The sequence below is a fragment of the Flavobacterium ginsengiterrae genome (genome assembly GCF_039539785.1).
Classification (GTDB): Bacteria; Bacteroidota; Bacteroidia; order Flavobacteriales; family Flavobacteriaceae; genus Flavobacterium; species Flavobacterium ginsengiterrae.
Genome location: NZ_BAABDU010000006.1, coordinates 115,343 through 230,685 on the forward strand (window position 1 = coordinate 115,343; position 115,343 = coordinate 230,685).

100 protein-coding genes and 3 tRNA genes (1 of these 103 cut by a window edge) are annotated in these 115,343 nt (G+C 33.8%); 43 read left to right on the forward strand and 60 right to left on the reverse strand.

Annotation, left to right across the window (positions count from 1 at the left end):
• A complete protein-coding gene (locus ABD859_RS16695) occupies positions 1–507 on the reverse strand; it encodes a C40 family peptidase (protein ID WP_345145727.1) in 507 nt (168 codons plus the stop codon).
• 216 nt (positions 508–723) lie between these two features.
• Here ABD859_RS16695 and ABD859_RS16700 point away from each other — a divergent pair, with 216 nt between their 5' ends.
• The 4 genes from ABD859_RS16700 to mgrA all read left to right on the forward strand — a co-directional run bounded on the left by ABD859_RS16700 (position 724) and on the right by mgrA (position 7,024).
• Positions 724–1,824, forward strand: a complete 1,101-nt coding sequence (locus ABD859_RS16700; RefSeq protein ID WP_345145728.1) for an SGNH/GDSL hydrolase family protein — start codon at positions 724–726, stop codon at positions 1,822–1,824.
• A complete protein-coding gene (locus tag ABD859_RS16705; RefSeq protein WP_345145729.1) occupies positions 1,814–3,193 on the forward strand; it encodes a sialate O-acetylesterase in 1,380 nt (459 codons plus the stop codon). The genes ABD859_RS16700 and ABD859_RS16705 overlap by 11 nt, the downstream gene beginning before the upstream one ends.
• 184 nt (positions 3,194–3,377) lie before the next feature.
• Positions 3,378–5,675 carry a beta-glucosidase BglX gene (gene bglX, locus ABD859_RS16710; RefSeq protein ID WP_345145730.1) on the forward strand — a complete coding sequence of 766 codons (2,298 nt, stop codon included), beginning with the start codon at positions 3,378–3,380 and terminating at the stop codon, positions 5,673–5,675.
• Positions 5,676–6,067: 392 nt separating this feature from the next.
• Positions 6,068–7,024 (forward strand): L-glyceraldehyde 3-phosphate reductase, encoded by a 957-nt coding sequence (gene mgrA / locus ABD859_RS16715; RefSeq protein WP_345145731.1) that lies wholly within the window; start codon positions 6,068–6,070, stop codon positions 7,022–7,024.
• 299 nt (positions 7,025–7,323) lie between these two features.
• Here mgrA and ABD859_RS16720 read toward each other — a convergent pair whose 3' ends face one another.
• The 7 genes from ABD859_RS16720 to ABD859_RS16750 form a co-directional block, all read right to left on the reverse strand.
• Entirely contained in the window at positions 7,324–9,303 is a 1,980-nt protein-coding gene (locus tag ABD859_RS16720) for a retaining alpha-galactosidase (RefSeq protein ID WP_345145732.1), read from the reverse strand.
• 103 nt (positions 9,304–9,406) lie between these two features.
• Positions 9,407–10,699, reverse strand: a complete 1,293-nt coding sequence (locus tag ABD859_RS16725; protein ID WP_345145733.1) for a glycoside hydrolase 5 family protein — start codon at positions 10,697–10,699, stop codon at positions 9,407–9,409.
• Positions 10,700–10,836: 137 nt separating this feature from the next.
• Positions 10,837–12,066 carry a glycoside hydrolase family 26 protein gene (locus tag ABD859_RS16730; RefSeq protein ID WP_345145734.1) on the reverse strand — a complete coding sequence of 410 codons (1,230 nt, stop codon included), beginning with the start codon at positions 12,064–12,066 and terminating at the stop codon, positions 10,837–10,839.
• A gap of 2 nt (positions 12,067–12,068) precedes the next feature.
• Entirely contained in the window at positions 12,069–13,259 is a 1,191-nt protein-coding gene (locus ABD859_RS16735) for an AGE family epimerase/isomerase (protein ID WP_345145735.1), read from the reverse strand.
• A gap of 6 nt (positions 13,260–13,265) precedes the next feature.
• Entirely contained in the window at positions 13,266–14,456 is a 1,191-nt protein-coding gene (locus ABD859_RS16740; protein ID WP_345145736.1) for a glycoside hydrolase family 130 protein, read from the reverse strand.
• Between the two features lie 28 nt (positions 14,457–14,484).
• Entirely contained in the window at positions 14,485–15,876 is a 1,392-nt protein-coding gene (locus ABD859_RS16745) for an MFS transporter (protein WP_345145737.1), read from the reverse strand.
• Positions 15,877–15,915: 39 nt separating this feature from the next.
• On the reverse strand, positions 15,916–17,052 hold the full coding sequence (locus ABD859_RS16750; protein ID WP_345145738.1) for a glycoside hydrolase family 26 protein: 1,137 nt from the start codon (positions 17,050–17,052) through the stop codon (positions 15,916–15,918).
• A 306-nt stretch (positions 17,053–17,358) separates the two neighbouring features.
• On the opposite strand from ABD859_RS16750, the gene ABD859_RS16755 reads away from it, so the two are divergent.
• The 7 genes from ABD859_RS16755 (at position 17,359) to ABD859_RS16785 (ending at position 28,410) form a co-directional block, all read left to right on the forward strand.
• Positions 17,359–18,237 (forward strand): helix-turn-helix domain-containing protein, encoded by an 879-nt coding sequence (locus tag ABD859_RS16755; protein WP_345145739.1) that lies wholly within the window; start codon positions 17,359–17,361, stop codon positions 18,235–18,237.
• Positions 18,238–18,549: 312 nt separating this feature from the next.
• A complete protein-coding gene (locus tag ABD859_RS16760) occupies positions 18,550–21,741 on the forward strand; it encodes a SusC/RagA family TonB-linked outer membrane protein (protein ID WP_345145740.1) in 3,192 nt (1,063 codons plus the stop codon).
• Positions 21,742–21,754: 13 nt separating this feature from the next.
• Complete coding sequence (locus tag ABD859_RS16765) at positions 21,755–23,353, forward strand: RagB/SusD family nutrient uptake outer membrane protein (protein WP_345145741.1); 1,599 nt, start codon at positions 21,755–21,757, stop codon at positions 23,351–23,353.
• Positions 23,354–23,372: 19 nt separating this feature from the next.
• Positions 23,373–24,410: an IPT/TIG domain-containing protein gene (locus ABD859_RS16770; RefSeq protein ID WP_345145742.1), complete on the forward strand. Its 1,038-nt coding sequence runs from the start codon at positions 23,373–23,375 to the stop codon at positions 24,408–24,410.
• Positions 24,411–24,508: 98 nt separating this feature from the next.
• Entirely contained in the window at positions 24,509–25,741 is a 1,233-nt protein-coding gene (locus ABD859_RS16775; RefSeq protein WP_345145743.1) for a glycoside hydrolase family 27 protein, read from the forward strand.
• A 12-nt stretch (positions 25,742–25,753) separates the two neighbouring features.
• Complete coding sequence (locus ABD859_RS16780; RefSeq protein WP_345145744.1) at positions 25,754–26,719, forward strand: glycoside hydrolase family 5 protein; 966 nt, start codon at positions 25,754–25,756, stop codon at positions 26,717–26,719.
• A 599-nt stretch (positions 26,720–27,318) separates the two neighbouring features.
• Positions 27,319–28,410 carry an outer membrane beta-barrel protein gene (locus tag ABD859_RS16785; protein WP_345145745.1) on the forward strand — a complete coding sequence of 364 codons (1,092 nt, stop codon included), beginning with the start codon at positions 27,319–27,321 and terminating at the stop codon, positions 28,408–28,410.
• A 297-nt stretch (positions 28,411–28,707) separates the two neighbouring features.
• Here ABD859_RS16785 and ABD859_RS16790 read toward each other — a convergent pair whose 3' ends face one another.
• The 5 genes from ABD859_RS16790 to ABD859_RS16810 form a co-directional block, all read right to left on the reverse strand.
• Entirely contained in the window at positions 28,708–29,613 is a 906-nt protein-coding gene (locus ABD859_RS16790; protein WP_345145746.1) for an N-acetylmuramoyl-L-alanine amidase, read from the reverse strand.
• A gap of 25 nt (positions 29,614–29,638) precedes the next feature.
• On the reverse strand, positions 29,639–30,193 hold the full coding sequence (locus tag ABD859_RS16795; protein ID WP_345145747.1) for a hypothetical protein: 555 nt from the start codon (positions 30,191–30,193) through the stop codon (positions 29,639–29,641).
• Positions 30,194–30,232: 39 nt separating this feature from the next.
• Positions 30,233–31,546: a 30S ribosomal protein S12 methylthiotransferase RimO gene (gene rimO, locus ABD859_RS16800; RefSeq protein ID WP_345145748.1), complete on the reverse strand. Its 1,314-nt coding sequence runs from the start codon at positions 31,544–31,546 to the stop codon at positions 30,233–30,235.
• Between the two features lie 160 nt (positions 31,547–31,706).
• Positions 31,707–33,212, reverse strand: coding sequence for an OmpP1/FadL family transporter (locus ABD859_RS16805; RefSeq protein ID WP_345145749.1), 1,506 nt, complete (start codon positions 33,210–33,212; stop codon positions 31,707–31,709).
• A 49-nt stretch (positions 33,213–33,261) separates the two neighbouring features.
• Entirely contained in the window at positions 33,262–34,299 is a 1,038-nt protein-coding gene (locus ABD859_RS16810; RefSeq protein ID WP_345145750.1) for a hypothetical protein, read from the reverse strand.
• A gap of 101 nt (positions 34,300–34,400) precedes the next feature.
• Between ABD859_RS16810 and proS the strand changes: the two genes are divergently transcribed.
• The 5 genes from proS to rpsT all read left to right on the forward strand — a co-directional run bounded on the left by proS (position 34,401) and on the right by rpsT (position 36,661).
• A complete protein-coding gene (gene proS / locus ABD859_RS16815) occupies positions 34,401–35,879 on the forward strand; it encodes a proline--tRNA ligase (protein WP_345145751.1) in 1,479 nt (492 codons plus the stop codon).
• A gap of 78 nt (positions 35,880–35,957) precedes the next feature.
• Positions 35,958–36,029 (forward strand) — tRNA-Glu (locus ABD859_RS16820).
• 42 nt (positions 36,030–36,071) lie between these two features.
• Positions 36,072–36,143 (forward strand) — tRNA-Glu (locus ABD859_RS16825).
• A 43-nt stretch (positions 36,144–36,186) separates the two neighbouring features.
• Positions 36,187–36,258, forward strand: a tRNA-Glu gene (locus ABD859_RS16830).
• A 151-nt stretch (positions 36,259–36,409) separates the two neighbouring features.
• Positions 36,410–36,661 carry a 30S ribosomal protein S20 gene (gene rpsT, locus ABD859_RS16835; RefSeq protein ID WP_012026903.1) on the forward strand — a complete coding sequence of 84 codons (252 nt, stop codon included), beginning with the start codon at positions 36,410–36,412 and terminating at the stop codon, positions 36,659–36,661.
• A gap of 183 nt (positions 36,662–36,844) precedes the next feature.
• Here rpsT and ABD859_RS16840 read toward each other — a convergent pair whose 3' ends face one another.
• Positions 36,845–37,252 (reverse strand): response regulator, encoded by a 408-nt coding sequence (locus ABD859_RS16840; RefSeq protein WP_345145752.1) that lies wholly within the window; start codon positions 37,250–37,252, stop codon positions 36,845–36,847.
• A gap of 4 nt (positions 37,253–37,256) precedes the next feature.
• The gene (locus ABD859_RS16845) at positions 37,257–38,966 is read right to left on the reverse strand and encodes a PAS domain-containing sensor histidine kinase (protein WP_345145753.1); all 1,710 of its coding nucleotides are present in this window, start codon (positions 38,964–38,966) and stop codon (positions 37,257–37,259) included.
• A gap of 168 nt (positions 38,967–39,134) precedes the next feature.
• Here ABD859_RS16845 and typA point away from each other — a divergent pair, with 168 nt between their 5' ends.
• Positions 39,135–40,931 (forward strand): translational GTPase TypA, encoded by a 1,797-nt coding sequence (gene typA, locus ABD859_RS16850; RefSeq protein WP_345145754.1) that lies wholly within the window; start codon positions 39,135–39,137, stop codon positions 40,929–40,931.
• Between the two features lie 91 nt (positions 40,932–41,022).
• Here the strand turns inward: typA and ABD859_RS16855 are convergent, their stop codons facing one another.
• The 7 genes from ABD859_RS16855 to ABD859_RS16885 all read right to left on the reverse strand — a co-directional run bounded on the left by ABD859_RS16855 (position 41,023) and on the right by ABD859_RS16885 (position 51,065).
• The gene (locus ABD859_RS16855; RefSeq protein ID WP_345145755.1) at positions 41,023–42,048 is read right to left on the reverse strand and encodes a DUF2931 family protein; all 1,026 of its coding nucleotides are present in this window, start codon (positions 42,046–42,048) and stop codon (positions 41,023–41,025) included.
• A 77-nt stretch (positions 42,049–42,125) separates the two neighbouring features.
• Positions 42,126–43,154 carry a DUF2931 family protein gene (locus ABD859_RS16860; protein ID WP_345145756.1) on the reverse strand — a complete coding sequence of 343 codons (1,029 nt, stop codon included), beginning with the start codon at positions 43,152–43,154 and terminating at the stop codon, positions 42,126–42,128.
• A 58-nt stretch (positions 43,155–43,212) separates the two neighbouring features.
• On the reverse strand, positions 43,213–44,886 hold the full coding sequence (locus ABD859_RS16865) for a phospholipase effector Tle1 domain-containing protein (RefSeq protein WP_345145757.1): 1,674 nt from the start codon (positions 44,884–44,886) through the stop codon (positions 43,213–43,215).
• Between the two features lie 4 nt (positions 44,887–44,890).
• Positions 44,891–46,747: a contractile injection system protein, VgrG/Pvc8 family gene (locus ABD859_RS16870; RefSeq protein ID WP_345145758.1), complete on the reverse strand. Its 1,857-nt coding sequence runs from the start codon at positions 46,745–46,747 to the stop codon at positions 44,891–44,893.
• 214 nt (positions 46,748–46,961) lie between these two features.
• A complete protein-coding gene (locus ABD859_RS16875) occupies positions 46,962–49,298 on the reverse strand; it encodes a T9SS type B sorting domain-containing protein (protein WP_345145759.1) in 2,337 nt (778 codons plus the stop codon).
• 15 nt (positions 49,299–49,313) lie between these two features.
• A complete protein-coding gene (locus ABD859_RS16880; protein WP_345145760.1) occupies positions 49,314–50,150 on the reverse strand; it encodes an ABC transporter permease in 837 nt (278 codons plus the stop codon).
• 3 nt (positions 50,151–50,153) lie between these two features.
• Positions 50,154–51,065, reverse strand: a complete 912-nt coding sequence (locus ABD859_RS16885) for an ABC transporter ATP-binding protein (protein ID WP_345145761.1) — start codon at positions 51,063–51,065, stop codon at positions 50,154–50,156.
• A gap of 107 nt (positions 51,066–51,172) precedes the next feature.
• Here ABD859_RS16885 and ABD859_RS16890 point away from each other — a divergent pair, with 107 nt between their 5' ends.
• Together ABD859_RS16890 and ABD859_RS16895 are read left to right on the forward strand one after the other, a co-directional pair.
• Positions 51,173–52,225, forward strand: coding sequence for a hypothetical protein (locus tag ABD859_RS16890; protein ID WP_345145762.1), 1,053 nt, complete (start codon positions 51,173–51,175; stop codon positions 52,223–52,225).
• A gap of 96 nt (positions 52,226–52,321) precedes the next feature.
• Complete coding sequence (locus ABD859_RS16895) at positions 52,322–53,182, forward strand: hypothetical protein (protein WP_345145763.1); 861 nt, start codon at positions 52,322–52,324, stop codon at positions 53,180–53,182.
• Between the two features lie 123 nt (positions 53,183–53,305).
• On the opposite strand, the gene ABD859_RS16900 is transcribed toward ABD859_RS16895, so the two are convergent.
• Positions 53,306–57,037, reverse strand: coding sequence for a metallophosphoesterase (locus tag ABD859_RS16900; RefSeq protein WP_345145764.1), 3,732 nt, complete (start codon positions 57,035–57,037; stop codon positions 53,306–53,308).
• Between the two features lie 28 nt (positions 57,038–57,065).
• On the opposite strand from ABD859_RS16900, the gene ABD859_RS16905 reads away from it, so the two are divergent.
• The gene (locus ABD859_RS16905; RefSeq protein ID WP_345145765.1) at positions 57,066–58,244 is read left to right on the forward strand and encodes a Pycsar system effector family protein; all 1,179 of its coding nucleotides are present in this window, start codon (positions 57,066–57,068) and stop codon (positions 58,242–58,244) included.
• Between the two features lie 76 nt (positions 58,245–58,320).
• Here ABD859_RS16905 and ABD859_RS16910 read toward each other — a convergent pair whose 3' ends face one another.
• Positions 58,321–60,690, reverse strand: coding sequence for a GAF domain-containing protein (locus ABD859_RS16910; protein ID WP_345145766.1), 2,370 nt, complete (start codon positions 60,688–60,690; stop codon positions 58,321–58,323).
• A 228-nt stretch (positions 60,691–60,918) separates the two neighbouring features.
• On the opposite strand from ABD859_RS16910, the gene ABD859_RS16915 reads away from it, so the two are divergent.
• A complete protein-coding gene (locus ABD859_RS16915) occupies positions 60,919–61,671 on the forward strand; it encodes an SDR family oxidoreductase (RefSeq protein WP_345145767.1) in 753 nt (250 codons plus the stop codon).
• Positions 61,672–61,742: 71 nt separating this feature from the next.
• Positions 61,743–62,324: a TetR/AcrR family transcriptional regulator gene (locus ABD859_RS16920; protein WP_345145768.1), complete on the forward strand. Its 582-nt coding sequence runs from the start codon at positions 61,743–61,745 to the stop codon at positions 62,322–62,324.
• 86 nt (positions 62,325–62,410) lie between these two features.
• On the opposite strand, the gene ABD859_RS16925 is transcribed toward ABD859_RS16920, so the two are convergent.
• The 9 genes from ABD859_RS16925 to ABD859_RS16965 all read right to left on the reverse strand — a co-directional run bounded on the left by ABD859_RS16925 (position 62,411) and on the right by ABD859_RS16965 (position 69,043).
• On the reverse strand, positions 62,411–63,469 hold the full coding sequence (locus ABD859_RS16925; RefSeq protein WP_345145769.1) for a nucleoid-associated protein: 1,059 nt from the start codon (positions 63,467–63,469) through the stop codon (positions 62,411–62,413).
• A gap of 44 nt (positions 63,470–63,513) precedes the next feature.
• On the reverse strand, positions 63,514–63,873 hold the full coding sequence (locus ABD859_RS16930; protein WP_269237064.1) for a four helix bundle protein: 360 nt from the start codon (positions 63,871–63,873) through the stop codon (positions 63,514–63,516).
• Between the two features lie 116 nt (positions 63,874–63,989).
• The gene (locus ABD859_RS16935; RefSeq protein WP_345145770.1) at positions 63,990–64,532 is read right to left on the reverse strand and encodes an IS1096 element passenger TnpR family protein; all 543 of its coding nucleotides are present in this window, start codon (positions 64,530–64,532) and stop codon (positions 63,990–63,992) included.
• 289 nt (positions 64,533–64,821) lie between these two features.
• Positions 64,822–65,421 carry an HPP family protein gene (locus ABD859_RS16940; protein ID WP_345145771.1) on the reverse strand — a complete coding sequence of 200 codons (600 nt, stop codon included), beginning with the start codon at positions 65,419–65,421 and terminating at the stop codon, positions 64,822–64,824.
• Positions 65,422–65,528: 107 nt separating this feature from the next.
• Positions 65,529–66,806, reverse strand: coding sequence for a chloride channel protein (locus ABD859_RS16945; RefSeq protein ID WP_345146268.1), 1,278 nt, complete (start codon positions 66,804–66,806; stop codon positions 65,529–65,531).
• Between the two features lie 344 nt (positions 66,807–67,150).
• Positions 67,151–67,540: an SMU1112c/YaeR family gloxylase I-like metalloprotein gene (gene gloA2 / locus ABD859_RS16950; RefSeq protein WP_345145772.1), complete on the reverse strand. Its 390-nt coding sequence runs from the start codon at positions 67,538–67,540 to the stop codon at positions 67,151–67,153.
• A complete protein-coding gene (locus ABD859_RS16955; RefSeq protein ID WP_345145773.1) occupies positions 67,540–68,115 on the reverse strand; it encodes a sugar O-acetyltransferase in 576 nt (191 codons plus the stop codon). Before ABD859_RS16955 ends, gloA2 begins: the two co-directional genes overlap by 1 nt.
• An 8-nt stretch (positions 68,116–68,123) precedes the next feature.
• Complete coding sequence (locus ABD859_RS16960; protein WP_345145774.1) at positions 68,124–68,573, reverse strand: YciI family protein; 450 nt, start codon at positions 68,571–68,573, stop codon at positions 68,124–68,126.
• A gap of 11 nt (positions 68,574–68,584) precedes the next feature.
• Positions 68,585–69,043 (reverse strand): DinB family protein, encoded by a 459-nt coding sequence (locus tag ABD859_RS16965; protein WP_345145775.1) that lies wholly within the window; start codon positions 69,041–69,043, stop codon positions 68,585–68,587.
• Between the two features lie 140 nt (positions 69,044–69,183).
• On the opposite strand from ABD859_RS16965, the gene ABD859_RS16970 reads away from it, so the two are divergent.
• From ABD859_RS16970 to ABD859_RS17010, 9 genes are all read left to right on the forward strand, one after another.
• The gene (locus tag ABD859_RS16970; RefSeq protein WP_345145776.1) at positions 69,184–71,349 is read left to right on the forward strand and encodes a TonB-dependent receptor; all 2,166 of its coding nucleotides are present in this window, start codon (positions 69,184–69,186) and stop codon (positions 71,347–71,349) included.
• A 373-nt stretch (positions 71,350–71,722) separates the two neighbouring features.
• On the forward strand, positions 71,723–72,130 hold the full coding sequence (locus tag ABD859_RS16975; protein ID WP_345145777.1) for a DUF2141 domain-containing protein: 408 nt from the start codon (positions 71,723–71,725) through the stop codon (positions 72,128–72,130).
• A gap of 49 nt (positions 72,131–72,179) precedes the next feature.
• Complete coding sequence (locus ABD859_RS16980; protein ID WP_345145778.1) at positions 72,180–72,800, forward strand: hypothetical protein; 621 nt, start codon at positions 72,180–72,182, stop codon at positions 72,798–72,800.
• A gap of 15 nt (positions 72,801–72,815) precedes the next feature.
• Entirely contained in the window at positions 72,816–74,153 is a 1,338-nt protein-coding gene (locus ABD859_RS16985) for a histidine kinase (protein ID WP_345145779.1), read from the forward strand.
• A gap of 2 nt (positions 74,154–74,155) precedes the next feature.
• A complete protein-coding gene (locus ABD859_RS16990) occupies positions 74,156–74,467 on the forward strand; it encodes a 2TM domain-containing protein (RefSeq protein WP_345145780.1) in 312 nt (103 codons plus the stop codon).
• Positions 74,457–74,786 (forward strand): 2TM domain-containing protein, encoded by a 330-nt coding sequence (locus tag ABD859_RS16995; RefSeq protein WP_345145781.1) that lies wholly within the window; start codon positions 74,457–74,459, stop codon positions 74,784–74,786. The genes ABD859_RS16990 and ABD859_RS16995 overlap by 11 nt, the downstream gene beginning before the upstream one ends.
• Positions 74,787–74,788: 2 nt before the next feature.
• The gene (locus tag ABD859_RS17000) at positions 74,789–75,094 is read left to right on the forward strand and encodes a 2TM domain-containing protein (protein WP_345145782.1); all 306 of its coding nucleotides are present in this window, start codon (positions 74,789–74,791) and stop codon (positions 75,092–75,094) included.
• Positions 75,095–75,113: 19 nt separating this feature from the next.
• The gene (locus tag ABD859_RS17005) at positions 75,114–75,482 is read left to right on the forward strand and encodes a 2TM domain-containing protein (RefSeq protein ID WP_345145783.1); all 369 of its coding nucleotides are present in this window, start codon (positions 75,114–75,116) and stop codon (positions 75,480–75,482) included.
• A gap of 40 nt (positions 75,483–75,522) precedes the next feature.
• Entirely contained in the window at positions 75,523–76,290 is a 768-nt protein-coding gene (locus ABD859_RS17010; RefSeq protein ID WP_345145784.1) for a LytR/AlgR family response regulator transcription factor, read from the forward strand.
• 392 nt (positions 76,291–76,682) lie between these two features.
• On the opposite strand, the gene ABD859_RS17015 is transcribed toward ABD859_RS17010, so the two are convergent.
• Positions 76,683–77,708, reverse strand: a complete 1,026-nt coding sequence (locus ABD859_RS17015) for a COX15/CtaA family protein (RefSeq protein WP_345145785.1) — start codon at positions 77,706–77,708, stop codon at positions 76,683–76,685.
• A gap of 12 nt (positions 77,709–77,720) precedes the next feature.
• Positions 77,721–79,154, reverse strand: a complete 1,434-nt coding sequence (locus tag ABD859_RS17020) for a CCA tRNA nucleotidyltransferase (RefSeq protein WP_345145786.1) — start codon at positions 79,152–79,154, stop codon at positions 77,721–77,723.
• 510 nt (positions 79,155–79,664) lie between these two features.
• Between ABD859_RS17020 and yaaA the strand changes: the two genes are divergently transcribed.
• Positions 79,665–80,423 carry a peroxide stress protein YaaA gene (yaaA, locus tag ABD859_RS17025; protein ID WP_345145787.1) on the forward strand — a complete coding sequence of 253 codons (759 nt, stop codon included), beginning with the start codon at positions 79,665–79,667 and terminating at the stop codon, positions 80,421–80,423.
• 221 nt (positions 80,424–80,644) lie between these two features.
• Here yaaA and ABD859_RS17030 read toward each other — a convergent pair whose 3' ends face one another.
• The 23 genes from ABD859_RS17030 to ABD859_RS17140 form a co-directional block, all read right to left on the reverse strand.
• A complete protein-coding gene (locus ABD859_RS17030; protein WP_345145788.1) occupies positions 80,645–82,234 on the reverse strand; it encodes an MDR family MFS transporter in 1,590 nt (529 codons plus the stop codon).
• A 3-nt stretch (positions 82,235–82,237) separates the two neighbouring features.
• On the reverse strand, positions 82,238–83,317 hold the full coding sequence (locus tag ABD859_RS17035) for an HlyD family secretion protein (protein WP_345145789.1): 1,080 nt from the start codon (positions 83,315–83,317) through the stop codon (positions 82,238–82,240).
• 12 nt (positions 83,318–83,329) lie between these two features.
• Positions 83,330–84,652 carry a TolC family protein gene (locus ABD859_RS17040; protein ID WP_345145790.1) on the reverse strand — a complete coding sequence of 441 codons (1,323 nt, stop codon included), beginning with the start codon at positions 84,650–84,652 and terminating at the stop codon, positions 83,330–83,332.
• Entirely contained in the window at positions 84,642–85,271 is a 630-nt protein-coding gene (locus ABD859_RS17045; RefSeq protein WP_345145791.1) for a TetR family transcriptional regulator, read from the reverse strand. Before ABD859_RS17045 ends, ABD859_RS17040 begins: the two co-directional genes overlap by 11 nt.
• Before the next feature lie 131 nt (positions 85,272–85,402).
• Positions 85,403–87,079 (reverse strand): M1 family metallopeptidase, encoded by a 1,677-nt coding sequence (locus tag ABD859_RS17050; protein ID WP_345145792.1) that lies wholly within the window; start codon positions 87,077–87,079, stop codon positions 85,403–85,405.
• Between the two features lie 44 nt (positions 87,080–87,123).
• Positions 87,124–87,885 (reverse strand): tryptophan synthase subunit alpha, encoded by a 762-nt coding sequence (gene trpA / locus ABD859_RS17055; RefSeq protein ID WP_345145793.1) that lies wholly within the window; start codon positions 87,883–87,885, stop codon positions 87,124–87,126.
• Positions 87,886–87,940: 55 nt separating this feature from the next.
• The gene (locus tag ABD859_RS17060; protein ID WP_345145794.1) at positions 87,941–88,678 is read right to left on the reverse strand and encodes a carbon-nitrogen hydrolase family protein; all 738 of its coding nucleotides are present in this window, start codon (positions 88,676–88,678) and stop codon (positions 87,941–87,943) included.
• 10 nt (positions 88,679–88,688) lie between these two features.
• Entirely contained in the window at positions 88,689–89,006 is a 318-nt protein-coding gene (locus ABD859_RS17065; protein ID WP_345145795.1) for a gamma-glutamylcyclotransferase family protein, read from the reverse strand.
• A 147-nt stretch (positions 89,007–89,153) separates the two neighbouring features.
• Complete coding sequence (gene trpB, locus ABD859_RS17070; protein ID WP_345145796.1) at positions 89,154–90,335, reverse strand: tryptophan synthase subunit beta; 1,182 nt, start codon at positions 90,333–90,335, stop codon at positions 89,154–89,156.
• Between the two features lie 12 nt (positions 90,336–90,347).
• Positions 90,348–90,980, reverse strand: a complete 633-nt coding sequence (locus tag ABD859_RS17075; protein ID WP_345145797.1) for a phosphoribosylanthranilate isomerase — start codon at positions 90,978–90,980, stop codon at positions 90,348–90,350.
• Positions 90,981–91,143: 163 nt separating this feature from the next.
• Positions 91,144–91,923, reverse strand: a complete 780-nt coding sequence (trpC, locus tag ABD859_RS17080; protein ID WP_345145798.1) for an indole-3-glycerol phosphate synthase TrpC — start codon at positions 91,921–91,923, stop codon at positions 91,144–91,146.
• Positions 91,924–92,001: 78 nt separating this feature from the next.
• Positions 92,002–92,997, reverse strand: coding sequence for an anthranilate phosphoribosyltransferase (gene trpD, locus ABD859_RS17085; RefSeq protein ID WP_345145799.1), 996 nt, complete (start codon positions 92,995–92,997; stop codon positions 92,002–92,004).
• Positions 92,998–93,094: 97 nt separating this feature from the next.
• The gene (locus tag ABD859_RS17090; RefSeq protein WP_345145800.1) at positions 93,095–93,661 is read right to left on the reverse strand and encodes an anthranilate synthase component II; all 567 of its coding nucleotides are present in this window, start codon (positions 93,659–93,661) and stop codon (positions 93,095–93,097) included.
• Positions 93,662–93,781: 120 nt separating this feature from the next.
• Positions 93,782–94,225 (reverse strand): hypothetical protein, encoded by a 444-nt coding sequence (locus ABD859_RS17095; protein ID WP_345145801.1) that lies wholly within the window; start codon positions 94,223–94,225, stop codon positions 93,782–93,784.
• A 102-nt stretch (positions 94,226–94,327) separates the two neighbouring features.
• Positions 94,328–95,728, reverse strand: a complete 1,401-nt coding sequence (locus ABD859_RS17100; RefSeq protein ID WP_345145802.1) for an anthranilate synthase component I family protein — start codon at positions 95,726–95,728, stop codon at positions 94,328–94,330.
• Between the two features lie 296 nt (positions 95,729–96,024).
• On the reverse strand, positions 96,025–97,302 hold the full coding sequence (locus ABD859_RS17105; protein WP_345145803.1) for a hypothetical protein: 1,278 nt from the start codon (positions 97,300–97,302) through the stop codon (positions 96,025–96,027).
• A gap of 203 nt (positions 97,303–97,505) precedes the next feature.
• Positions 97,506–98,072, reverse strand: a complete 567-nt coding sequence (locus ABD859_RS17110; RefSeq protein WP_345145804.1) for a YceI family protein — start codon at positions 98,070–98,072, stop codon at positions 97,506–97,508.
• 33 nt (positions 98,073–98,105) lie between these two features.
• The gene (locus tag ABD859_RS17115) at positions 98,106–98,738 is read right to left on the reverse strand and encodes an NAD(P)H-dependent oxidoreductase (protein ID WP_345145805.1); all 633 of its coding nucleotides are present in this window, start codon (positions 98,736–98,738) and stop codon (positions 98,106–98,108) included.
• Between the two features lie 4 nt (positions 98,739–98,742).
• Entirely contained in the window at positions 98,743–99,204 is a 462-nt protein-coding gene (locus ABD859_RS17120; RefSeq protein WP_345145806.1) for a MarR family winged helix-turn-helix transcriptional regulator, read from the reverse strand.
• A gap of 288 nt (positions 99,205–99,492) precedes the next feature.
• A complete protein-coding gene (locus ABD859_RS17125) occupies positions 99,493–101,070 on the reverse strand; it encodes a glycerol-3-phosphate dehydrogenase/oxidase (protein WP_345145807.1) in 1,578 nt (525 codons plus the stop codon).
• A 458-nt stretch (positions 101,071–101,528) separates the two neighbouring features.
• Complete coding sequence (locus ABD859_RS17130) at positions 101,529–102,005, reverse strand: DUF6691 family protein (protein WP_345145808.1); 477 nt, start codon at positions 102,003–102,005, stop codon at positions 101,529–101,531.
• Between the two features lie 10 nt (positions 102,006–102,015).
• A complete protein-coding gene (locus ABD859_RS17135; protein WP_345146269.1) occupies positions 102,016–102,579 on the reverse strand; it encodes a YeeE/YedE family protein in 564 nt (187 codons plus the stop codon).
• 155 nt (positions 102,580–102,734) lie between these two features.
• A complete protein-coding gene (locus tag ABD859_RS17140; protein ID WP_345145809.1) occupies positions 102,735–104,153 on the reverse strand; it encodes an MBL fold metallo-hydrolase in 1,419 nt (472 codons plus the stop codon).
• A 377-nt stretch (positions 104,154–104,530) separates the two neighbouring features.
• Between ABD859_RS17140 and ABD859_RS17145 the strand changes: the two genes are divergently transcribed.
• The 10 genes from ABD859_RS17145 (at position 104,531) to ABD859_RS17190 (ending at position 113,274) form a co-directional block, all read left to right on the forward strand.
• A complete protein-coding gene (locus ABD859_RS17145; RefSeq protein WP_345145810.1) occupies positions 104,531–105,115 on the forward strand; it encodes a Crp/Fnr family transcriptional regulator in 585 nt (194 codons plus the stop codon).
• Between the two features lie 105 nt (positions 105,116–105,220).
• A complete protein-coding gene (locus ABD859_RS17150; RefSeq protein WP_345145811.1) occupies positions 105,221–105,886 on the forward strand; it encodes a hydrolase in 666 nt (221 codons plus the stop codon).
• A gap of 114 nt (positions 105,887–106,000) precedes the next feature.
• Positions 106,001–106,882, forward strand: coding sequence for a pirin family protein (locus tag ABD859_RS17155; protein WP_345145812.1), 882 nt, complete (start codon positions 106,001–106,003; stop codon positions 106,880–106,882).
• A gap of 130 nt (positions 106,883–107,012) precedes the next feature.
• A complete protein-coding gene (locus tag ABD859_RS17160) occupies positions 107,013–107,603 on the forward strand; it encodes an HD domain-containing protein (RefSeq protein ID WP_345145813.1) in 591 nt (196 codons plus the stop codon).
• Positions 107,604–107,814: 211 nt separating this feature from the next.
• On the forward strand, positions 107,815–109,161 hold the full coding sequence (locus tag ABD859_RS17165) for a cytochrome ubiquinol oxidase subunit I (RefSeq protein WP_345145814.1): 1,347 nt from the start codon (positions 107,815–107,817) through the stop codon (positions 109,159–109,161).
• 2 nt (positions 109,162–109,163) lie between these two features.
• Positions 109,164–110,240 (forward strand): cytochrome d ubiquinol oxidase subunit II, encoded by a 1,077-nt coding sequence (gene cydB / locus ABD859_RS17170; RefSeq protein WP_345145815.1) that lies wholly within the window; start codon positions 109,164–109,166, stop codon positions 110,238–110,240.
• A 61-nt stretch (positions 110,241–110,301) separates the two neighbouring features.
• Positions 110,302–111,648: a hypothetical protein gene (locus tag ABD859_RS17175; protein ID WP_345145816.1), complete on the forward strand. Its 1,347-nt coding sequence runs from the start codon at positions 110,302–110,304 to the stop codon at positions 111,646–111,648.
• Between the two features lie 226 nt (positions 111,649–111,874).
• A complete protein-coding gene (locus ABD859_RS17180; protein ID WP_345145817.1) occupies positions 111,875–112,324 on the forward strand; it encodes a Panacea domain-containing protein in 450 nt (149 codons plus the stop codon).
• A complete protein-coding gene (locus ABD859_RS17185) occupies positions 112,325–112,744 on the forward strand; it encodes a hypothetical protein (protein WP_345145818.1) in 420 nt (139 codons plus the stop codon).
• 137 nt (positions 112,745–112,881) lie between these two features.
• Positions 112,882–113,274 (forward strand): helix-turn-helix domain-containing protein, encoded by a 393-nt coding sequence (locus tag ABD859_RS17190; RefSeq protein WP_345145819.1) that lies wholly within the window; start codon positions 112,882–112,884, stop codon positions 113,272–113,274.
• A gap of 110 nt (positions 113,275–113,384) precedes the next feature.
• On the opposite strand, the gene ABD859_RS17195 is transcribed toward ABD859_RS17190, so the two are convergent.
• Both ABD859_RS17195 and ABD859_RS17200 read right to left on the reverse strand, forming a co-directional pair.
• Positions 113,385–114,170: a sulfite exporter TauE/SafE family protein gene (locus ABD859_RS17195; protein WP_345145820.1), complete on the reverse strand. Its 786-nt coding sequence runs from the start codon at positions 114,168–114,170 to the stop codon at positions 113,385–113,387.
• A 191-nt stretch (positions 114,171–114,361) separates the two neighbouring features.
• Positions 114,362–114,991, reverse strand: coding sequence for a Crp/Fnr family transcriptional regulator (locus tag ABD859_RS17200; protein WP_345145821.1), 630 nt, complete (start codon positions 114,989–114,991; stop codon positions 114,362–114,364).
• Between the two features lie 311 nt (positions 114,992–115,302).
• Here ABD859_RS17200 and ABD859_RS17205 point away from each other — a divergent pair, with 311 nt between their 5' ends.
• A protein-coding gene (locus tag ABD859_RS17205) for a rhodanese-like domain-containing protein (protein WP_057120946.1) crosses the window boundary here: on the forward strand, positions 115,303–115,343 show its 5' end (the start). The gene runs 271 nt beyond the window's last position; the window shows 41 of its 312 coding nt (coding positions 1–41); the start codon lies at positions 115,303–115,305; its stop codon lies beyond the right edge, outside the window.

Below are 115,343 nucleotides of genomic sequence, written 5' to 3' on the forward strand. Positions count from 1 at the left end.
CTATTTATCCAGAACATCAATACATTTATAAAAACGTTTGGTGTAATGTTCTGTATCAAGTGCTGTAATAGTAACTTGTTGCGCTTTTCCAGATGAAGCGTGAATAAATTTTGACTGCATTCCGTTGGCTTCGCAGATAATTCCTAAATGACCAACAACAGTTCTGTCTTTATATCCGTAAAAAACTAAAACATCGCCCACTTTAAAATCTTCGGGTTTTAAAGCCTTTCCCAAATTTTTATAACCGCTTGAACTTCTTGGCAGCGTAATTCCATAATGACCAAAAACATAACTTACAAAGCCTGAACAATCAAATCCGTTTTTAGGATTGTTTGATGCATATTTGTAACGTGTACCTAAATATTTTTTTGCATACTCTATAATAGAATCCCGATTAACTTCAGTTTGAATTTTTGGATAAACAATTATAGAATCATCATTCTTTTTTAATGTAAAGGAAGAAAACAAAACTAAAGCTGATAAAGCGGCAAAAAGATATAATCTCATTTTTTTTATTATGAAAATGTTGAATCGTTAAAGATAAGTCCTAAATTTTAAATCAGAGGAAGAATATATCGAAAATTGTAAGAATTAATACTTTTAAAACGCGAAATGATGTGTTTATGTGGTGTTTTTTTATTGCTTTTTGACGTTTTAGTATCTTTTTTGAAATAGTATTTGAAATATATTTGTGAATTACATTTATATTTTAACAAATAAATTATGTTTCTTAAAAAAACAGCACTTTTAATTTTGTTTTTGCTGAATTGGGTTATTTCGACATCGCAGACACAAAATGCCAATAAAACATTTTTATATCAAGGCCGAATTGAAAAACTTCAAAATGACAATGTTATTTTAATAGGAACTGCCTCTTCTGTTTCTTTCAATTTTACAGGAAACGAATGTTCTGTTTCTCTCCAAAGTATTGATTCGTACGAACATCACAACTATGTTTCTTTGGTTTTGGACGGAAAATATATTGGAAAAATTAAAGTTGAAAAAGGTGCCGTTCAGTCATTTCCAATACAAGTGACTTCTAAAAAGAAAGAACATCATTTAGAAATCTACAAAAATACAGAAGCGCAAAGCGGTAATATTTTATTTGCCGGAACAACAGCAAAACTCATTTCAATTTCATTTAAAAAGAAAAAGAAAATCGAATTTATTGGAGATTCTATTACATGTGGCGCCGCCAGCGATCCATCAGATGTTCCATGCGATAAAGGAGAATATTTGGATCATCATAATAGTTATTATGCATACGGACCAAGAATTGCCAGACAAATTGATGCTGATTATTTAATGAGCTGTGTTTCCGGAATTGGAATGTACAGAAACTGGAACGACGAAAATAAAGACGAAGCAATTATGCCTGATCTTTATCAGAATTTATATTTAACAAAAGATGCTTCAAAACCGAAATACGATTTTGCTTTTCAGCCGGATATTATCAGCATTGCTTTAGGAACCAATGATTTTTCGGGAGGCGACGGCAAAAAAGAACGTCTTCCTTTTAATGCAGAAAAGTATGTTTCAAATTACATCAATTTTATTAAAATGCTGTACGAGCATAATCCAAATGTTCAGATTGTAATTACAAACAGTCCAATGGTAAACGGAGAAAAAGCAATTGTTTTTGAAGACTGTTTAAACAAAGTAAAAAAAGCTTTTGCAGAAGATAAAAGCCATAAACCAATTCAGATTTTTAAGTTTAAACCCATGACTCCAAAAGGGTGTACCGGACATCCTGATGTGGCAGATCATCAGGTTTTAGCAGCAGAATACGGACCATTTTTAAAAAAGCTGTTACATGAAAAATAAAATACTATTCTTTTTCTTTTTAACGATTTATAGTTCTGCAACGGCAAATATTACACTTCCGAATATTTTTGGCGATAATATGGTTTTACAGCGAAATTCTGAAGTGAAAATCTGGGGCTGGGCAAATCCAAAAGAAGAAATCAAATTAACATCAGGTTGGAATAATCAGGAATATAAAACTATTGCCAATAATCAGGCAAAATGGGAATTAACCATTAAAACTCCAGAAGCCGGCGGACCTTTTACAATTTCTATAAAAGGCTACAACGAAGTGATTTTAAAAAATATTCTGATTGGCGAAGTCTGGCTTTGTTCAGGACAATCCAACATGGAAATGTCGGCAAGCTGGGGAATCGATAATGGCGATGAAGAAGTTAAAAATGCTAAAGATTTTAATATCCGATTTTTTACGGTTTCAAAATCTACTGCAACGACGCCACAAAATAATGTATTAGGAAACTGGGTTGAATCGACTCCGGAAACCATGAAATATTTCAGCGCCGTTGGTTATTTTTTTGCTAAACGTCTGCGCGAAGATTTAAAAAACGTTCCAATAGGATTAATTTCTTCCAATTGGGGCGGTACTCCAGCCGAAATCTGGATGCCGGAAGAAGTCGTAAATAATGATTCTGTTTTACTCGAAAATGCCAAAAAACTCAACGAACAGGAATATGGTCCGCATGAGCCGGGACGTGCTTACAATGCAATGATTTCTCCAATAACCGGATTTAAAATTGCAGGAACTTTATGGTATCAGGGCGAATCTAATGTTGGTTCTTTGGTTTACGATAAAACACTTTCAGCGTTAATAACTTCCTGGAGAAAAGCCTGGAACGAAGAATTTCCTTTTTATTTTGTTCAGATTGCACCTTACAAAACCGGAACGAATAACTTTTCTAATGTAACCGTTAGAAATTCGCAGAGAAAAATTTTAAAAGAAGTTTCAAAAACAGGAATGGTTTTAACTTCAGATATTTCAGACACAATAGATATTCATCCGAAGAATAAAAAATCAGTCGGAATTCGTTTGGCAAATTTAGCTTTAGCAAATGTGTACAAAACCAATTCTAATTTGGTAAATGGGCCACTTTTTAAAGGCATAAAAATAGAAAAAAATAAAGCAGTCGTTTCCTTCGATTATGCAGAAGGACTTTATTTTAAAGACAAAAAATCGAATCAATTTGAAGTAGCGGATAAAGATGGAATTTTCTATCCTGCCGAAGCTTCAATCAAAAATAATCAGGTGATTTTGACAAACAAAAAAGTGGTAAATCCGGCAAAAGTGAGGTTTGCCTGGGGAAATACAACACAGTCGGATTTGTTTAATAAAGCCAATCTGCCTGCTTCTTGTTTTACGAGTGAATTTTAGATTTTAGAATGTAGATTTTAGATTTTGCTCATGCCATTTCGAGGAACGAGAAATCTCACTAGAAAATTCCACAATCTATGTGGTTACGAGTGTGATTTCTCCTTTCAGTCGAAATGACAAGATTGAAGAAAACTTTGTGCCTTAGTGTCTTAGCGGCAAAAAAAAAACTAACTAAACCACACATATGAAAAATAAAAAAATAATAATTATTGGGGTTTTGTCCCTGTTTACTGTTGGAAATATGAATGCACAGAAGAAACCGTATTTGGATAAAAATAAAACTATTGAACAGCGTATAGATTTGCTTTTGCCATTAATGACTTTAGAGGAAAAAGTAGGGCAGATGAATCAATACAACGGTTTTTGGGATGTAACGGGACCGGCACCAAAAGGCGGAACAGCCGAATTAAAATACGAACATTTAAGAAAAGGATTGGTTGGTTCGATGCTAACTGTTCGCGGCGTAAAAGAAGTTCGTGCTGTACAGAAAATTGCTGTTGAAGAAACAAGATTAGGAATTCCGTTAATTATTGGTTTTGACGTAATACATGGCTATAAAACGTTGAGCCCGATTCCGCTGGCAGAAGCAGCGAGCTGGGATTTAGAAGCCATTAAAAAATCGGCAGCAATTGCAGCAGATGAAGCTTCGGCATCTGGAATCAACTGGACTTTTGGACCAAATGTTGACGTTGCAAATGATGCACGCTGGGGTCGTGTAATGGAAGGTGCGGGAGAGGATCCGTATCTAGGAAGTAAAATTGGTTATGCCAGAGTAAAAGGTTTTCAAGGAGAAACGATTGCTGATTTAGCAAAAGTAAATACCATTGCAGCTTGTGCAAAACACTTTGCTGCTTACGGTTATGTAGAAGCAGGATTAGAATATAATATTGTAGATATCAGTAATTCTAAATTGTATAATTCCGTTTTACCGCCTTTTGAAGCAACTGTAGAAGCAGGAGTTCGTACGTTTATGAATTCGTTTAATACTTTAAACGGCATTCCGGCAACAGGAAATGCCTTTTTGCAGAGAGATATTTTAAAAGGAAAATGGAAGTTTGACGGATTTGTAATTTCGGATTACGCTTCAATCCGCGAAATGATTGCGCACGGTTATGCCAAAGACGAAGCCGATGCAACTGCAAAAGCTGTAATTGCTGGTTCTGATATGGACATGGAATCGTATTTATATGTTGCAAAATTGGTTGATCTTGTAAAATCAGGAAAAGTGAAAGAAGCTTTGGTTGATGATGCAGTACGCAGAATTCTTCGTGTGAAATTTGAACTTGGTTTATTTGATGATCCGTACAGATATTGCGATGAAAAACGCGAAAAAGCTGTTGTTGGAAGCAAAGCTAATAACGACGGCGTTTTGGACATGGCGAAAAAATCTATTGTTCTTTTAAAGAATGAAAAAAATCTGCTTCCGCTAAAGAAATCTGGACAAAAAATTGCTTTGATCGGAGCTTTGGCGAATGATAAAAACAGTCCGTTAGGAAGCTGGAGAATTGCAGCTTCAGACGATACTGCGGTTTCTATTCTAGAAGGAATGCAGCAATATAAAGACAATAAACTGACTTTTGAAAAAGGTACAGACTTACTAAAACAAAAAGCCACTTTCTTAACCGAAACGGTTTTCAACACCACAGATAAAAGCGGATTTGAAGGTGCAAAAACAGCCGCAAAAAATGCCGATGTTGTCGTAATGGTTTTAGGTGAATATGGTTTTCAAAGTGGGGAAGGAAGAAGCCGTACCGATTTAAATCTGCCGGGTTTACAGCAGGAATTATTAGAAGAAATCTACAAAGTAAATCCAAATGTAGTCTTGGTTTTAAATAACGGACGTCCATTAAGTATTCCTTGGGCAGCAGAAAATGTTCCTGCTATTGTCGAAGCATGGCATTTAGGAACTCAGGCAGGAAATGCAGTAGCACAGGTTTTATATGGAGATTACAATCCAAGCGGAAAACTGCCAATGTCCTTCCCAAGAAATGTAGGTCAGGTTCCAATTTATTACAACAAATACAGCACAGGAAGACCAACAGACAGCGATAAAAATGTTTTCTGGTCGCATTATATGGATGTAGAGAAAACGCCTCAATTTCCATTTGGTTTTGGATTGAGCTACACTAAATTCGATTATAAAAACTTAAAACTGAATAAAACCGCTTTCGCGAAAGGAGAAAAGGTTCAGGTTTCTGTTGAGGTTACCAACTCAGGGAATTATGATGGAAAAGAAGTGGTGCAGTTATACATCCATGATGAATTTGCTAGCATTGTTCGCCCAATTAAAGAATTAAAAGGTTTTGAATTGGTAAATTTGAAAAAAGGAGAAACTAAAACTGTAAACTTTACTTTAACAGATAAAGAACTTGGTTTCTATAATAACGAAGGTACTTATTTAGTAGAACCAGGAACTTTCAAAATTATGGTTGGAGGAAGCTCTGATAAAGGTTTGACGAGTGGGTTTGAGATAAAAGAGTAAAAGTTTTTTGCCACGAAGGCGCAAAGGCGCAAGGTTTATTTTTATGATCCTGTAAAATTTTTAATCTCGCAAAGTCGCTAAGACGCAAAATTTTTTAATAGCCCCTAGCTTCAGCTAGGGGAATAAGATTTGAATATAAAAGGGCTTTAGCCAAACTTTATTTAGTTTGGCTAAAGCCCTTTTATATTGCGTTTGTATTTTTCATCCAGCTAAAGCTGGACGCAATTCATCTTAAAAATAAAAACTTTGCGTCTCAGCGACTTTGCGAGATTAAAAAAATTAACTTATGGAAAAAACTTTGTGCCTTTGTGTCTTCGTGGCAAAACATACAAAACTTAGTATTTTTTTTTACCTTTAAAATCTATTAAAACTCCAACTATTAAATAAATAACATGAAATACAACAGATGTGGCAGAAGCGGATTGTTACTGCCTGAGATTTCTTTAGGATTATGGCACAATTTCGGTTCGGTAGATAATTTTGATAACGCCGAAAGCATCGCCAAAGAAGCTTTTGACAAAGGAATTACTCACTTTGATTTAGCGAATAATTACGGGCCGGTTCCGGGTTCTGCAGAAGAGAATTTCGGAAAAATATTATGGCATAATTTTCAGGGAAATCTGCGTGATGAAATCGTGATTTCTACAAAAGCAGGATACACAATGTGGGACGGACCTTATGGCGATTGGGGTTCCAGAAAATATTTATTGTCAAGTTTAGACCAAAGTTTAAAGCGAATGAATATTGACTATGTTGATATTTTCTATTCGCATCGTCCAGATCCGGAAACTCCAATTGAAGAAACAATGATGGCTTTAGATCACGCTGTTAGAAGTGGAAAAGCTTTGTATGTCGGGATTAGTAATTATTCGGCAGAGCAAACCAGAGTTGCTGTTGATGTTTTAAAACAATTGGGTACGCCTTGTTTGATTCATCAGGCGAAATATTCGATGTTAGAGCGTTGGGTTGAAAACGGGCTTTTGGATGTTTTAGAAGAAAAAGGAGTGGGATGTATTGCGTTTTCGCCTTTGGCGCAAGGACTTTTAACCGACAAATATTTAAACGGAATTCCTGAAAATTCTCGTGCACACAATCCAAACGGACATTTGAAAGAAGATGAGGTTACGCAGGAACGCATTCAAAAATTAATTCAGTTGAATGAAATTGCTCAAAATAGAAATCAGTCTTTGGCACAAATGGCTTTGGCTTGGCTTCAAAAAGACAAACGAATTACGTCTGTATTAATTGGAGCGAGTTCTGTAAAACAATTGTGTAATAATATTGATTGTTTGGAGAATACAGAATTTACGCATGATGAATTAAATGCGATTGAGAAGATTTTAGTATAGATTTTTTTAGAAATTAAAATTTGAGTTTTAATAAAAAATATTTGAAAGCTTCGGAGAAGCGGTATATTTATAGAAACAAATAAGTAGGATATTAATAGCTCCAGAGGAGCGACACATTCGGTTTATATATGTCGCTCCTCTGGAGCTTTATGTTGTAAACGGTTTAATTATTTCTATAAATATTTCGTCCCGCTGGGACTTGTAAAATTAAGTCAACATATGTTATGTTGTCCCTCTAGGGCTGTATGTTGTAAACGGTTTAATTATTTCTATAAATATTTCGTCCCGCTGGGACTTACTTATCGAATAATCATCGCCAAACCACCGCCGTTTGCCAAACGATACTTTATTTTAGAATTTGAATCTACCGTAATAATTTCTCTTTTATAATCTACTGCTGCTTTATCGGCATTTAAACCATCTGAGAAAACTTCGGCTTGGAATTTTTTACCTTTTTCAAGGAAAGAAAAATCAATTGTAATATCTCTCGAATCCCAATTTGTGATCGCGCCTAAATACCAAGTATTTCCTTTTTTACGGGCGATTGAAACGAACTTTCCAACTTCGCCGTCTAAGGCAACAGTTTCATCAAAAGTCGTTGGAACTTTAGCAATAAAATCAGTGCTTTCCTGTTCTTTCATAAAAGCAGTCGGACTATCGGCCATCATTTGCAAAGGCGCTTCAAAAATGGTGTACAATGCTAATTGATGACATCTCGTACCCTGACTCATTGGTGTCGAATGACTTGGTCTAAATTCGCTTTTAGTTGCATTTCGCATTGCACCCGGCGTGTAATCCATTGGGCCCGCCATCATTCTGATAAATGGAATTGTACAATCGTAAAGTGGCACATCATCATTTGGTGTCCATTTATTATTTTCAAGACCTTTTACGCCTTCAAAATTTAAAATATTTGGAAATGTACGCTGAATTCCGGTTGGTTTGTACATTCCGTGGAAATCCAAAATCAATTTATGATTCGCTGCTTTCTGCGAAATATCATAAACCGAATTTACCATTTTAGCATCGTCGCGGTCTAAGAAATCTACTTTAAAACCTTTGATTCCTAAATCGGCATAATTTTTTAAAATCCCGTCGGTGTTTTTGGTTAATGCCATCCATGAACTCCATAAAATCAGACCGACATTTTTTTCTTTTCCGTAAGCAATCAAAGCTTCCAAATCAACATTTGGATTGTGTTTCATGATATCTTCTTCGAGACTCCAGCCTTCATCCAAAACCACATATTCGACTTTATTTTTCGAAGCAAAATCAATATAATATTTATAAGTCTGTGTATTGATTCCAGCTTTAAAATCGATGTTGTAAATGTTCCAGTCGTTCCACCAATCCCAAGCCACTTTTCCAGGTTTTATCCACGAAATATCTTTTATTCTTGACGGTTCTGATAATTTCTGAACCATATCATTATTTGCTAAATCGGCATCATTTTCTGCAATAACAATCGCTCGCCAAGGGAAATTTCTTGTTCCTTTTGTTTTAACCAAATAATCGGCTCTTTCAGAAATTAATCGATTAATATTATTGAATCCGCCGTTGGTTTCTTTTGTTGGATATTTAGAAAAACGAGATTCAAAACCCGATTTAGAAGAATTATTTGTTACAAATAATCCCGGATAATCTTCGAGATTTGCTTCTAAGAAAACGGCTTTTTTATGATTTTTATAATCAATTAAAAACGGAAGAAAAGCCAAAGTATCTTTTGCAAATTCGCTGATTTTCTTGTTTTCGTAATGCGCTTCAAAAGACGAAATATAAGGATCTTTCGGATTTCGTAAATCACGAACATAAGGCATTAAAGTCGAATAATCCTGATCGAAATTTAAGCTGACATTTTCCCATTTAACAGTAATGTCTTTTTTCTTTTTAGTACTAAATCGATAAGCAGCGCCGTCATCAAAAACACGATATTCAATGCTGAAATCATTTTTGAAATTTAGAATCAGCTGATTGTAATTATTTTGAATAGTTTTCTTTTTGTAAAGAGGTGTTTCAAAAGAAATATTGACACTTTCTTTTTTGGAATTAATAACTACTGGATTTTTGCCTAAAACTTCATTCTGATCTAAAGTTAGAGACATTTCTGATGGAGCCAAAATCAAATCTTTTCCGCTGGAAATTGTCCATGAAATTTTATCATTCACAGAAACTAAAACAGAAATTTTTCCACCTGGAGAAGTCACTGTAAAATCCTGTTTCTTCTGCGAAAAAGAAAGATTTACGATTATCAAACAAAAAAGAACAAATGTATTTTTCATGTAATTATTTTTTGAAACCATATAAGTCATATAAGTTTATTTTTATACAAAGCTTAAATCTCAAACTTATTCAATGAACTTATATGACTTACATGGTTTAAACTTATTTACTTTTCTTCAATTCTATATTGTATTTTTTTACAATTGCTAACGTCGATTTGTCTCCGTTGAAAACGGAGTTTAAACCTTGTGGTTCTTGTGGAGGATCTGTGGTAAAAGGTTCGCCTGGATTCCATTTTCCATCAGGATGAATTGCTTTTCCCTCACCGCCGTAACCCCAGAAATTTGCCGCCTGAAGCGGTCCGCCGTTTTTGTGACTTTCCAGAACTCTTCCAAAAATGTAATTGTAAAATTGATCTCTGTAAACGGAAGGTGCTCCTGCATTTAGATTTTCATTTTCTCTTGGCAAACCAAATTCTTCAATAATAATTGGTCTTTTTAAATTGTTGGCAACTTTAATATGATCGTCAATATATTTTCCGGCATTTTCAATTGTTTTTGGCATTGTAGCTTCACCGTTATCGGCTTTAAACCAGTTCCAGTTTTTTGGCCAAATGTGCATTGTTAGATAATCAATATTTGGATTTTGATGCGTTCTTTCGAAAATTTCCATGCTGTCGTTCGAACTGTTTTTTCCTTCAGAACCTGTAGAAACCAAATGATTTTTGTCCAGACTATCAATTAAATCCACAATAGTATTGAGCCATTTTGTGAATTTTACTTCGTTTTCTGGCGTAAAAGTTCTTGGTTCATTTCCAACCTGCCACGCCATAATCGTGTTGTCTTCGTTGTATTTCTTTTTAGAATAGGCGTTTGTTCTTCCAATAATAAATTTTACATGATTATTCAAAGCTTCCATGCAAGGTTCACAGCTGTGAAACTGTTCGGTGTACGACATAAACTGCGGCCAGGTATTGGGCGGAATCGCCGGAACCGGAACGGGACCTTTGCCATTCCATTCTAAATATTGAGACATGCCGCCAGACCATTCCCAGTTATTGGTTAGATACAAAATGGCGTACATATTTCGTTTTTGCATTTCAGAAATTAAAAAATCCAAACCATCTAATAAATCTTCGTCGTATTTTCCTTGTTGGTATTGAAGCGCTGGACGAACGGTAAAATCGTATTTTCCACCATCAGCACCAACCAGAATTCTTAAATTATCGATTCCGTTTTTCTTCATTAAATCTAATTCGCGTAAAAGTCTTTTGCGGTCGCCGATTTTTTTAGACGCCAGCATACTTCCGTACCAATAATTGGTTCCAATGTAGGAGTAGGGTTTATCTCCTTTATAAAATTGAGTTCCTTTTACGGTAATTTTTTCCTGTGCCTGACAAGCGATTGCAGCAAGAATTAAAACTAATGAAAGGGTTTTTAGAAATCTGTTTTTCATACGATTATTTTTTAGGAGCTGTTCCTGCTATCCGCTGTATCTTTTATGGTGAACCCCACCATAAAAGGATGCCGCTTCTATCAGGGCTAGGACTTTACGGTTTTGTAAGACTTTTTGGTTTTATTCGTATAGTTTTGTTATTTCGGCATTTCATACATCTTTGGCAGAGAATTCACCAAAGCTGATTTTGCCTTTAAACTATATGTTTTAAAATCTGCTGCATTTGATGCTGAGCCATTTGGAACATAATACCCATCAGCATTATTATTCCAAAACATAACGTAACTTATCTGGATATCATTTTTAGTTAAAGCGCTGTACAACAAAGTCGAAAACCAATCTGTAATAGCAGGCGTTGTCGTTGTAACGCGATATCCCGTTTCGGTTAAAGCCGCAATTTTAACTTTCGCTTTAGCATAATCTGAAAGAATTTTTAGTTTGGCATTGGCTCTGTCAGATCCGGTTTGTCCCTGATTATTGAAATCTCCGTAATTATCCATACCGATAATATCGACGTATTTATCTCCCGGATAACGACTTAAATAATTGTTTTCTGTGGTGTATGAATTATCAGGAGAAAAAGCGTATAAAATATTGTGAACGCCTTTGGTGTTTTTTAAGTAATCGACTGTAAACTGATAGGCTTTTTTGTATTCATCGGCAGTGCAGAAATTAGCGCCCCACCAAAACCAGCTTCCGTCAAATTCGTGAAGAGGCCTGAAAATAATTGGAATTAATTCGCCGTTTGTGCCTTTTAAATTAGAAACTACACTCGCAACTTTGTCAAGTTTTTTCTTGTACCATTCGTTGTTAGATCCGCCTGGTAAAATACTTTTAAAAGCAGAGGCTTTTTCTTCGGCAGACATATCGGCGGTATAAAAAGAATCTTCTTTAAAAGGTTCTCTTAAATGCCAGCAGAAAGTGTTGATTATTCCTTTTGCGTAAGCTGCTTTTGTATCGGTAATGATTTTTTGTTCCTGCTGATAATACCAGTTATTAGCTTGTCCGTTATTATTTTTATCGGTAATAAACATAAAATCAGAACCCAGAACGGCAGGATCAAAACCTGTATTTTTTTTGATATCAGAATCGCCCGCGGCATCCTGATAAAAACTATTAAAAGCATCCTGCTGACCAATAGCTGTTTTGGTTTTTGCCAGTCTTTTTAAATTGTAAAATAAAGCAACAGTTTCTTTTGAAGCATTGGCATCGACCATATAATTAATGGTATTTGATGTTGTTAAAGGATCATCCTGAGTTGGCGGATCGATTATTATCTGGGCTGCATCTTCTTTATCTGAAGAACAGCTTAGGATAGTTAAAACCGAGATGCTGAGAAATGCTATTTTGAGAAATGTTGTTTTCATTTTTAAGTTTTTATTCGGTTAATAAGTTCTAAACAGGCTCTGCCGTTATGATAGGGACATTTCCAAAAGCCAGCTTTGTCTTTTTGCATTATTGAATAATCGCTGTAAACTCCCCAAAACCATTCGCCGTTTTCTTTGTCCAGAATGTATTTTTTGGTAAATTCCCAGTTGTTGTACACAATATCCAGATATTCTTCTTTGCCGGTTAATTGGTACGCATTGTAAAAACCAATTAAAGCTTCGGCTTGAGGCCACCAGTGTTTTTCGGCTATTAATTCTTTTTTTTCCGGATCGTATTCATACCATAATCCGCCGTCAGAATCAAGTCCTTTTTTTGTGGCATCGGCAATCTGGACTGCGTATTTTTTATAATTGGCAATTAGACTTTCATTTTCTGAAATTTCAGCGCACTGTTGTAAAAGCCATGCAGCTTCAATGTCATGTCCGTATGAAATCACGTCGGGTTTTTCGATCCAGTTTTCATTAAAAAACAAACGAAGATGTCCGGTTTCGGTATTAATGAAATGTTTTTCGATGGTTTCAAGAAGCTCAATCATAATGTTTTGGAGCGTCTTGTCTTTCCATACTTTATACAAATTCGCATAAGCTTCAATAATATGAAGATGCGTATTCATGGTTTTCTTTTCGTTAGCGTCTTTTTCGCTTAAACGTAAATCTTCAATAGGTTTCCAATCTCTTGTAAAAGCTTCGAGATAACCTTTGTTTACAGGATCGTAACTGTAATCCTGAATTTTAGAATATAAATTAATGGCAATTTCTAAGGCTTTTTCGTTTTTAGAAATGGCGTAATATTCAGATAATCCATAAATCGCAAACGCGAGCGCGTAAATTTGATTTTTGGTTTCTTTTGGCGTTTTATCATCATTGATACTCCAAAATAAACCTCCAAATTGTTTGTCATAAAAGTGTTCAGACAGAAATTCAAAGGCTCTTTCAGCCAGTTTTTTGTGGTTTTCGTTTTTTGTGGTCTGATAACTGGCTGAAAATGTCCATAAAATACGAGCATTTAAAACTGAACCTTTTTCTGAGTTTGCTACAATATGATCGTTAAAATCAATCTGACCAATAAAACCGCCGTTTTGTTTATCGACGGTATTGTTGGACCAATATTTTAGAATCGAATCCAGTTCGGTTTCTAATTCTGATTTTAACTTTTTTAAATTTTCTGACACTTGATATTATATTGCGTTGTTTTTTTCAATTTGGCTGATGATAGTTTCTACAGAACCTGCAGAAATAAAGGTGTCTGCCGGAGTGTTGATAACATAATCGACTAATTTTTCTACAGAAGAAACAGCAACGTGCATTCTGGTATCTGATGATGCGTAATACACATAAACAGTTCCGTCTGCATCTTCAATCCATCCGTTTGAAAATAATACATTCGATACATCGCCGACTCTTTCAATGCCTTCAGGTCCCATAAAATGTCCGGCAGGAACGTGGGTTACTTTCGAGATATCATTTAAATCGGTCATGAACATATATAAAGTATAGCGCAATCCTGCTGCAGTATTACGAACTCCGTGCGCCAGATGTAACCAGCCTTTTGAAGTTTTAATAGGAGCAGGGCCAAGTCCGTTTTTTAATTCGTAAATCGTATGATATTGTTTTCCGAAAATGATTTTTTCGTCTTTTACCACAGGATTTGTCATATCGTCAACATATCCTAAACCAATTCCTCCGCCTGAACCTACATCAATAAAACCGTCTTGCGGACGTGTGTATAATGCGTATTTTCCGTTTACGAATTCTGGGTGTAAAACTACATTTCGCTGTTGTCCGGTATTTGAAATTAAATCAGGAAGTCTTTCCCAATTGATTAAATCTTTTGAACGCACAATTCCTGCATTGGCTACAGCCGAACTTGTATCGCCTTTTGGTGCTTTTGGATCTTTTCTTTCTGTACAGAAAATGCCATAAACCCAGCCGTCTTCGTGGTTTATTAAACGCATATCGTATACGTTTGTGTCTGGTTCTTCAGTCTGCGGAATTACGCATGGTTTTTCCCAAAATTTGAAATTATCGACTCCGTTTGGACTTTCGGCAATGGCAAAAAATGATTTTCTATCGATGCCTTCTACACGTACAGCAAGAAGATATTTATTATTCCATTTCATGGCGCCAGCGTTAAAAGCCGCGTTCATGCCAATTCTTTCCAGTAAAAAAGGATTTGTTTTTTCGTTTAAGTCAAAACGCCAGTTTAACGGGACGTGAGATGCTGTAACAACAGGATTTTTATAACGTTCGTAAATTCCGTTCCCTGCATTTTCCTCAGGAGAATTTTTTTTCTCGATAAGTGTTTTATGTTCGTTTTCTAGCGCATTTTTTCTTTCGAGAAATATGGCTGAAGATGCTATTGTTGTCATATATTTTAATTTCTGATCTGATTTATTTTTAGTTTTTGTGGTCTCTTTTTTCGTTTAAATCTTGTTCTATGGTTTGCAGTTTGTCTTCAGAAAGCGGATAAAATAAAATGAAGATAACTGATATTGCAGCAGCAACGGCCGGGAGTATGCTTAACATTAACTGAATTCCGTGTTGTGCTGTAACTGTTTGTTCAACATTTGCCTGAAATCCATAATAGCCTAAAAGCCATCCTGTTCCTGCACCGCCAATTGTCCAGCCAAATTTTTGTGACATTGATGATGCAGAGAAAACCAATCCTGTTGCACGTCGTCCTTGTTTCCATTCTGAGTAATCAGCACTGTCTGCATACATGGACCAGATTAATGGGAAAATGCATCCGGCACAAATACTGATTAATGCCTGAAAACTCATAATCAGCAATACATCTTCTTTTCCGAAGAAATAGAAAATCAGGCTTAGTATTGCAGCGATTGCCATTGCGCCAAAAAAAGTTTTCTTTTTTCCAATTTTGTTGGCAATTGGAGTTGCGATTATAACGCCAATAATATTGGCCGCTTGTCCTAAAACCAAATAAATTGATGTAGGCGTCATGTGGAAATCTGTTCCAAAAATCGAAAAATCGAAGTTTACGTTACTGCTTACATAATATTTAAAATAGTAAACGGCAGCACCGTCTCTAATAGAATTGAAAACCAAAGTTCCAATTCCGGCACCTAATAAAATCCACCATGGTTTGTTTTTTAAAAGATCTTTTAAATCTTCTTTTAAGTTGGATTGCTCATTTTCAATTGGTTTTACTCTTTCTTCTGTAAATAAGAAACAAGCCCAGAAAAATATAGTGGTTATAATTCCGAAAACGCTGATTGTGGCCAGCCATCCGGTTTTAGAATTTAAGTTACCGCCAAAATAGTTTACAAGCGGTTCTATAAGCCAAAGTGCTAAAAGACTGCCGCCAAATGCGAAAACCATTCTGTATGATGATAATGTGTTTCTGTCTTTTCTGTCTGAAGACATTACGCCTAAAAGTGATGCATATGGAACGTTGATTAAGGAATAAATCATCATCATTAACGAATAGGTTACGTAGGCGTAGATTATTTTTCCTTTTTCGTCAAAATCTGGTGTGTAAAAAGTTAAAACTCCAATCACGGCAAAAGGAATGGCAACCCATAGTAAGTAAGGTCTGAATTTTCCCCATTTTGTTTTTGTTCTGTCGGCAATGATTCCTACGATAGGATCGAAGCAGGAATCCCAGATTCTGGTAATCAAAAACATAGTTCCGACTACAGCTGGCGCCAAACCGAAAACATCGGTATAGAAAAACAATAAATACATACTGAATATTTTCCAGAACATTGAAGAAGCGGCGTCTCCCAGTCCGTAACCGATTTTTTCTTTTAAACTAATTTTGTCGTGCATTGGTTATTTTTTAAGGTTGTAAAGTTTGTTTTGAGAGAATTATTTGAGGGCTTTTTTTATGTCTTTTTCAAATAAGGTTTTGTCAAGATTGTAATAGTCTACAAAATCTTTTTCGCTTACCTGACCTTTAAACGGCGCGTAATAATGCATCTTTTTTTCGTTTTCCTGCCAGCCGTGGTTTCTCCATAACAAGACATAAGAAATTTTATAATCACCAATGGCTTTTGAGAAAGTTCCTGTCCACCATTTTGGGTCTGGAATGGCTTCGTAACCAGCTTCGGCAACAGCGGTTAATTTATGTTTTTCATGACCAATTTCATTGATGATTTTTAATTGATTTTGTACTTCATCAATAAATTTCTGTCCATTTGTATCGCTGTTATTTTGGTAAGAATCAAAACTTATAATGTCTGCAAAATCATCTCCGGGATAATTAGCAAGGAAATCTTCTTTTGTATTGAAACTGCTGGTATTGTAAACATAAATTAGATTATGAACACCTTTTTTTTGAAGATAATCAAAGGTGAATTTCCATGCTGTTTTAAATTCATCTGGTGTGCAGTTTCCTTTTCCCCACCAAAACCAGCCTCCGGTAAGTTCGTGATAAGGTCTAAATAAAATAGGAATGTTTTTTCCTTTTTTGTCTTTTAATGAAAGAAAGAAAACAGCAGCTTTATCAAGCCATGAAGTAAATTTTTGATGATTTTCTCCGCCCGGTAATATTGTTTTAAGAGCGTTTGGCGTATTATCCCAGGCGTTTTTTCCGGTTGCAGGATTATCAAAATGCCAGCTTATTGTCGAAATGCCGCCTCTTTCATTGGCTTCAATAATATATTGTTTCATTTTTTCAAATGGAACACCGTCTATATTATTTTTATCATCTTTTTCTAAACCAGCAATGTCCCAGCCATACACAGCAGGATAATCTCCCACAACATCTTTAATATCACTGCGTCCGTTTTCATACTTCCAGTTTACGCCATACGCTAAGTCATCCTGATGTCCAAAAAGATATCCTTTTTGCACCAGTTTATTTAGGTTTTTGTACAGCTGTATGGTTTCTGGTGTTGCTTTTTTATCTGAAATTGACAAATTAGTATTACTGTTATTATGCTGTGCAGAACAGGAAGTTCCGATTAAAGCGGTGATAAAAAGCTTGTAAAAGTATTTTTTCATTTTTTGAAAATATTGTATTTCAGTCTATTATTGTTGATTTGTTAAAATGAACAAGCTTTAACTGATGCTGTTTTTGTGTATTTGTAATTCAGTATTGTTTTCCAGATAAAATTATTAAAACTATAAAAAGGTCTGGTATTAAAAATGATTTATGTTTATTATTAATATGGTTTTTACAGACTTGATAATTTTATTTTTCAAAGATAAATGTATGTTTATAGTGTAATCAATATTATTTTATCAATTATATATCATATTATTGCAGAAAAAAAAGAGAAAGTAATTCAGCTAAAATAGATTTTAAGAATGAGTACCACTAAAAATTTTTACAGAGAAATTGCACCGCTTTCTGCCGGAGACAGTTTTTTGGTTTTTGACCGCGTGAAAGACAGCTTTGATTTTCCGGTTCATTATCATCCTGAATTTGAGATCAATTTTATTCTTAACGGAAAAGGTGTAAGGCGTGTTGTGGGAGACAATATAGAAGAAATTGATAGTGTCGAACTGGTTTTAATTGGTCCGAATTTATACCACGGCTGGGAATTAAATAAGTGTACTAATAAAAAGATCCATGAGATTACGATTCAGTTTCATAATGATTTATTTCACGAATCGTTATTAGCAAGACGTATTATGAATCCTATTCGTGATATGTTTAACCGCTCGATTCACGGAATTTTATTTTCTAAAAAAACAGCCGAAGAATTAACGCCAAGGCTTGTAAGGCTTTCTAAACTCGATGGTATCGATTATTTCTTAGAAATTACTTCTTTATTATATGATCTAGCCAATTCGAGAAATCAAAGACTGCTTTCTACTTATACGGTAGATTATGATAAGTTTGATGACTACGACAAGATGAAACTGGTATATGAATATGTACAAAAACATTTTGCCGAAAAAATTACTTTAGAAGATGTTGCGAATGTGGCCAGTATGTCGATTATTTCTTTTAATCGTTTTATAAAGAAACGCACCGGAAAAACTTTTGTAAACTATATTAATGATATCAGAATTGGATATGCAGCGAGATGGCTGGTAGAAAAAGATATGAGTGTTTCTGAAGTAGCATTTAAATCCGGCTTTAATAATATTGCGAACTTCAATCGCAGTTTTAAGGCAATTAAAAATTGTACACCCAGCCAATACAGGGAAGATTTTTCTGGATTGAAGCGTATATTATAGTGATACTTTTTTTGCACAAGTAAATATTATTTTTAACGAAAACGTTTGATTTTGATGATTTCGTTAACTTTTATTTATAATTTCTGCTTCATTATTTGTTAACATTGCGAATAATGTAATTTTTGTGTGTTTTTATTTTGATATTAATTTTTAAAAGCTATTATAGTAAAAATATTATCATTAAATGATGTAATACTATCGATTTGATGTTTGGTTCTGTTATAGATTTGTTAAATAATTTAGAAGATAAATCACGCCACTTTTATTACTTAATTATGAATAAAACAAATTTAAACTAACCAAACATTTATTATGAAAAAACTAATGACTAACTTTATTCATTGGAATGCTAACCACAGAGCGGTTCCTTTGATTTTATTCTTGCTGTTGACTAGTAATTTTATTACTGCCCAGGTTAAAATAACAGGAATAGTGTCTGATGAAAAAGGAATGACAATTCCGGGGGCCAACATTTCTGTTGTTGGTTCTAAAAATTCTGCATCTTCAGACTTTGATGGTAAATATAGTATCGATGCTCCTTCAAACGGTACTTTGGTCGTATCATTTATTGGTTTTGATTCTCAAAGAATTGCCATTGCAGGCCGAACTAAAATTAATATTTCTTTAAAATCAACTTCAGAAGATTTGAAAGAAGTAGTTGTAATTGGATACGGAACTCAGAAAAAGAAAGATGTTAATGGTGCTATTTCTTCTGTAAAATCAAAAGATATTGAAAATTTAAAGCAGGTTTCTATCGATCAGATGCTTCAGGGTAAAGCAGCCGGGGTTTCGGTTACGAATAACTCAGGACAACCTGGCGGCGCTGCTTCGGTACGAGTTCGTGGAACTACTTCTATTACAGGAACAAACGAGCCTTTGTATGTAATTGATGGTGTGCCTATTTCCGGAGATGCAACGGGTAAATCTACAAGTGGACAAACTTTAGCAGGTAAAGATGGATTTTCTGCATCTGGAGGAAGCGGGAATACAGCTATGAGCCCGTTGTCTATGATTAATCCAAATGATATTGAGTCTATGGATATTTTGAAGGATGCTTCGGCAACTGCAATTTATGGATCTCGCGGTGCAAATGGGGTTATCATTATTACAACGAAATCTGGTAGAAAAGGCGGCGGAAAAATTTCGTATGAAAACTATACTTCGTTTGCTACAATCAGTAATAAATTAGATGTTTTATCACTTTCGCAGTATGCTGCATTAAAAACAGATCTTGCTAAACAATGGGGTTTTCAAACTCGTCAGGAGTTTTCTCATCCGGAATTGTTAGGTAAAGGTACAAACTGGCAGGATGAGGTATATAGAACGGCTATTTCTAACAGTCATCAGCTTTCATTTTCTGGTGCTAAAGATGGAACGAGCTATTATTTATCCGGAAGTTATTTGAATAATGAAGGAACTATTATTAACTCTGGACTAAAAAGATATACTGTAAGATTAAATTTAGATTCTAAAATTAAATCCTGGTTAAGAATTGGAGGGAATTTAACAGGTGGTATTACAAACGAAAGAATTACAGTAAACCAAAGTTATTCTGGTTTAATTTCAAATACTTTATTACAGTCTCCTGATATTCCGGTTAGAAATACTGATGGTTCATTTGCAGGACCGCCGTCTTCTGAACAAAGTGTTACATATTATAACCCGGTTGCTGAAGCTTTAACCAGAGAAAACAAATTGGTTAGAAAAAATTTCTTAGGAAATGTGTATGCTGAAGCAGATATTTTTAAAGGATTAAAATATCGTATTGAAATCGCTGCAAATACTGAGTTTTCTGAAAATGATGATTTCAGACCATCTTATGCATGGGGAAGTCAGGTAAATTTATTAGCAGATTTAGATGTTAGAAGACAAAACTGGTATTCTACAAACATTAAAAATTTATTGACTTACGACAGAACTTTTGGAAAGCATAAAATTACGCTTTTGGCAGGTCAGGAAGCAAACGATTCTCACTGGGAAGGTTTAATTGCATCGGCACAAGGATTTAAAACAAATTCTATCCATACAATTAATTTAGCCGATGTAGATAATAATACAATTACTCAATATAAAGGAAGTGCTTCGCTTTCGTCTTTATTTGCGCGTATTATATATGACTTTAATGATAAATACAGTATTACGGCTTCTATTAGACAGGACGTTTCGTCTAAGTTTGATCCAACAACGGGTAATCAAAAAGGTGTTTTCAATGCGATTTCTGGTTCTTGGAAATTATCTAACGAATCTTTCATGGAAGGAACTCGTAAATATGTTGACAATATTAAATTTAGAGTGGGTTATGGAGAAACCGGAAATCAGCAAATTCCAAATAACAGTTATTCTGCTATGCTTGGAGCACAAAATTCTGGTTTAGGAAGCGGATTTTTACCGTCAAATTATCCAAATCCGGATTTAGTTTGGGAATCATTAAACCAAACCAATTTTGGTCTTGATTTTACATTGTTTGATAATAAACTTTCTGCAAGTTTTGATGTTTATGATAAAAAATCTAAAGGATTCTTATTTCAAGTGCCATTGCCTTTATACTTAACAGGAGGTGGAGGTCAGTATGGAGGAGTTTCTGCTCCATACTCTAACTTAGGAACTATGAGTAATAAAGGTTATGATATTACTTTGGGTTATGATTTAAGATCTACAGGAAAATTTAACTGGGATACTTCTTTGGTAATTTCTCATTATAAAAATAATCTGGACGAAATTGCAAACGGAATTGTGTTAACGCAGGAAGTAAATACTAACGGATATCAGCCTGTAGTAGTTACAAATACTACAATTGGAAATCCTATTGGCTTATTCTACGGATATAAGACAGATGGAATTTTTAAAGATCAAACAGTTTTAAACAATGCACCGCTTCAATTTGGTCAGGCTGTTGGAACAGGAGCTGGAGAAACGGCTCTTGGAGATGTTAAATATGTTGATGTAAACGGCGACGGAAAAATTGATGCAAATGATAAAACATTTATTGGAAATCCTCACCCAAAATTTACGTACGGATTTACAAACAATTTCAAATATAAAAATGTTGATCTTTCTATTTTCCTTCAGGGATCATACGGAAATGATGTTATGAATTTAACAAGAAGAGCTGGTACTACAAATGCTTCATTATATGACAATCAGTTAGTAGAGGCATTAGATTATTATTCTCCAACAAATACGGCGAGTAATAATCCTAGACCAATTGCAAATTCATCAAATACAAACTTACTTATTTCAGATCGTTATGTTGAAGATGGGTCTTATTTAAGAATTCAAAATATTACGCTTGGGTATTCTTTACCGCAAGACTTAATTTCAAAATATAAAATTTCAAGATTAAGATTGTACGGATCTGCTCAGAACCTGTACACGTTTACGAATTATTCAGGTTACGACCCTGAGATTGGTTCATTTAACCAGAATGTGCTTTTATCAGGAATTGACAACGGAAGATATCCGGTAGCGAGAACATTTTTAGTTGGACTTAACTTAGAATTTTAAAAAATTAAAGAAAATGAAAAAGAAATCTTTTTTAAATAGATACAGTCTGCTTTTATTGGCAGCGGCATTTTTGACTTTCGGATCTTGTCAGGACGATTTTACTGACAGACCTTCTGAAGATGGAATAAGTTTGGATTCTTATTACAGCACAAATGATCAGGTAGCATCGGCAACAAACGGTATGTACAGCAGAACCTGGTTTCAAATGTATAATAAATTTTGGTGGGCGCTTGAGGTAGGTTCCGGAAATATGTATTCTGGTTCGCCAGACGTAAGCGGAATCAGAACTTTCTCTTTAAACGGAAGTGATCCTGAATTAGTAAACGGCTGGTCGTCTTTATGGGCAAATGTACAGCAGTCTAATATGATTATTAATTTCCTTACTGCAAGAGTAGGTCCGGGAGTTTCTCAGGATGTTTTAAATAATACTATTGGTGAAGCTTATTTTATGAGAGCTACCGCTTATTTTGATTTAGTAAGACTTTGGGGGCCGGTGCCAATTATTGAAAATCCATTAGATTATACAAGTAATCCTTATGTAAATACAAACACAGTTGCCGATATTTATAAGTTAATCACATCAGATTATTTAAAAGCAATTGATTTGTTAGCAACAAAGAACAGAGGAACAAATTATGCAAATAATGGGCATGTTTCTAAAGGTTCTGCAAGAGCAATGCTTGCAAAAGTGTATTTGTATCAAAAAGATTATGCAAATGCAAGAGCAATGGCAGAAACGGTTATTAGCAGCGGTGAATTTAAACTTTTAGGAGGAGATCAGCTTCCTGGAAAAAGTTTTGCTGATTTGTTTACGTATGCAAACAATAATAATGAGGAATCTATTTTTGCGATTCAGTGGAAAGGTGATGGTAATTATGGATCTGCAAACAATTCTAATACACAATTTGGATTTCAGGACGGAACTTTATCGACTTCAAATGCATCGTATGCAGGAGTTTTTGGACCTAGTCAGGATGTAATGCTTTCTCTGTACGGTACAGGAGATTTAAGAAAACATGAAACGGTAATGGTTGGCGGTGATGTTTATCCAACAATTAAAACAACACAAGGAATTGGATTTACAGTTCCAACTGGTAAAGATCTGGCTCAGGCTTCCGGCGGTGCGATTAAAAAATATTGTATTGGTGTGGTAAATGGAAATGTTACCGGTCAGGCCGATGCATGGGCAATGATGGATAATAATACGTATGTAATGCGTTATGCCGAATTATTGTTAATTCATGCCGAAGCAGTTTTGGCGGGTGGCGCAAGCACTTCAGATGCATCGGCTTTAGCTTCAATTAATGCAGTTAGAAAAAGAGCTGGTCTTGCAGATTTAACATCGGTTACTTTTGATGATATATTTTTAGAAAGAAGAAAAGAATTATGTTTTGAAGGAGATTATTGGTTTGATTTAGGACGTATCGACAAAAACAAAGCTATTGCTATTATGTCGGCACAAAATAGAGGAGACAGATATTCAGAACAGCATTATACGCCTGTGTACAGTGAAGATCACGCAACAAATGATTTCTACATGGATTATCCGGATAATGAGGTGGCAAAAAATCCTAAGTTATTAGAAGCGCCTGTTCCGTATACTTTTAAATAATCTCTAAAATTAGACTAACATGAAAAATATAAAAATAAAATACCTTTTGTCTTTCTTTACGATGGCATTTATGGTAATGGGTGTGTTTTCATCATGCGATAATGATGATTCTTCAGGAAGTTCTGGAGCACCTGTAATTACAAGTATATCGAAATCTGTTGAAGGTGACTTAGTTCCTGTTACAGTAGGAGATCCTAAAAATTATTATATAATTCAGGGAACTGGTCTTTCGACTGTAACTAAAATTTACTTTAATGATTTTGATACCTATTTCAATCCTACGCTGGTTACAGATACTGCGATTTTTGTTTTAATTGATGAAAAAACACCTTATGCAGACGCTAGTAATAAATTGAAACTGGTTACAAAACAAGGAACTATTTTATATGATTTTGTTGTGGCGCCTCCAACACCTAAGTTTGACAGCTATAATTCTATCAATGCGGCAGAAGGCGATATTGTTACCATTTATGGAGATTATTTCCTTGATCCTGTTGTGAAAGTGGGAACAACCCAGGCAGAAATAGTTTCGTCAAGTTTAACGGAAATTAAATTTAAAATGCCGGCAAGTTCTATGGATAAATATGTCAGCGTTACCAATATATCAGGAACAACTACATCTGAAGAAGCAGTTGGATCTGCTTTATATGATGATGTTATTCAGGGCGATGCAGGACACTGGATGTGGAGTGGAAGTGATGTGTTTGATACAAACTTTAAAGATGATATAATACAAGGAGAAGCAGCAATTAAATTCGTTTTTGGCGGATGGAATGGAGCCGATATGAAATTTAATTCAAGAGATATTTCAAAATACAAAGCTTTTAGAGTTAAAGTAAAAAGTGTTTCTACAAGTTCAGATGCGAGTGTGATATTTGTTTTTGGCGGATGGGCTTATCAAATTAAAAAACCTTTGACAAATAAATGGACAACAATTGAAATTCCTTTTTCAGATATTGGAAATCCAACAACGTTTGATCAGCTTACGCTTCAGGAATCTGGAGGTTTTGGCGGAAATACAATTCTTATGGATGACATGGGATTTGTTTTAAAATAGGAAAAAAGCCTTTTTTGGTTTTGAGTTTTGTTTCAAGTATTCCCCTAATCTACTCAATTAGGGGATACTTTTTTATAATGGCTTTTAAAATTTATTCTATGAAAAAAATAATTTTATTGTTTTCTCTGTGTTTTTCAGCTTTTGGTTTCAGTCAGGGAAATACGCATACACAAACCGGAGGTAAATTTGAAGGCTTAGCCATGACGCCGCCAATGGGCTGGAATTCATGGAATACTTTTGCCACTAATATCGATGAGAAATTAGTAAAAGAAACCGCAGATATAATGGTTTCATCGGGTTTAGCTGCAGCCGGTTATAATTATATAGTATTAGATGACGGATGGATGACCAAAGAACGTGATGCAAACGGTGATTTGGTTCCTGATCCGGCTAAATTTCCTAACGGAATGAAAGTTCTTATAGATTATGTGCACAGCAAAGGTTTAAAGTTTGGTTTGTACAATTGCGCAGGAACGCAAACCTGCGCCGGATATCCGGGAACCCGTGGCTACGAATATCAGGATGCTCGTTTTTATGCCAAACTGGGAATCGATTTTTTAAAATACGATTGGTGTAATACAAAAGGCATAACTGCGCCGGAAGCTTATACAACTATGAGCAACGCATTAAAAACAGCGGGAAAACCTATTGTTTTTAGTCTTTGCGAATGGGGCGATAACCAGCCGTGGGAATGGGGAAAACCTATTGGAAATCTTTGGAGAATTTCGGGAGATATTTATCCTTGCTTCGACTGCGAATTCAAACATCCGGAAAACTGGTCTTCCTGGGGATTTATGAAAATTGCCGAAATGCGAAAAGATATTCGTAAATATTCTGGTCCGGACCATTGGAATGATTTTGATATGATGGAAGTTGGAAACGAGATGAACGATACCGAAGATAAATCACATTTTGCAATGTGGTGTATGCTTTCGTCGCCATTGTTTACAGGAAATGATTACAGAAAAATGTCAAAAGAAACTTTGGATATTTTAACCAATAAAGAATTAATTGCCATAAATCAGGATAAACTGGGTATTCAGGGATTTAAACTTACTGCCGAAGATGGATTAGAAGTCTGGGTAAAACCGTTATCAGATGGCAATTGGGCAGTAACGTTTTTAAACAGAAGTGAAGTTTCTAAAAAGATTAACTTCGACTGGAAAAAAAATCCTTTCAAAGATGCAGATTTTGGATATGAAGCTGATTTTAATAAAACAGCATTCAAACTAAAAAATCTTTGGACACATAAAGAAGCCGGAACGACAAAAAAGAATTTTACTGGAGAATTGGCTTCTCATGACTGCATTACATTGAAACTTTCTCTTTAAAAAGAATTTGCTATGAGATTAAAAACAAATATAATTACACTTGTTTTACTATTTGTGTGTGGTTTTTCCAATGCACAATTTGTAAAAAAGCATGGTCAGCTGCATGTTATGGGAACACAGCTGGTTGATAAAAACAATGAGCCTGTTGTTTTGCGCGGTTTAAGTTTTGGCTGGCATAGTATGTGGCCTAGATTTTATAATGAAAAAGCCGTAAGCTGGTTAAAAAAAGATTTTAACTGTAATGTTGTTCGCGCTGCCATGGGAATCGAACTTGGCGAATATGCTTATATTAAAGATCCTCAATTTTCAAAAGAGAAAATTGAAGCGGTTATAAACGGCGCAATTAAATCAGATATATATGTGATTATTGACTGGCATAGTCATAATGTTAATTTAAAGGAAGCTAAAGAGTTTTTTGCAGAGATGTCTAAAAAATATTCCAAGTATCCTAACATTATATATGAGGTGTTTAACGAACCGGATTATGAAACCTGGTGGGAAGTTAAAAATTACTCTGAAGAAGTAATACGTGTTATTAGAGAAAATGATTCTAACAATATTATTTTGGTTGGAAGTCCGCATTGGGATCAGGACGTAAACCTGCCGGCAGAAGATCCTATTTTAGGATATACTAATATAATGTATACCATGCATTTTTATGCGGCAACACATGGCAAGGAGTTAAGAGACAGAACTGATGAAGCTATAAAAAGAGGTCTTCCAATTTTTATATCGGAATCTGCAGGAATGGAAGCTACCGGCGATGGACCTTTAAATATAAAAGCATGGCAGGAATATATTGATTGGATGGAAAGTAAAAAGTTGAGCTGGATTACCTGGTCAGTTTCTGATAAAGATGAAACCTGCTCTATTTTAAAAAAGTCTGCAAAATCTGAAGGAAAATGGAAAGATGAAGATTTAAAAGAATCTGGAATTAAAGTTCGTGAGTTTTTACGAAAATATAATAGTCAGCAATAAGCAATAAAAACATATTTATAATAAACAAAAAACCTGTTCATGTTATGAGCAGGTTTTTTTGTTTTTACGTATGGTATTTCTGGTCGAAAAGGTGTTTGTAACAGCGTTTTTTGCCGAGTCTGTTTTGTAAGAATTTTTACTGAAACAAAATTTAGCAAAAGAGAATCTTGTTTTAGAAGCGTATAATTTGATTTTTAATTTGTTTTAAAAAGTACCCTATAAAAATATGGGGTGTTTGATTTTTTAATTTGTTTTTATGCCTTTTTTGGTCTTATTTGAGGTGTATTTTTTGTTTTAACCCTTATAAAACTGACTTTATTTTTAAAATCGTGTTGTTGAATTTTCAAAAACAAAACGCTATAAATATCAAATAACGATTATAGAGTTCTTAATTTTTGTAATCCGTAATTCTTCGTTTAAAACGTCAAAAAAGTACTTTTGGATTATTCTACTCATACAAAAGTTAATAAATTCGCTAATGAAAATGAAGGGGTTTTAGAAGGAGATTCAAGGTTTTAAAAAATGACTTATACTATTAAACTAGATATATAAACGATTAACTAACCAAAATCAATTAATAACTAAAAACCAATTAACACATGAAAAAAGTATTTTACGTTTTAGCTGCCACGTTAACGAGTTCTTTTGCTTTTGCGCAAGAGGATGAAACAGCAACTCCGCCGGCAACAACTTGGGGAGGGTCTGCAGATGCATACTATAAATATGATTTTTCTAAACAAATGAATGGATTAACGAGCTTTACCAACTCACAAGATTCATTTGAATTAGGAATGGCTTCGATCGAAGCAGGTCATACTTTTGGAAAAGCTTCTGTTTTTGTTGACTTAGGATTCGGGAAAAGAGCAGGGGAGTTTTCATATAATGAAACAACAGATAAAGATATAAATGCTAAATTTTTAATTAAACAATTATTTTTCACGTACCAAATTACAGACGAATTTAAAGTTGTGGCAGGTAGTTTTGGTACACACATAGGATACGAAGTATTAGATGCTGTCGATAATAAAAACTACAGTATGTCTTATGCTTTTTCTTATGGCCCGTTCTTTAATACAGGGGTTAAAGCACAGTATACTTCAGGAAAATTTACTGCTATGTTAGGTATAACCAACCCAACAGACTTTAAATCGGCAATGGATGCAGGCTCAACTCAAAAAACGTATATTGGACAAATAGGATATATAGGCGATACAGGAAGTGCTTATTTGAATTTTACTTCAGGAAGTACAAATCCAACTCCTGGAAGTTTAATACCGGTATCTGATGAAAATAAAACACAATTCGATTTAACTGCTTCTAAAACAATCAGCGATAGTTTTGGACTTGGTTTAAATGCTACGTATGCTAAAACAAAACACGATTTTGACAGTACATTAGATGGAGAGTGGTTCTCATTAGTAGGATATGCTAACTATTCATTCAGCCCGTCATTACTATTGGCATACAGAATGGAATACTTTGATGCAAAAGATGCTGCTCCAAGTTTAGGAACTTTAACAGGATCAAGTGTATTTGCAAACACGATTTCATTAAATTATAAAGTTGGAAAACTTACAATAATTCCCGAGTTAAGATACGATGCTGCTTCAGAAGATATCTTTTTAGATAAAGATGCTGCGCCAACTGGAGGATCTTTCTTCGGATTAATTGCTACAACATACTCTTTCTAGAGATAAAGATTGATATTTTTTTTTTTTTTTTTGGAGCTGTCGAAACATATTAATGTTTTGGCAGCTTTTTTATTTGTAGTTATTTGTGTTATGTTTCAGGTTTCAAAATCTATGGCTAAAAAAAGATAATTGAAATCCCTATAATTGTAAAGACATACAAAGCAGTGCGTCTTTGCTATAGATTAGCGATATGGTTTTATGTTAGTACGTAATTGATTTTACACTTTTAATTAACCAACAAAAAAAGCGTATTTCTAAATTAAGAAATACGCTTTCAATATATTTTAAGATATTATTCTACTGTACCTGTTTTTTGTAAATAGAATAAATAGTGTCTATTGTTTTACGATCTAAAGTTGAGGTAGCATCTGTTTGAATATAATGCAGTTTAAAAGCCTGAATCGCTGCCGAAAGGTTCTTTGTGTTGTAACCAATAATTCTTAATGCAGGTTCAATTTTAAAATCAAAAGGAGCTTCTTCAAGAACGGCATCGGGCCAAATTCCAAAACCTTTTTCGGCTAATGTTTTCCATGGAAATAAAGCACTTGGATCTTGTTTTCTTCCCGGAGCAATATCAGCATGACCTAAAAAGTTTTGAGTCGGGATATTGTAATCTTTTTTCAGTTTTGTCAATAAAGCTACTAAACTGCTTATTTGAGCTTCTGTAAAAGGTTTAAAACCGTTATTGTCGAGTTCAATACCAATAGAAGATGAATTCAAATCAGTATTTTTTCCCCAAGTTGAATTTCCTGCATGCCATGCTCTTAAATAATCATTCAGCATTTGAACGACCTTTCCATTCTCAGAAATAATATAATGAGAACTAACCTGAGTTCTGGTTTTTGTAAAAGTATTAATGGTTTGCTGTAAAGAATCCTGAGCTGTGTGATGAATAATTACAAAACTTGGTTTTCTTAAATTAAAATTTACAGTTCCAATCCATTCAGTACTAATTCCGTTTAATAAAGAAGTAGAACCTGTTTTTGACAAAGTGTCTTTTATGATGCCTAACTGCGAAGCATAAGTTGTGTCAATAATTACCGGACTTATAGGCGGTATTGTCTGCGCTTCTTTACTTGTAATTTGGTTTTCTAAAGTTTTTAACTGCTGATTGTATGCTTTTTCAGTAGTTTTATATGGATTTGTTGAGCAAGAAGTTATAATAATTGCTAAGATCAGATAACAAAAATGTTTTCTTACCATGATAGTTTACATTTAATTTTGAAGTTTATTCCTCAGTCTTTTCAACTGATTTTTCTCCTTCTTTATTGTCTTTGTCCTTATCTTTTTTCTTTTTTGACTTAGTTTTTTTGATTTCTTTAAAGTTATCCATGAAATTGGTGTACTTTTCTACTTGATCTGGATTTAAAAAAGCTGTTATTTTTTTAGTCATGCTTTCTTTTAGAGCTTTCATTTGCTCCATTTTCTGATCCTGACTGCTGCTTTCATTTTTTAGAAGGATTCCTTGTTCTCTTAAACCATCGGCAAAAACGTTTGTAATAGCAATAGCCTGAAGTTCGTCAAGATTAACAGCCGGCTTCATTTGTTCAACGATTTTGGCTGCAGTTTCTTCAACAGGAATTTCTTTTGGTTTACTTGTATTTGCCTGCGGTCCCTGCATCATACTTCTATCCATACCCATTCCGCCGCCTCTTCCGTATCCGCCATAACCGTTCCCATATCCATTACCGTATCCGTTATTATATCCGCCATATTGAGCAGAAACAGAGTTGAAACAGAATAATGTAAAAACTAAAATAATTAAGTTTTGTATAGGTTTCATAAAGTATAGTATCTAAGTTAGCAATTGTATAGGGTAAATTTAAGCAGGTTCTCCGTATAAATCAAATTCTGTTGCTTCAATTATCTTGATATTAACAAATTCGCCTGTTTTTACATAATGTTTAGAAGCATCAATTAAAACTTCATTATCAACATCCGGGCTGTCAAATTCTGTTCTTCCCACAAAATGAGCACCTTCTTTTCTGTCAATAATACATCTAAAAACCTGTCCTACTTTTTCTTGGTTTAAATCCCATGAAATTTGAGACTGTAATTCCATGATTTCATTTGCTCTAGCTTGTTTTACATCGTCCGGAACGTTATCTTCAAGTAAATAAGCATGAGTGTTTTCTTCATGAGAATAGGCGAAACATCCCATTCTGTCAAACTTCATTTCCTGAACGAAATCTTTTAAGATTTCAAAATCTTCCTGCGTTTCACCTGGATAGCCAACAATTAAAGTAGTTCTAATTGCCATTCCCGGAACCGCTGCGCGGAAATCTTTTAATAATTGAGTTGTTTTAGCCTGAGTTGTACCGCGGCGCATAGATTTCAAAATTGAATCTGAAATATGCTGTAACGGAATATCAATATAATTACAAATTTTAGGTTCGCGTTTCATTAATTCTAAAACATCCATTGGGAAACCTGTAGGATAAGCATAATGCAGACGAATCCATTCAATTCCTTCAACCGCTGCAAGAGCTTCTAATAGTTCTGCAAGATTTCTCTTTTTGTAAAGGTCAAGACCGTAATAAGTTAAATCCTGAGCAATTAGTATTAATTCTTTAACGCCATTTTTAGCTAAGCCTTGTGCTTCTTTAACTAATTTTTCAATTGGCTGAGAAACATGAGAACCTCTCATTAACGGAATTGCACAGAAACTGCAAGGTCTGTCGCATCCTTCTGCGATTTTTAAATAAGCATAATTTTTAGGAGTTGTAGTTAATCTTTCTCCTAATAATTCGTGTTTATAATCTGCTCCTAAAGCTTTTAAAAGCTGAGGAAGTTCAGTTGTTCCAAAATATTGATCTACGTTTGGAATTTCTTTTTCTAAATCAGGTCTGTAACGTTCAGACAAACATCCTGTAACGAAAACTTTATCAACTAAACCTTTGTCTTTTTTATCTGCATATTCCAAAATCATGTTTACAGATTCTGCTTTCGCATTATCAATAAATCCACAAGTGTTTATTACAATAATGTTTCCTTCTTTTTCTGCAGGAGCTTCATGTTCAACTTCTTTTCCGTTTGCACGAAGCTGCCCCATAAGCACTTCACTGTCATATACATTTTTTGAACACCCAAGAGTGATAACGTTAATTTTGTTCTTTTTTAAAGACTTGGTTCTCATACTTTTATAAATTGGAGTGCAAAATTACACTTTTTTATTCAAACACCGCTTGTTTCGGTTTCATTTAGATGTTTTTTATGGGGCTTGTCGTAATTATCTCATAAAAAAAATCCGCCAAGTAATACCTGACGGAAATTTCCATTCATCTATTTATTCTTAATTACAATTCAAATAATAAGGTCAAAGTTACATTGTTTAACTTTGAGGTGATGTTTGCCCCGTCAGTTAATCCTCTTGAAAAGAAACCTTGGTTAGATTTTCTTTCTAAGTAAGAATATGCTAAATCTAATTTTGTTGATCCAAAGCTGTATCCTAAACCTCCAGAGTAGCTGTTAAGATCTTCAATTGTTGTTCCGTTTTTATAAGGGCTGCCTTCAAAACGATATCCGCCGCGTAAACTCAATTGTTTTATTTTATATTCTGCACCAACTCTTAATTCTCCTGCATTAGTAAGCTGATTGCTAATGTCATTGTTAACTCCTCTAAAACCTGCGTCGTTGGTTGGTTTGAATTTAGTGTTGCTGTAATCTTTAATAGAGTAATCAACACTTATCAATCCCGATTTTCCAAATACATATGCACCGCTAAAAGTGAATTTAGCTGGAGTTTGCAGGGTATATGATTCGTATACGTTGACAACATTTGGATTTACATTCTCGTAAAGTTCCGGACCTCCGTTTGCTTGTCTTGTAGTTGTAAGGCTTTGAGAAACTTCATCATAAAGTTCATACCAGGTATTTGATTCGTAAGCTAAACCAAGTCTAAATGCTTCTGTAACTTTTGCAATTGCTCCTAATTGAAATGAAAATCCATTTCCGTATGTGTAAAGGTCGTTGTTGAAACGTAAATTAGAAATCGTAGCTGTTGGTTCTAATGGATTATCATTGTCCTCGTAAAAACTCGTAGTTCTTCTATAGTCTGTTACGTGAACATTTAAGTTTGCTCCTAAATAAATTCTGTCTTTGTAAGAAGTTGCAATGTTAAAACTTACTTTGCTGTTGTATCCTCTTGTGTAAACTGTATTTTCCTGATAATAGTTTCCACCTGCAGGAACATTAGAAGTATATTCTGTGTTTGAATTGCTTGTTTCATTAACAGGATTTATTACATGTCCGTAATACCCGAAATAAGCTTGTTGTTCGTCATAAAATTGATCTCTATAAGCAATTCCTGTTATGTCTCCCAAAGGAATTCCATTAGCGTAAGCTAAAAAATAATTAGCTACAGAATTGGTTGGGTTTGTTCCGGCAGAGGCAATATTATTGTCGAAATTGTTTGTGTTTTCGTAAGTGGCCCCAATCGCGATTTTGTTCCATCCATTATTTGGATTTCCGTCTTTGAAGACAAAAACACCTCCAGCCTGATTGAGGATAAAAGAATTTTCTTTCTCAGAAAGCTGAGATCCAAAATAGTTCGAATTGTTTTTAATATTTTGATTGCTCAAAGTTATCCCAACTTGATTGTTGTTAAATACAGCAGATCCGGCAGGGTTTACAGATATGGCAGATAAATCTCCTCCTACAGCTCCAAATGCGCCGCTCATGGCTCTAAATCTTGCAGTTCCGGTCAAATTGTCTTGTGCATAACGTACAGCATCAGAAACTTCCTGAGAATGTGAGACGCTGACAGTTAGTCCTGTAATAAAAAGGAATAATATTTTTTTCATTGGGTAAGTTTTTAATGTGTGATATTAGATTGGAAAAAGAGCAAAAATGTTACCTTCTTCCGCCTCCGCCGCCACCGTATGATCTTCCACCGCCGCCACCGCCGCCAGATGATCTCATGCTTCCGCCACCGCCACCGCTATTCATTGAACGAGATGGGCTAGGAGAGTAGCTTCTTGATGAGTTGTTATTGCTGCTGCTATTGTTATAGCTTCTGTTTGATGGCATAGTGCTGCTCGATCTTCTGTTTGAATAATCGTAAGTATTATTTTGACCTTGAGAATAACTTCTTCTATTAGTAAAGGTTGGGCTTGAACTGTTGTTGTAGCTTCTTCCGTTTATAGACGAATTTCTTCTGTAGTCAGAATAACTGTTTGATCTGTTGGTGTAATTTCTGTTTGTAGTATAGCTGCTGTTTCTGTTTGTGAAATTATTTCTGTTTCCAGAATAGCTTCTGTTGGTATAATTTCTATTAGAAGCAAAAGCTCTGTTTGATGTATAATTTCTGTTGCCATAGTAAGCTGCAGAACCTCTGCGTCCGTAGCTGTATGAGTAGTTTCCGTAGTAGCCGCCACCCCAGTAACCTGGATAGCCCCATCCTGGTCCCCAATATCCCGGGTATCCCCAAGCATATCCTGGATAACCCCAGCCGGCTCCCCAATATCCTCCGCCCCAGTATCCGCCATATCCCCATCCATAATAAGGATATCCCCATCCTAGTCCAATTGACCAGTTAGGGCTTGTATAAAAGTTTACAGATACATCAGAATTACTGCTTCCCCATGCCGGATAAGCGGTAGAAGCTACTTGTGTACTGTCAGCATCAGAATAATTTCCGTAATTATCGACATCAGTAAAGATTTCAGTTGGCTGATCATCATCTTGTAATGATCTGAAATAATCTCTATATTGACTGTTTGCGTTTGAAGTGTTGGTTTGAGCATATCTGTTGGTAGAATTACCATAAACCCCATCACTGTCATAATAAGAGGTGTTTTGGTAAGAACCACACGATGCTAACAGAAAACTCAGTAATCCAATTAAGTAAAAATGACTTGAGTTTTGGCGGAGAGTAGTATAAGTTTTCATATCTGTCGTGTTTTTTATTGTTGCACATTACAAAAATAGTTAGTTTTGTCAAACTATTTAGTTAAAATTATTAAAACAAAATTTGTGCCAAACTATATAATATGAGTAAGAACCTTACTACGCGATCAGAAGATTATTCTAAATGGTATAATGAGCTGGTTGTCAAAGCAGATTTAGCTGAAAATTCAGGAGTTAGAGGATGTATGGTGATCAAACCGTACGGTTATGCAATTTGGGAAAAAATGCAGGCAGAGTTAGATAGAATGTTTAAAGAAACAGGACATCAAAATGCTTATTTTCCTTTGTTTGTCCCTAAAAGCATGTTTGAAGCCGAAGAGACCAATGCTGAAGGATTTGCAAAAGAATGCGCTGTTGTAACGCATTACAGATTGAAGAATGATGAGGAAAGACCTGGTAAATTGATGGTTGATCCGAATGCAAAATTAGAAGAAGAACTTATTGTTCGTCCAACAAGTGAGGCAATTATCTGGTCTACATATAAAGGATGGGTGCAGTCTTATAGAGATTTGCCTTTATTAATTAACCAATGGGCAAATGTTGTTCGATGGGAAATGCGTACGCGTTTGTTTTTGAGAACTGCTGAATTTTTATGGCAGGAAGGTCATACAGCGCATGCAACAAAAGCAGAAGCATTAGAGGAATCTGAAAAAATGATGAATGTTTATGCAGAATTTGCTGAGAACTTTATGGCGATTCCGGTTGTAAAAGGAATTAAAACAGAAACTGAACGTTTTGCCGGAGCAGATGAAACTTATTGTATCGAAGCGCTAATGCAGGACGGAAAAGCATTGCAGGCAGGAACTTCTCACTTTTTAGGTCAGAATTTTGCTAAAGCTTTTGATGTAAAGTTTGCTAATGCAGAAGGAAAACAAGAGCATGTTTGGGGAACTTCATGGGGAGTGTCTACTCGTTTGATGGGGGCGCTGATTATGACACATTCTGATGATCAGGGATTGGTACTGCCGCCTAATTTGGCTCCAATTCAGGTTGTAATTGTTCCTATATATAAAACAGACGAGCAGTTGGCTCAAATTACAGAAGCTGTTAATGAATTGACAGCGAAATTAAGAAAGCTAAGAATTACTGTTAAGTTTGACGACAGAACAACTCAAAAACCAGGATTTAAATTTGCCGAATGGGAATTGAAAGGGGTGCCTGTTCGAATTGCTGTTGGTCCAAAAGATTTAGAAAATGGAACTTTTGAAGTAGCAAGACGAGATAATTTGACAAAAGAAGTTGTTTCTAGCGAGAAAATCGTTGATCATGTAAATGATTTATTAGAACAGATTCAAAAGGATTTATTTGACAAGGCATTAACTTACCGTAATACTCATATTACAGAAGTGAATAATTTTGAGGAGTTTAAGGAAGTTTTAGAAGGTAAAGGAGGCTTTATATCTGCTCATTGGGATGGAACTGCAGCTACCGAAGAGAAGATAAAAGATTTGACAAAAGCGACAATTCGCTGCATACCTTTAGATGCTGTTGAAGAGGCGGGAAGCTGTGTGTTTACTGGTAATCCTTCTTCTAAAAGAGTGCTTTTTGCTAAGGCATATTAAAAAAATATATATTTTTTTGTGTTAGGTGTTGCGCAAATAAAAAATAGATGTATCTTTGCATCCGCATTAGAGAAGCACGGTCCGTTCGTCTATCGGTTAGGACGCCAGGTTTTCATCCTGGTAAGGGGGGTTCGATTCCCCCACGGACTACTTTTTTTATTGCAAATTTAAGTTATTTAACTTGATGTTTTTGGTCCGTTCGTCTATCGGTTAGGACGCCAGGTTTTCATCCTGGTAAGGGGGGTTCGATTCCCCCACGGACTACAATATTCAATTGATTTAATTGAATAGTACTTAGAAGAGAATTGGTCTGTTCGTCTAGGGGTTAGGACTCCAGGCTTTCGTCCTGGTAACAGGGGTTCGATTCCCTTACAGACTACGAAATTAGTTGTGAATAAGTTTTGTAAAATAAAAATTGGTGTCTCGATTTTTATTTTATTAGTTAAAACCAAAGTGATTGTTTTGCAATTGTGGGAGGTTTTTCTTTTTTAACTAGTATTTATAATTATTACATCTAAAATTAAAAGAAAATGGCAAATCATAAGTCAGCATTAAAAAGAATCAGAAGTAACGAAAAAAGAAGAGTTCTTAACAGATATCAGCACAAAACTACTCGTAACGCTATTAAAGCTTTAAGATTAGCTACTGATAAATCTGATGCGGCTGCAAAATTATCAACTGTAATCTCTATGATTGATAAATTAGCTAAAAAGAACATCATTCATGATAATAAAGCTTCTAACTTGAAGTCTAAATTAACTAAACATGTTGCTAAATTGTAATTAATTACAATTTATTGAAAATATAAAAATCCTCTTTTTAGAGGATTTTTTTTGTTTATACCAATTTTGTAAAAATTCCAATTATGTGAAAATTAAAATTTAGATTATATAAAAAAAACAAACTTCATATTGGAATTTGGGATTTGGGATTTTTAATATTGGAATTTAAAATATTGAAAATTGTTAACTTATTTTCTTTTTTAGATATTCAAGCATAGCCTGAGTGATAGGTTTAGAAAGAAAATCTATGATTATAGGGTATTTTTTTGCTTTTGCTAAATCTTCAGGATCAATTGTAGACGATAATACAATAACTTTTGCGCTGTTAAATTCAGTATAAGCATCAGAAGTAAAATGATCTAAAAATTCCCATCCGCCCATAATAGGCATATTTAAATCAAGAAAAATTAACTCAGGCTTCTTGTCTGCTTTGTTTTTGTTGTTGTATTTTAAAGTATTGAAATGAAGTAGTGCTTCTTCACCGTTTTGAGCCGTAATAATTTCATGTGCAAAAGAAGATTTTGAAATTACTTTTTTGCATAGCATCAACGTAATTGGGTCATCGTCTATGCACAAAATTTGCTCAAACATGGTGTTAATTTTTAAATGTTATTGTAAATGTAGTTCCTTTATTTACTTCACTGTCAATTGTAATAGTTCCTCCCATAGTTTCAACCTGAGATTTTACAAGATACAAACCTAATCCTTTGCTGTCAGGATAATTATGAAATCTTTGATAAAGACCAAAAACTTTATCTCGATTTCTTTCTAAATCAATCCCAATACCATTGTCTTTAAACGTAAGTACAGCTTGATTGTCTATTTGTTCAGCGGTAATGGATATTTTTAGTTTTCTGTTTTCAGATTTGTATTTTATTGAATTAGTCAACAGATTCAGTAAAATGCTTTCAATATACGCTTTATTTGTATTTAAAAGCGGAACTCGGTCAAATTTAAGTTTGATAATGGGTTTGTGAAGTTCAATTTGAAAAGATAATTGACTGAACACGTTTTCAAAAACCTCTTTTAAAGAAACCTCTTCTTTTTGCATAGAAGGATTATCTTTTATTATAATAACTTTTACTAAGTCGTTTATAGTTTCGTTTAATAAATGGGTCGATTTTGTAAAACCGGCCAGAATTTCTTCCAGTTCTTCATTTTCGATAGGAATATCTTCTATAAGATTCAGAAGTCCGATTAAATTGGACAGCGGCGCGCGAAGATTATGCGATGTAATGTATGAAAACTGCTTTAAATCCTTATTATTTTGAGTTAGTTCACGGATAAGATGTTCTTTTTCGGTTTCGAGTTTTTTCTCATCCGTAATATCTCTTTGAATCGAAATCCAGTGTGTGATTGCGCCTTCGTTATTAAAAATGGGAATCATGGCAAAACGAACCCAGTATTCTTCTTTCGATTTGGTATATGTTATAGTTTCAATTACGCACTCTTCTTCGTTTTTTATAGCTCGCAAAAGCTTTTTTAATTCTTCCGAATCTGATTTTGGACCTTTAAAGATATTGGTTGATTTTCCAATAATTTCGTTTGATTCATATCCTGACATTTGAGAAAATGCTGGATTTACGTAAACAATTTTTGGAATTTTTCGATCTTCAGAATTGGCTTCGGTAATTAAAATGGAGTCTTTAGATTGTGTAATTACCGTTTCTAAAAGTTTTAATCGCTGTTCTTCTTCTTTTTGTTTTGTAATATCCTGAATGGCTCCAATCATTCTAATGGCTCTTCCATTTTCATCTTTTAGCAAAAAACCTCTGTCTAAAACATATTTATAAGTTCCATCAGCACATCTAAATCGATATTGATCCTGCCATTTTTCGGTTTTTTGTTCTATAAATGAATATAATTTTATAGACATTCGTATGCTGTCTTCGGGGTGAATTTTGTCAAACCACCACTTTGAAGTTTTACCAACTTCTTCCGGATTATAGCCAAAAATACCCTCGATTCCTTTGTTCCAATTTATGCGGTCTTCCTGAATTTTCCAGTCCCAAATTGTGTCACTTGTCGCTTTTGCAACAATATCATATTTTTCGTTAGATTCTTTTATTTCTTCATTTGTCTTTTTCAGTTTTTTAAAAACTGAAATATTTTTTTTTTCGTTTCTTGATAGTATGTATTTGAAAATAAAAGCAGTAGCAATTATAAAAAAGACATCTTTTATGAAAAATAAATAAGCGTATTTGGTTTGAAAAAAGTAGTCAGTAATTAAATTATGGCAGACAATTGCCATAATTAGCGATATGATAACGTAAACAAGAGTAATTTGGAGAGTTTTACTTTTCATCACTCAAATATAGTTAAATTAACTATAACTAAACAATAAGTAAAGTTCATTTTGGAGGGTAAATTAACACTGTTTTAATGAACTAATTACTTGTATATACGCAAACTATCGCAGAAACATTTTTTTTATCAAAATAAAGTGTACTTTTGCACCCATTAAAAATCACAAATGGAATCTATTAGAAATATTGCAATTATTGCCCACGTCGATCACGGTAAAACCACTTTGGTTGATAAAATTATGTATCACTGTCAATTATTTCGTGAAAACGAAAATACAGGTGATTTAATCCTAGATAATAACGATTTAGAGCGTGAGAGAGGTATTACTATTACTTCAAAAAACGTTTCTGTTCAGTACAAAGGAACAAAAATCAATATTATTGACACTCCTGGCCACGCCGATTTTGGAGGTGAAGTAGAACGTGTATTGAACATGGCCGATGGTGTATGTTTGCTTGTAGATGCTTTTGAAGGACCAATGCCGCAAACGCGTTTTGTATTGCAAAAAGCGATTGACTTAGGTTTGAAACCATGTGTGGTTATCAATAAAGTTGATAAAGAAAACTGTACTCCGGAAGAAGTTCACGAAAAAGTATTCGACTTAATGTTTGAATTAGGTGCAACTGAAGAGCAATTGGATTTCCCGGCTGTTTACGGTTCTGCTAAAAATAACTGGATGTCTGACGACTGGAAAGTTCAAACAGAAAACATTGAACCATTATTAGATATGGTTATTGCTAATGTTCCTGCTCCTAAAGTTTCTGAAGGAACTCCACAAATGTTGATTACTTCTTTAGATTTCTCTTCTTTTACAGGTCGTATCGCTATTGGACGTCTTGAAAGAGGTACTTTGAAAGAAGGTATGCCAATTTCTTTAGTTAAAAGAGATGGTAAAGTAATCAAATCTAGAATTAAAGAATTACATACTTTTGAAGGTTTAGGCCGTAGAAAAGTTGAAGAAGTTGTTGCTGGTGATATTTGTGCTGTTGTAGGTATTGAAGGTTTTGAAATTGGTGATACTATCGCTGACTTCGAAAATCCAGAAGCTTTACAAACAATTGCTATCGACGAGCCAACAATGAGTATGTTGTTTACAATTAACGATTCACCTTTCTTTGGTAAAGAAGGTAAATTTGTTACTTCTAGACACATCCGTGAAAGATTAACTAAAGAGCTTGAGAAAAACTTAGCAATGAAAGTTGGTGAAACTGATTCTGCTGATAAATTCATGGTTTTTGGTCGTGGTGTACTTCACTTATCTGTTCTTATTGAAACAATGAGAAGAGAAGGTTATGAGTTACAAATTGGTCAGCCACAGGTAATCATCAAAGAAGTTGATGGTGTTAAATGTGAGCCAATTGAGGAATTAACAATCGACTTGCCAGAAAACCTTTCAGGTAGAGCGGTTGAATTCGTTACTATCCGTAAAGGAGAAATGCTTTCTATGGAAGGTAAAGGTGAGCGTATGATTATTAAATTCAATATTCCATCTCGTGGAATTATCGGTTTAAGAAATCAATTGCTTACTGCTACTGCTGGTGAAGCTATTATGGCGCACCGTTTCATTGGATACGAACCATACAAAGGAGAAATTCCTGGACGTAACAATGGTTCATTAATCTCTATGGAAAACGGAAAAGCAATTCCTTATTCTATCGATAAATTACAAGATCGTGGTAAATTCTTCGTTGATCCAAACGAGGATATCTACGAAGGACAAGTAATTGGAGAAAACACTCGCAGCGACGATATGACTGTTAACGTTACTAAAACGAAAAAACTTTCTAACGTACGTTCTTCAGGTGCTGATGATAAAGCTAGAATTATTCCTGCTATCAAATTCTCATTAGAAGAAGCTTTAGAGTATATTCAAAAAGATGAATACGTTGAAGTTACTCCAAAATCTCTTCGTTTAAGAAAGATTTATTTAAGTGAAACTGATAGAAAAAGATTTAAAATCTAATTAGTTTTAAATTTCAATATTAAAAATCCCAAATTCCAATATAGAGTTTGGGATTTTTTTTATCAAAAAGGTTTCGTCTTCTATTTACAAGTTATTTATACGATTCATTATACTCCTTATCACTGTTGGGATAAATTCTGAAATTAGTAATTTCCAGTTTTTCATTATTTACAAATACCTCAATGCTTCTGTTGTCTGCAGAAATTTTTATCTGCATTTCATTTTCTCCTGATACTGTTTTAAAACGATTAAAAATTTCTTTTTCATTGAAGAAGATTCTGCCTTCAAATTTTTCTCCTTTACCGGTTTCCCAAAAAAACTGCATAACTCGGGGCAGCGCTCTGTCTGTTCTTTTATTTTCCAGAAGCCATGGACGGAACATCTGGTCTTTCTCTCCATTATAGTATTCTGTGTTAACCTCAAAAATTCTGAATGTAGGATTTTTAGATACAAAAACTGGTTTCCACTGGTAACGAATACGATACATATCCCATAATGCGCAGCTGGTATCTGGATTGTATTTTTTCTCTGCCAGCTCGTCAAAGTATTCTGGAGTAAACCGCCAGGTTCTTAAATGAATTTCCTTTGCCTGTTGCAGCTCTTGTTGATTTGTAATCACTTGTGCCTGATAACGTCCAACTTCAATAACCGTTAAACCGTAATTTACCCAGACCACCACCATGCCTTTTGGAGCAAAACCGAAAATAAGACTTGTAAAAGCATCGTAAGATCTGTATGGGGCATCCGTATCCTGAATGAAAGTTAAGTCAGAATCTCCCGTATAAACGTATTCTTTTACAGTCTTTTCTTTTATTTCTTTAAAAGCATAGTTACGCCTAACCAGATCTTTCATTTTCTCTACAGGAAAATCTATTTTTAATTTGTAAAAAGCATTGTCATAACTGGCATAATAGGTAAAATCTGCTCCTATTGGAGTTCCGTGCTGCTCTGTCCACATACCTCCTGAATTCCCCCATTTGTCAGAGGAACTGCCGTAAGGCATTCCAGCACGAATACCCTCCAGAGTAAAAATTTCATCTTTTACCATTTGTATTCTATATTCATTTGCTGGATGGCACATTTCTGCAGTCCATTCGGGTATTTTTTCATTTTTCATCTGGCAACTGGTTATTTGCGTACTTATTACAAAACATACTATTATTTGTATCCATTTGTTATCCATGCAGGCTATTGTTACTTATAAGACTCATTATACTCCTTATGACTGTTAGGATAAATTCTGAAATTAGTAATTTCCAGTTTTTCATTATTTACAAATACCTCAATGCTTCTGTTGTCTGCAGAAATTTTTATCTGCATTTCATTTTCTCCTGATACTGTTTTAAAACGATTAAAAATTTCTTTTTCATTGAAGAAGATCCTGCCTTCAAATTTTTCTCCTTTACCGGTTTCCCAGAAAAACTGCATAACTCGGGGCAGCGCTCTGTCTGTTCTTTTGTTTTCCAGAAGCCATGGACGGAACATCTGGTCTTTCTCTCCATTATAGTATTCTGTGTTAACCTCAAAAATTCTGAATGTAGGATTTTCAGATACAAAAACTGGTTTCCATTGGTAACGAATACGATACATGTCCCATAAAGCGCAGCTGGCATCTGGATTGTATTTTTTCTTTGCCAGCTCGTCAAAGTATTCAGGAGTAAAACGCCAGGTTTTAAGATGTATCTTTTTAGCTTGTTCAAGTTCTTCTGGCTCTGTAATTGCCTGCGACTGGTATCTGCCAATTTCAATTACTGTTAAGCCGTAATTTACCCACACTACCACCATGCCTTGAGGTGCAAAGCCAAAAATAAGAGTGGATAAAGGATCATAAGACTCAAAAGCAGCATCGGGATTGTAAAGTGAGAATTGTAAATCCGGATCGTCTTCATACTTAAACTCTTCTATACTTTTTCCTTTTACTTCTGCAAATGCATAACGCCGTCTAACCAAATCTTTCATTTTCTCGACAGGAAAATCTATTTTAAGCCTGTAAAAATTATTATCATATCCTGCATAATAAGTAAGATCTGCGCCAGTCGGAGTACCATGTTGTTCCGTCCACATTTTTCCAGAATCTCCCCATCTTCCTGATGAACTCCCATAAGGCATTCCGGCATGAATACCCTCTGCTGTAAAAATTTCGTCTTTAACCATTTGAATTCGATATTCATTAGCAGGGTGGCACATTTCTGCAGTCCATTCGGGTATTTTTTCATTTTTCATCTGGCAACTGGTTATTTGTGTACTTATTACAAAACATACTATTATTTGTATCCATTTGTTATCCATTATGTATTTCTCTTTTTCTATATTTTTCCAGCAGTGCTCCTTCTTTAGATGGAGCCTGGCTTTCTCTTCCGCCCAATCCAATTTCATTAGCCCTCACCGACCAGTGCAAATACTGGTTTCTTAATTTTTGCAAACTCTCTATATCCAGATAATCCCAATAAGAAAGTTTATGCAGTTTCCATAAATAATCATGATCTATAGATTCTTTATCATATAGGCCTCCTTTGTATATCTCTATATAGCTGTTGCGTAAATTATTACAGGCATTGACATAGCGATTTAGAATATTATTGATTGCTTTTATGAAATTATCTTTGATTGAATGATTTTCATCAATATATAAATTATCATATTTCACATCTTTATCTTTAGAAAAATGAAACATCAAGTGTAGTGGTATTTGATCAAAGGTGTTGTATAATTTTCTGGTTCCCACTACAGCATAATATTTTTCTAAATCTTCAACAGAACCTTTTTTTACTTTTTTGGGTTCAAAATCTGATTTACGTAGGGACCCGGCTTCAATTTGACGTTTTTGAAACCAGCCCTCATTGATCACAATTTCTTTTAATTTTTGTACTTCCTCATCAGAATGGTGCATCATTTTGTTATAGACACTTTCTCTTTTATGGTATAAAACTGAAATTTCTGTGGCTTCGTTCACATACGATCCTCCTATATCTGAATGCACCCCCGGCAGTGTTAACTCCAAACCATGAAGTCCTGAACTTTTTATATTAGTGAGATCAAAGTTTTCTCGATACTCGTCATCAGAGGATAATTGCAGTACGAAATGTGCTTTTTTTCCAATATTCAAATGTAAATCCTCAACATCATTACCGTGGTAAAATCCATGAGAAGCAACCGTGTCATAAAGACCTACAAAGTTGAAATCGATAGTTTCTATTTTTAGCTTGCTGCGAAGTAGACAAGCTGCAAAAAATCCGTGTTTCTCTAAAAGTAGACAATTTGATACTATAAATGAGGCGTCGCTGTCTTTCATTCCTTCATAGTGGCAAGGTGCTAAAATTTGTACTTTATTTTCAGGCTCATAACTGTAAATTAACGCCTTACTGCTCGCTACATGCAAAAAATGTCTGGCTGCTGCCGCTCCACGACTAAAACCGTAAACATTAATTTGCAGGACATCAATCTTTTTCCCTTTATACTTATCTAATATTTTAGGAGATTTAGTACAAGCTTTCACTACTTTAGCAACTACTCCGCGGTTGCCCATTCCTGTTGCCACATCGGGGAATACATCATCCTTTTCCAGATCCTCAGTACCGATTCCTTCTATGTACAAAGCTTCTTGAAAAGCAGCATTAGGATCAATAGCATCATACCCTCGGGCAATATTGGTATAATCATTAGTATAACTATCATTCTCTTTATTTGACTTTTTATAATCTGATCCTTTTTCAGTATTGGTCTTATTGTTTTGAGTACCGTCAAAAAAGATATTTAAAGAGACATTAATGGTGTCTTCTAATGAGTCTTCGGGATCTATGGGGTCATAATCTTTTTCAAATATACCTTCTTCAACTCCATGCCAGCAGTTTTGTCCAGCCGCATGCATCGTGTAATCGCCATCTGTGGCACGCAAATCCATTTTTCCAGTTGTGGTGTTTATCATTTCACCTTCAACAATTCTAAGAATACTCATTAGATTAAGAATTAGTCGTGTTTTCGCCGCTATATTTATTCAGGTTTTTAGAGGCATGTACATTTATGTTTTGTTCTGTGCTTATCAGCGATGCAGTTTTTGCTAATTCTTTTCGTTCTACTGTTTCAGACTCTCTTTTTCCTTTTATATATTCTGTCAGGTTACCTGTCACTTTCATCATAAAATCAAGACCAATAGTTATGAATTTAGATCTTGCAATAGTTTCAATATAATTCCCTCCAATTGTATTTGTTTTGTTAAGACCAACAGTTGTATTCATATTCTGTCCGGCTTTTATAATAATATCTTCTCCAGCCTCAAGTTCAATATTTTTAGGTGCTTTTATTTTTACATTTCCATCGCCGTAAAGTACTGCTAGGGTTTGTCCTGTTTTACTTTCTATTGTAATATCGCTTTTGGCATCATCAGAAATTATTCTGTTACCGCTTCTGGTTTCAAAAACTTTAAGGTCATTATCAGGTGTGGTATAACCGCTTTTTTCTTTTCTGCTGGTCATAGTTCCCATTACAATAGGCAGTTCTGGATTATTGCCCTGAAAATCAACAAAAACAGTGTCGCCTATTTCGGGTATTATATGAGTTCCTCTGGCACTGCCTCCATAATTTTGTATTAGCGGTATATATGGTGTTGTTTCACCTTTGATTTCCTGCCAGGGCATTTGTACTTTTACAGCACTGAGTCCTTCTGGGTCTGCATTTTCGGTTACAACCGCGGTCTGGCTTTTACAGAAAGGCACTAAATCAGGATCTGTTTCGGGAGAAAAAACAGAACCGTTAAAGTTTACCGCTGTAAAATGATTTTCGTAACTGCCGCCGTCATCACACATATGAGTTATCTGCATTACCCTATAGGAGCTTTCTAACTGCATATCGATACCGGTTATCCTGACTTCGTTTCCAATTGTAATTCCCGGAACTTCACTGGAAGCTTTAACCTCTGTTAAACCGCTTAAAATAAGCCGCATTTTATTTTTGGCATATTCCTCAGATGATCGGTCTGCATAGCCGCCTGCAGGATTTTGATTTAACTGTATTATGTTTTCTTTATTAAAAACCTTATTCGATTTGTTTAAAAAGTTTTGCTGGAATCCGTCGGCTTCTTTTCTGTATCTTAAAGTTTCATCAGTTTTATACTGTCCTTCCCGGTTGTCATTTTCTATTACTTTAAACATGGCCGGCAGAAGTTTAATGGTATAATCAAAGTCCTGCATATTTACGCCATAGATTAATAGTGGCTGGCCGCCTATACCGCCCGGACTTCCAAAAACAGTTGTTCTTCCGTTATAATAAAACCAGTGTCCGTTTCTTTTTGCCAGACGGTTTAAAAAACTAAAATCGCTTTCGTTGTATTGGACCGTATAAGGCAGGTTTTCTAAGTAAAATGGTCTGATATCGATATCAAAATCCCGGCCTGATTTTACTTTGGTCACAATGTCATTTAGAGACATATTTGTAAATGAATTACATTCGGGTCCGTTTTCCAGAGCTATTGTAGCGCTTTTTCCTTTTATTACAAGTATTTCTTCAATGTTTTTAAAAGACGATTTCTGCATTTTTACTTCGGTGACTATACCGTAAAACTGCATCTTATAGTGGTTAAGTTCTGCTCCTGTAATAAGGTCTTCCAGACCGTCTATAGGTTTTATTTCTATTGCTATTTTTTCACCGTACAATTTCTGAGAAAAAGGCATAACACTTTTAAACTCTTCTACTAACAGATCTTGTCTGACTTCAAATGAAAAAGTGTGGTGATCGTGAATGGTTTGAAAAACTTCCAAGTTGCTGAAATTCCTAATCTCGATTTCACCAATCTTGATTGTGGTAATAGTTTGTAAGGCCATAATGGTTAGTTTTTTTTATCGATTCAATAAAACTAATCCATTTATAAATCTAAGAGCTACCTCAATACAGCATAAAACTATCAAAATAAGACATATCTTATTTTTTTGGTATGAAAAACAAATCCCAAATTCCATCAAGGAGTTTGGGATTTTTTATTGTGTTATTTGTTTTAGTTTGGAATTTGGAATCTTTTAGATTTAGAATTTAAAATTTTTATCTTTTTAAACTAAAATGCCCCTTTACGTTTCTTCCGTCTACAAAAGTCAGGGTAAACCAGTAATCATCAGAAGGAAGCTGCTGACCATTATAAAGTCCATTCCAGCCAGCGCTGTTTTGGTTCATTTCTTTTAAAAGTTTTCCATATCGGTCAAAAATATGAATTTTATAATCTGGAAGTGCCTGAGAATTTTCAATAATCCAGAAATCATTATATCCATCGCCGTTTGGGGTAAAAAATCTAGGATAATCTAAAACATAAAGTAAAAATGAATTTGATAATCCACAGCCATTTTTGTCTCTTGCAACTGCGTTATAAGGTCCGGTTGGAACTCCTTTAAACAAAGGATCATCCTGAAAAGTCAATCCGTCTAAAGAGAATTCGTAATTTCCAGCTCCGGTATATTCTATTAAAACAGCATTGTCATTTCCTGAAAAATCTTTAACAGCAGCGTTTGTAATCGTTGCCGGTTCTGATAATACAACTTTGAAATTTTTAGTTTTTTCGCAGTCGTTTATATCTTTTACTGTTACAGAATAATCACCGGGAGCAGTAACAAGTATAGAGTTTGAAGTTTCGCCATTGCTCCATAAATAGCTGCTGAATCCAGTTGATACCGATAATGTAATTTGGGTATTTCGGCATAAATAAGCTGATTCATTCTCAAAATTTGGAGGATCGAATGTATTAATCACCAGCGGAACAGTTACAATATCATAACAATCCGGACCATTGACAACTCTGCCGTAAATAGTCTGATTTCTGGGAATTGTATTTTTAAAAATATTTGGCAGCGGATTTGTTTCTGTCAGCGCTTCATTAGCAGATAAATAATAATTTACAGTGAGTCCATTTGGAAGTCCGGAAATAATTTGCGGAGTAACCTGAGCATTTAAATCAAATTGATATAATCCGTCCTGAACGTCGTCACCATCGCAAGTGGGTATTGAAGCAGGATCTGGAATTGATGTTGCTGCAATCTGCAAAGTTACTTCTGCTGTTTTGTAACATCCAAACTCATTTTCTAAACGAGCATACACGATTTGATTGTCTGCTGTATTGGTGTAATTGTTTGGAGCTGCAATTTTGTTTGTTTTATTCTGTGCATCCGTTAACGTTAGATAATACCCTTCATTTATAATGCTTGAAACATTATTTTTTACAATATTATCTGCTTTGGTAAGCTTAAAAATTGAAATCCCATCGCTGTTATCATCACATTGTAAAAGAGTAGTGTTTGTTGAAAGGATTTCCGGAGCATAATCAATTTTTATTTCACCAGTGGCAATACAGGTTGTACCAATTAATGTGGCTTCTACTTTGTAAGTGCCGGCAGTTGAAACCTGATATGTTGAATTTGTACTTAAAATGAGAGTTGGATTATCTGTTTTGTACCATTTAAAGGTATAATCAACAGTGTTTAATTTGCTGTCCAAAAGAATGTTTTCTCCAAAACAGGCAGGATTATTTGATGCAATCGTACGATCTTCTCCTAAAGATATTTTAAAATTAAAACTGCCGGCTTCTAAAAATATAGCTGATTCAAGATTTCTGTTTCGATCATCAGCTATTACGAGTTTAATGTGATATGTTTTACCTGCGATAACATCCGTCTGAGCTGTCATTACTTTCGTCTGACCTGCATAATTTGTAGGACTGTTACTTCCGTTTATACCATTAAAATAATTTTCGTTTGAAGCTGCGCACCCAGTGTAAGCACTTCCATTTGCACCTGTTCCGGGATCAATTTTTGGATGAATGCTTATTGAAGAAACCGGAGTAGTTGTATTAGGTAAAACTGCAATATTTCGATACTCATCGGGAGATCCTTTTTCTTTTATTAAAAAAGCAAATGCATCTGAATATTGACATGAATAATCATATTGATATTCATTTGATGCAAAAATATAATTAAAGGCTAATGAATTTGTTGCTGCAACAAAATCAAATTCCAACGCAGTTGCATTTACAGAATGTGAATTTACAATTCGATCCAGATCGTTATCGCCCAGCCAAAGAGGGCTGTCATCACTTGTTAGTTTGCTTACAAAAGGACCAATAGCGGTCTGCGCGGTTGATGTTGCCAAAACAACACCTTCTTCAAAAGGAAAACTGCTTCCATTTCTATTAAAATAAGCAAAACTTTGTCTTCCTGGTCTGTATGCGTCTCCGATTCCAGTCGGAGAAGCGGCAGCAGCACACGAACTGTTTACTAAAACATTTTCAATGAGCTGCTGTGGCGTTTTTGTATCATCGATAGTTATAACCTGAGCATTCATCAAAGATGAAATGCATAAAAACAGAATAATAAAAAAACTTTTTGCTGTATTCATAGTATAACAAATATACTATAAATCTCGATTTTTTAATAGTTTGTAAGAAAAGTATATAAATAAAAATGTCCAGATTAATACAATAAAAACAGCAAGATAATCTACTCCATATTTCCCATCTAAATCTACTCCTATTTGTGAACTTATATTTCTTACGACAGAAAGACGAGGCCCCGGATTAACAATTAAATTTGACATTGATTCTAAAGGAAGAAACTGCGTGATTTTATCGCCAATAGTACTGTCTGGAAAAATTTTAAAGACTAAAATTCCTTTGATTATTCCTTCAAGAATACTCCATACTAAAAGAAAACCCAGAGCAAAAGCAGAGCGTTTTACTAAGATTCCGAGAAATAAACAGAAAGAAAAGAAACCGGTAAGTTTTACAAAAAAGGCTAAAAGATAATCCAGGTCGCTAAAAATAATTCCAAATTCTGTATACGATGAAAAACTTAAGCCAAGTAATAAGCTCATTACAAAAACAAATACAGTAGAACAGAAAGCAAATACAACTACAGTAAGGAATTTAGAAAGTATGAATTCTTTTTTGCTTAAGCCGTCAATTAAATTTTGCTTTAAAGTTCCGTAGCTGTATTCATTAGCCATCATTGAAACTATTACAATAGCCAGAAAGAATTTAAGCCATGCGGCAACATAAGTATTAAAATGCCAGATAAACGGAAAATTAAAAATTCCCATTTCTGCCAAATGAAATTTAAAAGGTCCAATATCAAATTTTATTGAAGCAATTAAGGCAATAAACGAAAGTAAAATGAAATAGGTCAGCGTAAGTACCCGACTGGCTTTGTTTTTCCAGATTTTTTGAATTTCTATAGAGATAAGTCTGTTCATGGCTTAGTTAGATTTTGGATTGGTGTTTTTGGTTAATTCTAAAAATTGTGCTTCAAGACTATTTTTACGTTTTACCAAATGACTTAAAACAATATTTTTAGAAAATAAAAACTGATTTAATTCTGAAGCAGATAAATCTGCTTTTAAGTAAACTAAAACCTTTCCGTCTTCATCTGCAACTCTGTCAACAGCCTGATGATTTACCAAAATTGTTTTTAAAACCGAATTATCGTTTGATGAAATTTCAAAGAACCCTTCGTTGGCCGACATTCCGTCTACAGAACCAGAATATAAAACTTCTCCCTTTCTTAAAACAACAACATGCGAACATACTTTTTCTACTTCATCTAATAAATGCGATGCCAGTAAAATTGTCGTTCCGTGCGAAGCAATTTCTTTAATAATATCTCGTATTTGATGTATTCCCTGCGGATCTAAACCATTTGTTGGTTCATCTAAAATCAGGATTTCAGGATCGTTTAAAAGCGCCGATGCAATCGCCAGACGCTGTTTCATTCCTAATGAAAAAGTGCTGAATTTTGAATCTTTTCTTTCTGTTAAACCTACTAGATCCAGCTTTTCTGTAATTTTAGAATAATTAATACTCTTGATTTTGCAGACTAGTTTCAGGTTTTCTTCGGCTGTCATGTACGGGTAAAAATTAGGACGCTCGATAATGGCGCCAACTTTTTTCAGGGCTTTATGCGTCTGCACATTTCCGTCAAACCATTTATAATCGCCAGATGTTTTATTTACGACATTTAAAACGATTCCTAAAGTAGTAGATTTTCCACTTCCGTTTGGGCCAAGAATTCCGTAAACATGGCCTTTTTGTATGCTAAAAGAAACATTTTTAAGCGCGTGAATCCGCCCGTATCTTTTACTTAGATTTTGAATAGTAAGTATGGTTTCCAAATTTATTTCGGTTTTAGTTTTTAGTAAGACGATTCAACTTACATATTGTTACGCCAAATTTATTTTTATAATCATATTGATGTAAATTTGTAATAAAGATATTCAAAATGAGCGAACCTTTAATGGTATTAAAAAAACCGTCTTATCCTTTAACACAACCTCTTTTAAGTTATTTGGACAGATTTGAACGTATTTCGAAAGTTTCGATTTTTTACGATGACTTATTACGTTTTTCGGGTTCGATCAATGTTTATGATAAAAATGACACTGATACTTTATGGATCAGGGTTTATTACGGCGAATTTGAAAGAAACGAAATCGATCTGAACCTTAAAAAAATATATTCACTTCTGCATTCTGACGGAAACAGCGAGATTATTCAGTATCTAAATGTTGACGCGATTGACTATTGTACTTTTGGAAACTCAAAACCTTTTAGAATAAAAGTTCGAAATATTCTCAACGATAATTATGTACATTTTTATATTAAAAAAGCCGATGCTTCCAGAATTTATGGTTTAGAATTAGAAGATATTCTATCGCCGGATAAAATCAACTTTTTAGTCTATAATGATACTTTAATCGAAGAACATATCATTGGAATTCCGGGCGATGTTTTTATGGATACATTACTTGACAAATGCACTGAAATGGAAAAAGCGCAGATTGCCAAGGAATTTGTAAAGTTTAACGAACGCTGTATGATTAGGCTTTTGGGCGATATGAGAGCTTATAATTATGTAATCGTTCCTATTCACGATTTTGATCAGGTTGTATATAAAATTCGTCCAATTGATTTTGACCAGCAATGCTATGAAGGAAATTTCAAAGTATACCGTCCGCAGTTTTTCAAGGAAAATTATCCCATGATTAAACTGATCAAAGAAAAGCTCGAAGAACGTTCTATTATTCAGTATAAAGATGAAGAAAGAGCGATTTTAGCAAAACGTATACATTCTGCCGAAACCAGAATTAAAAAATTACTCAACATTATGTGTCACGATACGATTTCGACAGAAGAACATCTTAATCAGTTAAAAATGGAATTGTACCGATATACTAACGATATGAAATTTAAAAATGCCCGCTCGATGGGACACATCATGCATGCGGCATTTGAATTTATTATCCGTAATTTTAAAAACACGAACTTAGTTTAAGTTATTTTCGCCGCAAATTCAGATATTAAAATGATTTTCTGCAATTTCTTAATCCTTTTAATCTTTGAAATCTGTGGTTAAACAAAAACAAATCTTATGAAAAAAACTTTTTTAATAGCCGCTTCTATAATTTTATTAGCCTGTCAGCAGCAATCAGACAGCAATTTAAAAACGCTTTATTCACTTCCTAAAAAGCTGAAAGAAGTTTCGGGAATTACGTATTTTTCTGAAACCAATATACTTTACACTTTAGAAGACAGCGGTAATAAAAATGCAATTTATGCCATTAATTCAAAAGGAAAACTAGATAAAACAATTACAATTTCAAATGCTTCCAATGTAGACTGGGAAGATATAACAAAAGATAAAGCCGGAAATATTTACATTGGTGATTTTGGAAACAACGATAACGAACGCAGAGATTTATGTATTTATAAAGTTGCGAAAAATCAGCTTAATAAAGATGAGGCTTCCGCCGAATATAAAATTTCGTTTTCATATCCGGAACAAACCGAATTTCCGCCCAAGAAAAAAGAAATGTTTTATGATGTTGAAGGCTTTTTTGAACATGGAGGTTATTTCTATCTTTTTACAAAAAACAGAAGTAAAGGTTTTGATGGAACAGCTTTTATCTACAGAATAAAAAATGCTGCAGGAACGCAGAAAGCTGTAAGAATAGGTGAATTTAAAACCTGCAATAATTATAATCATTGTGTTTTAACCAGCGCCACAATAAGTCCGGATGGAAAAAAAGTTGCTTTGTTGAGCCATGATAAAGTTCTATTGTTTAAAGGTTTCAATGGAGATTTATTCCACAAAGGAACACACACAGAACTAAACCTAAATCATTTTTCTCAAAAAGAAGCCATAGTTTTTAAAGACAACAATACTTTATTAATCGCCGACGAAAAAACAAATAAAGTAGGAGGGAATGTGTACGAGTTTAGGTTGAAATAAATTGCTAAGATTCTGAGATACTAAACTTCTAAGTAAAAAAAATGCCACGAATTCACGAATTTTTATTTATAATCATTCGTGAATTCGTGGCATTAAAATTTTGTGCCATTACGGCTATGAACCTTAGAAACTGTACGCAGCTCCAAAAATCACCCTGCCAATTTCATCTGGAGATTTGAAATATGAGATTCTGGCAGTTAAAACATTAATAGCATTTAACCAAAGTCCGCCGCCATAATCCTGATGCCATTTTCTGGAATTTTCGCCGTCAAGCCAAACTCTTCCGTAATCGAAGCCTCCCAAAATACCATATGTAAACGGAGCGATTGTTTTTCTAATTTTTCCAATACTTAAACGTAAATCAGAACTTTGAGAAAAATACGAATTTCCTAAAAAGCGTTCGTTTCTAAAACCTCTTAAATCAGTATCACCTCCTAAAGAAGCACCCTGATAAAACTCGTAATTATTGTTCAAGATTGCTTTCCCTTTAAGATACGTTGCCAAAACCAGTTTTCCGTTTTTGTCAATTTTATGCGTAAAACCCAAAACACTTTCCAGAGTTGGAAAATTTTTCTTAGTTTCATCAAGATTGGTTGTCCAGGTTCCGGCAATCATAAAATACATACCAAGTGTTGGTTTTGCAGCAAAATCAGAATTTTTAAAAAGATACTTCACTTTTAAACTTCCATAATTCTGACTATTAAATACATCGGGATTTACAATATTTGGCAAATCTATAAATCTGTTATCAGTTTCCTCAACCGTCATTCTCTGGAAAATAGGCTGAATACTAAATTCGCTTCCATATCTTCCCACGTGTCGAATGGCTCCGGATGCATTAAATTTTCTAATTCTCACTCGGTTATAATCCATGCTTACATCATCATCGTATTGAGATTCGTTTCCGTAACCAAAATAGTTCATGGCAAAATTTGGCGTTGTATAAAGCGATTCAACATCAATAACCCATTTTCCTAATAAACCAGGGAAATGCGCTGCATAATTAAATTCTAAACCTCCGGTTGCGAAATAATAAAATGCATTTAAAACATGTCTTTGCGTATATGGATTTTGTTTAAAATTATTAACAGTATAATTTAAATTAACTCCTAATTTAACCCCGTCATCAGGATTAAAACCAATGTTTGGAAGCCCGGAAATTACATTGTATTTCGGTTTTTCATAATTATACAAATTCACATCGTAATCATCTGTTAACTGCGTTTGAGTTTTAGAATCCAGATTATAAGTGTTTTCTTTTGATTTAAAGTCGTAAACAATAACCTTTCTTCCGTTTTCAATATTATAAGTATCGTTATTTTGACCGCCAATTAAACGGATTTTAATACTTGATTTTTGATCACCTTTTACTTCAAAAATATCATTATCGTCTAAACCATAAATCCATAAATTTTTAGTTTTAGCGTCAGTAAGCGTTTTAGAATATTGCAATTCATCGCCTTCTTTTTTCACTCTGAAAACCTGAACTTCAACACTTTTTTTATTATTATGATTAATAACAAACTTGTCTTTTTTATCAGTTCCGGCAATCATAACCGTTTTACTTAAAACATCAGAATACTTAACAGCATATTTTTGAAGCTCTTTTTTTCTGTTTTTTAATTTGCGAATAATTTCCTGAACAGTTTCATCCTGAACTTCTTTTGGCATGTTTTTGAAAGCATTTTCAATATCAGCATCAGATAAATTATCCTGAATAAATTTAGCCTGTTCGATCCAGTCCTTTTCATCAGCAGTTTTTAAGAATGCTAAATCCATTGGATAAGGTTCACGGCTCAGCCATTTTACGTTGCCAATTTTATCTTTAAAAGTACGCATGTGGCGTAACGCCGGAATATTCATTAAAATAGAAAGCAAAGCACCATCGTATTTTACAAAAGCCTGATCTCGGTCACGCGGAATAGGTTTGTAGATTACTTTACCGTCTTTTTTAAACTCAGCCCAGCGCCATTGATCACTGTGTCTGTCCCAGTCGCCAATTAATATGTCGAATAAGCGGGCTTTTATATATTCTTTTTCGTCAACGCTGTATTTTTCATCTTTATGAAGATTTGCCATCATATCATCGGTACCAATAATATTGCCTGGGTTTCCAAAATTTTTACCATCTAAATGATTGTCAGCTGGTCTTTCTTCCACCATATAAAGCTGATCTCCAAAACCGGCATTAAACTCTCCAAGACCATTTTGTTTTGGTACATAATATAAAATAGGATTAGTATGAAGAAGTCCAATTTTGTCAGACATACTGCCAATTGTAAATGGCGCATACGGATGAGAAGTCGTGTAAAAATCAAATAAAAAGCTTTCTGTATAGGTATCTTCAAAATCATTTACAACATACTGATCTTTAAAGGCAACCGACTGTAAAAATACGGTTGCACTTTTTTTCATGCCTCGCAATACATATTCGCGTCCTTTTGGGTCAGACATTCTTAAAGAAACAGATTGATGCCCGCCGCCTTCGCGAATAGGTTTTAAACCGCCTTTTAAAGTGTCTACCGTTGCCACTTTCACATCAATTGGCATACTGTAATATTTTCTGTAATGCTGTCCGAAAAGAAATTTATGAAACCCGCTTTTATCTGTCATTTTAGTTGAATAGATAGAAGTGGTAATTCTTTTAGGAAAATTATTCGGAATATTCGAAGCCCAGTTAATTTCTTTTGCCTTTATTATTTCGCGTTCAAAAAGCAGTTTTTCTTTATTGTTTTCATTGCCGTAAAATGAAACTTTAGCGTCGCCGCTTTTAAACAAAGTTAAAGTCGCGTAACCGTTTCCGCCATACGAAAAATCATTTTCGTTAATTGCTCTCGCCGCTTCAGATTTTGAACCTGCACCGCTTATAATCTGTTGTATGTTTTCTTTACTAATATATTGCAGGTTATGGTCGTGGCCGGAAACTACAATTACATTTTTCTGCTTTTGTAAAAGTGTTTTTATTCGCTTAGCGTAAATCGTATATTGTTTATTTTGAATATCCTGTGGACTAACTCCGGATGTTTTTCTCAATAAATTAATAAAAGATCCAATTACCGGAAGCGGAATTTTTTTCTCCAGAGGAAATAATTGTTTTTCCAGCGAAAATTGTCCGCCGTGTGTTCCGTTGCTCAATAAAGGGTGATGAATAGCTAGAACAACTGTTTTTTCCTGATTTTTATTTAAAATACTTTCCAGTTCATCAAAAAAATCTTCTCTGGTTTTTATGTCACAATTATCATTAATTGTTGGGTGATCATCCCAATCTTCCAAAAACCATTCACTATCAATAGTTACTAACGTTGTAATACTATCAATTTTGACATCTTCAATCGCGCACGACTTTCTTGGCAGAAATGCTTTTTTGTCATTTAAGTTTTTGGTAACAAAATCAGCCTGTTTTTCAAGACCTTTTATACCGCTGTACCAGTCATGATTTCCGGGAATAAAAATAGTTTTTCCTTTATAACCTTTGGCTAGTTTTAACTGATTTGTAAGCTTGGTTTCTGCCAGCGCTTTGTCTTCGGCGGTTTTATCTGCAGGAAAACCTTTAGGATAAATATTGTCGCCTAAAAAAAGAAGCGTTGATTTTTTACTGGCTTTTTTGAGCCTTTGATGTAATAATTCCAGTGTTTGCTGAGCCTGTTCTTCATCAGCATTTCCGGCGTCTCCAACAAGATAAAAAGTATGGTCAATTTTTATAGTATCTGTTGCGTTTTCTGTTTCGTTAGCACTAACATTTTTTCCATACTGCGGTTTATGCGTTGCACAGGAATAAATGATAAGCGGTGTTATAATTGCTAATGAAAAGTTTTTAATCTTAGCAATAAAATGATTATCCAAAAACAATTTCATAATTTAGTGGTGTAAAAAAATATTCTTTATGAATCTAATAGAACAATCCGAAGATTTCGTCAGTAATTTACTCAAAGATAAACTTTCTAATTTATATTCTTATCATAATTTTAACCATACTTTCACAGTTGTAACTGCGGTTAAAGAGTTGTGTAAAAAAGAAGACGTAGAAGATGATGATAAAGAGGCACTTTTAGTCGCTGCCTGGTTTCATGATACCGGATATGTTGATGGTTATGAAGACCATGAAAATAAGAGTGTAAAAATTGCTTCTGACTTTTTGAAGGAAAAAGGAAAATCAGAAAAGTTTATAAATCTTGTTTCCAGTTTAATTTTGGCTACAGCCAAAGAATATGAGCCAAAAACGCATCTGGAAAAAATAATTAAAGATGCAGATTATGCGCATTTAATGGGAACAGAATATGTTACAACCTGCGAATTACTGCGTTTGGAATTAAAAAACACTGGAATTGTTAGTTTTACAAATGCTGAATGGACAAAAGAAAATCTAAACTTTTTATTAAATAAGCATAGATTTTATACCGATTATGCTTTAAGAAAATGGCAGCCTTTAAAAGAAAAAAACCTGCTTTTGATTCAGAAAAAAATAAATAAGCAGCAATTAAAAGCCGCAGCTGCAATTGAAGAAGATAACAAAAAGAAAGATAAAGCCGAAAAACCAGAGCGCGGTATTGATACTTTATTTCGTGTTACGCTTGGAAATCATACTCGTTTAAGCGGTATTGCCGACAGTAAAGCGAATATTTTATTGTCTGTAAATGCGATTATCATTTCGATTGCACTTTCAACCATTATTCCAAAATTAGATAGTCCGAAAAATGCGCATTTAGTAGTACCAACATTTGTAATGTTAATGTCGAGCGTTATCACGATTATTTTTGCGATTCTTTCGACAAGACCAAAAGTAACTTCGGGATTTTTTACCCGCGATGATGTTGAAGCCAAAAAAGTTAATTTAATGTTTTTTGGAAATTTCTATAAAATGCCTCTTGAAGATTACGACTGGGCCATGAACGAAATGATGAAAGACCGCGATTATTTATATTCTACCATGATAAAAGACTTGTATTACCTTGGATTGGTTTTACAGCGTAAATACAATTTACTTAGAATTGCTTATAATTTCTTCATGTTTGGAATTATTATTACCGTAATTTCATTTGTGATTGCCTTTAAGTCAATTTAACTTAAAATAAAAAAGCTTTGTCAGAGTTTTAAACTTTGACAAAGCTTTTTTTATAAACTTCAAAAAAGCTCAACTTTTAGTTAAGCTCATCTAATAAATCCTGATAAGTGATTTTTTTTGCTTTTGAAGCATTAGTGTTATTAATCACTTTTACACGAATAGCTTTTAAACCAGAAACTCCCTGAAGATCTTCAACTTCAAATTGTTCAATCGAAGGTTCAAGTATTTTCTTGTGCTGTAAATATTTAATGTATTTTAAATATTCAGCTTCTTCGCTGTTTTGAGAATATACAATTGTGATTTTCTCTTTTTCAGTGATACGTTCATTAGTTCCTTTAATATGCGATTTGTCAATTCGTTTTTTTACAACTTCATAACGCGCATTATAAGTTCCGTCGACATCAAAACGTTTTTCATCCATTCTAAAACGAATTGAAAGCGGCGAACTGAATACCAAAATCAGCGAGGTAACATCCAATTCATACGGAAGCGATTCTTTAAGCTGATGATGTTCTAATTCCATTTCGCATAAAGTCTGCAGCTGCCATAAACGTAAATTATGCAGATACATGATGTCGAATGGTTTAGTTGGCGAAATCGAGGCTCCAATATATAAATTATGTTCGACACCGTCTGTTTTAAAACGTTCGTAATAATGCGGATAAATCTGCTGTGCTTCAATTTGTTTTTTATCTAAAACCGAAGCCAGTTTTTTATTGATTATCGACATCGCGTTGTCAAATTTCTTTCTTTCCTGATAAAACATTCCGGTTTTTTCGTCCAGACTCTCAAAATACAATTCTTCTAACTTTTCGTTTTTAGCATTGCTTTTGGTATTTTTTAAAATCGGATGAATTTCTTCTTCAATATAACGCTGAATATGCTGTTCCATATCGGCTTTTAGAGGAAAATCTAATTCGCTTCTAAGCGATTCCAGCTCAAATTTTCTTTGTTCCAAAAGAACCAGATTAGAATTTGGATCCTGATTATCGAAAATCTCTAAAAGAGCCGTAAGCTGATTTTTCAAATCAATTTTAACCGTTTCATTTCGATGTTCAGAAGAACTCTTAATATCGATTTGTCCGTATAACGGAAATACATTTTTAAATACAATTTCTTTAAAAATATAATCTTTCGTATGATTAATATTTTGAAAGTAGTTTTGTGATTCTTTTCTAAATTTCCAGTACACACTAGGGTGAATCGTAGTATACTCACGCTGAATAATCGCTTCAATCTGATGCTGCATATCTGTATTGTAACGATCTATAGTATCTGTTAAATACGGTAAAACCAAATCAAGTTTTACAGCGTTTACGGTGTTTAAGTCTCTCGGATTTTCTGAAACCAATTCGACGATTCCTAATAGATGATCATCTTTTATAACCGGTGCAAAAACACAGCTTTGAATGCCTTGTTTCAATAAATGCTCACCAAGTCTTTTATTGGTCGATTCTTCAATGAATTTTTTGACATTTGAAATTACAAACGGTTCTTTGTTATCCAGAAGGTTTTCAAAAGAACATCCAAAAAAAGCATTTTTACAATCCATTTCCTGATCTGATTTCAAAAGATAACTTTCCATGTGGTTATCAAACTTCATAGGTCTGATAAACTTTTCTTCTTCAGGATTGTAAATTATAAAGCCAACTTTTAGAGTAGGAATTTTAAAAATAGATCTAAAGATATTTTCTACAATATCTGTAGAAGCGACTCTCGAATTATCTGGTTTTAACAAATTACTTTTTAAAGTCGAAATAGCACTTTCGGTCGTTGCATCAAACAAAGAAACAATTCCAAATCCTTTTAAAATCCAGCTTCCCGGAGGGAATTTAGATTTCCATAAATCAATATCATTATAATTATCAATCAATTGATCGATATCGTCCTGAGAAAGTTCTACTGATTTTTCTGTTGGAATAATTTCCATAAAATCAGCGTTATACAAGATTCTGTAATGTTTTTCAATTCCTTCTTCGTCTGGAATATCATAGAAAAATGGTTTGCTGAAATCAACATTTTGATTGTAAAAATAAGCCAGAATTAAACAGCAGTTATTTATATAAAACTGATGATCATCAAAATCACGAATTTCCATATAAAATTCATCTCCGGCATTACGCAGAATTTTTTTGAAACGTTCTGTATAATTAAAAGAGATATTTTGAAAAGGGATTGTAATAGCTTTTATTTCGTTGTGAGTCAAAGCTGTAGGAAATAAGTCGGCAGCTATATTTTTAATTAAAGCTTCATTTTTTCTAATTGTTGCCAGATCACGAATTCCGGTTCTGAATTCCGGAAAAGCTTCAACTTCTTTTAAAATCGCTTTGGCGTAGTTAGATCGGTAATCAACATCAGATAAAGCTATTTCTTCAAAAGATTCAATTAGTTTATGAAATGAGATTATGGTTTCGAAAGGACTTTCTTTAGGTATGTGTCGATCCATGTGGTAATTTTTTAGAATACAAAATTAAGCATAAATTAAGAATGTGCGACATTTTTCGATTTCTTTAATCTATAGTTAAATAGTTGTTTCCCTTATAATTAAAGGTCTTAAGTTAAGAGGATTTAAATTTAACTAAAAATTAACATTAACAATAACGGAACGATCGTTCCGTTATTATATCTTTGTACCATAATAATTGAATAATCAATAACTTAAAAACAAATAAAAATGAAAAATTTAGAAAACAAAGTTGCGATAGTAACAGGCGGAAACAGTGGAATTGGATTTGCAGCAGCAGCTGATTTAGTATCAAAAGGAGCAAAAGTAATTGTAACCGGAAGAAATCAGGAAGCATTAGCAAACGCTGAAAAAGAATTAAACGTTACAGGAATTGTGGCAGATCAATCTGATTTAAAATCAATTGATAATTTAGCTGAAGAAGTAAAAACCAAATTCGGAAAAATTGATATTATATTTCTAAACGCAGGAATTGCGGCTTTTGCTCCAGTAGATTCTGCTTCAGAAGATCACTACGACAGTATTATGAATGTAAATGTAAAAGGTGTTTATTTTACGGTTCAAAAACTTTTGCCAATTTTAAATGATGGTGGCTCAATAATTTTCAATACATCTGTAAATGCTCATGTTGGAATGCCTAACTCAAGCGTATATGCTGCAAGTAAAGCTGCCGTATTATCATTAAATAAAGTTTTTGCTGTAGAATTAGCGTCAAGAAAAATCAGAGTAAATGCTGTTTCTCCTGGTCCTGTTGAAACACCGCTTTATGGAAAAGTTGGTTTAGAAAAAGAAGATGTTGAAGGTTTAGGAGCCGCTTTAAGCGAAAAGATTTTATTGAAACGTTTTGGACAAGCATCAGAAGTGGCAAAAACAGTAAGTTTCTTAGCTTCAGACGATGCATCATTCATTAACGGAACTGAAATTGTTATAGACGGTGGTCTTATTGTAAATACAGTTTTATAATTTTTTTGACTAATTCAGGAACGATTGTTCCGTATTTTTGTATCTTTGTAAAGAATTTAATTTGAAATATCATGGCTAGAACGAAAGAGTTTAATGAAGATCAGGCTTTAGATAAAGCAATTGAGATTTTTTGGCACAAAGGCTATAACGGAACATCTGCTCAGGATTTGGTTAACTATTTAGGATTAAGCCGTTCGAGTTTGTATGATACATTTGGCGATAAACAGAAATTATTTTCAAAATCATTGTCACGCTATCAGCGCCAGGCGCAGGATTCTGTTAAAGATCTTTTAGAGAAATCAGAAAATGTCAAAGAAACGCTGCATGCTATTTTTAAACAAGCTGTGATAGAAAGTCTGGAAGACCGAATTACAAAAGGCTGTTTTATGGTAAATTCATCTGTAGAATTGGCAATGCACGATCCCGAAATTGCAAAGATTGTAAAAGATAACAGCCAGATTATGGAAGAAGTTTTTACAAATGCGGTAAAGAAAGGGCAGGAGGCAGGACATATTTCCAAACAAATGGATGCAAAAGTCTTAGCGCGATTTATCTTTAATAACTATTCAGGAATCAGAGTATTGGCGCGAACCGGCGAAAGAGATAAACAGGTTTATGATGATATTGTAAAAGCTGTATTCTCGGTTTTATAAAAAAAGATTCTTAATAAAAAACGGCAGTTACATTTGTAACTGCCGTTTTCTGTTTTAGTAAGTAAGTAATAGAAAATGAAAACTTCTTAGCTTTTTTCTTCTTTATTGAAGTAAACTAAGTAGTAATACATTTGTTTTTCTTCATCCCAGCCTTTTTCAACAAATTTTTCAGCGCTTTCAGGATTAATGAAATCCATTTTAATCTGAATGTGAGTATCAAGATTAATTACGTTTTTAATCGATTTTCTAGCGTCAGAAACTGCTGCGTTGGCAATAGGGAATGAGGTTACATCTTCGATGCTGTATTTTTCTCCTTTATCAACTTTATAGTTTTTAAATTCAGGAATTAAATCAGGGTTATCTATAACTTCATTCAAGAAATTCTGCTCTTCAAACTGATCATTTTTAGCGAAATAATTCACAGATCTGTTCATAAACATTACTTCCTCTTTCTTGTCTTCAGCTGGCAAAACAACGTCTTTTGCGAAGTTTTGGCAGAATTTCAAATATTTTTTAGTGATGAAATTTTCATCTTCAAAAGCATCAACAGATAAGAAATGCTCTAACCAGTAACGCGCGTCGTAACGGTTGCTGTCTACAGTCAGGATTTTGTATCCTTCTTCTTTTTTATAATTGAAAATTAAACATCCTTTATCTAATTTACTCAGGTTGATTCCCTGTTGTAAAATCATTTCAAGGTTGCTTCCATTTTCTTCAAACTGTAAAAAGTCTGCCTGTAATTCGCTTTTAAAAATTCCAATAGCATCAACAACATTATTATCGATACTTAAATTCGTTAAATACGTTACATAAACCTCACCGTTTTTAATATGCGGGTGGTTTGACTGCTCGTATAAATGTTTTGTGATTTTTTTAGAAACCTCATGAACATTTGCCGGATTAGCAAAAATCTCAGTTGCGTATTTAAACATGTCGTTGTAGTCCAAGTCCACTTCGTGCGCAAACTGATAATAGTTTTCTTCTTTTTCTCTAAAAGGCTTAAAAAAGAATTCTTTTATCAAAGGCACAATCTCATCATTAAGATTAAATGGCTGTTCTGATAAAAAAATAGCTTCATTACGGCTTTTGTTTCCTACGCGGTGTATTGCCAGCGTATCGATGTGGGTGTTGAATAGGTTGATCATTTTTTTCTGGTTTCAGAGAGACAAAGTGACAAAGAGACAAAGGTTTATTTGCGGTCTTTTAATTTTTTTATAAAAGCGCTCAGCATTCGTTCTAATTCTCTACTTTCTCCGTTTGTTTTACTGAATTGATATTCGTTTATATATTTTAAATTGAATGAAATTTCAAGTTGTGTCTGCATTTCAAATAATGATGACATAGAAATGTTTAGAAACCTTAATAATTCAGTTTTTCCATCTCTTCCGTATCCTTCAGCAATATTGCTAGGTATTGATATTGATGATCTTCTAATTTGCGAAGATAACCCGTAAATTTCTTCTTTCGGAAATGAATTTGTTAGCTGGTAAATTTCAGTTACCAGATTCATAGATTTTTGCCAGATAAAAAGGTCTCTAAAAGTTTTCATATTTTATGTTTAAAAATTAAACATAAATATAGGAAAAAACCTATTATTTAAACATTGCGTTCAAAAGAAAAAACTTTGTTTCTTTGTTACTCTGTCACTTTGAATCTGAAGAAAAACTAATTCCAATTTTCCTCAAATCCATAATCTTCGAAGCTGTCGTCGCCTTCGAACATGTCTAGGTCATCTTCGTCTAGGTCGTCTTCAAATTCTCCGTAGATATCGTTGTGCATATCATCTGCTTCGAAGCTTTTTTCTGTTGCTTCGTCTGGCATTTCGCCGTGAGAGAATAAAGTTTCCGGATAAGTTGCTCCAACGGCTTCGTCTTCGATAGCGGCAAGTTCAACCAAGAAAGTCCACATACTGATGAAATCATAAACGTAGATAATCTTTGTATTTTCTTTATCTAAAATACTAGATAACGGATAATCGTTCATGGTTCTTATTTCGCCAGGAACATCTCCTGTATCAAAAAGAGGAATTTCATCTTCCTGATTCCAGGTTTCGTCACAAGTATAAAATGAAGCGACTTCTGATCCGTCAAAACCAAAAGCATTGAAGATTGCATTGTGTAAATCCTCAAGTGTATCATCTTCAAGAATTGCAATGTCTCTAAAAATATCTTCTTCGGCGTCTAGAATTACTCTAAATTTATAAACCATAATCTTTGTTTTTATTGAGAGGTCAAAGGTAAAATATAAAAAACGAAATCCGAATCATGAATCGTGATTTGTTGAAAAGATTTTCGTGTCGGATTTTTATTGAAAATTTTCCGCAAAGCACGCAAAGTTATTTATACATTGTGTTTTTATGAAAAAAAAAGTTCGCAAAGCTTGGTGTTTACAACGCTTTGCGAACTTTTAAATTGCCTAAAAATGATTTCTTAAAGAAACTTAGCGAACTTTGCGTTAAATCTCTACGTACAATTTGTCAGACTCAGCAATATAAATTTTATCTCCTAGAAAGTCTTTTTCTAAGTTTATGATAATGCTTATGATATGTGCTATGACTTGGATAACTTCTGCTTGAAGTCATATTATTAAAAATTAAAGCCGTTAAAAGTAAAATAAGAACTCCGGTAAAAACAGGCGAAAGTACATACATATAACCAAGAGCTTTTACTTTTTCGGTTCCAATAACGGCAATTAAGGCTGTTGCACCTCCGGGCGGGTGAAGTGTTTTGGTAATCTGCATTAAAATTATGGCAATAGAAACTGCTAAAGGTGCCGCAATCCACATAATATCCGGAACAAGCTTATTTACAGTTACACCAACAAGAGCAGAGATTACGTGGCCGCCAACGAGATTTCGGGGTTGTGAAAACGGACTTTGGATAATACCATAAACCAAAACACTTGAAGCCCCAAAAGAGCCAATTAAATACACAGCATCTGGTCCTGAAAAATGTATTGACTGAACGTAAGCCAGAATTCCAATGCCGACAAATGACCCTAAAAATGACCAAAAATGTTCTTTATAATCGATTAAAGTTTCTTTGTAAAGAATGTAACGGGTTTTTCGGTAGCTTCTTCTTATTCTTTGAGTGGGCATATTTTGTGGTATTGTTTTGCTAAAATTAAAGCGTTATGTTTTTTAATATATTTTGATGTATATAAGTTATTGTTAAGTTTAATGTTTTGGAAGTTTCTAGTTGTGATTTATTTGATTAAACTTGGCGAATAACTGTAAACAGTATACGGATAAATCTTTTTTGCAGTATATTTTGAAATCAGACAAACTACTAAAATTGGTAAAAACAAAGTATAATCGTTTGTTAAACCGCAAACTAAAAATATAGCGGTAAACGGTGCGTGAATACTGGCACTTAAAACAGCAGCCATTCCTATAATCATAAAGTTAACCGGAATTACATTTACATTAAAAAAGCTGTTTAAAACTGAAGCCAGTAATAAACCTAAAAAAGCGCCGATGAATAAACTTGGAGCAAATACACCACCGTCACCTCCGGAAGCAAGTGTAATAGAAGTTACAATTGGTTTCAAAATTAAAATGGCAATAAATGTCAATCCTAAAGTTATGGTTAACTGAGTCTGAGATGAAGTTCCAAAAATTCCTTTAATCGCATGATATCCTTCGCCGTATAATTGAGGGAAGAAGAATAATGAAACACTTAAAACAACAGAACCAATTAATATTTTATAGTAATGTCTTTCGATTTTAGAAAACTGTGATTTAAAAAATAATACACATTTAGTTAAGTAAACCGAATTTATTCCGGCTAAAATTCCCAAAAGAATAAAATACGGAATTGCTTTTAAATGCCATGTTGCAATAGAAACCGCAAATAAAGGTTCTTCTTTTAAAATAGTCAATAAACCAAAAGCTATTGAAACCGCTATGACATTTGAAATAATAAAAGCTCTTGTTACTTTTCTGGAAATGACTTCAAAAGCAAATAAAATTCCCGCAATTGGACTGCTGAAAAGTGCAGTAACTCCCGCTGCAACACCCGCGCAGATTAATTCAGTTTTATACTGGCGGAAAACATTTTCTTTTTCATGCGCAACAGAACCAATTGTAGCTGTAGCCACAACAGTAGAAACTTCGATTCCGGTTGAGCCTCCAAAAATTACCGTTAATAATCCGTTGATAAAGTGTGATGGGATTTTGTATGAAGGAAGGTTTTTTGTGGTTTTTGTGCTTTCAAAAACTTCTTTGATTCCTTTATTTTCTTTTTTCTTAAATAAATACTGCCTTAAGAAATAAATGACTGATAATCCGAAGACAGGAAAAAGGATATAAAAGAATGGATTAACCGATACTTCATGAAAGAAGATTTCTTCGTAATATTCGGTTATTTTTTTTAGTGAAATTCCGAGAAAGGCAGAAAGAAAGCCAATTAAGATAGAAACAATAACTAATTTTCGGAATTTGATTAATTGATGATTTTTTTTGATTTGCGCCGTTTTGTTCATCATTATGTATTTGAAAGTCCACATTTATTTTGCGGATTACAAAATTAAGAATCAAATCTGGTTTTATCTAAGAAATATTCATTTTAGTGTGTTAAAACTGATATAAACAGGAAAATTCTTTCGTTGCGTTTGAGTGCCACAAAGACGCTAAGGCACTAAGTTTTTTATTTTTACCACAAATTACGCGAATTTTTATTTCTGCCACGAAGACGGTAAGGCACAAAGTTTTCTTATTTTTTTATAGATATCAATTACCTCCAGCTTTAGCTGGAGGTAATTGATATTGTAAGTTATTAAAATATCAATAAATCTTAGTGTCTTAGCGCCTTTGCGGCAAAAAAAACTTATCGCTCATAAAACTCAATAGGCAATAAATCCGGATCTGAAATAAAAGTGAAACGTTTGTTAGTCGTTTCATCAATTCTAATAGGTTCTGAATCAATGTTTTTTGAAGTTAAAAAAGCAACGGTTTCATTAAGATTTATTACTTCAAATGCTAAATGGCGCAGACCAACAGCTTCTGGTCTTGAAGGACGTTTTGGCGGATCTGGAAATGAGAACAATTCGACAACGTAAATACCATTTAAAGCCAAATCTAATTTATATGATTGACGTTCTTCTCTGTATATTTCACGAATGATTGTTAAACCTAAAATTTCAGTATAAAAGGTTTTTGATTTCTGATAATCAGAACACAAAATAGCAATATGATGAACTTTATTAAGGGTAAGCATTATTTTTGAGATTCGGGTTCCTGATTTAATTTTCGAATTACTTTTGCGGGATTTCCCACTGCCAGTGAATTATCCGGAATATCTTTTGTAACTACAGATCCGGCTCCAATTACGCAGCCTTTTCCAATGGTTACACCTGGGCATATAACAGAATTTCCACCAATCCAGCTGTCGTCGCCAATGGTAACAGGATATGCATTTTCTAACGTTTTTCTCAATTCGGCATCAAGCGGATGAGAAGCCGTATAAATTTGGACATTGGGTGCAATAAAAACATTTGAACCAATAGTTACAGGCGCGCAGTCCAGAACAACACAATTGACATTAAAATAGACATTCTCGCCTGCAAAAATATTATAACCGTAATCGCAGTGAAACGGAGGTTCGATATAAAAACCCGCTCCGGCATTCGGAATTAATTCTTTTAAAATTTCTTTGGCTTTTTTAGTAACTCGGTATTCTTTTACATTAAGACTGTGAAGGAGATTTTTGGCATTACGGCGTCCTTTTACCAATTCCGGATCAAAGGCATTATAATATTCGCCGGCAATCATTTTTTCTTTTTCTGTTTTCATATTGGGTATTACATTTTCGTCTTGGCAATTTTATCGTGTATTTTTACAGTTTCCTGCAAAGCTGCTGTGCAGTACCAAGGCGTCAATTCGGCTTCGAGTAAATTGGCTTTTATAGCTGGATCAGTGGCAACGAGCGCTTTTGCTTCATCTATGGTTTCTACATTAAAAACATAAATGCCGCGATAGTTTCGGTCGTTTTTCATAAAAGGTCCGGCAACAACCAGTTTTCCTTCGCCAGCCAGTTTGTTAATGTTGGCCATATGGCCTTCAAACAACTTTTTAGTTTCTTCTTTTGATGCTGTAGTATTGGTTCCTGATTTTAAAAGACAAAATACATATTTCTTCATTCCGTATTCATCGGCATTTAAGGATTTTGCCAATGCTTCGTCATATTTTGCGGTTTCCTGAGCAAATCCTGCAGCACTAATTAAAGTGAAAATAAAAAGCAGCTTTTTCATAATGATGATTTTTAAAGCATTTTTTTCAAAATAACAATTTGTCCTAAATGGTAAACATCATGCTGAATAATTCCATGAATATGCTCGTAATAAGTATGTCCGTTATTCACGTAAATTTTTGCTAAATCAGTATCATCAAAATCTTCAAAAAAGGTATTCCATGATTCCTGAGATTTTGCAAGTGTCTGCAATGATTGTTCCCATGCCGCTTCAGACGGATCTAAAACGGGAACAAAATAATTATGGTCTGGTGTTATAATAGTTTCGCCCTGCATGCGCTGTAAAATATTACGACGCCATTGAATAAGGTGATTTACAATTTCCCAAATCGTATTAAGGTTTGGGTTTATTTTTTTATAGGCCTGTTCTGCAGTTACATTTTCTAAGGTATGAGATAAGGTAACTTCCAGCCATGGATTTCCGTTATATAGAGACTGATATAGACTTGAAATACGTTTACTTTCTGACATAAAGCATGATTTTTGATTTGCTAGCTAATATACAAATTTGATAATTACAACTCATCCTCGAAATTCTACAATTCGGTTATTATATATTTTTTAACAGAAAATGTTAAAATACATTTGCTTCATCAAAAACCAAAAATGATATGAAAACCAAATTATTTCTTACAATAAGCTTTTTATTTTTTACAGCATTTATTTTTGCTCAAAATACTATTTCTGGAAAAGTAGTAGACCAAAAAGGAAAACCTGTTGCCGGTGCTAATATTTATTTAGACGGAACTTATGACGGAGCTACAAGTTCTGAAACTGGAGAGTTTTCTTTTGAAACAACAGAAACAGGAAATAAATTTTTAGTAGTAAGCTTTTTGCTTTTCGAAACTTTTAAGCAGGAAATTGATGTTGCTAATTATAAAGACCAAACCGTTAAGCTTAGAGAAAATATAAATGCTCTTGATGCTGTGGTAATTACAGCCGGAACTTTAGAATCTGGCGACAAAGCAAGAGTTTCAGTTTTAAAACCTTTAGATATCGTAACAACTGCCGGATCTGCCGGAAATATTGTAGCAGCTTTGCAGACTTTGCCTGGAACGCAGACTGTGGGCGAAGACGGACGTTTGTTTGTGCGTGGAGGTGAAGCCAGCGAAACGCAGACTTTTGTAGACGGAATTCGTGTAGCTCAGCCTTACGGAGCGACAACTAATAATTTGCCTACAAGAAGCCGTTTTTCTCCTTTTCTTTTCAGCGGTATTGCTTTTTCTACAGGAGGTTATTCTGCAGAATATGGCGAAGCTTTATCAAGTGTTTTGCTTTTGAATACTCAGGACGAGGCTGATCATGAAAAAACAGATATTGGATTAATGACGGTTGGTTTAAGTTTAGGAAATACTCAAAAATTCAAAAAAAGTTCTTTAAGTGTTAATATGATGTATGTAAACTTAGCGCCATATCAGGCTGTAATTCCTCAAAATGTAAAATGGAACAGCCCTTATCAGTCTCTTGGTGGTGAAACGGTTTACAGATATAATTTTACAAACGGAATCTTTAAATTATATGCTTCTTTTGATTCTGAAAGATTTGATTTGAACCAAAAAAATATAAACTTCGAAAATCCGATCAGAACAGATTTAAACAATAATAACTTCTATTTAAACTCATCTTACAAAGGAAGTTTTGGAACAGGATGGCAGTTAACATCCGGAATCAGTTACGGTTACAGTAAAAACAAAATTAAATATGATATTAATGATGTTGACAGTAACGAAAATGCCGCTCAGTTAAAATTGAAGCTTCAGAAAAAAATCTCAAATCATTTTAAATTATCTTTTGGTACTGATTATTTTATTACCAAATTCAATGAAAATTTCAACGACAATATTTCTATTGATGTGGCAAATGGTTACGATTCTAATATTTTCGCCGCTTATACAGAAGCTGATATTTTATTCTCTAAAAATCTGGCGATGAAAGTTGGATTGAGATATTCAAATAACAGTTTGTTAGATGAAAATAATATTGCCCCAAGAGCTTCTATCGCTTACAAAGTTTCAAAAAGCAGTCAGTTTTCATTTGCTTACGGAGATTTCTCTCAGACACCAGTTGTAGATTATATCAAATTTTCAAAATACCATCAGTTTGAAAGCGAAAAAGCAAGCCATTATATTTTAAACTATCAGTTTACACAACCGGGACAAACTTTTAGAGCAGAAGCTTATTACAAGGATTACCGCAATTTGGTTCAGTATGATACAAGAGATATTCAATACAATTCTGTTTTCAATAATAACGGATCAGGTTATGCAAAAGGATTGGATATTTTTTGGAGAGACAGTAATTTGTACAAAAACTTAGAATACTGGATTTCATATTCGTACATCGACTCTCAAAGACAGTATAAAAATTTTCCAACTATGGCAACTCCAAGTTTTGTAGCGAATCATAATTTATCTGTAGTAACAAAATATTTCATTACAGATTGGAAATCACAAGTTGGATTTACAAATAGTTTCAGCACCGGACGTCCGTACAACGATCCAAACCAGACACAGTTTATGAACGGAAAAACAAAATCATATAACAATTTAAGTTTCAACTGGGCCTATTTATTAACAACACAAAAGATCCTTTATTTCTCGGTTTCAAATGTTTTAGGATCACAAAATGTTTTTGGATATGATTACGCAAAAGTACCAGATGCCAGTGGTGTTTATCAAAGACAAGCTGTTGTTCCAACTGCTGACAGATTTTTCTTCGTAGGTTTCTTCTGGACAATCAGCCAGAATAAAAATGAGAATCAGTTGAAGAACTTGTAGTTCGTGGTAGAGTTACTAAGACACTAAGATGCTAAGCTTCTAAGTTTTTTTCTTTGAAGCTGCTAAGAAAAAGCTTAGAAGCTTAGTGCCTCAGAACCTTAGCATCTTAAAAAAAACAATTCAGTCGCCAAAATCAACAACTCAGCAGCATTTAATTTTAAAAGATTAAAAACCAGTATACTTTTGAAGTGTAAATTAAAAGGAACAAAGAAACAAAGTGACAAAGGTTCAAAGTTTTTAAATAAAATAATTAGAAAATAAAAGCTCTGCCAATTTGCCTCTCTGAACCTTAAAAAAAGAGTTTTAATCATCATCAAAAAAAGCTTAGAATCTCAGTATCTCAGAAACTTAGTAACTAAAAAAAGAAAAAACCATGACCAAAATTATTACATTAACGATGTTATTTATCTGCAGCTTAATGTCTGCACAAAATGTGAATTTAACTGTTTCTGTTTCAGGTTTAAAAAATAATACAGGAGTTGTTAAAGTAGGTTTGTACAATTCAGAAGGAACTTTTTTAAAAACAACTTACAAAAGCCTGGCATCTGAAATCAAGAATAGCGAAGCCGTGGTAACATTTACCAATCTTCCTGCGGGAGAATACGCCATTTCAACATATCATGATGAAAACAACAACGGAAAACTTGATAAAAACATGATGGGAATTCCTTCTGAAGATTATGCAGCTTCAAACAATGCAAAAGGATTTATGGGTCCGCCTTCGTATAAAGATGCTAAATTTGATATCAAAAAAGATTCAAAAATTGAAATTATACTTTAATAAACAAATAACTAATCAAAAAATAATAACCATTTAATTACTTAATAAAATGAAAAAAATCATCACTTTAATCGCATTATTTGTAGTAGTAATAAGTTCAGCTCAAACACAATTTGAACAAGGAATGACAAAAGCTTTCGGACTTTGGAAAGAAGGTAAAAACGCAGAAGCATCGGCATTGTTTGAAAGAATTGCTGCAGCAGAAAAAAACAGTTACCTGCCAAATTATTATATTGCTTTAATAAATACGACAGCGGTTTTTACTGAAAAAGATAAAACAAAAATCGATTTGCTTTTAACAAAAGCACAAGATGCTCTTGATGTAGAATTTATTAAAGATCAAAACAATGCAGAATTGTATGTTTTACAAGCTTTAATTTACACAGGATATGTTGTTGCTGACCCTATGACAAACGGTATGAAATATTCTGGTAAAGTGATGGAAGCTTACGCTAAAGCCAAAGCGATCGATCCAAATAATCCAAGAGCTGTTTTTGGTGAAGCAGATTATCAGTTAGGCGGTGCAAAATGGACAGGTGTTGACACAAAACCATTGTGTGCTCAGGTTGATAAATCTATCGAACTTTTTGCTACTTTTAAACCAGAAACTCCTTTTTCTCCTAAATGGGGATTAGACAGAGCTTTGGAAATCCAAAAAACTTGTAAATAATTTAATTCAAAAGTAATGAGTTTAAAACCAAATCTATTTAAAGCACTGTTAGTTGGCGGAATAGTTTTTATATTCTCTTTCCTAATTCGCTTTGCTTCATCTGGAACTGCAGTTTTCAATAATAATCTGTACATATTTTTCCTGTACTGCATGTTGTACAGTGTTGTATTATATATTGTAAACGCTTCTCTATTTGTTTATTTAGACAAGGTTTTTAAAGAAAACAGATTTTCTAATAAAAGAATTTTTATAGGTTTTGTAAGCTCATTTTTTGTTTCTGTATTTGTTGTATTTGTACTTCGTGTTTTTACAAATGTTGTAATAGAAAGGCGTTCGTTATTAGAATTTTTGGCAAATGAAGAAGCTTCGACTTATATAGGAAACGGTATTATTGCTTTTATTATTCTGCTGGTATTTCATGCATTACATTTTTATAAAGCCTATCAGGAAAATAAAGTCATACAGCAAAAGATTATTGCGGGAACAGCAAATGCGAAGTTTGAAAGTTTAAAAAACCAGATTGACCCGCATTTTCTTTTTAACAGCTTAAATGTTCTTAGTTCTTTAATTGAAGAAAATCCGGATAATGCACAGCGGTTTACTACTTCGTTATCAAAAATTTACAGATATGTTCTGGAGCAGAAAGACAAAGAACTGGTTTCGGTAGAAGATGAATTATCGTTTGCCAAAACTTATATGAACCTTCTGAAAATGCGTTTCGAAAACAGTTTGTTTTACGAACTGCCAACAGAAAATATAAATCCTGAGGCCAAAGTAGTGCCTTTGTCTTTACAGCTTTTGCTTGAAAATACAGTAAAACACAATATAGTAAGCGAACAAAAGCCATTACATATCAGGATATTTATTGATGGAGATTATCTCGCGATACAAAATGATCTTCAAAAGAAAGAAGTTCTTCAGGACAGACAAGGAGTTGGACTTCAGAATATTGTAAACCGATATGGAATTATAACTGATCGAAAAGTGAAAATTGAACAGGATGAAAAGAATTTCACAGTTAGAATTCCAATTTTAACCAAACAAATTGCCGTTATGGATATAAGTGCAGAATATAACGATGAAGCAAAAGCATATTACAGAGCTAAAAAAAGAGTCGAAGAATTAAAAGGTTTCTACGGAAATGCAATTTCATACTGTTGTGTAATTCCGTTTTTAGTGTTTATTAATCTAAAATTTTCACCGGATTTTCAATGGTTTTGGTTTTCGGCTCTGGGCTGGGGATTTGGTGTAGCTATGCATGCTTTTAAGGTTTTTGGTTACAGTACTGACTGGGAAGAAAGAAAAATAAGAGAAATTCTGGAAAAAGAAAACAACCCAAAAACCTGGAAATAAGTATGGAACCAAATTATACACAAGCAGAACGTTATTATCAGGCTCAAAAGAGAGTTAAAGAAATAAGAGGATTTTACGAACATTTAACGGTATATGTGTTGTGCAATCCCATTGTGATAGTGGTAAATTATATGGTTTCACCAGGATATCTTTGGTATATCTGGTCGGTAATGGGATGGGGAATAGCTATCATTTTGCACGGACTAAAAGCTTTCAATTTACCGCCTTTCTTTAATAAGAAATGGGAAGAAAGAAAAATCAGAGAAATTTTAGAAAAAGAAAAAACTCAAAGATTAGAAAGCCATGGAAACTAATTTTAATCAAAATCAGGAAGAATTTGAGTTAAATCAAATTGCTGTTAAAAAGGTGGCCAAACTGAAAAGTTTTTACAAACACTTGTTTCTTTATCTTATTGGACTGACAATTTATTTGTTGAAAGAATATACAGAACTTCCTTTAAATATTTCTATTTTAAGATTTATAAACGGAGTTGTGGTGATTATATGGACAGCTGTAATTTTAGGTTCTGCAATTGATTTGTTTGTTTCGTTCCGGGTTTTTGGAAAAGAATGGGAACAACGAAAATTAAGAAGCATTCTGGAAAGAAAACATCAAAAACAAAAATGGGAGTAATTATGGAAATGAATTTTAATGAAGAAGACAGATACATTCAGGCTCGCAAAAAAGTCGAAAGTATAAAAGGATTTTACGTAAATCTGGTTTCTTATATTTTGGTAAATGCAATTTTGATATTCATTAATCTTTACACATCACCTAAATATTTATGGTTTTTCTGGCCGTTAATGTGGTGGGGAGTAGGAGTTGTTTTTCACGGATTAAAAGTTTTTGAAGTTTTTCCCGGACTTGGAAAAGAATGGGAGGAAAGAAAAATCAAAGAATTCATGGAAAAAGAAAAAGAGAATAAAAATAAGTGGAAATAATACAATAAAAGATAAAAATATGGGACGTTTTAGAAGACGCATGTACGACGAATATGCACACGAATTTAGTACAGATGAAAGTTATAACAATGCTTACAAAAAAGTTAAAAGATTAAAAGGATTCTATTCGCATTTAAGAGTTTATATCATTGTTAACCTGATTATTATTGTAGCGAACCTAAATAAAGATATTTTTACAGAAGGAATTCATGCAGAAGGATTAACAGACTGGAGAACGTATTCGACTGCATTTTTCTGGGGAATTGGTTTAGCTGCGCACGCCTTATCTGTTTTTGGACGTGATATGTTTTTCAGCTCTGACTGGGAACAGAAGAAAATTCAAAAATATATGAAAAAAGAAGCGGCGAATACAAATAAATGGGAGTAACTTTGAAATACTATTTTTTCTAAATATCACATTATAGTAAATGATCACATTAATTATTGAAGACGAAAAACCGGCAGCAAGACTGCTTCAAAGAAAGCTTGAAAAGTTAAATGTTACTGTAGAAACGATGCTCCATTCAGTTGAAGAATCGGTAGAATGGTTCTCTAATAACCAGCATCCTGATTTGATTTTTCTGGACATTCAGCTCTCTGATGGTTTATCGTTTGAAATTTTTGAAAAAATAGATATCAAAAGCGCAATTATATTTACAACGGCATACGATGAGTATGCCTTAAAAGCTTTTAAGCTAAACAGTATTGATTATCTTTTAAAGCCCATTGATGAAGATGATCTTGAAACAGCGGTTTCAAAATTCAAATTAAGACTTCCTAAAGCTTCTGCAGAAACTTCAAATATGCAATTGGATTTTGAGCAGATCAGGCAAATGTTATCAAACCCGTTTGAGAAAACGTATAAAAAACGTTTTACAGTCAAAATTGGGCAGCATTTAAAAGTCATAAACACAGAAGAAATCGAATGTTTTTTCAGCGAAAATAAAGGGACATATATTCACACTTTTGAAAATCGTGATTATTTAATCGATTCGACGCTGGAAATTCTGGAACAAGAATTAGACAAAAAGGATTTCTTTCGCGTAAGCAGAAAATTTATTGTTCCGCTAAAAGCTATTAAAGAAATTCAGGTTTATACCAATTCACGTTTAAAAGTAATTTTGCCAAGTTATAAAGACGATGAGGTAATTGTAAGCCGCGAAAAAGTGCAGGATTTTAAAAGCTGGCTGGGATAGGTTTTTTTATGAAATGTGAAATGTAAAATGTAAAATGTGAAATGTGAAATGTGAAATGTTTCGTTTCTATGGAACTTTATTTTGTACGCAATTGTCATTCAACGGATTAAAATCCGTTGTTACAATATTTTCATTCCTACGGAATTTTTCAAATTAGAATAATTTAAGAGAATCATAGCTTCGACCAATTTTATAGCTCTGGATTTTATTCGGGACAAATTAAACTTAAACCTTAAAGAGCCATTGGCTCGATAAATATTTTAGGGCCGGATTTTAATCCGGTTGAAAAAATAACGTCACCAATATCAAGAGCCATAGGCTCGGTTCATATAAAAGCATAAAAAAAAGAGCCTCATCATTAGGCTCTTTTTTTTATATCTAATATTTCTTGATTATTTGCTCAATCTATGCAAGGTATACGTCATAGCACTTAGAAGGAAAAATGCCATAATCTGGTGAATTAATCCTAAAGCCAATGGCACGCTGTATAACAAAGTAAAAACTCCTAGTAAAAACTGAATGAAAACAAAAACAACTAAAGTTTTGATTCCGTTTGCCTGAGTATTAGTAAGCGTATATTTTTTGCTTTTGAAGAAAAGAAAAAGAATAACAGCTACAACTACATAAGCAAAAGTTCTGTGTACAAACTGAACACCGCTTTTACCTTCAATTAAATTTTTTACTAAAGTTGACTGCTCAATAAAAACCGATTCGTGAATAAATTCTCCGTCGCTCATTAAAGGCCAGTGATTGTGAATTAATCCTGCGTTTAAACCTGCAACAAATCCGCCGTAAATAATCTGGATTAATAAAGCCGCTAATGCATAACGCGCAATTGTGCGAAGCGGTAAAATTTTATTGATATTTCTTTCAGGATAAATTAAATCTAATGCAACCCAAAGTGTGTAAGCAAAAGTAATAAACGCAAAAGTTAAGTGTAATGAAAGTCTAAAGTGGCTCACATCCGGATTATCAATTAATCCGCTTCTTACCATAAACCATCCTAAAAATCCCTGGAAAGCTCCCATTGCTAAAAGAACGATACATTTTTTGATTGTATCTGTGTCTAATCTCTTTTTAGCTAAAAAGTAAACAAACGGAACAAAGAAAACCAAACCAATTATACGACCGATAAAACGGTGAAACCATTCCCAGAAATAAATAAATTTATAGTCAGATAATTGAAAATCGTTATGAATATTGATTTTCTGATATTCAGGGAACTTTTTGTATTCGTCAAAAGCAGCCTGCCATTTGGCATCTGTTAAAGGCGGAAAGGTGTCTGTTACCAAATGCCAGTCCGTCATAGATAAGCCTGAATTGGTTAAACGTGTAATACCGCCCACAACAACCATTAAAAATAATAAAACACAACCCGATAGTAACCAAATGATTACTGATTTATTCTCTTTTTTCATTTTATTAAATACTTATTTCTCTACTTTTTTTAAGCCTAATTTTTCAGCTCTTTTAATCACAAAATCATAAGCAGCCTGATATTCGTTTGGAATATCACCTTCTAAAATAGCTTCTTTTACGGCTTCTTTTAAAATTCCAATTTCACGTGAAGGTTTTAAATCAAAGATTTCCATAATTTCTTCTCCTGTAATTGGCGGCTGGAAATTACGAACATGGTCACGTTCTTCTACTTCAACGATTTTTTTACGTACAATTTCAAAGTTTTTATGATACTTTTTAAATTTTGACGGATTTTTGGTTGTAATATCGGCTTCACATAAAGTCATTAGATTTTCTACGTCCTCACCGGCATCAAAAACCAAACGACGAACCGCACTGTCGGTTACAATATCCTGTGCTAAAACAATCGGACGTGAACTCATAATAACCATTTTTTGCACAAATTTCATTTTGTGGTTCAATGGCATGTGTAAACGTTCGAATATTTTTTTCGTCATTTTTCCGCCTAAAAATTCATGACCGTGAAAAGTCCAGCCTTGTTTTTTATTGAAACGTTTTGTTGGGGCTTTTCCAATATCATGCAGCAATGCCGACCAGCGAAGCCAGACATCGTCAGTATTCGGACAGATATTATCGACAACTTCAAGAGTGTGATAAAAATTGTTTTTATGTGTGTGGCCTTCGATTTCTTCCACCTGATTTAATGCTGTTAATTCAGGTAAAATAATATCCAGAAGTCCGGTTTTGTATAAAAGTAAAAATCCTGTTGAAGGTTTATCTGTCGAAAGAATCTTATTTAGTTCATCTACGATTCTTTCACCAGAAATAATTTTAATGCGTTCTGCATTTTTTGTGATGGCATTTAACGAATTTTCTTCGATTTCGAAATTTAATTGAGTTGCAAAACGAATCGCACGCAACATACGCAAAGGATCATCAGAATAGGTAATATCCGGATCCAAAGGTGTTTTTATAGTTTTACTTTCTAAATCTGCCAAACCATTAAACGGATCTAAAAGATCTCCAAAATTATTTTCATTTAAAGATAAAGCCAAAGCGTTGATTGTAAAATCACGACGGTTTTGATCGTCTTGTAAAGTTCCGTTTTCTACAATCGGGTTTCGGCTGTCACGGTTATAAGATTCTTTGCGCGCGCCTACAAATTCAATATCCGTATCTTCAAAACGAAGCATAGCTGTTCCATAAGTTTTAAAAACCTGAACTTTTGGTTTATTCGGAAGTAAATCAGAAACTTTAAGAGCTAATTCAATACCGCTTCCAACTGCTACAACGTCTATGTCTTTTTTAGAACCTCGGTTTAAAAGCAGGTCACGAACAAATCCTCCTATTACATAAGAGTCTACGTTTAATTCCTGAGAAGCTTTCGAAATGATGTCGAAGATTTTATTTTGTAATGCAGTTTTATAGTTTGTTTGTACAGCCACGAATTCACGGATTTTAAATATGTTTATTCTTGAAGAGAATGAACGACTGCAAATTTACAACATAGAAAATCCTTAATATAATCTATTGATGACTTTTTTGAAGAAATTCTTAGTTTTAGCTATCAATTTTTATTGAAATATGAATGTTGAAAAAAGTTTGCCACGAATTACACGAATAAAATGCTTCGGAGAAGCAAAATATTTATAGCTGTTTTTTATTTAAGCTCCAGCGGAGCGACATATTTCGGTTAAAAATGTTTCACCCCGCTGGGGCTCTTTTCTATAATTTATAAAATATTGATTCTATAGATATTTCGTCCCGCTGGGACTTTTGTAAATAGAGTGATTTAAAAAAAATCTTTTTAATCCATTTAATCTGTGGCAGGAAAAATTCGAGGAATTTGTGTAATTCGTGGCGAAAAAAAAATATACCACAATAAAACAAATCAATTGCAAACGATAATTTTTAGAAATGCAATTTGTATTTTTGAAACACTTAAAAATGCACAAATGAAAATTGTTATATCGCCTGCGAAGTCATTAAATTTCGAAAAAGAATTACCTACATCTCAATATACCGAACCGTCTTTTTTAAAAGAAGCGAGAGTGGTTCATAAAGTAGTAAAAACGAAAAAACCATCTGAATTATCAGAGTTAATGTCGATCTCAGACAAACTAGCCGATTTAAACTGGAAACGTAATCAGGAATGGAAAACGCCTTTTACTTCAGAAAATGCGCGACCGGCAGTTTATACTTTCGACGGTGATGTTTACACAGGATTGGATGCTTATACAATTCCGGTAGAAAAATTAGATGTTTTACAGGATAAATTAAGAATATTGTCTGGTCTTTACGGTCTTTTAAAACCGCTTGATTTAATGCAGGCATACCGTTTAGAAATGGGAACAAAAATGCCGGTTGGAGAATCTAAAAATCTGCATGATTTCTGGAAACCAACAGTTACTAAAGCTTTGAATAAAGAATTAAAAAAAGATGAATTATTTGTGAATTTAGCCAGTAACGAATATTTCTCTGCTGTTGATGTAAAAGCTTTAAAAGTACCCGTTATAACTCCGGATTTTAAAGATTACAAAGATGGAAAACTAAAAATGATAAGTTTCTTTGCTAAAAAAGCAAGAGGTATGATGGTGCGTTACATTATCGATACGAATGCGGAAACTATTGATGATTTAAAAGGTTTCAATTATGACGGATATCAGTTTGATGCGAATCTTTCTAAAGGGAATCATTTGGTTTTTACACGTTAGGATTTAGTAAAAATTTTTTAACCGAAAAGGACGCAAAGATATTATACCCAAAGTTCGCGAGGTTTTTTTATAAAGCTTTGCGAACTTTGCGTTTTATAAAAGTTTAGAATATAAAAAAAATTTGCGCACTTTACGGTTAAATTCACAAAAGCAAAACATAAAAAAGCCGAGTTACAGGAAAGTTAACTCGGCTTTTTCGTATTATAAATAATTATTAAATATTAATGCATCGCATCTGCGGGATTAACTTTATTCTTACCTTTTTTAATGAAAAGGATAATTGGTATACAACATAAAAACATAATTCCCAGATACATGAAAATATCCATGTAAGCCATTACAGTACTTTGTTTCATTACAGAAAGATCTATGGCCTGATATGCTTTTTTCAAAGCCACATCGGCACTGTATCCTTTTGACATAAAGGCATGCTGCATGCCTTGAATTCGCTGCTGTACCTCAAATTTTGCAGGATCTAAATTATTAATTAAATCTACTCGGTGTGACTGGCTGAAACGTGTAATAAAAGTGGTAATAATCGCAATACCAAAAGATCCGCCTAACTGACGCATCATTCCGGTAAATGCTGCTCCTTCACCAATTTGTTTTCCTTTTAAAGTTGAAAGAGAAAGAGTGGTAATAGGTACAAAAAGTAATCCTAATCCAATTCCTCTTAAAATTAAAGGCCAGTACATGTGCTCAACACCAGTGTCAGGTGTCATACGGCTGTACATCATAAAGGTAAAAAAGAAGAAAACCAAAAATCCTACTCCTACCATGTATCCTTGCGGAACACCTTTTTGAATCATGTTACCCACAAAAGGCATCATGATTGCTGTTGTAATAGATCCCGGAATCAATAATAATCCTGCATCTGTTGCAGTCCATCCTAAAATTGACTGCGTATAAATTGGGATAATCAATGTTGATCCGTAAAGACCAAAACCAAGAATAAAACACATAATGGTTCCTATTCTTAAATTTCCATCTTTTAGAACACTTAAGTTTACAATTGGGTGTTTATATGTAAGTTCTCTCCAAATAAATAAAACCAATCCAAGAACGGTAACCACACTTAAGGTTACAATTAAAGAATCATTAAACCAGTCATCTTGCTGTCCGTGCTCAAGAACGAATTGTAAAGAACCAATAAAGGTGCTTAACAGAACAATTCCCCACCAGTCAACCTGATTGGCTTTTAATTTCTCACCGTATTTTGGACTTCTAACAAAAGTCAGCGCCAAAACAGTTGCAATAATTCCTAATGGAATATTGATATAGAAAATATACGGCCATGAATAATTATCTACTAAATATCCTCCCAAAGGCGGACCCAAAGTTGGACCTACAATTACACCCATTCCGTAAATAGCCTGTGCCATTCCACGTTTTGCTATAGGGTAACTTTCTGTAATAATCGTTTGGGCTGTTACTAATAATGCTCCGCCGCCCATACCTTGTACGAACCTAAAAGCTACTAGTTCCCAAATATTACTGGCATTACCACACAAGAAAGAACAAACTGTAAATATTATTATGGAAGCCACGAAATAATTACGTCGTCCAAATTGCTGTGATAGCCAGCTCGTCATCGGAATTACAATAACATTCGCAATTGCGTATGCAGTAATTACCCATGCCACATCGGTCAAGGTAGCACCAAGACTTCCGCGCATGTCTGTCAGCGCTACGTTTACAATCGTAGTATCAACAATTTCCAGCAGTGCACAAAGTACCGCGGTAATCGTAATGATAACACGTCTGAAACCGTATTCTACTAAATCGTCGTCTGCTTGTACTGCTCCTGCCATGTTTTATTTTAAATGTACATCTACGTCAACATTCATTCCTGGTCTTAAAAGTTTTACTTTTTCAGGATCGTTTGATTCGTCTATACTGATTTTTACTGGTAATCTCTGAATTGTTTTTACGAAGTTTCCTGTTGCATTATCAGGAGGTAACAATGAAAAACGAGAACCTGTAGCTGGTGAAAATGATGTTACAGTACCTTTAAATTCGTAGTTTGGATAAGCATCAACTTTTAAACTTACTTTTTGTCCCACAACCATTTTGTTTAATTGTGTTTCTTTAAAGTTTGCTACAACCCAAGCTTCTGTGTTGTTAATGATGTAAAATAAAGATTGTCCAGGTTGTACTAACTGTCCTGGCTGAATATCAACTTTAGAAACCTGTCCGTCAATAGCTGCAGTAACTACAGTATAAGAAAGGTTTAAGTGAGCCACATCTAGCATTGTTTTTGCTTTTTTAATGTTTGCGGCTGCAACTTCTGTTTGTTTGTCAGAAACTTTAGATTTTGACTGAATAACTGATTTTTGGTAAGAACTTGCTCTTTGTTGCTGCTCTAAAACTCGTACTTGATTTTCAGCTTCATCTTTTGCTGCCTGAGCCTGCTCAAATTGCTGTTTTGTAATTGTATGAGTTTTGTACAAATTGTTGTAACGGTTAAAATCGTTTGTAAGCTGTCTCAATCTAATTTTTGCACTTTCGATAGAACCTGTAGCAGATCTCATTTGAGCATCAGAAACTGAAATACTTGCGTTAGCAGATCCAATATCAGCTTTTGCAGCTTCAAACTGACCTTCAGCTCCTAGTAAAGCAGCATTTGCTTCATCAATCTTTAATTGATAATCTCTCTTGTCGATAGTAAATAAAGTATCTCCTTTTTTTACATAGTCATTATCTTTCACATAAACTTTGCTGATATATCCCGATACTCTAGGAATAATAGGATTCATTTTTTTCTCGATTTGAGCATCATCAGTTTCTTCGTGAGCCTGAGCGTGTAGGTATTTAGATATTCCGTAAGTTCCGCCTCCTAAAATCAGAACTGCAAGTATGATGATGAATTTTTTATTTGTCTTTTTCTTTTCCATGAGAGCTATCGATTATATTTTAGAAAGATTGAATGATTGTGATAATTGTCCTGATACTGAAAGTAATTCGTAATATTTTTGAATAATGGTTGCTTTTGCCACCGCAGTGTTAATTTTTGCACTTAATTGTTCAACATCTGCTTCAACCAAATCATTGGTGTCTGCAAGACCGTTGTCAAATTTATCTTTTACAAGTCTGTAATTTTCTGCAGCCTGTTGTAATGCTTCTTCATAAACTACACTTTGGTTGATTGCTAAGTCATAATCTTCAATAGATTTTTGAACTTCAACCTTAATGCGGTCAGTCATTATAGCTTCAGTATTTTTAACTTCTAAAGCTTTGCTTTCTGCTTCTTTTACATGTGCGCTGTTTTTTAGAATTCCAGATAAATCATACGATAAACCTAAACCAAAATTCATAGCATATTTTACTGTAATAATATCTTTAAGATCTAACGCTGTGTAACCTCCAAGTAATGAAAGAGTAGGGTAATATCCTGCTTTTGCAATCTTAACATTTGCTTCTGAAGCTTTTTGCTGTAAACGAATTACCTCTAAATCTTTTCTGTTTTCCAGAGCCATTGCATCAGATGTTGGTGCATTTGTTGTTTTTAAATTAAAGAAATCATCCTCATTAACCTGAATTTTTACAGATGGCTCTAATTTAAGCAATGTCGTTAGATAAAAGTTGATGTTATTGATATTATTGTTAGCTTCATCAATAGATAATTGTGTTTTTGAAACTAATAATTGAGCTTTCAATAAATCATTTCTCGGAATAATTCCGTTTTTCTCTAATTCAATAAAATCTGTAACACGCTGTTTAGCACTTTTTTGATTTTCGTTTAAAACATCTAAAGTTTTTTGTGCTTTGTATAAAGCTGTGTAATACGTAATTACTCTTAGAGCTACATCTTCTTTTGTTTTAGCGGCGTTAACACTTTCAGCTTCATACATACTTTCGTATGCATTAATGCTGTTTTGAATTTTAAATCCGGCAAAAAGAGGTAAGCTTAAATTTGCCATACCTAACATAGCGCGATCTGGTGAAGCAAGAGTAGCTGCATTTTCACCTTCGTTATGCATATCAATAGAAGCTTTTGTAAGACGCTGATATTGACCAGAAATTTTTAAATCTGGATATTGGTTATTCTTAACCGTTTGCAGTTCATATTTTTTCGAGTTTACCTTAGTGTTGGCAAGCGTAACTTCGTTACTCTTTTCCCAGGCCATTTTTACGGCCTCATCTAAAGTTAAACTTGTTTTTTCTTGTGCTTCTATTGAAGATATTCCTATAAAGAAAACTCCAAAGAGCATTAATTGACTAATTTTCATAAACAAGTAGCGCTTTTATAGTTTGTTGAATGTGCTTTGTAAGATCGTTTTTAATGTAATTGTTAAACATTTCTTCTGTTTTTAAATCGAGTAATTCTTCGAAGAAAGAGCGATTCATGTGGAAGTGAAAAAAAGTTCCAATGATGGTTGGCGTAATAAGCGGAATAGTAATGTCTTTTCTAAAAACACCCTGATCCTGTCCCTGCTTAATAATGCTTTCAACAGATTTTAAATTCCCTTTTTTTAATTCGGTAAATGCTTTAAGGCTTTTTTCTCTTTTTTTGTTATAGAGTTCAAAATGTAAAACCCTGTAAATGCCTTTGTTAAGGCAGATTCTGTTAACGTAAATTTCGATTAATTTATTGACTTTTTCAAGAGGTTCAAGATTTTCGTTCAATAAATTCTCAAGCTGTAGTTTTAAATCAACAGTTTTGTAGAAAATTAAAGCTTCTAGCAGCCTTTCTTTAGAGCCAAAATAATACGAGACCATAGCAATGTTAATTTTTGCCTCTTTGGAGATATCCCGTATCGATGTGCCCTCAAATCCTTTCTCAGAAAAAAGCTTTTCAGCAACTTCAAGAATTTGAATTTTTTTATCGTTTAATTCGATGTCTGACATGATAGTGTTTCTAATCCGATGCAAAATTAAACACTTGTTTAATTTAAACACTTGTTTAATTTTATTTTAACATAATATTAACATAAAACGGTGTAGTTGATTTTATGGAGTAAAGTAGAGGATTACTAGTGTTATGGAGCTTTTTGAAGCTTTACGTAAAAATTCAAGTCTATTTTTAGATCGTCAGGAATATCTCTGTTTTCTAATTTTAGAGACTTCCACGAAGCTGTTGGATATATTAAATTTCCTTTTGTCCAATTTGTTTTAATTGGCATTGAGAAATCTTGATTACAGTTAGAATAACGATAGCTAAATTCATCATTTTCATATTTATATTCTAAAATAGGGACTTTGTTTGTTCTTAAGTATTGGTCAAATAAGTACTTAAAGTTAATTCCTGATTTTTCATTTATATAAGTTTCAATTTCATTCGTAGTAACAACTTTGTTATGAAAATCATGATTAAGTCCGCGCAGTATAGCTCGAAATTTTGCATCATCATTTATTATCGTTCTAATCATGTGCATCACTGCCCAGCCTTTTATATAATTATCACTGCTTCCGTCTTCGTTTATGCCATATCTGCCTATAACAGGTTTGTCATTTTCTATCGTTCTAAATCGGCCGTTCATAAATTCGTTTCCGGCCTGTTTGCCACACAAATCGGCAATTACAAGCTCTTCGGCTAAGCCGGCAAATCCTTCCTGAATCCATCGATCAGCAATATCACTGGCTGTAATATTGTTGCCAAACCATTCGTGAGCCATTTCGTGAACAATAATTTTATCTGTTTTTTTACCCCAGCCGGTATTAGAAATATCGCCTCCTTTTTTATTCGTTCCTTTTTTATATGAACTTCCATAAGCAATCGCGCTTTGATGTTCCATGCCAATGTACGGCGCATCAACCATTTTAAATCCGTCTTCATAAAACGGAAAAGGACCATACCAGTTTTCAAGAGATTTCAAAGTTGTATTAACTTCCGGAATCATATGTTTTTCTGCTTTTTCTTTATTGTAATCAAGCACCCAGTAATTCATGGTTAGTTTTCCTTTTTCACCATTAAAACTACCGTTTAGATTTATGTAATTTCCAATATAAAAAGTAATCCCGTAATGATTAATTGGATTTTTGACTTCCCAGGAATAGGTTGAGGTATTATCAGCATTTTTAATTGTTGACAACAAACGTCCATTTGAAACAGCAATTAAATTTTCTGGAGCAATAATATTTATTCTTCCTCCTTTATCAGGTTCATCATAAAGAGCATTTTTACAAGGATACCACAAACTTGCACCTTTGTACTGACAGGCAACAGAAATCCACGGACGATTTAAAGAATCTTTTGCCCAGACCAAACCTCCATCCCAAGGCGGTTTAATAGATTCTGTTGGTTTTCCGGAATAGTAAATAGTTATTTTATTTTTTTTCGAAAGAAGATTTTTGGGCAGTTTTACATACCAGATATTTTCATCTTGCGTATAATCTATCTTTTTTCCTTTCTGAAAAATACTGTCAATTTTAAGAGGAACCACAAGGTCAATCTGCATTAAATCAGAATGCTTTTTAGTAACAACCTTATATTCAATTGTATTTTTTCCTGATATTGTTTTGGAGTCATAATCAGGTTTAATGGTAAGATCATAATGCAGAATGTCCCACCATATTCTTTCGGGAGTAACAGAACCGTTTAAAGAATCTTGTTTTGTTGGTATATGCAATGTGGAATTTTCCTGTGCATATACCATACAAAACATTAAGTTTAAGATAAGTATGTAGAATACTTTTCTAGTAGAATATTGCTGCATAACACGGTTTCTTAATATTAAAATACCGTGTAATTTACATTTAATTATCGAATCTCTCCTACAAACTCAGCAATTTTACCGCTTCCGTTTTCAGATAAATGTTTAATAAAAGCACTTCCAATAATAGCACCTTTTGCATATTTAGTTGCTTGATTGAAAGTTTCTTTATTTGAAATTCCGAAACCTACGATTTGTGGATTCTTCAAATTCATTTGTCCAATTCTCTCAAAATAAGTTTCCTGCGTATCGCCAAAACCAGATTGAGAACCTGTAACGCTTGCCGAACTTACCATATAAATAAACCCGTTCGAAACGCTGTCGATAAAGCGAATACGTTCTTCTGAAGTTTGCGGCGTAATTAAAAACACATTAATTAAACCGTATTTTTCGAAAATAGCTTTGTATTCGTCTGCATAAACATCAACCGGAAGATCTGGAATAATTAAACCATCGATTCCAATTTCTGCACATTTCTGGCAGAAAGCTTCAACGCCATATTGCAACATCGGATTGAAATACCCCATAATAATCAACGGAATTTTTACGCTTTCGCGGATGTCTTTCAGCTGATCGAATAAAATTTGCGTTGTCATTCCGTTATGAAGAGCCTGAGTCGAACTCGCCTGAATCGTTGGTCCGTCTGCTAAAGGATCGCTGAAAGGAAGACCAATTTCAATTAAATCAACTCCGTTTTTTTCTAAATCCTGAATAATCTGTACCGTATCGTTTAAATTTGGATATCCGGCAGAAAAATAAATAGAAAGTATCTTTTTATCTTCTTGTAATTTCTGAGTTATTCTGTTCATTTTATATATTTTTTATCCTAACAGGTTTTTAAAAACTGTTAGTTATTTTTTAACTTTAATTAATGATAATTTTACTTGTCCAGTTATCATCTTGTTTTTCAACAAGCAGTAATCCAGAGTCAGAATCATTCATCTGGGCAATTAATTCTCCTTTATTATTCCAAAATGCGCTTTGTCCTGCAGAAGGCGATCCCCATGATTCTCCGCTGAAATTAGACATCAGCACATTCATTTTATGTTTTTGAGCGTAGTTTTGTAAATCTCGGTATGCATTTGGAATTCCGTTTGGTGAAAAGAAAATACTGGCGATATAAATATCGGTTTCTTTTTTTCGTGCATTTTCCGGATGCAGCGGATTATCAATATCGGCACAAATGGCAAACGAAATGTTTTGATCTTCAATTGAAATCATTGGATTGTAATCAAATGTCGAATCGAAAAATTCATCTTCACCCGTATGTAAAAACTGTTTCGTATATATAGAAACTGAATTATCTGGTGCGATAATAAACTCACCAATATACAATTGAGAATCAATTTGTATGGGAGCTCCGGCAATAATGACAATATTATTCCTAACAGCTAATTCTTTTAAATGATCGATTCTGTAATCTTCTTTTGTAAAAATTAACTCCTTTGCATTTTCTCTTTCATAACCAGTAATAGACAATTCCGGAAATGCAATTAAATTGGCGCCGTTTTGCGCAGCCAGCTCAATAAGATGATAATGATTTAATAAATTTGAAGATATATCTCCGCGTTTTGGTTTTGTTTGTGCTGCCGCTAAAATCATTTTCCCAATATTAATTTTCGATATACACCCAGGCTGTTATTCCTGACTGTAATGTTACCTGAACCCTTCTATACGCATTAGATTCAAATAAATCTACTTTGGCTAAATCTGCGTTTGTAACATTAAAAACCACACCATGTATAATGTCTGACGGGTTTTCGCTTGCTACTACGACAACATAATCTGCCATTCCAAATTCTTCTTCAATTTTTAAGCTTTTCAGTTTATAGCCCAATAACTGGTCTGCAGTACCATTTAATATCTTGTTAAAAAGACGCATTTGAATTTCTTTTGATCGTAATGTTCCGTATGAGAATAACTGTTCCATAATTATTATTTTTCTGGTTGTTTGTGCGTTAGGGATGGAAGCGGCATCTCCCAATTTAGAAAAACAAGGCTTTTTAACCGTAGTTTTTATTAATCAGGAATACAGCGGACAGCCCGCCCAAAGGAAACGTCCAAATTACAACTTTTATTACAATTTAAAATAATCAATATAATTGTCTAAATCTTTATCGCCGCGTCCTGAAAGACTGATTACTACAACATCCGTCGGTTTAAATTTCTTTTGATCTAAAACGGCAAATGCATGTGCGCTTTCGATAGCCGGAATAATTCCTTCTAATTTTGTAAGCTGTAAACCGGCGTTCATGGCATCGTCATCCGTAACAGAGAAAAATTCACCTCGTCCGGTTTGTGCCAAATGTGCATGTAAAGGACCAACTCCCGGATAATCTAATCCGGCAGAAATAGAATAAGGCTCTGTAATTTGTCCGTCTTGGGTTTGCATTAAAAGCGTTTTACAACCGTGAATAACGCCAACTTTTCCTAATTTACTTGTCGCAGCGCTGTGTCCACTGTCAACACCTTTTCCGGCTGCTTCGACTGCAATGATTCCTACTTCAGGTTCGTGTAGAAAGTGATAATAAGTTCCCGCTGCGTTACTTCCGCCGCCAATACAGGCAACTACATAATCAGGATTTTCACGGCCTTCTTTTTCTTTTAACTGCCATTTGATTTCTTCTGAAATAATACTCTGGAAACGCGTAACCATATCCGGATAAGGATGAGGTCCTATTGCCGATCCGATGATATAATGCGTGTCGACCGGATTATTAATCCAGTCACGAATTGCCTCGTTTGTAGCATCTTTTAAAGTTCTTGAACCCGAAAGTGCCGGACGAACTTCTGCACCCAGCATTTTCATACGAGCTACATTTGGCGCCTGACGTGCAATGTCGATTTCACCCATGTATACAATACACTCAATTCCCATTAAAGCGCAGACTGTTGCGGTTGCAACTCCGTGCTGTCCGGCTCCTGTTTCGGCAATAATTCTTTTTTTGCCCAAACGTTTTGCCAGCAGGATTTGTCCAATTGTATTGTTTACTTTGTGCGCTCCGGTATGATTTAAGTCTTCTCTTTTTAAATACACTTTTGTATTGTATTTTTCAGATAAGCGTTTTGCAAAATACAACGGACTCGGGCGCCCTACGTAATCTTTTAATAATTGATTGAACTCTGCTTTAAAATCAGGTTCATCCATTATACTTAGATATTTCTGGCGTAATTCTTCTACATTTGGATACAGCATTTCAGGAATGTAAGCTCCTCCAAATTGTCCGTAATATCCTTTTTCGTTGACGTTAAAACTCATTTTATTTAAATTTTAAAAGTTGGCAACATCAAACTTTCGTTTAAAATTGCTAAATAGATTTTTATTTTTCAGCCCTGGTTCGATTTCAAATTTACTATTTACATCGACAGCATAAATAGGAAGTTTTGTTTTTGAAATTTCTTCAATAGCTTTTAATTCATTCATTCCGATGCCGCCGCTCAAAAAGAAAGGTTTTTTCGAATTGTATTTTTTTAATATGGTCCAGTCGAAAGTTGTTCCGTTTCCACCCGGCAGTTTTCCTTTTGTGTCAAACAGAAAATAATCTGCCACATCTTCAAAAGGTTTTATGACTTCAAAATCAAAATTTTCATCGGCTGAAAATACTTTGATAATTTCGATTTTCTTTGGAAGTTTTTCTTTTAATTCTGAACAAAATTCTACTGATTCATTTCCGTGTAACTGAACGGCCTGTAAATTGTATTTTTCGACTTTTTCAAGAATTTCTTCCTGACTCTGATCGACAAAAACGCCCACTTTTTTGATTGTTTTTATCAATTCGGGAACATTCCCGTTGCAATATCTAGCGGATTTTTCCCAGAAAATAAATCCCATATAATCGGGTAGGAGCGCGCCTACTTCGAGGATGTTTTCTGGATATTTCATGCCGCATATTTTAAGTTTCATTTTTTATTGTTGTTTTGCCGCGAAGGCGCTAAGACATTCAGTTTTTTTGTTTTTCTGCCACGAATTGCACGAATTACTCTAATTTCTTTTTTATCTGCCAGAGATTAAAAAGATTTTCACAGATTAAATCATTTAAATTCTTTTAATCTGTGTCAAACTAATTTTAAATCTGATTAATAAATTCGGTTGCAGCTTCGCCGGCGTTATCGGTTTTCATGAAATTTTCGCCTATTAAGAAACCTTTGTAACCATAAGGTTTTAATTCCTGAATAGCTTCTACTGATGAAATACCGCTTTCTGAAACCTTTACGAATTCATCTGGAATTTTTGATGCCAGTTCTTTACTGAAATCTAAACTTACTTCGAAGGTTTTTAAATTTCTGTTGTTTACTCCAATCATATCCAAAGTTGGCATAATTGATTTTTCCAGTTCTTCCAGATTATGAACTTCCAAAAGAACTTCCAAATCTAATTTTTTTGCAAATTCAGATAAAGATTTAATCTCTTCTCTCGTTAAAACCGCAGCGATTAACAAAATCAAATCGGCTCCATGAGCTTTTGCTTCCAAAATTTGATATTCGTCTACAATAAATTCTTTTCGCAAAAGCGGAATATTTACAGAAGCTCTCGCTAAAAGTAAATCGTCAAGCGAACCGCCAAAATATTTTCCGTCTGTTAAAACAGAGATTCCACAAGCGCCTGCATTTTCGTAACCTTTTACTACTTCTTCAACCGTAAAATTATTGTTGATGATTGATTTTGAGGGAGAACGGCGTTTGTGTTCTGCAATAATTCCAGAATTACTGTTTCTTAAGGTCTGACTTAATGAAATCGTTTGTTTTCCAAAAAATACAGAAGCTTCCAATTGAGAAACCGGAATAATCGATTTCTTAAGAACTACTTCTCGTTTTTTGTCTATTATTATTTTATCTAGGATATTCATTTTGTGTTGTTTCACGTTTCATGTTGCATGTTTCAAGTTGTAGAACGTTCAAAATAACCTGAAACCTTAAACCTGAAACTAATTTTTACTTAACTCTTGTAATTTTTGTAAAGCTTTTAACCCTTTTCCAGAGAATAAACTTTCTTTTGCCAGTTCAAATCCTTCCTGCGGAGAACATTTGTTTACTGTTGCAATTGCCATTGCGGCATTGGCACAAACTACATTATTCTGCGCTTCGTTTCCTTTTCCAGAAATAATATTCGTAAAAATTTCTGCCGATTCTTCGATGGTTTTGCCACCTTCAATTTCAGTTTGAGATAATAAACGAACACCAAAATCTTGCGGTTTTATCATTCCTTCCATGTGGCTTGTAATGATTTTTGTTGGTCCTGTCAGCGAAATTTCATCATATCCGTCAAGCGAATGCAGGATTGTGAAATTTACATTGGTGTTTTGATATAAATAAGCATACATTCTTGCCAGCTCTAAATTGAAAACACCTACTAATTGATTGTTAGGAAATGCCGGATTTACCATTGGTCCCAACATATTAAAGAAAGTTTTTACTGCCAGTTCTTTTCTAATTGGTCCAACATTTTTCATTGCAGGGTGAAATAAGGGAGCATGCAAAACGCAGATTCCAGCCTGATCGATACATTTTTCTAAGAAATCAGAATCGTTGCTGAATTTAATTCCCATTTTTTCCATTACGTTGCTTGATCCTGAAATAGAAGAAACGCCATAATTTCCGTGTTTTGCAACTTTTATTCCGGCTCCGGCCGATACAAACGATGCTAAAGTCGAAATGTTGAAAGTGTCTTTTCCGTCACCGCCCGTTCCGCATAAATCGATTGTGTTGTAAGCTGATAAATCTACGCGAATACATAATTCTAATAAAGCTTCGCGAAATCCGGAAAGTTCATCAATTGTAATGCTTCGCATCATAAATACAGTCAAAAATGCCGAAATCTGACTCGGATTGTACTGACCGCTTGAAATATTAATCAATACATCTTTTGCTTCTTCTTTAGAAAGCACTTCGTGGTTGATTAATTTATTTAATATAGTTTTCATTTTTTTTAAGATTCTAAGGTGCTGAGATACTAAGATTTTAAGTTTTTTACTGTTACTGTAAACTGTGACTGAACACTAATATTCTGAACACTGAATACTAACTCTTAATCCAATTCTCTAAAATCCTTTTTCCTTTTGGCGTTAAAACGCTTTCCGGGTGAAACTGCACGCCTCTTACATCGTAATTTTTGTGACGAAGAGACATAATCTGCCCGTTTTCATCTACCGAAGTTGCTTCTAAATCTTCCGGTAAATTGGCATCGACAACCCACGAATGGTATCTTCCTACTTCGAATTCGTTTCCTAAACCTTCGAATAAAATTTCATCTGAAACTACTGTTTTTACATTTGTAGCAACACCGTGATATACTTTATCAAGGTTTGAAAGTGTTCCGCCAAAAACTTCTCCAATTGCCTGCTGTCCTAAACAAACACCCAAAATGCTTTTTGTTGGGCTGTATTTTTCGATTACGGCTTTTAATAAACCTGCTTCATCTGGAATTCCGGGTCCCGGAGAAAGTAATATTTTTTCAAAAGAAGCGATTTCATCGATTTCGAATTCATCGTTTCTGTAAACCGTTACTTCGCAGTTTAAATCTTCCAGATAGTGTACTAAATTATAAGTGAAACTATCGTAATTGTCTATAACTAAAATCTTTTTCATTGTGTTGTGTTTTTTGTTTGCTTCGCCAATTCGGCTAAAGCCTCGTGTCAGGTTTCAGGTTTTCTTTGTTTCAGGTTTCAACAACTTGAAACCTGAAACTTTAAACTTGAAACCAAGTTTTTATTTTTCTCGAACGTACTTTTCAGTAATGATTCGGTTAATTCCTAATTTTTCTATTTTTTCTACTCCTTTTTGAGTCAGCGTATCGTTTTGAACTTTTACAATAAACTCAAACTTGTTGTTTTCCCATTGTCTGTTATTAAAAAACTCCAAGTTTTCAGTATATATACTGTCTTTTAAAGTGTATTTTCCGCCTCCGCCAAAAAATACGGCATTTGTAGAATCCTTTCCGTTATGCAAATCATGATTAAAAAAAGCAAAATGCGTTTCGTTTATAATCTTAATCATTTTTAATTTTGAATTGAAAGTCGAAAATGTAGAATCTTTCTCGGTTGTTTCAGCAGATATAAGACGCCAGGTTCCTTCAATCGGATTGTGCTTTTTCTCTGTATTACAAGATGTCATGCTAATGATTAAAACTAAAATTGATACTGCTTTTTTCATGGTTTTTTATAGTTTGTGGTTAATTGTTTCAAGTTTCACGTTTCAAGTTCAAGTTGCTTCGCGTTCCAACAACTTGAAACTTGAAACAAAATAAACTTGAAACTAAATTTGTTCGGCCATTTCCAGCGCTGTATTCAACGCTCTTAATTTATTATAAACTTCCTGCATTTCGCTTTCTTCATCTGAACTGGCAACGATACCGGCGCCGGCCTGACAATGTAATTGATGATTTTTTGAAAGGAAAGTTCGAATCATAATCGCGTGGTTAAAGTTTCCGTCGAAATCCATAACTCCTATGGCGCCTCCGTAGAAATTACGATTGGTTTTTTCGTAATCTTCAATCAATTGCATGGCTCTGTGTTTTGGTGCACCGCTTAAAGTTCCGGCAGGGAAAGTATCGGCCACAACCTGCATAGTAGTAGCTTTGTCATGCAAATGTCCAGTAACTTTTGAAACTAAGTGAATTACGTGAGAGAAAAACTGAACTTCTCTGTATTTCTCAACATTTACATCATGTCCGTTACGGCTTAAATCATTTCTGGCTAAATCAACTAACATTACGTGTTCGCTGTTTTCTTTTTTATCTTCAGAAAGTTCTTTGGCTAAAAGTGCATCGCGTTCGTCGTTTCCGGTTCTTTTAAAAGTTCCTGCAATGGGATGAATTTCGGCTTTTCTGTTTTTTACGATAATTTGTGCTTCGGGCGAAGACCCAAATATTTTAAAATCGCCATAATCAAAAAAGAATAAATACGGAGATGGATTAATGCTTCTTAAAGCTCTGTAAACGTTGAATTCATCACCTTTGAAACCTTGTGTAAAACGACGAGATAAAACTAATTGAAAAACGTCTCCGCGGAAACAATGTTTTTTAGCCAAAGCTACATTGTGTTTAAATTCCTCATCTGTCAGATTTGAGAAACCTTCGCCTTCTTTGGTAAATTTATATAAAGCTATATTTCTGGATTGTAACAATTGTTCAATTTCAGAAATATTGTTTCTTCCATCTACGCTATGGCAGAAAATATACGCTTCGTTTTTAAAGTGGTTAATCGCGATAATGTTTTGGTAAACCGCATAAAAAACATCCGGAATTGAAGTTGCGTTGTCTTTTTTTGCAATTGAAACCTTTTCAAAATAACGAACTGCATCATAAGAAATGTATCCGAATAATCCATTGTTAATGAATTTAAAATCGTTTTTTTCTGATTGAAATCTGTTAGAGAATTCCTGAATTACTTCCGGGATATTAGTTGAAGCATCGATTTTATTTTGTTCCGAAGTTCCGTCAGGAAACGTTTTTGAGATTACTTCGTTTTCAATTTTTATTGTAGCAATCGGATTGCAACAGATGTAAGAGAAACTGTTGTCATTTCCGTGGTAATCACTACTTTCCAGCAATAAACTATTTGGAAATTTATCTCTAATCTTGAAATAAATACTTACCGGCGTAATTGTGTCTGCCAGAATTTGTTTGTAATGTGTGTTGAGTATAAACGGTTTCAAAGTATGTTGTTTTTTAGTTTTTAATTTTTATGCTAAAGTTTTGATCAAAAAAAAGGGCTTGTCGTGATGACAAGCCCTTTAAATTTATAGTTTTGAAAATACCATAGGAAGCTTCGTTCACGACGTTTGACGTAAATTGTTCCACCACCAAGTATTGTTCATTAATGTTTTCATTTCTTATTTTCTTGCGACAAAGATATAAATGTAATTTGAATTAGAATATATAAAATTTCAAAAAAAAATTCTCGAATCTTTGAAATTTGTTAAATTTTCAATTCTAATATTCAGGTAAAGGTTTAGTTCCCAATTGCCAGCGTATTGTTTACATTTGTTCTAAAATCTGGATTTCCTTTGATGTTTGGTGTTATAAACAACTCTATATTTTTCATTTTTGTGTATTCAAGGCCAGAATTTGGATTGTAAAAGTTTTGAATTGCGGCATCTGCACTTGATGATTCGCTTGTAATTCCTCCGTTACAATTGTTAACTATGGTATTTTTAAAACTCATTTTTGATAAGTTTTGATTTCCGTTTCCTATATTTCCTTCTAATAAAACAAAAGGTGAAAATCCAGAAACTATACTGTTGCTTAAGTTAAAAAATGTATTCTCTCTTACATAAATAGATTCTCTAACCAAACCCTGATTGTTTTCTTCCAGATTTATTAAAGTGATATTTGAAGCATTAATTTTTGTCATTTTTTTGCTCATATCCGTATTTTGAATTTTATCATAGGAGTCTACTTCAAAGCATCTTGATCCTGAAACATCTGACGAGAATGGATGACGAACAGCAATGCTGTTAGTTATGTTGATTTGTGCGCCTTGTGTAAAATCAAAATCATCGTCAGTTGTTCTGTATGAGATTAAGTTACTCATATTTAAGTCGCCTCCATAACATTCAAAAGAATCATCATTTGAAAAACTGATTTGAATGTTGCTTAATACTGTTTTTCTTCCTACTCCGGCTAAAGATAGCCCATTTAACTCTTTAGAAGCACTTAATTTTCGTCCTGCATATTCAATTCTGACATACTTCATAACTCCAGAATTATCTTCAGCATCCTGACCTCCGTAATGATTTAAATTTGGATCTAAATCAAAAGGCAGAGTGTGAATGCCTCCCAAAGTATTGATAGGTGCTTTTCCTAAAATAATAATGCCGCCCCAGTCGCCTGGTTTTCTATTATTTTTTTCATTTTCTGATGTAAAAACAATTGGATCGGTTTCAAGGCCCTCAGCCATAATTTTTGCTCCGTTTGTAATTACAAGAGTTCCGCATGTTTTATCGTCGCCTCGAATTACTGTTCCCGGTTCTATGGTTAAAGTTGCATTATTGGTAACGTACACAACACCAACTAAATGATACGTATTGCGTTTTACTAATCGGGTATCTTTATCAATTGTTCCGGCAATTATGTTGGTTGCTTCGTTATATTCATTTATGGCTGGTTTAAAATTTGTCCAGTTGTTCATCCAGTTTGTAGTTCCAATAATTCCTTTTGGTTGTTGTTGGGCGTGTATAAAAAAGCTGCTAATCAGGGCGATAAATACAATTCGTAATTTTGTTTTCATAACTATAATTTTGAGTTTCTAGTTTTTGAGTTTTTATTTTCCTCAAAATTATAGGCCGTATGTTAATCAATACGGGGATAGCTGTTATGAAAGTGTTATTACAATATTAAGAACGTTATGTTTTTGAAAAGAAATAAAAAAGAAAACCCCGGCAGAATTAAACTGCCGGGGTTTTTCTTATAATGTGAATTAGTAAGCCTGAATTAGAATTTTAAAGCTACAGTTAATTCGAAATCATCATTGATAGTTTTGTCTCCTAAGTTTTCGAAGAAGTTACCAGAGTTGTATTTGATATCGTATTTAGTTCTGTCAACTTTGAAAGCAGTTGTTGCAGTGTTTCCAGCTACAGTAATATCAAAAGTTACTGGTTTAGTGATTCCTTTAATAGTTAAATCAGCAGTTACAGTATAAACGTCAGCAGATTTAGCACCAATTTTTTTGAAAACTAATTTTGCAGTTGGGAATTTATCAGTTCCAAAGAAATCATCAGCTTTTAAGTGACCGTTTAATTTTCCTTGGTATTCTCCAGTTAAATCTGTAGCAGTTAATGAAGTCATATCAACTGTAAAGCTTCCTCCAGTTAATTTTTTTCCTTTGAAAACTACAGCTCCGTCTTTGAAGTTTACAGTTCCAGAGTGCTCTCCAGTTACTTTTTTACCTACCCATTTAATAGTAGAAGCTTTTACGTCGATTTTTTTAGTTTGAGCGTTTACTGAAATACCAGCAGCAGCTACGAATAATGCAATTGCGATTGTTTTTAAATTTTTCATGTTGTTTAAAATTGAATTTAGATTAATAAATAATTATATAGTGATAAATAATTCCTCGTGAGATTTTCTAACTTTTTTGTAATGCTGAGTGTCGTCCTCATCATGTCTGTAACCTACAGTTGCAATAACAGAAGCGTTTAAACCTAATTTGTCGAAACCTAAGATTTCATTGAATGCAGCAGGATTAAAACCTTCCATTGGAGTAGCGTCGATTTTTAATTCAGCAGCGGCAGTAAGTAAAGTTCCTAATGCAATGTAAGTTTGTTTTGCTGTCCAGATATTTTTTGCTTCCTGAGTTAAGTTTGAAATTACACCGTTCATCATGTCTGCAAAACCACCTAATGCTTCAGTAGGAACACCTCTTGTTTCGCTGATGTTTTTAATGTAAGCCGCTACAGATTCTGCTCCTGCATTTAAATCATTTGCAAAAATAAATAATTGCGAAGCGTCAGTAATTTGAGTTTGTCCGTAAGCCGCTGCTTTTAATTTTTCTCTAATTTCCGGATTTTCTACTACAATTACTTTATATGGTTGTAATCCGTATGAAGAAGCTGCTAATCGTACTGCTTCTTTTAATGTATTTAAATCTTCTGAAGATATTTTTTTTGACGCATCGAATTTTTTTGTTGCGTATCTCCAGTTTAGATTATTTACTAATGTGCTCATAATATTAATTTTGTTGGGTTCGGTATTTTTCTAATAATTTATTTAATAACTCTAATTCTTCGGGACTTAGATTCTCTGCAAATGCCTGTTCATGCGCATCTACTTTCGGATCTAATTCTTTTAAAACGTCCAATCCCTTTTGTGTGATTAAGACTTCTATTTTTCTTCGATTATCTGGGCAAACATTTCTGGTAACAAACTCTTTTAATAATAATTTGTCCACCAATCGTGTTGTATTGCTCGTTTTAGCAAGCATTCGTTCTTGTATTACGCACATATTGGCAGGTTTCCCTTTTTGCCCTCTTAATATACGTAACACATTATATTGCTCTCCAGACAAATCATACGGTTTGATCAACTCGTTGAAATGATCCTGAATCACATTTTGTGTGTACATGATATTCAGAATAACCTTTTTCGCATTATCCATCTTAACCGTACTCTTAATAACCTCTTCAATTGTCATAGTCGTAAGTGTATAATTTGTATATACAAATGTAGAACTTTTAATAGTTGTATATACAAGTGTTGTGTTAATTTTTTGTTAATACGAATAAATCTGAATTTATAAGAACAAAATTCAGATCAATTTGAAGCTAAATTTATAATAAATATTTTATATAAAGTATTGAAATTATACGGTTTAACTATTTTTTAAAGTTGAAATTTTGAATTTGCTTTAAAAATAATGCGAAACAGTTTTTGTAAGATGAATTTAAGGCAATTCTTCGAAGAAAATGTTCAGAATCACGATTTATTGGTATTCAGCAAGGAGAAAACCTTTCGAAATTTGTTTGAAATTTGAAATTTCTGTCGAAATCCATGCTTCGTCGTGCCCTAATTCTTTAGCAATTAATCGAGCGATTTTCTCAGAAACTTCAATTGCGGCTCTAGCATCTAAAAATAATAAGCGAACACGTCTTGCTAAAATATCATCGACAGTTCTGGCCATTTCATAACGAATTGCCCAAACAGCTTCTGCTATTGTGAATTCGTATTTTGGGTGCAGTTTTTCTTTTAACCCAGTTTCGCTTTCCTGAAGTTCTATTATTTTAGGAATATCACAACCATATATATAAAGGTGATTTTCTCTATCTAAAGAATTTGTTCGTTTATTTCCATGAATGGATAAATGATGTGTATTGCAAGTCTTTTTAGGAAGTTTACCTTTTAGTATGGCTTTATCAATAATATCTTCGGCAATTTTTCTATAAGTAGTCCATTTTCCGCCTGTAATCGTGATTAATCCAGTTTCTGAAACTATAATTTTATGACTTCTCGAAACTTCTTTAGTGCTTTTACCTTCTTCTTTCGGTGCTGCCAACGGACGCAATCCTGCGAAAACAGATAAAACATCAGCTCTTGTTGGTTTTTTGGCTAAGAATCTTTGAGCAGTTTCTAAGACAAATTGAATTTCGCTTTCTAAAGCAATTGGTTCTAAACTTTGTTTTTTAATTAAAGTATCTGTAGTTCCCACCACAATATGATTGTGCCACGGAACAGCAAATAAAACTCGTCCGTCTTTGGTTTTCGGAATCATCAAAGCATTTTCGCCAGGAAGAAAAGATTTATCAAAAACTAAATGAATGCCTTGACTTGGAACAATATATTTTTTGTAAACATTATCATTAAGTTTCATGATAGCATTTGTAAAAACGCCTGTAGCATTTATAATTGCAGAACCTTTCAATTCATATTTAATCCCGCTTTCCTGATCTACAGCAAACACACCAATAATCTGATTCTTTTCGTTTTTAATTAAATTGACAACTTTTGCATAATTTAAAACACAAGCGCCATTTTCTACAGCAGTTTGCGCCATGTTTATTGCTAAACGTGAATCGTCAAATTGTCCGTCGTGATAAATAACACCATTTTTTAAACCGTTTTCCTCAACGTTTGAAAGTAATTCGATAGTTTTCTTTTTCGAAAGATATTTAGAACTTCCTAAACTCAATCGTCCCGACAATAAATCGTAAATTTTTAATCCGAAAGTATAGAAATAACCGTCAAACCAATTATAATTGGGAATAACAAAAGATTGATTTTTGACTAAATGATTCGCGTTTTGAGCGAGCAAACCTCTTTCTTTTAAAGCTTCTTGTACCAAATGAATGTCGCCCTGTTCGAGATAACGCACGCCGCCGTGAACTAGTTTAGTGCTTCGGCTTGAAGTTCCTTTTGCAAAATCAACGGCCTCTAATAAAATCGTTTTATAACCTCGGCTAGCTGCATCGATTGCAGTTCCGAGACCACTTGCGCCTCCGCCAATTATGATTACGTCCCATTTTTCGGTATTTTGTAATTGAGAGAGTTGTTCAGAACGGATCATAAATTTAGTTTGCTTTTGAGAAATGTTGTTGAAAGCAAACTTAACAAAACGAAATTAAAAATCGATGAAGAAAAGAGATTAGGTTTTTAATTGTTTGAGGTTTCAGGTTTCAAGTTGATATACAAAACTATAAAGAAAAAAGTATGTTATATATTCCGTAGGAATATCTCGTCGGTACAAAAATTTATTGCCATTTTGAATTGTGTCCTGAAGGGACACCTGATTTTATGATAATATAAATATATTTCATCAATCAAACGTTCCTACGGAACGTAATAATTGCAATCGAATTAATTCTACCCACGAGACATTCCTACGGAATGAAGTAATGCTTAAAACGCAAAGTTCGCAAAGCTTTGTCAAAAAAACTTTGCGAACCTTGCGTATATCTTGGCGTGCTTTGCGGTTAAATCAACGTACTTTAATGCAACATGAAACTTTAAACCTGAAAAAAAAAATTAATGAGGTAGTTTATCTTTTATCAAACCATAAAACCAAGTTCCGGCAATTGCACTTAATAAAGTAACAATAATCACCGTTGCTCCAGTCCCAATCTGCGCAAAAAGCGGACCCGGACAAGCTCCTGTAATTGCCCATCCAAAACCGAATAATAATCCGCCGTAGATTTGACCTTTGTTGAAAGTCTTTGGCTGAATTTCGATTTTTTCTCCGTCAAGGGTTTTAATATTGAATTTTTTAATCAATTGTACTGAAATTAATCCAACAAAAACAGCGCATCCAATTACGCCATACATGTGAAAAGATTCCAGATTAAACATTTCCTGAATTCTAAACCAGCTGATGATTTCGGCTTTTACGAATACAATTCCGAAAAAGATTCCAACGATTAAATATTTTAAGTTTGCGAATGCATTTTCTTTTTTCTGACTTGCATTGATTCCTTCGCCGTCTATATTTTTATTTTCTAAACTCATTTTTGAAATTTTAAAGTGAAAGAATATAAGGTAAAATCAAAAGTGCCATTACGAAACCGCCAATCATAAAACAGATTGTGGCAACTAACGAAGGCCATTGTAAGTTTGATAATCCCATAATTGCATGTCCGCTTGTACATCCGCCAGCGTAACGCGTTCCGAAACCAACTAAAAATCCGCCAACAACAATCATGATAAATCCGCGAAGCGTTAATAAACTTTCCCACGAAAATAATTGAGATGGAACTAAACCACTGTGATCTGTGATTCCGTAAGTTGCTAATTTGGCTGATAAGTCAGGAGCAATTTCAACCGGATTTGGATTCGTTAGAAAATAAGCTGCAATAAAACCGCCAATAAAAATTCCGAAAACAAAGAATAAATTCCAGCTTTCTTTTTTCCAGTCGTATTTAAAAAACGAAATATTCGAAGGAATACAAGCCGCGCAAATATGACGAAGTGACGAACTTATCCCAAAAGATTTATTTCCGATAATTAATAAAATTGGAACAGTTAATCCAATTAACGGACCCGCAACATACCACGGCCAAGGTTCTTTAATGATTTCTAATATACTCATAATAAAAATTAAGTGTTTATTAAACCATATAAGTGATATAAGTAATTTTAAGCTGATGTGTAGAATTCTTATATGATCTAGTCAATATAAGAGATTTAAATCACGCCCAAACTAAATGAACTTATATGACTTATATGGTGAAAATATGTTTATGCTTTTAAAGTCTTGCTTTGGCAGACAAAATCAGATTTTGGAACATTTGTTTTTGAGATTGCGCCAAAACCGCCTTCTACTTCTGAGAAGTTTCTAAAACCTCTAGCTTGTAAAATAGAAGCGGCAATCATACTTCTGTAACCTCCCGCGCAATGCAGATAAAAATGTTCATTTGGATTAATATCTTTTACCCAGTCATTAATATATGCCAAAGGTTTGCTGAAAGCTTCGTCGATATGCTCAGCTTCGTATTCTGTCTCTTTACGAATGTCTACCACTTTATCTTTGCCAAATTTAAATTCATTTGAAAATTGTTCAGCAGTAATTCTATTTACGGTATCAATTTCGAAACCTGCATTTTGCCACGCTTCAAAACCGCCTTCCAAATGCCCGATAATCGTATCAAAACCAACACGGCTTAAACGCGTCACGGTTTCTTCTTCCATTCCAACGGCTGTAACCAAAATAATTGGCTGTTTTACATTCGCAATTAAAGTTCCAACCCACGGCGCAAAATCACCATTGATTCCTATATTGATAGATTGTGGAATAAATCCTTTGCTGAAATCGGCAGCACTTCTCGTGTCTAGAATTAATGCTCCAGTTTCTTCTGCAATAGCTTCAAATTCTTTTACGTTTATGGCTTTCATTCCGTTGTTTAGAACCGTTTCAAAGCTTTCATAGCCTTGTTTGTTCATTGCCACATTCATACCGAAATAGGCTGGAGGAGGCAATAAACCGTCTGTCACTTCTTTAATGAACTCTTCTTCGGTCATATTGGCACGCAAAGCATAGTTTGTCGCTTTTTGATTTCCAATAGTCGAAACCGTTTCTTTACTCATATTTTTTCCGCAGGCACTTCCCGCACCATGTGCAGGATAAACGATTACGTCATCCGCCAAAGTCATGATTTTATCTCTTAACGAATGATATAAAATTCCCGCCAATTGATCTTGTGTCATTCCCGCTGCTTTTTGAGCCAAATCTGGACGGCCGACATCGCCAATAAATAAAGTATCGCCAGAGAAAATCGCGTGATCTTTTCCGTTTTCGTCAATTAATAAAAAAGTAGAGCTTTCCATTGTATGTCCAGGAGTATGCAAAACTTTAATAGTGATTTTTCCGATTTTAAATTCCTGTCCGTCTTTTGCAGAAATGCAGTCAAATTCGCAGGCAGCGTTTGGTCCGTAAACAATTGGCGCTCCGGTTTCTTTGCTTAAATCAACATGTCCTGAAACGAAATCAGCGTGAAAGTGTGTTTCAAAAATATATTTCAGCTTAACTCCGTCACGTTCCAAACGATCTAAGTAAGGCTGTGTTTCTCTAAGCGGATCTATAATGGCCGCTTCGCCATTTGAAGTGATATAATATGCACCTTGTGCTAAGCATCCGGTGTAAATTTGTTCTATTTTCATGATAGGTATTGTAAAATGATGGGTTACAAAGGTAACTTTGTTTTTTAATAAATTGGGTGACTAATGTTACAGAAATAGGTTTTTGTGTAAAAAAAAGTATTACGAATAAAAAAGTAATTAGAATGGATTAAATGATTTCTAAAAATGAATGCATTCTTATATTTAGTGAAAGCTTAAAAAAAAAATTGATTATAGAAATTGATCATTTATTTGCTTTTTAGTTGAAGAGCAGAATTGTATTTCATCTTGAATTTGTTTTTTATTCCAGATATGAAAAGTATATTTGTATGCTTTTTGTGTAAATTTTTTCTTTCAATATTTTAATAAAAAGTGATCAGCAATCTTCTGTTAAATTTCAATTGTATTTTCTAATAAACATGCATGAGGCTTTATTTAAATATTTAGACAAACATATCGCTTCACCGCTTTCAGAAAAAGATCGTGAATTGGTAAAAAATGCTTTCAGTCCTATGAAAATCAGGAGAAGACAATATTTTCTGAATCAAGGTGAAGTTTGTAAATATTATGCATTTATTGTCACAGGTGCAATGCGGCAATATATGGTCGATGAAAAGGGAGGAGAACACATTGTACATTTGGGGATAGAAAACTGGTGGGTAGGTGATCGGGAAAGCTGGGTTATGTTGTCACCATCTGCCTATTGTATCGATGCGTGGGAAGACAGTGAAGTATTGCTTATTACGAGGTCAGATACTGTTAAATTGATGCAGGAACTTCCGGCTTTCAGCGAATTATTGCATTTTCTTGATGAACGAAACAACATTGCGGCCCAAAAAAGAATTACATCTTCTATAAGTCTTACGGCAGAGAAACGCTACGCCGATTTTATTATAAGCCACCCTGATTTTTTGCAGCGTTTTCCGCAGCGCATCATTGCTTCGTATTTGGGTATTACGAAAGAAACATTGAGCCGTATACGTAAACAGTCTTTGAAAAAATAGAATAACTGAGTTGATATTTGTCAACGTTTTTTGTTATCATTTATCATCGTTTTTCATCTCCATTCTTCTGCAATTTTGTATGTATTAACATCAAAATTTATAGCAATGTCTAAAAATCCAAAAATTGGTCTAGAAGGTCTGCTTCGTCCAGAAGACAGTATCCTGTTACTTATTGATCATCAGCCTTATCAGTTCACAAATCTTAACAGCCACGAACCAACAATGATTATCAACAACGTTGTTGCTCTTGCAAAAAGTGCGAAAGTATTTAATGTGCCAACAGTTTTGACAACTGTACTTGAAGAAAGAGGCGGTTATATTATAAAAGGACTTCAGGACGTTTTTCCGGATCAAAAACCAATCGACCGTACTTTTATTAATACTTGGGAAGATCCAAAAGTAACCGACATTATAAAAAAGAGTGGTCGTAAGCAGCTTGTAATTGCCGCACTTTTTACTGAAATATGTCTTGCAATGCCGGTAATTCATGCACTTGGCGAGGGTTATGAAGTATTTATTGTTACAGATGCATCAGGCGGTGTTACGGCAGAGGCTCACGATATGGCGGTTCGTCGTATGGTTCAGGCAGGTGCCGTTCCTATGAACTGGATGGCAGTACTTGGTGAGTGGCAGCGTGACTGGGCTCGTGAAGAGACAGTGGGAGGTTTAGCTAATGTTCTTCTTGAACATGGCGGTGCCAGTGGTGTAGCTCTTGCCTGGGAACTTCAACTTCTTGCAACTCCTCCTCCGGCAGACATAAATGGACATTAATCGGTTTCTTTAAGGAGATTTTAGGGAAAATTGGAGGCTGTATTTTGTTCTTTCAAAATACAGCCTTCAATTAATAGTATAAGAACATATTTTAAATGAATTAATAATAGAAATATGAAAAAGAAAACGAGTTTTTCGACAAAAGGACAAAGAGCCGATATTGGTAATATGATAATCTATCGTATTTTGGCAAACAGATATGCAGATGCGGTTGGACCCTTTGTATTTTTAGATCATATTGCACCAAAAATACAGACTACTATAAATAAATCAGGTACAGGGCCACATCCTCATAGAGGTATTGCAACCCTTAGTTATATCATTAGCGGAGAAGATGAACATTTTGATAGTGCCGGTAATCATGCTAAAGTACATTCGGGCGGGATTCAATGGATGAAAGCCGGAAATGGAATCATTCATGATGAAACATTAAACTACGATTCTAAAACAGAAACTAAACTTATTCACGGCTTTCAGTTTTGGATAAACCTTCCGTCAAAAATAAAAGCAGAGAAGCCTGAATATATCAACATTGAAGGAACCAATGTGCCATGCAAAACATTACCAAAGAAAAATGGCTGGATAAAAGTCATTGCAGGAAATTACGAAGATCTTAATTCTGTAATACCTAATTATTCAGAACAGTTTATATACCATATTCATTTGGAAGCCGGAGCTGTTTTTTCTATAACCATTGCCGATAAATTAGAAGCAGCCGCTTTTTTACCCACTCAGCCTGTTTTGTTAAACGGTGAAATTTTTGAAGATGGTGAATTTGTTGAATTTGACAGAAATGCCGGAGAGATTGAAATAATGAATGCTTTACAGGAACCGGCAGATATTATTCTGTTTGGTGGAGAGCCCTACTCAGAACCTATTTTTGCTGAAGGTCCTTTTGTTATGAATAGCCGAAGTGAAATTGCTGATGCTTACAGAGACTTTTATGCCGGTAAATATGGGAAAATAAATTATCCAAAAGACAGCGTTTTTTTATAAGTAACAAGCAAAAATCTATTATATCATGAGATTTTTTTGCTATTTTAAGATATATGATTTTAAAGTCTGGTAATGACACTTTAAGTTTTAATTTTGCATATGAGAATGCGATTTCAAAACAAAAAATAAAATGAACACAAAAGACTTATTAGATCAAATTGCTTTTATAAAAGAAATTGATAAAGTAAAATACATTCAGCGCAAGACCAAATTATTCAACAGCGACCGTTGCGAAAATGATGCAGAACACAGCTGGCATTTAGCTTTAATGGCAATTGTTCTCGCAGAACATTCTAACGAGCCAATTGATGTTTTGAAAGTCGTAAAAATGGTTTTGATTCATGATATTGTAGAAATAGATGCGGGCGATGTTTTTATTTATGATACTGTAAAAAATCATTCGAATACCGATGAAGAACGTTTAGCAGCAAACCGGATTTTTGGTTTACTTCCTGAAAAACAAAAAGAAGAGTTTATCTCAATTTGGGAAGAATTTGAAGCTGGAGAAACCAACGAAGCCAAATTCGCTAAATCAATGGACAGATTAGAACCTCTTTTACAAAATACTTCTAATAACGGCGGAACTTGGAAAGAGTTTGGAGTGAAATATGACAAAGTTTACGAAAAGAAAAGCGTAATAAAAGAAGGCTCAAAGGTTGTATGGAATTACGCCGAAGGTTTGATTAACGAAAGCGTTGAAAAAGGAATTTTGGAGAAATAAAGCAGAACATAAGTTTTACCATTAAGGCATTAAGTAAATTAAGTTGTTGCGCTTAATGAAACTTTACAAAGGAGATCAAGAAAATTAAGAATCCTTACTTAATTCACTTAATGCCTTAATGGTTCAAAACTTTAAAAATAAACTCCTTTTTTAGAGCGTTAATTCGGGTTGTAATGGTTAAATTTGTGGAACTTCATAAACAAATTACCTTATGGAAGAAATGCTCTTTTATGACCGAATGCAATTCGCATTTACCATTACTTTTCATTACCTCTTTCCACAACTTACAATGGGTCTTTCGCTGATCATTGTTTACTTCAAATGGAAATTCTTAAAAACTAAAGACGAACAATACAATCACGCCACCCATTTCTGGATGAAAATCTTCGCCCTGAATTTTGCAATGGGAGTTGTAACGGGAATTCCGATGGAGTTTCAGTTTGGAACCAATTGGGCAAAATTCTCTGAATTAACGGGAGGCATCATCGGTCAAACTCTGGCGATGGAAGGAATGTTTTCGTTTTTCTTAGAATCTTCATTTTTAGGCATATTTTTATTTGGGGAAAAACTCCTTGGACATAAATGGCATTTTGTAACCGGATTATTGATTATGATTGGTTCCTGGGCCAGTGGATTTTTAATCATCGCAACACATTCCTGGATGCAGAATCCTGTGGGTTATGAAATCTTAGAAAACGGAAAATTTGTTTTGAATAATTTTCAGGCGTTATTTCTAAATCCTTGGCTTTGGCCTTCATATCTGCATAACCAAGCTGCTTCTTTAGTAACAAGTTCTTTTGTGGTTGCCGGAATTGGAGCTTTTTATATTTTAAGTAAAAAGAATGTTTCGTTTGGAAAATTGTTCCTGAAAACAGGCGTTATTTTCGGATTGATTTCGAGTATTGTCGTGGCCGTTCCAACGGGAGATTTACTGGCAAAAAACGTAGTAAAATACCAACCTGTAACTTTTGCCGGAATGGAAGGAATTTTTCATACCGAGAAAAAAGGCTCTGAGATTGTTTTAATTGGTCAGCCCGATGTAAAAGATAAAAAGCTGGATAATAAAATTGCCGTTCCAAATATTTTGAGTTTCCTGACTTACGGAAATTGGGATCAGGAAATTAAAGGTTTGGATCAGTTTGAAGAAGATTTGCATCCGACTAATATTTCGGGATTGTATTATGCTTATCATATTATGGTTGGTTTAGGAACTGTTTTTATTGGATTAATGCTGATTTCACTTCTTCAGTTAATTCGAGGGAAATTATTTCAAACCAAATGGCTTTTATGGTCGCTTATGTTCATGATGCCGTTTCCGTACATCGCCAACACAACAGGCTGGTATACGGCTGAATTAGGAAGACAGCCTTGGTTAGTTTATAATTTATTACGAACAGCAGCGGGAGCTTCGCCGACAGTTTCTTCAGGAAATACCTTGTTTACTTTATTAGGTTTTATCGGTTTATACCTTTTATTGGGAATGCTGTTTTTGCTTTTGGTTGGGAAAATTATCAATAAAGGACCTCATCATGTGGAACTTTCAACAGAAAAAATATAAGTATGGAATTTTTTTGGTACGTAGTTTTAATGGGAATTCTGGCTGTCTATCTGGTTTTAGACGGCTATGATTTTGGTGCAGGAATTATTCATTTATTTTTTGCCGAGACAGAACGAGATAAAAAAGTAATTACAAACTCCATTGGACCTTTTTGGGATGCCAATGAAGTTTGGCTGATCGCAGCGGGAGGTGTTTTGTTTTTTGCATTTCCAACTTTATACGCTTCGTCTTTCAGCGGATTTTATCTGCCTTTGATTATGATTTTATGGCTTTTGATTTTCCGTGCAATCGGGTTAGAAATGCGCGGACAGATTCATAATCATATGTGGGAAGCCATTTGGGATAAGGCTTTCGGAATTGCGAGTCTGCTTTTGGCTTTATTTTTCGGAATCGCTTTAGGAAATATTGTTCGAGGTGTGAATCTTGGAATGGTGCAAAACGGAGTTTCAACGCAGGAAGCACATTACTTTTTTCTGCCTTTATGGAATCCAACTTTTAGTCCGCAGGCAAATGAATTGGGAATTATTGATTGGTTTACGCTTTTCTTAGGAATTGTGAGTGTCGTAGCTTTAACGATTCACGGTGCGAACTGGATTATTTATAAAACGAATTCTTCTTTAAATGAAAAACTTAAAAAAGTGGTTTTTGTTTTAAATATCGTTTTGTTGGTTTTAGTTTGTATTTCGTTACAAATCTGGCATTTTATTGAGCCAAAACCCTTCCATAATTTCATTGAAAATCCAATTTTGTGGTTTTTTCCTCTGATGACTTTTGCAGGAATTATAGGTTTGTTTAAAGTTCGTTCTTTTCAAAAAGACGGCCATGGATTTATATTTTCGACTTTGTTTCTTGTAGGCGGATTTGCTTCTACAGCCGTTTCGATTTTTCCGAATGTTCTTCCCTCAACTAATAAAGTAAATCCTTCATTAACGATTTACAATACTGCTGCTCACGAATACGGATTAAATGCCGGATTGAGCTGGTTTTTTGTGGCTTTGTTTCTTGTAATTATTTATTTTATTATTCAATATCGTGTTTTCAGCGGGAAAATGGATGATATTGGTTATGGAGAACATTGATTTTTTTGTTTAAAAATAAGTTTTATGTTGAATTGTATAATAATACAAATTTCTTTAAAATATGGATATAACAATAATTATTGATAGACCTGATTTAGATGTATTAGTAAAAAAGTTTCTTTTAGAAAAACTTAATAATAATTCAATAGGTTTTGGAATTAAGATTTCTTCTGGAGAAGAAAATAAAAAAACAACATTAGTAAAAGATTCTTCATGGTTTAAATTATTTATCAATGATAGTTTTATATTGAATCATTTTTCTTCAAAATCTGAAGATTATAAACAACTAATAGCAGAATTAGAAATTTTTTATTCATTAATTTCCAAAAAATTAGATGAAATTTTAAATCATCTTCCTTCATTTTCATCATTCTCGGTAGTTTATAATTTTGATAAATATGAACTAAGTTTTCCCTTTAACTTTTTATCGAAAGATTATACAAAAGCTTTTGAAAGTGCATTAAAATTTATTTCATCACTAATAATCGATAAAAATGAATTTCTTATAAAGCAAATACAAAATGCTTTTAGTGAAGGAAACAACAAACGAATTTTTGCCTATAATCAAGAAGAATGGAAGATAATAGATCCTTTAGGTGTTATGACATCAAAACTTAATCAAAACTATAGAGAAAATAAAGACTTAAGAATAAAGAAGCCTCATATCTTAGTTAATAGGGATAATATTTTTAAATATTTTGTACATGAAAATAATTGGGTTTTAGTTTTTGATAAATTAGAAACATTAATGACTCAACCAAATGATGTTTCAATATATTCTAATATTTCCGATAAAAATCTCAAAGCAGCTAAATTGTTTTATGATAATACAATATTACCTAGACATAAGCAATATCATGGATCTTTTCCATCTGAAAAAATACAAAGAGAATATTTTGATTATTTCGAATTAATAATTGAAGCAGTGATTTTTTCATATACATCTCTCGAGGCATTTGCAAACATATGTATTATAGATGATTATGAATACATTGTTGAAAAGGACGGAATTAAAACTATATATTCAAAAATAGCTATTGAACGTAAATTTTCATTAAGAGATAAGTTTAAAAACATTTTAAAAGAAATATTACATACACCCGATATTACCCAAACGAATTGGTGGAATTCTTTCGTTGAACTTGAAGATTTAAGAAATGAAATAGTACATTCTAAATCTTCAAAATCTGAAGACAGATATTCGAAGCTATTAGAAAAGAAAATTTTTAAAACTGTTGCTATTAATAGAGCTATTATAGAATATTATGGGAAATTTATTTCAGAAAACAAGAAAACTTTATTAAATGAATTTCCATACGATTTTGCTCATGATGAAGTTTTTCCAGGATTAATGAGTGATGAAAATTACGAAAAAAGTTATAAGCTAATACACAATATCAAAATGTAATTATAAAAACATCTTTTAGAACGAAAACTTAAATTTTTCTAGAATGCGTTAGGGATAGAAGCGGTATCCTTTTTGTTTTTTCTTTAAAAACAAAAAGATATAGCGGAAAGCCCGGCCGAAGGCAACGCCCAAATATTAAATTTTCTTAATATAATTTTTACAAATTTGGATTTGATGTGCTTTTTCTTAGTTTTGTTGAAAGAGAAATAATTAAAATTTAGAATAAATGTATAATTGTTTTGACATAGCGAAGTATTTCATAGAACTGGCCGAAGAAGAAGGACAGGGACTTGACCCGATGAAACTGCTTAAACTTACTTATATTTCGCACGGCTGGCATTTAGGAATTACCGGAAAACCGCTTTTTGACAATGAAGTTCAGGCTTGGAAATACGGATCGGTTATTCCTGATTTGTATTATGAAATACGAATGTTTGGTAAAGATCCGGTTGATCCGTTTTTGATTAATATTTCGGCAAAGACGCCGCTGAAACATGAAGACAAAGAGTTTTTAAAAAAAATCTGGGATAATTATAAAGGTTTGTCTGGATTGCAGCTTTCGGCGTTAACGCACGAAGAGGGAAGTCCGTGGTCGCAGACTTGGGACGGAACGCACAATGTAATTATTGGTAATGATATTATTAAGGAATATTATAAGGAAAAACTAAATAGTTAAATGGAAAAAACACTGGCAGAAAAATTACCCGAAAGTGCTTTAGGAAACGACATTAACAATGTTCCGAAAGATGTTACCCAAGAAGCCGAAAAGGAAAATCATTTAATGAAACCGTATGACCCCAAAAGTCATTCGGAATATATTGAATTAAAAAGATTTGAAATTGAGCAGGCCAACGAAAGTTCAGAACGAAAGCTGAGACAGGAAAATGCCAAGAAAGCTTTTATTTTTTCTTCAACGTGGGCCATTTTTATTGCGGCTGTTATTTTACTGCACGGTTTTGGAGTTTCGTATAAATTTTTTATTCTGTCGCAGACTGAGTTTCTGTTTATAATAGGAACTTTAACAACGTCTATTTTTGCGTTTTATACTTTGGTTTTGAGATATTTATTTTACAGAAAACCAAATGCAGGAAAGTAATATTTAAGTGAATCCATAAGTATTATATTTTTATAAGAAAAAACTGTTGTTCTAATTGTTTGTTTAGTATTTTAAAACCTAGATTTGTATTTTACCAAAACATAAAATTTTAAAGAATTATTAAATATCTTTGAATCATGAGTACAATAGAAAAACCAAAACATATTGGCAGAAATATATGCCGAATAAGAGAGTTAAAAGGAATGAAGCAGGAAACGCTTGCAGAAGCTATTGGAATAAGTCAGCAGACGATTTCGAATATTGAAGCAAGTGAAATTGTTGAAGCCAAAAAACTTCAGGAAATTGCCAAAATATTAGAGGTTTCTGTAGATGCAATTGAAAACTTTTCGGAAGAATCGGTTTTTAATTTCTTTAATAACTTTTATGATAATAGCACGAGTAATGGTCAGGCGGCTTCGGGACCTATTTTTAACTTTAATCCAGTAGATAAACTGGTTGAGCTTTACGAACGTTTGGTTCAGGCAGAAAAAGATAAGGTTGAATACTTAGAAAAGCTTCTAAAAAAATAAATCCATAAATCCGTTTGTTCGCAGGAATAAGCGGATTTTTTAGTTTCATCTCTGTCAAAGCGAAAAACTTTGACAAAGATTACTCTACAAGTGAAACTAAATTCAAATTCTTAAAATAAAACTTCTTTTGTAATGATGTAAAATCCCATTACGAGTACAAACCAACCAAAAAGCGGTTTTAATCTGGCTCCGTCTATTTTTTTAGAAAGCCGGCTTCCTATAAGCATTCCCAGAAGTGCCATTCCGGAAACGCCTAATAGAAACGTATAATCAATAGGAGTTCCGATGTATAAATCGCCTCCAAACCCTATTGATGAATTAATAGTGATGATTAAAAGTGAAGTTCCAACGGCTTGTTTCATTGGAAGTTTTGCAAAAAATAGTAAAGCCGGAATTATTAAAAATCCGCCTCCTGCGCCCAGAAATCCCGTTACAATTCCAACCAGAAATCCAATAACACTTAATTGTATATAATTGGTTTCGGTTCCTTTTATTTCAGTTGCATTTTTTTTGATCATTGAAATTGCTGCTGTTATCATTAAAACCGAAAAAACAATCATAATCAAAAAGTCTTTTGAAACGGTATAAGAAGCAATAGAAAAAAGTGTTGATGCAATTTGCGGAAAAATAACTTCGCGGATAATTAAAATGGAAATTACAGAAGGAACAGCAAAATACATTGCCGATTTTAATTTGAGATTTCCCATTTTGTAATGGCTGTAACTTCCAAATAAAGCGGTTAATCCCACAATAAATAAAGAATACGAAGTTGCCTGATCCGGATTTACTTTAAATAAATACACCAAAATTGGAATAGTAAGGATAGAACCGCCCCCGCCAATTAATCCCAGCGAAATCCCAATAATGATTGAAGCAAAATAGCCTAAATATTCCATTGCATTTGTTTTTAGGCAAAGTTGCTTTAGAAATTAGAAATCTACAGTAACATTTATCACAGAAGAGTTGTTTTTGTGGAAATAAATTTTACCATTAAGAGATTAAGTTAATTAAGTTGGATGGCCTAATATTTCTTAACATTTTAAATGCAGATTAAGACAGTAGCTTAATTAACTTAATGTCTTAATGGTTAAAAATGCAGCAACTCAATCTGGTTTCGGTTGAGTTTAACCAGTCCGCGTTGTTCCATTTTTTTTAGTAATCTGGATACAACCTCGCGTGATGTATTTAATTCGGTTGCGATTTCCTGGTGCGAAAGATTTACTTCAGAACAGCCGCAGGCATCAGAATGTCTTTTTAAGTAAAATTCTAATCTTTCGTCCATAGAACGGAAAGCAATATTATCGACCACTTCCAGAACTTCTTCAAAACGGCTTCGGTATGTTTCAATTACAAATTCATACCATGTTCGGTGTTCCATCATCCATTTATCCATTAACTGAAGCGGAATCATCATAACGGTAACATCTTCGACAACTTTTGCCATAATCTGGCTTTTTTCGCTTTTGGCTGTACAAATCATCGAAATAGCGCAGGCTTGTCCCGGCTGGAGATAATACATTAAAAATTCGCCTCCATCTTCGCCCTCGCGGTAAATTTTGATTTTTCCTTTTGTAATTAAAACAGTGTTTTTAATATACTGTCCGGTACGCATTAAAATAGTTCCGGCTTCAAAATCCTGCAGACTTCCGCTTTCTTCAATTACAGAAATAAGTTCGTTGGAAAAATTAGGAAAGATGGTTTTTAATGAATTTTGCATTACGATATTTTTTGCAATTTCTAGAGAATGATTTTATGAGAATCTAATTAAAAATTATAATTGTTTGCAAAGATAATGGTTTGAAGTCGGATTAATTGTCAGAAAACTGGATTTAAGATTAATTTTATGTAAATGAAAAAATCCTATTTTCTATCGATTTTGCAGACTATAAATTTGAAAATTGTAACTAAATTTGTAAATCACTGATTATAATACTTTCTCTAAAACGTTTTCTGAGAATAATAATCGAAATCGCATTTGGTACGTTTTTTATAAATAGAAACGTCGTAATTTTACAAAAAACACATATTATGAATTTATCACAAGAAGATTGGGTTAATCAGCTTGCTGC

Coding starts and splice junctions, on each gene's coding strand:
- ABD859_RS17065 (WP_345145795.1), bottom strand. CDS start 89,006: ATGGAACAGTTATTCTCATACGGAACATTACGATCAAAAGAAATTCAA.
- ABD859_RS16910 (WP_345145766.1), bottom strand. CDS start 60,690: ATGGATCGACACATACCTAAAGAAAGTCCTTTCGAAACCATAATCTCA.
- ABD859_RS17200 (WP_345145821.1), bottom strand. CDS start 114,991: ATGCAAAATTCATTAAAAACCATCTTTCCTAATTTTTCCAACGAACTT.
- ABD859_RS16920 (WP_345145768.1), top strand. CDS start 61,743: ATGGCTAGAACGAAAGAGTTTAATGAAGATCAGGCTTTAGATAAAGCA.
- cydB (WP_345145815.1), top strand. CDS start 109,164: ATGGAATTTTTTTGGTACGTAGTTTTAATGGGAATTCTGGCTGTCTAT.
- ABD859_RS16695 (WP_345145727.1), bottom strand. CDS start 507: ATGAGATTATATCTTTTTGCCGCTTTATCAGCTTTAGTTTTGTTTTCT.
- ABD859_RS16810 (WP_345145750.1), bottom strand. CDS start 34,299: ATGAAAACTTATACTACTCTCCGCCAAAACTCAAGTCATTTTTACTTA.
- trpA (WP_345145793.1), bottom strand. CDS start 87,885: ATGAACAGAATAACTCAGAAATTACAAGAAGATAAAAAGATACTTTCT.
- ABD859_RS17010 (WP_345145784.1), top strand. CDS start 75,523: ATGATCACATTAATTATTGAAGACGAAAAACCGGCAGCAAGACTGCTT.
- bglX (WP_345145730.1), top strand. CDS start 3,378: ATGAAAAATAAAAAAATAATAATTATTGGGGTTTTGTCCCTGTTTACT.
- ABD859_RS16750 (WP_345145738.1), bottom strand. CDS start 17,052: ATGAAAAAATACTTTTACAAGCTTTTTATCACCGCTTTAATCGGAACT.
- ABD859_RS16960 (WP_345145774.1), bottom strand. CDS start 68,573: ATGAAAAAGCTGCTTTTTATTTTCACTTTAATTAGTGCTGCAGGATTT.
- ABD859_RS17120 (WP_345145806.1), bottom strand. CDS start 99,204: ATGACAATTGAAGAGGTTATTAAGAGTACGGTTAAGATGGATAATGCG.
- ABD859_RS17030 (WP_345145788.1), bottom strand. CDS start 82,234: ATGGCAGGAGCAGTACAAGCAGACGACGATTTAGTAGAATACGGTTTC.
- ABD859_RS16990 (WP_345145780.1), top strand. CDS start 74,156: ATGGAACCAAATTATACACAAGCAGAACGTTATTATCAGGCTCAAAAG.
- ABD859_RS16855 (WP_345145755.1), bottom strand. CDS start 42,048: ATGAAAAATGAAAAAATACCCGAATGGACTGCAGAAATGTGCCATCCA.
- ABD859_RS16880 (WP_345145760.1), bottom strand. CDS start 50,150: ATGAACAGACTTATCTCTATAGAAATTCAAAAAATCTGGAAAAACAAA.
- ABD859_RS16705 (WP_345145729.1), top strand. CDS start 1,814: ATGAAAAATAAAATACTATTCTTTTTCTTTTTAACGATTTATAGTTCT.
- ABD859_RS17090 (WP_345145800.1), bottom strand. CDS start 93,661: ATGAAAAAGATTTTAGTTATAGACAATTACGATAGTTTCACTTATAAT.
- ABD859_RS16790 (WP_345145746.1), bottom strand. CDS start 29,613: ATGGTAAGAAAACATTTTTGTTATCTGATCTTAGCAATTATTATAACT.
- trpC (WP_345145798.1), bottom strand. CDS start 91,923: ATGAATATCCTAGATAAAATAATAATAGACAAAAAACGAGAAGTAGTT.
- ABD859_RS16915 (WP_345145767.1), top strand. CDS start 60,919: ATGAAAAATTTAGAAAACAAAGTTGCGATAGTAACAGGCGGAAACAGT.
- mgrA (WP_345145731.1), top strand. CDS start 6,068: ATGAAATACAACAGATGTGGCAGAAGCGGATTGTTACTGCCTGAGATT.
- ABD859_RS17155 (WP_345145812.1), top strand. CDS start 106,001: ATGAAAAAGAAAACGAGTTTTTCGACAAAAGGACAAAGAGCCGATATT.
- ABD859_RS17060 (WP_345145794.1), bottom strand. CDS start 88,678: ATGATTTTAGCGGCAGCACAAACAAAACCAAAACGCGGAGATATATCT.
- trpB (WP_345145796.1), bottom strand. CDS start 90,335: ATGAGTTTTAACGTCAACGAAAAAGGATATTACGGACAATTTGGAGGA.
- trpD (WP_345145799.1), bottom strand. CDS start 92,997: ATGAAAACTATATTAAATAAATTAATCAACCACGAAGTGCTTTCTAAA.
- ABD859_RS16730 (WP_345145734.1), bottom strand. CDS start 12,066: ATGAAAACAACATTTCTCAAAATAGCATTTCTCAGCATCTCGGTTTTA.
- ABD859_RS17040 (WP_345145790.1), bottom strand. CDS start 84,652: ATGAAAATTAGTCAATTAATGCTCTTTGGAGTTTTCTTTATAGGAATA.
- ABD859_RS16700 (WP_345145728.1), top strand. CDS start 724: ATGTTTCTTAAAAAAACAGCACTTTTAATTTTGTTTTTGCTGAATTGG.
- ABD859_RS17015 (WP_345145785.1), bottom strand. CDS start 77,708: ATGAAAAAAGAGAATAAATCAGTAATCATTTGGTTACTATCGGGTTGT.
- ABD859_RS17075 (WP_345145797.1), bottom strand. CDS start 90,980: ATGAAACTTAAAATATGCGGCATGAAATATCCAGAAAACATCCTCGAA.
- ABD859_RS16845 (WP_345145753.1), bottom strand. CDS start 38,966: ATGAAAAGTAAAACTCTCCAAATTACTCTTGTTTACGTTATCATATCG.
- ABD859_RS17105 (WP_345145803.1), bottom strand. CDS start 97,302: ATGAAAACAAAATTACGAATTGTATTTATCGCCCTGATTAGCAGCTTT.
- ABD859_RS16975 (WP_345145777.1), top strand. CDS start 71,723: ATGACCAAAATTATTACATTAACGATGTTATTTATCTGCAGCTTAATG.
- ABD859_RS16785 (WP_345145745.1), top strand. CDS start 27,319: ATGAAAAAAGTATTTTACGTTTTAGCTGCCACGTTAACGAGTTCTTTT.
- ABD859_RS16895 (WP_345145763.1), top strand. CDS start 52,322: ATGAAAAAAACTTTTTTAATAGCCGCTTCTATAATTTTATTAGCCTGT.
- ABD859_RS16755 (WP_345145739.1), top strand. CDS start 17,359: ATGAGTACCACTAAAAATTTTTACAGAGAAATTGCACCGCTTTCTGCC.
- ABD859_RS16805 (WP_345145749.1), bottom strand. CDS start 33,212: ATGAAAAAAATATTATTCCTTTTTATTACAGGACTAACTGTCAGCGTC.
- ABD859_RS17165 (WP_345145814.1), top strand. CDS start 107,815: ATGGAAGAAATGCTCTTTTATGACCGAATGCAATTCGCATTTACCATT.
- ABD859_RS16965 (WP_345145775.1), bottom strand. CDS start 69,043: ATGTCAGAAAGTAAACGTATTTCAAGTCTATATCAGTCTCTATATAAC.
- ABD859_RS16840 (WP_345145752.1), bottom strand. CDS start 37,252: ATGTTTGAGCAAATTTTGTGCATAGACGATGACCCAATTACGTTGATG.
- ABD859_RS17125 (WP_345145807.1), bottom strand. CDS start 101,070: ATGATCCGTTCTGAACAACTCTCTCAATTACAAAATACCGAAAAATGG.
- ABD859_RS16940 (WP_345145771.1), bottom strand. CDS start 65,421: ATGCCCACTCAAAGAATAAGAAGAAGCTACCGAAAAACCCGTTACATT.
- ABD859_RS17130 (WP_345145808.1), bottom strand. CDS start 102,005: ATGAGTTTAGAAAATAAAAATATAGACGGCGAAGGAATCAATGCAAGT.
- ABD859_RS16860 (WP_345145756.1), bottom strand. CDS start 43,154: ATGAAAAATGAAAAAATACCCGAATGGACTGCAGAAATGTGCCACCCT.
- ABD859_RS16985 (WP_345145779.1), top strand. CDS start 72,816: ATGAGTTTAAAACCAAATCTATTTAAAGCACTGTTAGTTGGCGGAATA.
- gloA2 (WP_345145772.1), bottom strand. CDS start 67,540: ATGCTTACCCTTAATAAAGTTCATCATATTGCTATTTTGTGTTCTGAT.
- ABD859_RS17150 (WP_345145811.1), top strand. CDS start 105,221: ATGTCTAAAAATCCAAAAATTGGTCTAGAAGGTCTGCTTCGTCCAGAA.
- ABD859_RS16775 (WP_345145743.1), top strand. CDS start 24,509: ATGAAAAAAATAATTTTATTGTTTTCTCTGTGTTTTTCAGCTTTTGGT.
- ABD859_RS16900 (WP_345145764.1), bottom strand. CDS start 57,037: ATGAAATTGTTTTTGGATAATCATTTTATTGCTAAGATTAAAAACTTT.
- ABD859_RS17035 (WP_345145789.1), bottom strand. CDS start 83,317: ATGGAAAAGAAAAAGACAAATAAAAAATTCATCATCATACTTGCAGTT.
- ABD859_RS16865 (WP_345145757.1), bottom strand. CDS start 44,886: ATGAGTATTCTTAGAATTGTTGAAGGTGAAATGATAAACACCACAACT.
- ABD859_RS16955 (WP_345145773.1), bottom strand. CDS start 68,115: ATGAAAACAGAAAAAGAAAAAATGATTGCCGGCGAATATTATAATGCC.
- ABD859_RS17180 (WP_345145817.1), top strand. CDS start 111,875: ATGTATAATTGTTTTGACATAGCGAAGTATTTCATAGAACTGGCCGAA.
- ABD859_RS17095 (WP_345145801.1), bottom strand. CDS start 94,225: ATGAAAAAAGCAGTATCAATTTTAGTTTTAATCATTAGCATGACATCT.
- ABD859_RS17110 (WP_345145804.1), bottom strand. CDS start 98,072: ATGAAAAATTTAAAAACAATCGCAATTGCATTATTCGTAGCTGCTGCT.
- ABD859_RS17195 (WP_345145820.1), bottom strand. CDS start 114,170: ATGGAATATTTAGGCTATTTTGCTTCAATCATTATTGGGATTTCGCTG.
- proS (WP_345145751.1), top strand. CDS start 34,401: ATGAGTAAGAACCTTACTACGCGATCAGAAGATTATTCTAAATGGTAT.
- ABD859_RS17045 (WP_345145791.1), bottom strand. CDS start 85,271: ATGTCAGACATCGAATTAAACGATAAAAAAATTCAAATTCTTGAAGTT.
- ABD859_RS16720 (WP_345145732.1), bottom strand. CDS start 9,303: ATGAAAAATACATTTGTTCTTTTTTGTTTGATAATCGTAAATCTTTCT.
- ABD859_RS16760 (WP_345145740.1), top strand. CDS start 18,550: ATGAAAAAACTAATGACTAACTTTATTCATTGGAATGCTAACCACAGA.
- ABD859_RS16980 (WP_345145778.1), top strand. CDS start 72,180: ATGAAAAAAATCATCACTTTAATCGCATTATTTGTAGTAGTAATAAGT.
- ABD859_RS16795 (WP_345145747.1), bottom strand. CDS start 30,193: ATGAAACCTATACAAAACTTAATTATTTTAGTTTTTACATTATTCTGT.
- ABD859_RS16945 (WP_345146268.1), bottom strand. CDS start 66,806: ATGAACAAAACGGCGCAAATCAAAAAAAATCATCAATTAATCAAATTC.
- ABD859_RS16995 (WP_345145781.1), top strand. CDS start 74,457: ATGGAAACTAATTTTAATCAAAATCAGGAAGAATTTGAGTTAAATCAA.
- rpsT (WP_012026903.1), top strand. CDS start 36,410: ATGGCAAATCATAAGTCAGCATTAAAAAGAATCAGAAGTAACGAAAAA.
- ABD859_RS16870 (WP_345145758.1), bottom strand. CDS start 46,747: ATGGCCTTACAAACTATTACCACAATCAAGATTGGTGAAATCGAGATT.
- ABD859_RS17000 (WP_345145782.1), top strand. CDS start 74,789: ATGGAAATGAATTTTAATGAAGAAGACAGATACATTCAGGCTCGCAAA.
- ABD859_RS17050 (WP_345145792.1), bottom strand. CDS start 87,079: ATGCAGCAATATTCTACTAGAAAAGTATTCTACATACTTATCTTAAAC.
- ABD859_RS16935 (WP_345145770.1), bottom strand. CDS start 64,532: ATGGTTTATAAATTTAGAGTAATTCTAGACGCCGAAGAAGATATTTTT.
- ABD859_RS16745 (WP_345145737.1), bottom strand. CDS start 15,876: ATGCACGACAAAATTAGTTTAAAAGAAAAAATCGGTTACGGACTGGGA.
- ABD859_RS16905 (WP_345145765.1), top strand. CDS start 57,066: ATGAATCTAATAGAACAATCCGAAGATTTCGTCAGTAATTTACTCAAA.
- ABD859_RS17175 (WP_345145816.1), top strand. CDS start 110,302: ATGGATATAACAATAATTATTGATAGACCTGATTTAGATGTATTAGTA.
- typA (WP_345145754.1), top strand. CDS start 39,135: ATGGAATCTATTAGAAATATTGCAATTATTGCCCACGTCGATCACGGT.
- ABD859_RS16970 (WP_345145776.1), top strand. CDS start 69,184: ATGAAAACCAAATTATTTCTTACAATAAGCTTTTTATTTTTTACAGCA.
- rimO (WP_345145748.1), bottom strand. CDS start 31,546: ATGAGAACCAAGTCTTTAAAAAAGAACAAAATTAACGTTATCACTCTT.
- ABD859_RS17160 (WP_345145813.1), top strand. CDS start 107,013: ATGAACACAAAAGACTTATTAGATCAAATTGCTTTTATAAAAGAAATT.
- ABD859_RS16875 (WP_345145759.1), bottom strand. CDS start 49,298: ATGAATACAGCAAAAAGTTTTTTTATTATTCTGTTTTTATGCATTTCA.
- ABD859_RS16930 (WP_269237064.1), bottom strand. CDS start 63,873: ATGAAAACTTTTAGAGACCTTTTTATCTGGCAAAAATCTATGAATCTG.
- ABD859_RS17145 (WP_345145810.1), top strand. CDS start 104,531: ATGCATGAGGCTTTATTTAAATATTTAGACAAACATATCGCTTCACCG.
- yaaA (WP_345145787.1), top strand. CDS start 79,665: ATGAAAATTGTTATATCGCCTGCGAAGTCATTAAATTTCGAAAAAGAA.
- ABD859_RS16890 (WP_345145762.1), top strand. CDS start 51,173: ATGAGCGAACCTTTAATGGTATTAAAAAAACCGTCTTATCCTTTAACA.
- ABD859_RS16740 (WP_345145736.1), bottom strand. CDS start 14,456: ATGACAACAATAGCATCTTCAGCCATATTTCTCGAAAGAAAAAATGCG.
- ABD859_RS16780 (WP_345145744.1), top strand. CDS start 25,754: ATGAGATTAAAAACAAATATAATTACACTTGTTTTACTATTTGTGTGT.
- ABD859_RS17115 (WP_345145805.1), bottom strand. CDS start 98,738: ATGAGCACATTAGTAAATAATCTAAACTGGAGATACGCAACAAAAAAA.
- ABD859_RS17005 (WP_345145783.1), top strand. CDS start 75,114: ATGGGACGTTTTAGAAGACGCATGTACGACGAATATGCACACGAATTT.
- ABD859_RS16725 (WP_345145733.1), bottom strand. CDS start 10,699: ATGAAAAACAGATTTCTAAAAACCCTTTCATTAGTTTTAATTCTTGCT.
- ABD859_RS17185 (WP_345145818.1), top strand. CDS start 112,325: ATGGAAAAAACACTGGCAGAAAAATTACCCGAAAGTGCTTTAGGAAAC.
- ABD859_RS16925 (WP_345145769.1), bottom strand. CDS start 63,469: ATGATCAACCTATTCAACACCCACATCGATACGCTGGCAATACACCGC.
- ABD859_RS16770 (WP_345145742.1), top strand. CDS start 23,373: ATGAAAAATATAAAAATAAAATACCTTTTGTCTTTCTTTACGATGGCA.
- ABD859_RS17140 (WP_345145809.1), bottom strand. CDS start 104,153: ATGAAAATAGAACAAATTTACACCGGATGCTTAGCACAAGGTGCATAT.
- ABD859_RS16765 (WP_345145741.1), top strand. CDS start 21,755: ATGAAAAAGAAATCTTTTTTAAATAGATACAGTCTGCTTTTATTGGCA.
- ABD859_RS17190 (WP_345145819.1), top strand. CDS start 112,882: ATGAGTACAATAGAAAAACCAAAACATATTGGCAGAAATATATGCCGA.